Below are 115,343 nucleotides of genomic sequence, written 5' to 3'. Positions count from 1 at the left end.
CGAAGACGCGGCCGTGCCGGCCGAGAACAGCCTCCTGTTCGCGCTCGCGCTGCGGAAGGCGAAGGTTCCGCTTGAGCTGCACATCTTCGAGAAAGGCCAGCACGGCCTGGGCCTGGGGACCGGTGCCAAGCAGTTCAAGATCGGCCCCAACCCGGCGTTCCAGGCCTGGCCCAAGCTTTGCGAAACCTGGCTCAAGGGGCAGGGGTTTCTGACGAAGCCGGCTGCTCCCGCCGCGCCTTGACCGGTGCCGCGGAGACGGCGGTGATCGTCGATTCCAGCTCGTCCGGGGCCGTCGCTTCGATCCGCCCCGGCGCGAGCCGCTCCGCGAGTTCCGGGGCGACCGCGTGCTCGGTCTCGCCGGGGGTCGTGGTCATCGCGAACGACCAGGTGATCGGTATCCCGGCGAGCTTTCCCGCCTTCACGTCGAGCACGCCGTCGACCGTCGCCGGCGTCTCCAGCTCGTTGAGAACCCGAGGAGCCTGGTCGGCGGCGTCCCGCCAGACGAAGGTGCGGAGCCGGCCCGATGCGGCGTCGACCAGAAACGCGTAAAGCAGGCTCGCCTTCTTGTGTTCGCCGGCCAGGAGATACTTGGTCGGCATCCGAACCAGGGCGAACGTCGGCGTCGCGGCCACCAGCGCGGCGTGCGAAAGCTCAAACGAGCCGGCCGTCAGGATGATCCGCTGCTTGGTCGACCACGGCCCCTTCGAGCCGTCGACCACGCGCGGGGTGACGATCACGTCTCCCTTGTCGTCGTCGGCCGGGGCCGACAGCCCGACTCCCACCCGATCGAGGGCGTACCGCCCGGAGTCTGTCGGAACGACGTCGGCGACGATCGCCAGCCGAACGCGCCCGGCCGTCTTGAACGCCTCTTCCGATAGCGTGTCGAGATCGCCGGAGGTCAGACGAGGTGTCGACTTGAGCACCAGACGGCTCCAGCCCTCGGGAGGCCGTCGGTCATCGAACCGCGCCCCCGCCTCAAGATGCACCAGCCGCGCGGGCGGAGCACTGCCAGGGCCGGAGAACACCGGTCGCCGGGTCTCGACGACCCGCGACGGCTGCGAGATCGATCTCCCGTACCCCGCATACAACAACGCGGCCGCCGCCAGCCCGACCATCCCGTTGCGAAGCCAGTATTTCGACGACGACGTCGCATTCTCGAGGCTGTTCACAGCGACACGCTCCCGAGGCTGCATTTCCACATCCGCATGCCCATCGCGATCAACACAATCCGATAAAGCCAGGTTCTTGGCAACACGAGCCGACTCGGCGTCGCGTCCCGCCTGCTTCATGCTATCATAAACCACCAAGTTTCTCCAGTTTAACAATGATTTATCATACAGCCCCCGGACGAGTTCGCACGGATCGTGAGACAGTGGATCAAGCGAGGCTTTTTCGGCCTGAGATTCCAGGAGTGACGAGATGGCCAATCAAGTGGTATGGGTCGACATCCCGGTTCGGGACCTCGATCGTGCGGCGGCGTTCTATTCCGCCGTGCTGGGGGGCGAGGTTCAGAAGATCGTGCTGCCGACGAAGACGATCGCGCTGTTGCCCCAGGCTGAGCACAGCGTCAGCGGCTGCCTGTTCACGAGCGAGACCGACCAGCCGAGCGATCGCGGCGTGCTCGTTTATCTGAACGCGGACGGGAGGCTCGACGAGGCGATCACGGCGGTCGAGGCTCACGGCGGCAAGGTGCTCGAGGCGCGACACCAGCTCGGCCCCCACGGATTCCGAGCGGTCGTTCTCGACAGCGAGGGCAACCGCGTGGCCCTGCACTCGAAATAAGCCACCATGACGCCGCAGGGACAGCCGGCCTCATGAAAATGGTGCATCGCGGTCGGTCGGGCTCGTTCTTCAGAGCCGCGGACGACCTCGACGTCGAAGCCATCCGCGGCGAAGGTAGGGCAGGGCGATTGCAGGCCGGCCCGATCAACGGGCCGGTCGAGCGGGGGGCGCGGTCTCGGTGGCGTTCGCCTGGCGGTTGGCGGGGGCGCCTTCTTCCTGGAGGAGCAGGATCAGGGCCTGTTCGAGTTCGGCGGGTTTGAAGCCGAACGGGCCGCGCGCGTTCTTGAAGGCGATCTTGCCGGCCTTGTCGATCAGGTAGAACCGGCCCGGCATGCCGCTGTACCGAGCCCCGACGGCGTCGTCGATGGTGTCGACGAGCATCGGGAAGCCGAGATCGAGCAGCTTGCCGCAGCGCAGGGCGACGATGGCGCGTTCGTCGTAAGTCTGGGGCTGCGCGGTCGCGACGCCCACCCGTTCGTTACTCTGCATCCGCCAGCCGTCGGTGGGATGGGCCTCGCGGACGTAGACCATCACGAACGTCGCCTGGTCGCCGTAGCGGCGGTAGAGCTTCTCGAAATTGCCGGACTGACTGCGGAACGGACCGCAGGTGAAGTTGCCGAAAATCAGGACGACCGGCTTGGGGCCGATCAGCTTGGAGAGGGTCAACTCGGACTTGCCGTCGTTGGTCTTGAGCGTGAAATCCGGGGCCGACTCGTCGAGCTTGGGACCGGGCTGAAGCGAACCGACCTCCTGCTTGAACAGGCCGCGGATCAACTGGGTCTTGCTCGGTCGGTCGCCGGACGACATCGACATCGAAGGCATGGGGAGCGCCTGTTCGAGTTCGAGGCGCGAGAGGAAGCCGGCGTCGTCGGCGTCGGCCGCCTTGAAGAACGCCTCGATCTCCACCTTGGTGACCTTGCCGCTGCCGTCGCGATCGAGCTTCGAAAACAGCATCGAGCCGGGGGAGGGGGCGTAGGCGTTGGAGAAGTCGAAATCGGCGGCGCTCAAGCTCTTGTCGTGGTCGCGGTCGAGGCGGGCGAACGCGTCCTCGCCGCCGGGGTACTCGTCGCGGCCGACCTTGCCGTCGCCGTCGCGGTCGAACTTCTTGCGGGTCGCGTCCCAGCCGTACCGCGACTGGGTCACGGCGGTTCGGAACCAGCCGTTGGTCGCTCCCATCGGCTCGTCGCTGAGGATGGCCGTGTACATGTCGAGCCATTCCGGTCGATCGGGCCAGGCCTCGCGCAACGCCTTGCCGACGTCCTCCGTGGGCCGGCTTTGGGGATTGCGCGGCTCTTCGGCCGACGCGAGGCCGACGCCGAGGCCGCAACAGGCCGCCGCGGACGCGACGGCTCGCAAGAAGGTTCGCATGTGCATTTCCAGAATCCTTTGATCGTGAATGGGAATCGGCGGACCCGAGAATCGATCGAGACGAACGCGGCTGTACGTCAGCGCCTCATGGCGTCGCGGAAGACCGTGACGGCGGGGCTGGTGGTGACCAGGTAGTTGACGGTCTTCTCGGCGTTCTTGCCCTTGCCCGCCAGGGTGAGCTTCACCTTGACGCGGAGGTTGGCGTCGGCTGGCTCGCCGTCGCCGAGGACTTCGTAATCGACCAGCTTGGCCCCCGACTGCCACTCCAGGTCCTGGACGGTCATGGGGGTGGCCGACGTGGGCATCGACAGCGGATCGCCGCCGCTTTTCCAGTGGTCGAGGGCCGACTTGAGCGCGACCCGGGCGCGGTCCGGGTCGACGGGGTTCGCGACGCCGCCGGAGCAGCCGGCGACCGACAGGGCGACGAGCATCGCCAACGCGCCGCACGCGGACCGGCGGGATCTGAGATCGAATAACATCGTGGAGTCTTCCTTTGCTGGCTCGCGGCCTGGCTTAGTAGCTGTCGCTGCTGATCACTTCGCCGCCGCCCATCGTCCCGAGCGCCCGCCACGTCGCGAGGTCGATGGTGTTCTTGACGAACCGAACCGAGCCGTCGGCCAGCAGCAGATTCACGCCGCCGGGGTGGAAGCTGCTGGGGGGCATCGTGGCGCGAAGGGCGACGAAGAACCCGCACGAGCGGCCGTTCGGCGGACTGATGTGCTGGAAGATGTGCTGCCCGCACAGCCAGGGCGCTCCCATGAACAGCGGGAACTGGTTCTGGAGGTTGGTGATGTCGACGGCCTGACACATCTGATACGCCTGGTCGACGGTCGTCGGGGCCAGGGGCGAGAAGAAGACGTCGGACACGGGGCTGACCTGAGCAGTGTTGCCGTCGGCCATGACGCGCTCGGCGAACATGCCGGTGTTCGAGAGGCCGTCGGTGATCGCCGCGAACCGTGTCGCGCTGTTGCCGTGGAAGATGCCGTTGGGGACCGGCAGGCCGGCGTTGCCGCCGATCGACTCCTGCCAGACGATCCCGCTCCCCATGTCGGCCATGTAGTTGGTCTGGCCACCCAGGGCCGGCAGGGGATCGCTCTGGTCCGAAGGGCAGACGAACCCGCTCACGACCGTGAACATCGCCGTCGTGTTGTTGGGGTCGTTGTAGCCGAAGTCGAAGTTGATCGAGTTGTAGGCGTTGGTCTGCTCCATCATCGGCAGCAGCATGCTGAGCGCCGACAACTCGGTCTTATTGAACACCATATCGGCTCCGGGCAACGCCCCGCGCGACTCGTGGTAATTATGGCAGGCCAGGCCGATCTGCTTGAGGTTGTTCGTGCACTGGATGCGCCGGGCGGCCTCGCGGGCCGACTGCACCGCCGGCAACAGCAAGGCGATCAGCACCGCGATGATCGCGATGACCACCAGCAACTCGATGAGCGTGAAACCCGCGCGACGACGGAGATGAGTACACACCATGATCCAGACTCCTGAAACAGAAGCGATGCGAATGACGAGAAGATGAGGACGGACTCGGAGGCAGCCGCCCCGAGCCTAGTGAATGTGTTGATGCAGCCGGCGCCCGACGCGGACGTCGGGCGCGGAATCTCATCGTGAGGAGTGGAATGGAATGCCGCCGCGTCCCGGAGCGAGGACGAGATCCCGTCGCGAAACAAGCGCGCGATTCGGGCGCGCCGCGACAGGCCGTCGAGAATGCGTCAGGGGGCGGGCGGGATCAGGAGGCCGAAGGCCGCGGAGGGCGTTCGAGGGAGTTCGCCGCGTGGATGCGGGAAAGGACGGGCTCCACGGGCAGAAGGGCCGACGCGCACTGGGGGGCTCGATCGAGCCGCGACGCGGAGAGGCAGCCGTCGATCCGGAGCAAGAATGGAATGGGAGAGGGCGCCTGGGAAGGCGTCGAGTTCCGCTTGCAGTTCGGCCCCGAACAGGGGCGGTCCGCCGGGGCCGACCAGGGCGTTTCGATCGGCCTGGTTTCCGTTCGCGAGAACAGGCCGCCGATCTCGAAGATCCGGAGCGAGTCGAGCCGGTAGTCCGACATGCCGTTCCGCGACGCGCCGGCGGGATGGGCGCATCCAGCCTGGGCCGGAGCCGAGAACCAGACGCAGGCCGGCACGAACGCCAGCAGCGTCAAGACTCGGTGGAACCCCGTTTGTCGCGTTCGCGGCAACATCATGGAGTCGGCTTCGCACATCCGGAACGAGTGAATGAGACAGGACCAACGCATGATTGGCTTGCCCATTAATCTATCCCGACGGTCGCCCCTGTCAACAAGTTTCTCGACGGCGTGAAGGATCAACGAAGAACGCCGTGTGGTTTTTATGCCACACGGCGTTCGTTCGGTTCGATCGATTCGAGAAACGCTCAGTCCAGAGCCGGGCGGATGTGCAGTTCCTTGAGCTGGCGCGGCGCGACGGTTCCGGGGGCGCCGGTCATCAGGTCGGTCCCCTTGGCGGTCTTGGGGAAGGCGATGCAGTCGCGGATGTTGGTCAGGCCGGCGTAGAGCATCACCAGGCGGTCGTAGCCCAGGGCGATGCCGCCGTGCGGCGGGGCGCCGTTGCGCAGGGCGCTCAGCAGGAAGCCGAACTTCTCTTCGGCTTCTTCGGGTGAGAGGCCGAGCAGGGCGAAGATCTTCGACTGGATGACCGGATCGTGGACGCGGATCGTGCCGCCGCCCGCCTCTTCGCCATTAATGACCAGGTCGTACGCCTGGGCGCGGACCTTGGCGGGATCGGTGTCGAGCAAGTGCAGGTCTTCGACCATCGGCATGGTGAACGGGTGATGCTCGGCGGCGTAGCGTCCTTCTTCGGCGTCCCAGGCCAGCAGCGGGAAGTGGATGACCCACGAGTAGTGGAACGTCTTGGGGTCGTACAGCTTCAGCTCGGCGGCGAGCCGGGAGCGGAGGTTCGTGAGCGACTGACTGGTCACCGCCTGGGTGTCGGCGACGATCAGGATCAAGTCGCCGGCCTTGGCGTCGAACCGTTCGCGAAGCTTCGCCTGAACCTCGGGCTTGAAGAACTTGGCGGTCGGCCCGGCGAAGGTCTCGGCCTCGACCTTGAGCCAGACCAGGCCCTTGGCTCCGAACGAGCCGGCGAACTCGGTGAGGCCGTCCAGGTCCTTGCGGCTGTACGCCTGGCCGCCGCCGGGGGCGCAGATGCCTCGAATCCGGTAGCCGGCCTCCTTGGCCTGCTGGAAGACGCGGAACTCGGTCTCCTCGGCGATGTCGGCGACGTCCTTCAGCTCCAGCGCGTACCGGAGGTCCGGCCGGTCGTTGCCGAACCGCTCCATCGCATCGTGGTACTCGATCCGGTACAGCGGCAGCTTCAGCTCCTCGCCGCCGAACTGCTTGGCCATGGCCGCGACCAGCGTTTCCATCATCGTCATGACGTCGTAGTCTTCGACGAACGACATCTCGACGTCGAGCTGCGTGAACTCGGGCTGGCGGGTGGCGCGCAAGTCTTCGTCGCGGAAGCATCGCGCGATCTGGAAGTAGCGGTCGAAGCCCGAGACCATCAGGAGCTGCTTGTAGAGCTGCGGCGACTGCGGCAGCGCGTAGTAATGGCTGGGATGGACCCGGCTGGGGACCAGGAAGTCGCGGGCGCCTTCGGGCGTGCTCCGGCCCAGGACCGGCGTCTCGACTTCGAGGAAGTTCATGTCGGTCATGACCTTCCGCATGAGCTGGCCGATCTCATGGCGGAGGATGAACACGCGCTGAAGCTCGGGGCGGCGGAGGTCGAGGAACCGGTACTTGAGCCGCAACTCCTCGTTGGGCTCGGGGCCGTTGATCTCGAACGGGGGCGTCGGCGAGGCGTTGTAGACGACCAGCTCGACCGCCCGGACCTCGACGGCTCCGGTCTTGAGCTTGGGGTTTTCCTTGCCCGGCAGTCGAGCGGCGACGGTCCCGCGAATCCCGACCACGTATTCGTTGCGCAGCTCGCGCGCCTGGGCTTGCAGCTCAGCGCCGGCCTCGGGCTCGAAGACGACCTGCGTCACGCCGTAGCGGTCGCGAATGTCGATGAAGACCAGGCCCCCGAAGTCGCGCCAGGCGTCGACCCAGCCGTTGAGCGCAACGGCCTGGCCGACGTGCTCCTTCGTCAATTCCCCGCAAGTATGCGTTCGTTTCAGCAGCATGGTTCGCTCGGCGGCCTGTCGATTGCCACAAGTTCTGGTGTTTTCCGGGCTTAAAATGAGCCCGCCGAAGGCCGAACGGGCCGGCCCCCCGGTCGATCACGATACCCCGGCCGATTCGGAAGCGTCAAGGCGTCGCCTGCGTTCTGACACTTTCGCCGATCCGGTTGTTCAGGGCATCGCCTCGATTCCGAGAGAGCTTATGCCGACCGGTGCCATGACAGAACGACGCAAGAACCTCATCCGCGCCTGATGGGTCTTGTGATCGTCCGCCAGGGAGAGAATGATAGTTCTCATTGCTGCAAAGTCTCCCGGAACATCGGCCAGCAGTCTTTGCCGTCTGTCGGCCGCTCGTGCGATGCGGAAGGAGGCCCATATGGTTCAGTCGGGGCGATGGGGAAGCTACTATTGGCTTGTCTCGTCTCGGGAATTACCGACGCTTGAGGCGGCCACTCTCCGCTTCCACCCCGGGGATCGCCTTTGCATCACCTCCATCGACAGTGGGACGTGCCGCCTTTATCCAGAGGAAATTGCCGCTGGTTGGACGGCGGGGAGGAACGTTGCGGTTAGCCCTCCCGTCGATGATGGGATCGATATCCCGCGTGACCAGTATGACGAGTGGTATCTCCTCGACCGGCCGCCGGCCCACGAGTGGCAGCCCGAAGTCTTCGTGAATTACGGCGGCTACACCCTCGTAGCGGTTGAGGAGAGTTACAGGACGTTCGATCCGACATTGGACAGGCACGGACTCGACTATCTGTTTCCGATTCAGGAGCGGTTCTGGGCGCAGATCGAAAGGATCGATCCGATCTCGTATGTCGCAATGGGCGACAAGGATGTCGTCGTCTCGAAGCGGCTCGAGTTCATCAAGCACCTGCGGGCAGGCGCGTAGCTTGAACCCTCCATATGGCATGAAGGGGTTGGGCGGCGATACCCGCCCTACAAGAAAATCGCGCTCGTTCATCGAGGGCACTTCTGAAGCTTTAGGCTTTCGTCCGCACCGCCGCCAGGTCGTCCCAGAACCCTGGGTAGGTCTTGGCGACGCAACCGGGGTCGAGAATCGTCACGCCGGGGATCTTCAGGCCGGCGAGCGCGAACGACATGGCCATCCGGTGGTCGTCGTAGGTGGCGATGGAGGCTGCTTTCCATTCCGAGGGCGACGGCGGTTGGATGACCAGGCCGTCGGGGTGTTCGTCGACCACGGCCCCGAGCTTGCGCAGCTCGACGGCCAGGGCGTTGATGCGGTCGGTCTCCTTGTGGCGGATGTGGCCGACGTTCCGAATCCGGGTGATGCCGTCGGCGAAGAGGGCAACGACCGCCAGAGTCATCACCGTATCGCTGATCGCGTTCATGTCGACGTCGACCGCCCGTAGCGGCCCGCCGATCACGGTCGTTTTCCCCGCTTCACGACGGACCGTGCAGCCCATGTGTTCGAGCACATCGACGAAATCCAGGTCGCCCTGGACGGTCGCCTCGTCGAGCCCTTCGACGGTGATCGAACCGCCGGTGATCGCGGCCAGCGCGAAGAAGTAGCTGGCGGCCGAGGCGTCGGGCTCGATGCGGTATTCGCGACCCTGATAAAGCGCGGGGTGGACGACGAACCGGCGGTTCTTGCGATTGCTCGGGTCGACGCCGAAGGCGCGCATCACGTCCAGGGTCATGGCGATGTAAGGCTGGGAGACGAGCGTCCCCTCGACCTCGACGACCGTCTCCTCCCTGGAGTACGGCAAAGCCATCAGCAGGCCGCTGAGGAACTGGCTGGAAACGTCGCCGCGGACGAACGCCCAGCCGCCGTCGAGGCCGTCGGCCTCCATCACAACGGGCGGGCAGCCGGTCCCCAACTCGCTCTTCGCGTTCGATCCCAGGCCGTTGAGCGCCTGGAGCAGGTCCGAGACCGGCCGCTGGCGCATTCGCGGCACGCCGTCGATCCGGTACGAGCCTTTTCCGACGGCCAGCGCGGCGGTCAGAAACCGCAGGGTCGTCCCCGAGTTGCCGACGAACAGGTCGGCCTTGTCGACGGGGAACCGGCCGTTACAGCCCTCGATCGTGATAAGCGCCGCGTCGCGGTCGTGCTCGACGGCGATCCCGAGCGCCTTCAAGGCGTCGACCATGACGCGGGTGTCGTCGCTGTCGAGCGCGCCAGTCAGCCGGCTCGGCCCGTGGGCCAGGGCGGCGACGATCAGCGCCCGGTTGGTCAGACTCTTCGAGCCGGGCACGCGGACGCTCGCCTCGGGAGGCGCGCCGGTCCAGGTTTCAACGACAAGCTCGGCAGGGTATGCAGGCATGGCTTCTCAGGTTTCGAAACGAGATCACGAGACGATGTCAGCAGGATGATTTTTTCAGGACGAGCCGGCGGCGGGCGACGACGGCTCGGAAGCGGGCAGGGCTCTGGCGATCCGGCGGGCGGCCTCGTCGACGGTCAAGCCGACGAGGAGCACGCGCTTCTGCCGCGCGGTCTCGCCCGAGACGAGGCCGATTTCCGACGGCCGGCATTCGAGCGCCTCGGCCAGCAGTTCGAGGATCGCCGCGTTCGCCTTGCCCTTGTCGGGGGCGGCGGTCACGGCCACGCGGATCGCCCCGGCGCGCTCGCCGACGATCGCGTTGCGGCGGGCGCCGGGCTGGGCGTTCACGGGGACGATCACGCCGTTCTTGGCCTGCGTCAACTCGATCATGCGTCGACCCCTTCCAGCAGCGCCGAGCCGACGCGGACCAGCGTCGCGCCTTCCTCGACGGCCGTCTCGAAGTCGTTCGACATCCCCATCGAAAGTTCGGGCAAGGCGAGGCCGGAACGGATCGCGAGGGCGTCGCGAACGGCTCGGAGCCGGACGAACGAGGGCCGGGCCGACTCGGCGTCCGTCCCCCACGCGGCCATGGTCATCAGGCCGACGACCCGAATCCGCTGACATGCGGCGATCGCCTCGGCGTCGGCCAGGATCGCGTCGTCCGACCAACCGTGCTTGGCCTCCTCGCCCGAGGTGTTGACCTGGAGGCAGACGACCGGCGGGTCGGAAAACTCGGCCGCCAGCTCGTCGAGCGTCCGCAGCAGCTTGAGCGAATCGACCGCATGAATCGCACGCACGAGCGGCAGGGTTCGCCTGGCCTTGTTGCCCTGAAGGTGGCCGATCAGGTGCCATCGGAGCGGCCCGGGGGCGTCGGCGAGGGCCTCGACCTTCCGCCAGAGTTCCTGGGGGTAGTTCTCGCCGAGGTCGCGGGCGCCCGCCTCGATCAAGGGACGGATCAGCTCGACGGGCCACTTCTTGGTGACCGCCACCAGCGAAACCGATTCCGGGCGCCGGCCGACGCGCCGGGCCGCTACGGCGATGCGGTCGTGGACAGAGAGAAGGTTGTCGCGAATCCGATCGCTGTTCATTGAAGTCGCTGCACGCTCACGAGGGGGACGACGAATCACTGAGTTCGCGCGGTTTGCCATTGGGTTGCGCACGGGGCGGAGGCATTAATTCCCTTCTCCCCGCATGCGGGAAGAAGGTGCCCCGAAGGGGCGGATGAGGGGTCTTCGATCGCCTCAGCCTTCGAAAGCCCCCCCGTGATTCCCCCCTCATCCGGCTGTTCCGGCCACCTACTCCCGCAAAGGGGAGAAGGCATGCTCGCGACGGCCCGCCGGGCGGTTGCCGTGGGACCGCCCACCGGATGACGGACGTCGGCCCATCGGGTATCTTGTTGAAAGAGGATTCGCGCTGGGCCTTTTCGCTCTCTTTTTGGATTCAGGTGTTATACCACGATGAAGCCGCTTCTTATCATACTCGGAACCTTGTCGGCGTTCCTGATCGTGCTCCAGGTCGTCCTGGGCCTCTGGATTCGGAGCGGTCAGGCGAGCCTCGCCAAGAGCCACTTCCACCTCGGCACCACGATGGCCGTCGTCACGCTCGTCTACATCGCGCTCTCGCTGACCGCCATCCTCTCGAAGCCCCGCCGCGTCTCCTGAATCACACTTCGGAGCCGATCGTCATGATTCCTTGATCGCGACGATCGGCTCGACGTCCCCCTCGGGCGTGAATCGACCTACAAACAGCCGGGCGGACGTCGAGCAGCCGAGGAACGACCTCCGGGCCGTCGGCCCGAGGCTGCGGTAGACGACGAAGGTCTCGGTTCGTCCCCAGCTTACCCGGGCCGCCCAGGCGGTCTCGGGCGGACAGACCTGGGAATTCTCCGAGACCGTCAAGACCCGCCATTGCAACCGCTTGCGGTGTCGAGCGTGGTCCCACGAGAGCAGCAGCGGCAGCCACGCCCGCGCCCCGGTCGCGGCCTGCGAAAGCACGAGTTCCCGCGTGGCCGGCTCGAAGCCGAACCGCCCGCGATCGGTCTGGTACGGCAGCGATGGCAAGGCCAACGGGATCGCCTGGGCCGACGCCCCGGCCACTCCGGTCCGCAGCAGCAACGCCCGCGAGTCGGCGATCGGCTCGGCGATCCTCCCCGGCGGCAACTCCCAGCGCGTTTCCAGGCTCGTCGGCGGTTTGATCCCCTCGACCATGTCGGCGAGGATCGCGATCTTGCGGCCTCGCAGCATCACGGCCGTGCGAGTGACGCGCAGCGTCCCCGCGCGAAACGTCCACTCGGCGACGTCGGCGTTCGAGCTGGTCGTCCAGCTCAACGGCTTGCCGACGCTCGTCTTGACGTCCCCGGCCCCCAGCGCTTGCCAGGAATCGCCCAGCCAGGACTGGCCCGCGCCGAAGACCTCCAGCCGCGTCGGGCCGCCGGCCTTGCGGTGATCGAAGACGACGAGGTCGCCGCGCGACGTCCAGTCCGCCCGCAAGACGCCCAGCACCCGGTCGGGACTCGACCAGGCGGGCAGGGGGGGCGGGATCGGCTCGACTTCACGGCTCGGATACCACCAGCCGAGCACCCGCGCGGCGTCGGACTCGGGGAAGGCGTCGCCGAGCCGCGCCAGCCGCTCGCGCACCGCGTCCGCCGGCTCCAGGTCGGCGGTAAGCGTCGCCGGGCGGCCGTCAGGCTTGGAAAACCTCAACAGCATCCGAAAGAACGCCAGCAGCCGCTCGTCGATCGATTCCGGCAAGCCGGGACGAGCTTCGCGAGCGCGCGCCAGCAGGTCGAGCGCCGGCGCCCAGTCGGCGATCGCCAGCCGAACCGGCGCACCGTCGACGTCCAGTTCGTTCGCCAGCCAGTCGACCAGCAAATCCGCATCGCCCTCGCCGCCCCAGGCCTCGAACGCCTTGAGTAGCCCCGAGAAGGCTGTCCGCTGTGCTTTGCGTTCCTCGGCACCCATAAATCGGTCGGTCCCATCCGAGCCGTCGGCTCACTCAATCAATGTCCCTGGCAGGCCGATGCAGATCCGAGCAGCCCCTGCCTGAATTTTGTGCACCAACGCCCTTCAAGCCCTTCTCAGAATGTTGAACCTCGGTCCGACATCCCTTTTTTCGGCTGCCTCGCCGAAACTTTTCGCTCGCCGTAACCTTTTGACTTCTCAAGAAATCGGCAATCGGCGCGGGATTCTTGAAGCCCCCAAATGCCCAGTTCTCGCCGCCGCGCCGGAGTTCTGGCACTGCCTTTGCTTTTTACCCCCAGCGTCCTGAACGACGAGACGCGGTGAAAACGAGAGAGACGCAAACGACGAGATCACGAGGGCCGACAACAGCCCCTCACTAACTTATAAGAAGCCACCCCACTGGCGACAATCGTGAAAGCGATTGCCCCGCCAAAGGGCGGGCGGGATGCCTCGCACGACCCCCCGCTCGCCCTTTCTCACACAGGTTCCGATCCGACGAAAGGCGTCGGATCGTCGAGCCTCGAAGCCAACCGGTTAGTTGAATCGGTTTCTGACGACTAAGGGAGAGGTAGTCGTCAGGGATCGGCTCTCTGACCGGTTTTTTCCAAGCGGTTCCGATCCGACGAAAGGCGTCGGAGCGTCGAGCCAAGAGCCAACCGGTTAGTTGAATCGGTTTTTCACGACTAAGGGAGAGGTAGTCGTGGGGAATCGGCTCTCTGACCGGTTTTTTCCAAGCGGTTCCGATCCGGCGAAAGGCGTCGGATCGTCGAGCCAAGAGCCAACCGGTTGGTTGAATCGGTTTCCGACGACTAAGGGAGAGGTAGTCGTGGGGAATCGGCTCTCTGACCGGTTTTTTCCAAGTTGGTTTCGGCCCGACGGCGACGTCGGGTCGCCGATCCCCGAGCTAACCGGTCATTGATCCGGTTTCTGACGACTAAGGGAGAGGTAGTCGTCAGGAGTCGGTTCTTTGACCGGTTTTTTACGTGGGTTCCGATTCGACCGTTCCGTCGAATCCTCGAACCCTGAGCGCACCGGCCAGTGATCTTGTTTCTGACCGACTAACGGAGAGGTGGTCGCGACGAGCCGGCTCGCTGGCCGGTCTTTTTCATCCTCGCTCAGCCGAGGCGACACGGCGGCCCTTGCTCCGACCGAAACGACGTCGGTCCCCAACCGACCGAGCGAACCTGGCACGCAATCACTGAACATCGCCCAGCTGTTTCCACGCACTCATTAACTAATTCATTAATAATCTATCGAGCCCACTACGTTCCCGCCCTCCGCGGCGCTGCGCCCGTGCTCGATTCCATTCTGTTTTTCTGTTCAAGCACAAGGGCACCATGACGATGCACACACACTCGCGAGCCCGGTCCAGGCTGCTGGTCTTCACGCTCGGCCTCACGAGTCTTCCCCTGGCCCGCTACGGCGGCGAGCCGCCTCCGGTCGTCGCTTTCAGCACGAAGGGGGACGAACTCGGCTCCCTTCCCGCTCCCGAGAAGTCGAAGGTCGAGATCATGAAGCCCGCCCACTGATCCGCCTCGCCAGCCGACTCTCTCCTTTCCCTTGGATCGCCCGATTGAATCCATTCCCCGACCCGCGTCGAGGCTCCCGCCGCGCCGCAGTCCGCCGCTCTTTTTTTTGAGGATGTATTCAAAATGTTCTCATGCTTGCATTCGTCCAAACGAAAAGCCTTCACGCTGATTGAGCTTCTGGTCGTCATCGCCATCATCGCCGTCTTGATCGCCCTCTTGCTTCCGGCCGTGCAATCGGCCCGCGAGGCCGCCCGTCGCGCTCAGTGCACGAACAACCTCAAGCAGATCGGCCTGGGCCTGGCCAACTACGAGAGCGCCCAGGGGACCTACCCGCCGGGCTCGATCCGCAACGGCGGCGGTGCCAGCCAGGATTGCGCCGTGCCCCGCCGCCACACGTTCTTCGCCTTCATCCTGCCGCAGATGGAGCAGGCCTCCATCTACAACGCCATCAACTTCATGGTCCCCTCGCTCGACTCCGCGTCCCCCTACGGCGTCGGGTCGGCGAACGGCGCGGCGATGAACAGCACGGCCTACAATTCGGCCGTGAGCTCCTACATCTGCCCGTCGGACGGGCTGTCGCGATCCTATCCCAAGAACGTCGCCGGTCGCTCCCAGTCCTCTTATGGTGGATCGCTGGGCAACAAGGACGTCATGCACTGGTGGAACGGCTGTCCCACTTCCGGCTCCCCCACCATCGAGTCCGACGGCATGTTCAACGCCGATTACAACTACCCCGTCTCGGCCGTGACGGACGGCCTGAGCAACACGCTGTTCGTCGGTGAGACCTCCAAATTCAAGAACGACGCCGACGGCGATTGGTTCTACCAGTGGACTCAAGACGCCTGGTACGGCTCGAACGTCGGCCCCGGCGTCAGCCGGATCTTCGCCTTCGCCACCACGGTGGCCAAGCCCAACTCCCAGGTGCTGATCCCCGAGCCGGGCGGCGATTCCACCTATTACGCCGATTGGGACCTGAACCCCGCCCTCCAGCTCCAGAACATGGGGCAGTGGGGTTTCCGGAGCATGCATCCGGGCGGGGTGAACTTCCTGTTCGGCGACGGCAGCGTCCACTTCATCAAGGACTCGATCGAGGTCGTCGGGGCCCCGAATCCCTCGAACGGCCAGCTCACCGCGGGCGTCTATCGCAAGCTCGCCACCCGTGGGCGGGGCGAAATCGTCAGCTCGGACGCCTATTGACCCCGGTGAACTCCTCCTGCACCCGGCGATCGCCGGTCCTCGAGATGGAGCCATTAAGAGTATGAAGATTCGATCCCTCGTCCTGGCGGCCGTCCCCGTCGCCTTCTGCTTCTGCCTGACCGGATGCGATTCAGGGGGGTGGAGGCCGTCTCCGCGAAAACCAAGGTCGGCGCCGTCGACGCTTCGACCGCTTCCTCGGGGACGGTGCCCAAGACTCTCCCTCAGAGCAAGCGCAAGAACCGCAGCGAAGCCCCCGGCCCGCGGCCCGCCCCCGAAATCTGATCCCCCGCTTCCAAGCGACGTGCTCGCCAAGCGGCGAGGTCCCCTCGACGGCCCTCGCCGCTTTCGCGCGCCCCGGCTTCGGCGGCCAGGGCGCGGCGAGCGCCTGCCGGCCACGCTAGAATGGTCGCGTCGTGCATCGTGTCCCTTCCTCAGCCGTTCAGTCAGGACGTCACGATCGTGAAACCATCGGCAGCCGGACCGTTTGCAACATGGTTGTTCGTGGGGCTTGGGGTTCTCGGCCTCGGCGAGGCCCGCGCTCAGGACGCTCCCGCCGCGACTCCGACGGCCGACGCGGGCGGTATCGGCTTCGACGCCGACCGTCTCCATCGCCTCGACGCGGCCGTTGAGGCCGCTCTGGCCCAGGCCAAGCTCCCTGGCGCGGTGGTCCTCGTCGGCCGAGGCGACCGGATCGGCTACGTCAAGGCGTTCGGCCGCCGGGCCGTCCAGCCGGCCGAACAGCCGATGACGCGCGACACGATCTTCGACATGGCCTCGCTCACCAAACCGGTCGCCACGGCGACGTCGGTCATGATCCTGATCGACGAGGGCAAGATCCGGCTCTCCGACCGGCTCATCAAGTTCCTCCCCGAATTCGACAACCACGGCAAGGGCCAGATCACGATCGAGCACCTGTTGCGCCACCGCGCCGGCCTCATGCCCGACAACGCGATCGGCGACTACAAGGACGGACCGGAAGAAGCCTGGAAGAAGCTCGCCGCGCTGAGCCTCGACTTCCGGCCGGGCGAGCGGTTCGTCTACTCCGACGTCGGTTTCGAGATCCTCGGCCGGTTGGTCGAGAAGGTCTCGGGCCAGACGCTCGACCAGTTCGCCCGCGAGCGGATCTACCAGCCGGCCGGAATGACCGACGCCCATTTCCGCCCCACGGCCGGCGACGCCTCGAAATGGCCGAACGTCGACCGGATCGCCCCCACCGAGCCCGCCGAGCCGGGCCAGCCCGTGCTCCGAGGGGCGGTTCACGACCCGCGATCCCGGGCGCTCGGCGGCGTGGCCGGTCACGCGGGCCTGTTCGCGACGGCCGACGACCTGTCCGCCCTCGCCCGGACGCTGCTCAACAAGGGAGTCGCGCCGTCCGGCAAGCGGATTTTGAGCCCGCTCGCGGTGCGGATGATGCTCGACACAGGCGACACGCCGCCCAGCCAGCGCCGGGGGCTGGGCTGGGACGTCGAGACCGATTTCAGCAGCCCGCGCGGCGAGCTGTTCGGCCCGTCCAGCTTCGGCCACACCGGGTTCACCGGCACCAGCATCTGGATCGACCCCGAGACCCGCGCCTACGTCATCATCCTCACGAGCCGGCTCCACCCCGACAACAAGGCCGGCTCGACGACCCCGCTGCGCAGGATGGTCGCCACGCTGGCCGCCGCCGCCGTGACCGATCTCCCGGCCCCCGCCCCCAAGCCCGCGCCGCCGGTTTTGGCCGCTCGCCGCGCGCCGATCCTGTCGGTCAAGTGCGGGATCGACGTCCTCGCGAGCCGGGATTTCGCCCCGCTGCGCGGCCGCCGGGTCGGGCTGATCACGAACCACACGGGGCAGGCGGCCGACGGCCGATCGACGATCGACGTGCTATTCCACGCCCCCGAGGTCAAGCTCGTCCGGCTGTTCAGCCCCGAGCACGGCGTCCGAGGCGCGCTGGACGTCGAGAAGATCGCCAACGACGTCGACGAAGCGACCAAGCTGCCGATCGTCAGCCTCTACGAAGGCAAGAAGCGCAAGCCCAGCACCGATGACCTGGCCGACCTCGACGTCCTCGTCTACGACATCCAGGACATCGGCGTCCGCTATTACACGTACATATCGACTCTCGGGCTCGTGCTCGAAGCCGCCAAGAGCGCCGGGAAGAAGGTGGTCGTGCTCGACCGCCCCAACCCGATCGGCGGGCTCGGCGTGGGGGGGCCGGTGCGGGACGACGACCAGGAATCGTTCATCGCCTACCACTCGATCCCGATCCGCCACGGGATGACCGTCGGCGAGCTGGCCAAGCTCTACAACACCGAACGAAAGATCGAGGCCGACCTCGAAGTCGTCCCGTGCGAGGGCTGGACGCGGGACGCGACCTACGACCGCACCGGCCTGCGCTGGGTCAATCCGTCGCCGAACATGCGGAGCCTCACCGAAGCCTTGCTCTATCCCGGCGTCGGCTGGCTGGAGGCGACCAACCTGGCGACCGGACGCGGCACCGACACCCCGTTCGAACGCGTCGGCGCCCCCTGGATCAAGCCGGCGGAGTGGGCCAAGGCCCTCAACGACGCCTCGATCCCCGGCTCGCGGTTCGTGCCGATCGAGTTCGTCCCCAGCGAGCGGCAATACAAGGGCGAGCGCTGCGGAGGCGTGCAGATCCTGGTCGTCGACTGGTCGACGTTCGACCCGATCAAGCTGGGTCTCGGCCTCGCCTCGACCCTGCGCAAGGGCTACAAAGACCAGTGGAAGCCGGACCGCCTTCAGCCCATGCTCGCCGACCACGCCACCTACCAGGCCATCCTTGACGGTAAGACCGCCGGGCGGATCGAGGGCCTCTGGGTGCAAGAACTCGCCGACTTCGCCGAGGTCCGCGACCGTTATTTGATCTACCCGGAATGACCGCCGATTTCCGCTTGCAGCGCATGCCGCGGGCCGGGGAGGACGGGGGGCGGCTCGACGGCCGGGTCGTCGGCCCGATAGGTGTTCATGACCCAGTCGCGGAATCGCTCGGGGGTGTGGGGCAGGGCGTTCTGAGCGAGCCACGCGGCGTACTCGTCGATCGGTTCGTGGAGCTGCTGGGTGCCGAACAGCGGGACGTGGCTGTGGTAGATCGTGAACGCCTCGACAGCCGTTTCGGGAGGCTCCTTGAGGACGACCATCCGGTAGATCGCGCTCGCCAGCCCCGTCCGGTCGGCCCCCGCCTTGCAGTGGATCAGCAGGGGATACTTGCAGCGGTTCATCACGTCAATCAACCGCAGCAGGTCGGAACGCTTGGGGCGTTTCGTGGCGCTCATGGAGAGGTCGTAGAAGTCGACCCCCGCTTCCTTCGCGACGCCGACCTCGTTCGAATAATACCAGTCGCGAAGCGAACCGCCCCGGAGGCTGAGGATCGAGGCGAGCTTGTGGTCGCGGATCATGTCCTTGAGGCCGGACGTCGGCTGGGCCGAGCGGATCACGCGGCCCGGGTCCACGATCCCGAGATTGCTGCCGTAGTACGGCTTGAGCAAGAACGAGCCGACGGCGATCGACGCGACCAGGCTGACCCCCGCCGCCGACCGCACGAAATTCCGGCGGATGCGCCGCCTGCGCGACGGCGGAGCAGGCTCGTTCATCGCGTCCGGCTGATCGTTCACGGCCTGTTCCCCTCTCCGCTCGCCCTATGTCGAAAAAGGCCGGTCGGGCCCGACACGTCCATTCGCCGCCATCTTGTTCCGAGTCGCCTCGGAGGTCAATCCAAGGTTGCCGCGCCCCCCTGATGGCCGTCCCAGGCGGTCGCTAGGATAGGAGCCTCTCAATTCCGGCTCGAAGCGGATCCAGGGAACGATGGGGAGCGTCGGATGTTGCAGCGTCGGTTGAGGTTGCTCCAGGCGGTCAGCCTGAACATGTCGATGATGGTGGGGATCGGGCCGTTCATCACGATCCCGGCGATCCTCACCACCATGGGCGGTCCCCAGGCGATGGTCGGGTGGGTTCTCGGGGCGATCGTCGCGCTGGCCGACGGCCTGGTCTGGTGCGAGCTGGGGGCGGCCTTTCCGGGATCGGGGGGGACCTACCATTTCTTCGACGCGGCTTACGGCGAATCAACCGTCGGAAGGGCTCTTAAGTTCCTGTTCGTCTGGCAGTTTCTGTTCAGCGGCCCTCTGGAGATCGCCACCGGCGCGATCGGGCTGGCCCAATACGCCAGCTATTTCGCGCCGGCCTTGAGAACACCGATGTGGAACTGGGGCTCAGTCTTCCCCGGCTTGAATTCGCCCGTCCCCCGATTTCATCTCCTGGCCTTGGGGGTGATGGGGATCGTCACCTTGATGGCCTACCGGCGGATCGAGATGGCGGGTCGGCTCGTGGTCGTCCTGTGGGTCGGCATGCTCGCCACGGTCGCCTGGGTCATCGTGGCCGGCCTCTTGAACTTCGATTCCCGGTTGGCCTTTGATTTCCCCGAGGGCGCCTGGGAGATCAACTCCGTCAACTCGATGGGTCTCGGCATGGCGCTGGCGATCGCGATGTACGACTTTCTCGGGTACTACCAGATTTGTTACCTGGGCGACGAGGTGGACGACGCGTCGCGGACGATCCCACGCGCGATCTTGATCTCGGTCGTGGCCATCGCTCTGACGTACTTGACGATGAACATCAGCATCATCGGGGTGGTCCCCTGGCGCGAGGCGATGAAGTCGTCGAACGTCGCCAGCGACATGATGGAGCGGATCGCCGGCCCGCGCGCGGCGGGCTTCCTGACGCTCATGATCATCTGGACGGCGCTGGCGTCGACGTTTGCGATCATCCTGGGATACAGCCGGGTCCCCTACGCCTCGGCCAAGGCCGGTCATTTCTTCCGGTACTTCGCGGCGACCCACCCCAAGGGCGACTTCCCCCACCGTTCGCTGCTGCTTATCGGTGGACTGGGGATGCTCGCCTGCCTGGCCGATCTCACGACGGTGATCACGGCGCTCTTGACGTCGCGGATCTTGATCCAGTTCGTGGGGCAGATCTTCACGGTGTTCGCGATCCGTCGCCGTCCCGAGATCATGGCCAGGCTGAAGTTCCGAATGCCCTTCTATCCCATCCCGGCCGTCGTCGCCCTGGTCGGCTGGCTGTTCGTCTTCGGGACCTCGCAATGGCTGGTCCTCGGCTACGGAATAGGCACCCTGGCCCTGGGGGTCGCCGCGTTCCTCATCTGGGACCGACTCACCCCCCGGCGAGCCGAGCCGGAGCGTTGAAATCGGCGATCAAAACGTGTCGGCGGGTAGTACATTCAGGGTAGACGCCGTACTGCACCGTCGCCGATCTTTGATAATCCGGACGCGGGAAGACGGAATCGCTCGGCGGCCGAACATCAAAAAAAGGGGCAAACGAACCCAACGTCCCGAGAGGCCGCCACAACGACCGGGCGAGCGGATGCGGAACCGAAACGCTCGACCGCCGAGCCGACGGGGAACCGCCGAAGCGGACAAAGGGAGCGAGTTTCCGCGCGATCGAAGCCAATTTTCGTATCAAGCCGAAATTCTTCCCACAAAAGGCTTTAGAGCTGATTCCTGGAGAAATGGGCCGCGCCGAACGAAGCCAATCGCCGCGACGGTCGGGCGATCGGAGAAAGGCCGCCCCAGGGGCCTGGAATCGGGAAGAAGCGAGGTCGACGCAGGGCGGGGCGGGTTGGTTTTCGGCGCGAACGAACCCATTTCCTGGACGAGAGGGAAAGTGAAGTGGAGGGTGAAAGGCGGCCGAGCTTTGCTTGCGTCGTCGGGATCGACCGGGTAAGATCTCAGGTTCAAAATCCCGAAACGAGAACGCCGGGACGGAACTGGTCTGGAGTTGATCGAATGTCGCTGGACAAGAGTCTCAAGAAGGCTAGTGGAATGGGCCGGGCGCGGAACGTGCTGACGCGTGCGGAGCGCCTGGCCGTGCTTCAGGAAGACGAGAAGTGGAAGCCGGAGGCGGGGGTCTACAACCTCCCCAAGACGAAATACCGGCGGCTGGCCCCCGGTCAGTCGGGTCCGAAGCGCCCCGTAGCGGCGAAGTAATCGACTCGACCCATTCCGCGCGGCGCAAGCCGGTGCCGCGTCGGGGTTTTCCGTCGCGTCGAAGGTAATCGATCCCCGGCCCCGTGGTCGGGGATTTTACTTGGGTCGGCGTGGGGCTGACTCAACGGTCGACTGGGATCGCGTTGATCTCCTGGATCAGCGCGAAATCGTGTTCCGTAAGGCCGCCGACGTCGTGGGTGGACATCTCCACCCGGACGTTGCGAAAGGTGATGACGAGATCGGGGTAGTGATCGCTTTTTTCCATCATTCCGGCGACCTGGTTGACGAACTCGATCGCGCGACGGAATGAAGGAAATTGCCAGGTTCGCACCAGCATGTCTCCGTGCCGCTGCCACCCCGGCGCGGCCGGCAGCTTGTCGAGGATCTGCACTTCGCTGAGCTTCGACATGGCGTTCCCCCCGCACGAGGCTTTGTCGCGGACGGCCTGCCGCCGGGTGCGGTTCGTACCGCCCGCGAGCGATCACGATCACCTGCGTAACACGTGCAATTATCACGGCCCTTGCTCGTCTGAACAAGGGTCGATTCCCCAAGGATTCCGAGACGCGCGATGGCCATGCTCGTCATTCTGTCCCTGTTCTGCACGCTGATCGTCGCCGTCAGCCTGCTGGGGGGCGTGACGCCGCTGGCCCTGGTGCTCAACCACACCCGGTTGCAGATCTACCTGAGCTTCTCCGCCGGCACCATGCTCGGCGCGGCTTTTTTCCACATGCTCCCCGAGGCCGTCCGCATGGGCTCGCCGGGGACCGTCCGCTGGTCCGCCGTGGGACTGCTGTCCCTGTTCTTCCTTGAGCGGTTCTTCTCGTTCCACCATCACGAGTCGACCGACCCCAAGTCGACCGACGATCACGATCACGATCATGATCATGTGGGTCACGGCCATGAACATGGCGAGACGGCCGGCCGGGCGCTCTCGTGGGGTACCGCCGCGTTCGGGCTGGGCATCCACTCGCTGGTCGGCGGCGTGGCTCTCGCAAGCGCCGTGGCGGCCGATTTCGCCGACCGCAAGGCGTTAGGGGCAACCGGTTTAGGCGTATTCCTGGCAACCCTGCTGCACAAGCCGGCCGACGCCATGACGATTGTCGCCCTGATGCTTCGCTCGGGGGTTTCAAGCCGGCTGGCGCATCTGGTCAACCTCGGTTTCGCCCTGATGATCCCGCTGGGAGCCGCCCTGTTCTTCGTGGGCGTCGGAAACCTTTCACCTCACAGCACTTCGGCGCTCACGGCCGTCGCGCTCTCGTTCTCCGCCGGGACGTTCCTCTGCATCGCCCTCAGCGACCTGCTCCCCGAGCTTCAGTTCCACTCGCATGACCGCTTCAAGCTCTCGGTCGCCCTGCTGGCGGGCTTCTTCTTGATGGTCGGAACCTCGGCCATTGAATTCGTCGAATCGGCTCTCTAAGCCGCCGACCCGCCGGCCTCGTCCGATTCATGGCTCAAGGCCGACCCGACGCCCCGCCGATTCACTCACGATGGCCGCTGGTTCGCTCGTCCGCGCTCTCGGCGTCGGCGGTCGTCGACCTGCGGCTTCGCGACTCGGTTCCCTAGTATGCGGGCCAATGTCAGGAAAGTGGGCGTCATGCGTAGAAGAAAATGCCTAGTCTTACTCGCCCTGCCGATCGTCTCGGCTCTCGCCGGTTGCGCCTCGCGCGACTCGTCGAGGCGGTTCGGGCGTGGTAGGGGCGTCGGCGGACCGATGGGGGCCGAGGGGGCGACGATCGGCCGCAACCTGAAAGCGATGCCGGCCGGCCGCGTGATCCCGGCGACCGGCCTGGGCGTCGATCTCGTCGATTCCCGTCGGCCCGCCGTCGCCCCGCCGCAAGGCGTCGACGGTCGGCAGGACGCGGCCGTCGAAACGACGTCTTCGAGTGGACGGATCGCCTCGCCCTAGGATCAAGCAGGGGCGATATTAAAAAATCGTCATCATTCTTAAGCCCGACCCATCCCCAGAAGGCCCGGTCGACAAAGCTCTTGTGGCCAGCCGACTCGGAATCTCCGGAATTACCGCTACAGTCACCCCGACCGTTTTCCGATCACTTTGGATATGAGATACGAGCTTCGCCTATTTCGAGTCGAGGCCGGATGAAATCCAGGATGGCGGGGAAGACGAAGATGCCCAATCCTATTGCGGGTCCAAAACGGAGATGGCTCTTGATCGCCCTGGTTTGGCTCGGCGCAGGGGCCGACAGGGGTCTTCGAGCCCAGGAGCCGGCGGCGCCTACCCAGGGCGCGCTGGAGGAAGCTTCGCCGGCGACGCCTAGTCTACCGGGACCGAGCACCCCCGAGGTCGCAACCGACGCGGCCACGACTCCGCGCGAGGCCGCGCTTGAGGACAGGGTTCGCCAGCTTGAAGCGATGGTCAACCAGTTGTCGGGCCAGATGCAGACGATTTCGACGTCGCCCCCCGTGGCGGCCGGGGCGATGGGGGCCCAGACGACTCCGGGGGCTCCCGGAGCCGCGGGATCGGCGCCGGGAACGGCGCCGCTGGACGTCGGCGTGCCGGCGACCGTAGCTGAGCCGTCGGCCGCGGGCGGCGTCGGCGCGCCGGGCCAATCGATGCCGCCGAATCCTCCCCCCAACGCACGATTCAACATCCCCGCGACCCTCGAAAGCAAGAGAGCCAACGTCAAGTTCGGCCCTGGCTTCGAGCTTCGGACCGACGACGACGAGTACATCCTCCAGTTCCACAACCTGACGCAGTTCGAGTATCGAGGATACCAGCAAGGCAACCACGCGACCGAAAAAGACAGCTTCCTGATCCCCCGGCAGTGGTGGATGTTCAGCGGTCGAATCACCAAGCCGATCGGCTACTTCGTCTCGCTCGCCAACGGCTTCGACACGGTCAGCATGCTCGACGTCTTTCTCGACTTCGACTTCGACCCGCGATTCCGGGTCCGCGGCGGACGCATGAAGACCCCATTCACGTATGAATTCTTCGTCGACCCGATTCAGGGCCTGATCCTCCCCGAGCGGTCGGTCTTCTTCAACAACTTCGGTCAGAACCGCGACCTGGGCGTGATGGGCTTCGGACGGCTGTTCAGCAACACCCTCGACTACGCGGCCGGCATCTTCAACGGGTCGCGCAACGGCTACGTCGCGAACACCGACTCCAAGTTCGTTTCGGCGTTCCTCAATTGGAAGCCGTTCAACAACAACGAGGGCTCGCTCCTCGAGAACTTCAACGTCGGCGGCTCGGTCTTCGGCGGCAACAACAACAACGCCCCGTTCCCCCAGACCTTGCGGACGATCGTCCCGACCGCGGGCAACTCGGTCGCCGGCGTGCCGTTCCTGGCCTTCAACAACAACGTCCGCGAAATAGGTCCGATGACCTTCTGGGACCTTCACACGGCCTGGTACTACAAGCAACTCGCCGTCAACGCGGAGTGGGGCAGCGGGTTTCAGGACTACGCGCAGAGCAGCGCCCTGGCCTCTCGGACGCATCTCCCGGTCCAGTCGTTCTACGTCCTGGCGGGGTATATGCTGACCGGCGAGACCCGCAGCGGCATCGGCATCGTCAAGCCGTTGCACCCGTTGGGCATGAAGAACGGGGAAATGGGGTTCGGCGCCTGGGAACTCACCGGACGCTACCAACAGATGAACATCGGCAAGGAGGTCTTCACGAACGGCCTGGCCGATCCGAACCTCTGGACCAACAGCTTGTACATGACCGAGTTGGGCTTCAACTGGCACATCAACCAGTACCTCAAATTCATGTTCGAGTGGGAGCACGCCGAGTTCGGCCAACCGGTCTTCAGCAACGTAGGAGAAAGGAACAAGACGAACGACCTGTTCCTGGCTCGCATGCAGTTGTTCTTCTGACCGCCGCCGGGCGTCCCAGGCTGGATTCGATCGCTCAAGCACGCCTGCGGCGATCGAGACCTTGCCAACCGGGACGCCCGGATTTAGTGTAGAAGTTAGCATTATCAACTTAGAATGGTGCACCAGGGAGTGTTCGCGTGAAAGCCTCATGGAAGCCGCTTCGAGGTCCGCTCCGGGGCCTCGCCTTGATCCTGACCCTGGCCGTCGGCACCGCCTCCCTGCGGGCCCTGGCCGACGACGCCGGGGTTTTTCGCGATCTCGGCCCGCTGCGCGGACTGAACGGGAAGACTCTCAAAGCCGCGCCCCCGGCCGACGGCGCCGCGGTCGTGGTCTTCTACTCCTCGGAATGCCCGATCTCGAACGCCTACAGCCCGACGCTCAACCAGCTTTTCGACGCCTTCCCCCCGCCGCGCGTCAAGTGGTTCGGCGTCTGCGTCGACCCCGACCTGAGCGAGGCCGACGTCACAGCCCACGCCCGTGATTTCGGGCTCAAGCTCGACGTCGTGCTCGACCGTCGCGGCGCCGTCGCCCGCAAGCTCGGCGCGACGATGACGCCCGAGGCGTACGTGATCGACGGCCAGGGCAAGGTCCGGTATCACGGCCGGATCGACGATCAGTTCGCCGCCCGTGGAGTCCGCAACGCCGCCGCGGCCGCCCCCGGCAGTGAGCTGAAAGACGCGCTCGGCGCGGTGCTGTCCGGAAGCCCGGTGAAGGTCGAATACGTGAAGCCGGTGGGCTGCCCGATCCCGGTTCCCGCCAAGGACGCGGCGCCGACCTACAGCAAGGACGTCGCCCGCGTGCTCCAGCAGAACTGCCAGGAGTGCCACCGCAAAGGGCAGGTCGGGCCCTTCGCCCTGGAGACCTACGAGCAGGCCCGCAAGCGCGCCGTCGACCTCGCCTCGGTGGTCGAGGATCGGTCGATGCCCCCCTGGAAGGCGGCCCCGAACGTCGGACCGAAGTTCCAGCACGACCGGTCGCTCTCCGATCACGACGTCCAGACGATCGCCGCCTGGGCCGAAGCCGGCGCCCCCGAAGGCGACCCCGCCGACCTCCCGCCCCCCCGCGCGTTCCCCCACGACTGGACGATGGAAGGGGGGCCGGACCTGATCGTCGACATCGGCGTGGACTTCGAGGTCCCCGCCACGGGCGACGACATCTACCGCTGCTTCGTCATCCCCACGAACCTTCCCGAGGACGTGTACGTCTCGGGGATCGAGTACGCGCCCGGCAACAGTCGGGTCGTCCACCACCTGCTGGGGTACGTCGAAACCAAGGGGTTGGCTCGCAAGCGGGACGCCGAGGAGCCTGGTCCCGGTTATACCTCGTTCTCCGGCCCCGGGGTTCCGGTCAACGGCGACCTCGGCGGTTGGGCGCCGGGATGCAGGCCGAGCATCCTGCCCGACGGCGTCGGTCGGTCGCTGCCGAAGAACGCCGACGTGGTCGTCCAGGTCCACTACCATCCCAACGGCAAGGCCGAGGTCGACCGCACCCGCGTCGGCCTGCGATTCGCCCGCAAGCCGGTGCGCCAGACGCTCCACTGGAACGCCGCGCGCAACCCCGACCTGAAGCTCCCTCCCGGCGAGTCGAACGTGGAGGTCAAGGCGACGTGGACGGCGCCGGTCGACCTCACGGCCTATGCCGTGGCCCCGCACATGCACCTGCTGGGCAAGGACATGCTGATGACGCTCACCTTCCCGGACGGTCGCACTCAGGACCTGATCAAGATCAACGATTGGGATTTCAAGTGGCAGTACCAGTATTACCTGGAACAGCCCATCGAAATCCCCAAGGGGACCGTGCTGAACGTCACGGCCCACTTCGACAACTCGTCGTCGAACTCGCGCAATCCCAATCGCGACGCGCCCCAGCTCGTCACCTGGGGCGAGGCGACGACCGACGAGATGTGCATCGGCTTCATCGCTCTCACGAAGAAGGGCCAGGACCTCACCAAGCCCGGCGAGAAGGACGATCTCAACGAGATCTTCCGCGCCCAGAACGAGGAGTACCGTCAGAAGGCCGAACAGATGGCCCGCGACAAGCGCAAGCCGAAGGCCAAGTAGTGGGGCAGGGGCCGTCTCCCGCGAAGAGACGGCCCCGAACCTCGGTTCAGTTCAGCTCCGGCGCGAGGGGGCCGGCGAGGGCGTGGTGGTAGAACAGCCGGCCCGCGAGCGTGGGCATGAACGAGCTGGGGATCCACGGGTCGGGGCCGTACCGAAGCGTCGTCCAGAGGCTCGCCCCTTGCCACTGCATGCCTCGGTCGAAGATCCCGTCGGCGCCGCCGATGATCCGGTCGGCCTGGAGGAACAACCCCGGGCCGATCGTGTTGGCGAACGCCGGGACCAGCGTCGTCCGGCTCTTGAAGCTCGTCAGCGCGTTCTGCTCGATGGTCAGCGGGTGCAGCTTCGCCCCCAGCCGGTGGGTCGCGGCCTTCCACTCGTCGACGCTCTTGTACTCGGCGGCGAAGTGCGGCTCCCAGAAGGCGATGTGGCAGACGCGGCCGATGCCGAAGATCACGATCAACTCGGCGCCCTTCGCCTTCAGCTCGCCGATCCGCTCGGCGTAGTGGGGCAGGCGGTCGGGCGTGGCGAACCAGCGCTGGGCGGCGGGGACGGTCCGCGAGCCCAAAGCGCCGTAGAAGGCACCCTCCATCGCGTGCTGAAAGGCCCCGGGGTTGTCGGCGGGGAGCGTCGCGCCGTGGCGGTCGCTCCATTCATCCATATTGAAACCGTGCACGTGATCACACGATACGTTCCATTCTTTGAGGAAGTAGACGGCCCAGCGGTACATGCCCATCGGTCCGACCGGGAGGATCATCGCGGCGGGCCGCCCCTGGTCGCGGGTGCGGCGGATGGCCGAGGCGATCTCGTGCCCCATCATGACGTCGAAGTCGGCCGTGTCGCCGCACCGGACCAGCTCGAAATCGGGGTTCCACCACGGCTGGCGCTCGTCGATCGCGGCGGCGGGGTGGGAACAGCACGCGTCGATTTTCGCGAGGTCCCAGCCGGCCGGCAGGAACCCCTCCATCATCGAGCCTTCGAGGGTCGTCAGGAGATTCATCGGTCAGGGTCGCCTTTCAAGGGCGTCGGCGAGCCGGCGGGGAGGGTTCGACTCGCGGACAGGGAGCTTTCGGAGACTCGTCAATATGCGGATTCGATCGATGCGTCAATCCACCGTGAGCACGACCTTGCCGGTCAGCGAGCCCGCGGCGTGCAGGGTGTTGGCTTCGAGGAACCGGTGGGCTTCGGCGGCGGCTTCGAGCGGGAAGGCACGGCCGACGAGCGGCTTGAGGCGGCCTTCCTCGATCCAGCGGTTCATGTCGAAGGCGCAGGGGCGTTGCTCCTCGGCCGTCGAGTTGAAGACCGCGAAGCCGAGCAGCGAGCAGTCGCGCGGGTAGAATGAGCCGAGGGGCAGGGGGGGCTTGGCGGCCCGACCCGCCATCAAGATCATCCGGCCTCGCTTGCGGAGCAAGGGGACGGTGACCTCCAGATTCGGATCGCGCTGGGTCTCGTACCAGACGTCGATCCCGTCGGGGGCGAACTCGCGGAGTCGAGCGGGTATGTCGTCGGTCTTGTAGTCGAGGGCCAGGTCGGCGCCGAGCTTGCGACAAAGCTCGACGCGGTCGGGATGGCCGGCGGACGTCGCCACCCGCGCCCCGGCGGCCTTGGCCATCTGGACGACCATCGAGCCGACGCCGCCGCTCCCGCCGGGAACGTAGACCGTCTCACCCTTCTGGAGTTTCCCCGTGCGGAACAGGCCGAGGTGGGCGGTGATCCCGACCATGGCCATGGCCGCCGCGTCGACGTCGGGGAGCAGCGCGGGCGTCGGATGAAGCCATTCCTCGTCGACGACCGCGTACTCCGAGGCGACGCCGGGCCGTCCCAGGAGGCCCTGGTTCGACCCCCAGACGCGGTCGCCGGCGCGATGGCTCTTGACCCCCTCGCCGACCTTGTCGATGGTCCCCGCGAAGTCGCTCGCGATCACGTACGGGAATGCGAGCGGCATCGCCACAAGGCCCGACCGGATGTAAAGGTCGATCGGATTGAGCGCCGCGGCGCGGACCCGGACGAGAACCTGGCCCGGCCCCGGCTGGGGCGTCGGCAGGTCGCCGACCTTGATGACGTCGGGAGTCCCGGTTTCTTCGATGTATGCTGCGCGCATGAGCGGTCGTCCTCGAATCGTCGTCGGTCTCTACGCCGAATAGGCTTCTCATCATACCGGTCGCAAAGAGCCGGTAGAATCCCGTGCCCGCACTCGCGAGCAACGCGCCGCCAGAGCCTCTCTTGCGATCGCGAGGCTTCGTGGTTCATGATAGCGTCGCGGTCTCCCCGAGGCGTTCCGAGTTTCCTCCATTCGAGGCTGTCGGCATGAGCGCGTCTTCCGATGCACCCGAGACCGGCCCCGCGGCGCCGATCAAGCCGATCGACGGCACGATCCGCGAGACGCTCGATGGCCTCAAGAACGAAGTAGGAGGCGACGAGGCGCTCGACCGGCGGCTCGCCGAGATCGAGATGCTCGGCGAGGAGGCGGCGGCCGGCTGGAAGCCCGACGCGCATCCGCCGATCGCGGCCGACGTCCGGTTCCTCCACGTCTCGCGGACGATCCACCAGCTCGTGACCGACCGCAACCGCTCGGTGGGGATCTTCCTGGCCGTCGCCTCAATCCTGGTGGCCGCGGCGACCGGGCTCTTGAACGTCAAGCCCGAGGTCGCGCCGATCATCCCGCTGCGGGTCGTCCAGTACTGGTGCCTGCCGGTCACGTTCGCCACGCTGGCGGTGCTTGCGATCTTCATCAGCTTCCTCCTGATCCGGGCACGGATCGGCCTGATCTACGAGGTCGCCAAGCTCAACGCCCTGCTCGGGATTCACACCAAACGGGTCGAACGGGTGAACCCGCTCTCGATTTTTTACATCATGCATTTGCTGGTCGTCGTGCTCGGCGGCGCCTCGGCGGGCCTGGCGACGGCCATGATCGTCTACAGCTTCTTCAGCCAGGGCGAGCCCGACATCGGCCTCGGCGGCGTTGCGGCGGCCGGCGCGAGCGTTCCGTCGCCGGATCGTTTGAATCCCGGAGAAGGGGGTTTCGACGTCGCCGCGCCGCTCGGCGCGGGGATTGCTGTGACTTTGCTCTACATCATCGGTCTGCTGGCCCTCTACTACACGACGATCCTTCGCCACACGACCGAGGCCAAGATGAACGCGGCCCGATCCTGACGAGGTGAAGCCGGGAGCGAATCGACTCGTATGCCTCATCGTCCACACATTTGCGTTTTCTGCGGGTCGTCGTTCGGCGTTTCGCCGGCCTTCCGGGAGAACGCGGCCCGGGTCGGAGCCGAACTCGCGCGGCGCGGCGTCGGCCTGGTCTACGGCGGCGGCCGGGTCGGGTTGATGGGGGTCACGGCCGACGCCGCCCTGGCCGGCGACGGTCGCGTCGTCGGGGTCATCCCCGACCCGCTGGCGACCCGCGAGATCGCCCACCACGGCCTCACCGAACTGCACGTCGTCCCCGGAATGCACGAGCGCAAGGCGCTCATGTCGCAGAAGTCGATCGCCTTCCTGACCATGCCGGGGGGCGTCGGCACCTACGAGGAGTTCTTCGAGATCCTGAGCTGGGCGGCCCTCGGAATCCACCGCAAGCCGATCGGCCTGCTCAATATCGAGGGCTACTTCGACCCGCTCCTCGCCCTGCTCGAATTCGGGGCCGAACAAGGCTTCATCCGGAGCGAGTTCCTCGCCCCGTTGATCACCTCCGACAATCCCGAGAACCTCATCGGCGAACTCCTCGCCTACATCCCACCCCCCGCCGTCCCCCGCAAGATCAGGCTCGACGAAGCCTGAGCCTCGGCCCGACGGCTTGACGAGCCGGTCCGTTCGCGAGAGAATTAGACAATGATCTAAATAATCGCAATCGACGGGCGAAGAGACGGTCAGGGATGCGATGAACGAGGTTTTCAAGGCGTTATCCGACCCCACGCGGCGGCGGATCATCCAGTTGCTAGGCCACGGCGAGCGGACGGCGGGCGAACTCGCCGCATCGTTCGACATGACCAAGCCCTCGATGTCGCACCATTTCGCGGTGCTCAAGGAGGCCGGGTTGATCGTCAGCCGGCGCGAGGGGCAGCAGATCTTCTACGCCCTCAACACGACGGTGATGGAAGACGTCCTGGCGCGGATCTGGGACCTGTTCGGCGGCGCTGAATCAAAAGGACGTTCCGACACATGAACCGCTCGTACTGGATCATCGCCATCGTGCTGACGGCCTTCACATGGGGAGTCTCGGCGTGGTTCTACCCGGGCCTGCCGCAGTCGATTCCGACCCACTGGAACATCCACGGCAAGGTCGACGGCTACGGCGACAAGCGTTGGGCCTTGTTCCTGATGCCGCTGGGGACGACGGCGACGCTGGTCCTCTTCAGGTTCCTCCCCGCGTTGTCGCCCAAGCAGTTCGAGGTCGACTCGTTCCGCTCGACCTACCTGTTCATCCTTGTGATCGTCGTCGGACTGTTCGTCTATCTGCAAATGATGATCCTGCTGGCGACGTGGCAGGAGGTGCGCGGCGGCGACAAATGGCTTGACCTCGGCCGCGCGCTGGTAGGCGGCATGTTTGTTTTCTTCGGCCTCATGGGCAACGTGATGGGGAAGGTGCGGAAGAACTTCTACATCGGCATCCGGGTTCCCTGGACGCTCGCCAGCGACCGCGTCTGGAACGACACCCACCGACTGGCCGCCTGGCTGATGGTGCTCGGCAGCGTCGTCGGGTTTGTCATCGTCCTGACCGGCCTGCCGTTGCCATTGGCCTTCGGCGTTCTGATCGCCTCGGCGCTGATCCCCGTCGTTTACTCGTTCTTCCACTACAAGGCCCTGGAGCGCCGAGGGGCGCTCTGAGGGCATAAAGTTTGTAGTCGAGGTCTGTGACCTCGGGACGAATGCCGAGACGGATACCATGGGCGGTAAGGCGAAAAGGGTGAGCCCTCCTCGCCCCTCTTTTCGCCTTACCGCCCTGTCCGTCGATCAAGTTTCGCAGGGCGGGCATCGCCCACCGATCGGCCCACATGGTTTGGAGCCGGCGTCGGTGAGGTCGATCCTGGCGCGGTTTGCATTCTTCCCTTCTCCCCTTGCGGGAGAAGGTGCCCCGCAGGGGCGGATGAGGGGTTCTTCGATCGCCTTGGCGCCCGAGGAATTCCTAGGCCCCCTCCTCATCCGGCCGTTCCGGCCACCTTCTCCCCCAAGGGGAGAAGGCATGCTCGCGACAGCATGCTTGGGTTGATTCATGCAACCCGAATGCAACCCCCTCCAAGGCGCGCGATCGGCTTCGAGCTTCCGCGGTCGAATTCCGTGACGGACAGGGCGGTAAGGCGAAAATGGTGATCAGTCCTCCCTCCCTTTTCGCCTTACCGCCCTGTCCGTCGATCAGGTTTTCCGGGATGAGGCGTTCCCGGCCCGGCCTCTTGGGGGCCGTCCTAACGAGGCTATCCCGTTTCGACCCCGGCGGGTTATCATCGAAAGGGCCGGTCCCACGGCCAGCGTCGCGGGGTCACAGACTCCGGCCCCAACAATTTTTAAGATGCAATTGACGCCATGATCTTGATCACCGCCCAGGACCTGGGTCGACAGTACGCGGGCGATCCGATTTTCACCGATCTTGCGTTCGAGGTCCGGGCCGGCGAGCGGATCGGCCTCGTCGGTCCCAACGGCGCGGGCAAGACGACGCTCATGAAGCTGCTCGACGGCACCGAAAAGCCCGAGTACGGCAAGGTTTACATCCGGCCGGGCGTCCGCGTCAGCCTGCTCAGGCAGCAGCCCGACTTCGAGCCGGGCCAGACCCTGATGGACGTGGCTCGCACGGGCCTGGCCTCGCTGCTGGACCTCCAGCGCGAGCTGGAAGAAGCCGCCCAGGAGATGGCCGAGGCCGAGGACGACCGCGACCGTGAGCGCGCGGGCCGCCGGTACGACGAGCTGCACGAGCAGGTGTTGCACCAGGACGCGTACTCGATCGAGCACCGGGTCGAGGAGATCCTCTCGGGTCTGGGCTTCATCGAGGCCGAGTTCGACCGCCCGGCGTCGACCTTCTCGGGCGGCCAGCAGTCGCGGCTGATGCTTGCCAAGCTGCTGCTCGAAAGCCCCGACGTGATGCTCCTGGACGAGCCGTCGAACCACCTGGACATCGAGACCACCGAGTGGCTTGAGAGCTACCTCAGCCGCCAGCCGGTGGCGATGATCGTGGTCAGCCACGACCGCTACTTCCTCGACAAGGTCGCCAACAAGACCTGGGAGCTGAACGAGGGCAAGCTGGAAGTCTACCCCGGCAACTATTCCCAGTACTGGCGGCTGCGTTGCGAGCGCGCCAAGCTCCTCGAACGCCAGGCCGAGCGGTTCGAGGAGAAGACCGAGAAGCTCGAAGCCTACATCCGCAAGTACGGCGCGGGCCAGCGGTCCACCCAGGCGCACGATCGCGAGCGCAAGCTGGAAAAGCACAAGGCAACCCAGGTCGAGACGATCCGCGAGATCATCGGCCCGCGAATGGGCTTCGAGGAAGTCGACCGTTCGGGCGACATCGTGATCGAGGCCCGGAAGCTCTCGAAGTCGTTCGACAAACAGCTGTTCGACGACCTGAACGTCGCGGTCCTCCGGGGCCAGTGCGTCGGGGTTCTGGGGCCGAACGGGGCGGGCAAGACGACCCTGATCAAGACCCTGATCGGCCAGGAGAAGGCCGACTCGGGCGAGGTCAAGCTGGGCCACAAGGTCGTGGTCGGCTATCACGACCAGGGCTTGCAGTCGCTGTCGTACGACACCACGGTCGTCCGCGCCGTGTGGCCGGAAGACGACGCCGACTGGGTCGAGGGAGACCTCCGCGCCCTGCTCGCCCGGTTCGGACTAACCGGCGACCAGGCGTTCCAGAAGGTCGGCCAGCTCTCCGGCGGCGAGAAAGCCAAGGCCGCCCTGGCTCGACTGTGCGCGACGTCGGCCAACCTGCTGGTCATGGACGAGCCGACCAACCACCTCGACATCTGGTCGTGCGAGTCCCTCGAACGCTCGATCCGCGAGTTCGAGGGGACCGTCCTGGTCGTCAGCCACGACCGCTACTTCCTCAACAAGGTCGCCGACCGCATCATCTACGTCGCCGACGGACTCGCGCGGGTGGTCGAGGGGGACTACGAAGCCTTCCAGCGGCTGATGCAGAAAGAGAAGCAGGAGGCCGCCGGCAAGGCGAAGGCCAAGCCGGCCCCCGCCCACGACGCGGCCCCCGCGCGGTCGACCGGCCGCAACGGCGATGCGACGAAGAAGAAATTCCCCTACCGCAAGGCGACGGAACTCGAAAGCGACATCGCCGTGGTCGAGGCCGAGATCGTCGAGGTCGAAGACCTGCTCGCCCAGCCCGCGACCTGGCGCGACCAGGGCAAGGCGGTCCGCGCCCAGGACCGCCACAAAGAACTGAAAGCCAAGCTGGAGACGCTGTTTGAGCACTGGGAGTTCGCCGTCGAATCCGAATGGTGACAGTGAAAATGATGTGCTAACTTTGGATTGTCCGTCCGGCGCAATCGATTCGTTCCCTTTCAACCGCTGAAGGCCCCCATGCCCGACCCACGGAAAGTCCTCGCCACCGTGAGCAAGGCCACCGAATTGACGCGGCGGACGCCCGGGCGGTCCGGCTCGGTCGTCAGCCTCGACGCCGCCGATGAGGTCATGGTCGTCGGTGACTTGCACGGGAACCTGTCGGCGTTCCGCTGGGTGCTGACCGAAGCGGCCCTCGACCGGCACCCAGGGCGGCACCTGGTCCTCCAGGAACTCGTTCACGAGATCAACAAGAACCAGGACGATCGGCCCGACCTCTCGCATCGGCTCGTCGACCTGGTCTCGGCCCTCAAGTGCCAGTATCCCGATCGAGTCCACCTGATCCTGGGGAACCACGAGCTGTCGGAAGTGACCGGGCGGATCATCGGCAAGGACGGCCAGGCGCTCAACTTGCGGTTCCGCAAGGGGATGCAGCTCTCGTACGGCGAAGCGTGCGACGAGATTTTCCAGGCCTATCTCGGCCTCTTCTCCGCCTTGCCCCTGGCGGTCCGCACGCCGAACCGCGTGTTCATGTGCCACTCGATCCCCGACGGTCGCTACCTCGACGACCTGGACCTCAGCGTCCTGGCCGCCGACGATTGGCCGCCCGAGTCGATGAAGCGCGGCGGGGCCGTCTACGCCATCACCTGGGGACGCGACACCGCGACCGAGACCATCGACCGGTTCGCCGCAATGGTCGACGCCGACCTGTTCGTGACCGGCCACCAGCCGTGCGAGGAAGGCTATCGCCAAGCCAACCACCGCCAGCTCATCATCGACGGCACCAACCCCTATCCCACCTACTGCCGCTTCTCGGCCAAGGAGCCGGCGACGATCGAGTCGCTCGTGAGCTCCGTGAAGGTCATGAACGTGCTCTCCGCGTCCTGACCGCGTTCGGCGATTCCGACGGCCAGAGGCTTGAGTCGGCCGGCCGGGCCGATAGGATGGGGGCTTCGGCGAAGCGGCCCGGTCCGCATCCCGCCCGATCCCTCCCGCCCGCACGGAGACGACTCAATGAAGCCGCGGCCTGGCGATTCCGTGTTCTTTCTATGCCTCGCGGTCGGGCTGGCCGCTGCGTCGGCTCGCGGCGATCAGCCGAGTGATCCGACGGCGGCGATCTTCACGCCCAGCGACCTCCCCAAGCTGGCGCGCGGCGTTGCGTTCGCCAACGCCGGCGAGCGGACCGTCCGGGTCTGGTCCCCCTCGAACCAGTCGTGGACGCTCACGCGCGAAGGCGACGTCGTCACGCTTCGCGCCGCGTCCTCGCCCGGCGACTCAACCCCGCGCTGGCAAGATCTCGGAAAGCTCGCCGTCGCCGCTCACGGCACTCTCAAGATTCAGATCGCCGAGCCGCCCAAGGCCGACGCGAAAGCCGACAATAAGGAAGCCTCCGCGCCCCCCGCTGCCCCGGCGCTGCTCGTCCTCGATTCCGACCCCGAGCACGACCCCCGACGATTGCTTGACTTCGCGCGCGGCCGGGTCGATTCCACCGAGCCCGCCGCCGACCGTCGCCGCGAGCAGGCCCGCACCAACCGCGAGGGGAACGACTTCCACGCCCCCGCGACGGCCGCCGCCTGGCGCGATCGCTCGGCCCACGTTCGGGACCAGATGCGGGTGGCGCTCGGCCTCTGGCCCGCGCCTCCCAAGACGCCCTTGAACCCCCAGGTCTACGACGTCCTCGAACGCGACGGCTACACGATCGAGAAGGTCGTGCTCGAAACCCTGCCCGGGTTCACGCTCAGCGGCAATCTGTATCGACCGTCGAAGAAGCCCGTTTCCGGCAAGGCACCGGCGATCCTCTGCCCGCACGGCCATTGGGAGGTGGGACGGGTTCAGGAAGACGTCCAGGCGCGCTGCATCCGCTGGGCGAAACTCGGCGCGGTCGTCTTCATGTACGACATGGTCGGCTACAACGATTCCAAGCCGTTCACGCACGCGTTTCTCAACGACCGCCTGCGGCGATGGGGGCTCAGCCTGTTCGGCCTCCAGACCTGGAACAGCATCCGGGCGCTCGACTGGCTGTCGACCCTGCCCGACGTCGACCCCGCGCGGATCGGCTGCACTGGCGAGTCGGGGGGCGGGACGCAGACCTTCATCCTCACGGCCCTCGACGATCGCATCAAGGTTTCCGCGCCGGTCGTGATGGTCTCCGACTGGTTTCAGGGGGGCTGCGTCTGCGAGAACGCGGCCGGGCTTCGACATCACACCGACAACATCGAGTTCGCGGCGCTTTGCGCGCCCCGGCCGATGATCCTGGTCGGCGCGTCGGGCGACTGGACCGCCAAGACGATGAGCCTCGCGTTTCCGGCCATTCGCGGCGTGTATTCGCTCGTCGGCTCGGTCGACCGGATCGAGGCCCAGGTCTTCGACTTCCCGCACAACTACAACCAGACCAGCCGCAACGCCGTCTACGCCTTCATGGGCCGCTGGCTGCTGGGCATCGAGGATTCGGCGAGCACCCGCGAGGGGGACCAGACGCCCGAGAAGCCCGAGGCGATCCTCACCTTCGAGGCCAAGCACCCCGCGCCGGCCGACCGCAAGACGCCCGAGCAGCTTGAAGCCGCGCTCATCAAGACGCTGGGCGATCAGCTTGAAGCCCTCTCCCCCGCCCACGACGCGACGAACTGGCAGGCGGCGAAACGGTTCCTGAAAACGAGCCTGAGCGTCCGCGTCGGCCTCGAAACGCCCAGTCCCGAAGCGCTCGCCCAGCGTGAAGTCCGGCGCGTCGACCGTGAGGGCTTCCGCATCGTCCATTCCCAGATCGGCCGGCGCGCGAACGGCGAGGCGATCCCGGTCGTCCGGTTGATCCCGACGCACTCGAACGGCCGGCTCACCGTCATCGCCGACGACCAGGGCAAATCGGCCCTCGCCACGCCGGCCGGCGAGGTCTCCGAGCTGGCCAGAGCCCTTCTGGCGCGCGGGCAGAGCGTCGTCGGCTTCGATCCTCTTTTCGTCGGTGAATCGATCGACCCGGCCAAGCCGATCACCCATCGGCCGGTGGTCGACCACTTCCACACGTACAACCCCTCCGTCGCCGCCGACCAGATGCAAGACCTGGCGACCGTCGTGAGCTGGGCCGGTTCGCAGCCGGACGTCCGCGAGGTCAGCCTGGCAGCCCGAGGGCTCGCCGGTTTTCAGGCGCTGATCGCCCGGCCGTTGCTTGGCGGCCTCGCCCGGACGGCCGTCGACCTGAACGGGGCCGAAGACACCGACGGTTCGGGCGACCTGCCGGCCGAGATCGACCTGCCGGGCCTCTTCCAGTTCGGCGGCCTCCGCACGGCGGCGGCCCTGAGCGCCCCCGCTCCGCTCTGGATCGTCCGCCCCGGCCCGAAGTTCGCGAAAGCCTGGCCCGAGGCCGCCTACGACCTCGCCGACGCCAAGGCCCAATTCCGAATTGCGACCGAGGCCCCGCCGGCCGATCGCCTCGCGCGGTGGATCGACGAGGGCAATTGATTCTCGGCGACGGACAGGGCGGTATGGCGAAAAAGGGGGGGAGGGGGCTCATACCCTTTTCGCCATACCGCCCTGTCCGGGTCATTCGTCCTCGCCGAGCACGCGCTTCTTGCGGAGCATGTGGTGGTAGTGCTGGGCGAACCGGTGGGCCTCGTCGCGGACGTACTGGAGGAGCCGCAGGGCGAACGAACGGCGGCGGAGGAGGATCGGGTCGGACCGGCCGGGGACGTAGATTTCCTCCTCGCGCTTGGCGAGCGAGATCAGGGTCGGCGGGGCGATCCCCTTGGCCTTGAAGGCGTCGAGCGCCGCGCTGAGCTGGCCCTTGCCGCCGTCGATCAGGAAGATGTCGGGGAACGGCTCCTCGCGTTCGAGCAGGCCGTCGATCCGCCGGGAGACGACCTCGCGGATCGAGGCGAAGTCGTCGACGCCCGCCACGGTCTTGATCCGGTACCGCCGATACCCCGGCTTGAACGGCAGGCCGTCGACGAACGTGACCAGCGAGCCGACGGTCTCGGTCCCCCCCAGGTGGGCGATGTCGACGCCGGTGATCGTCCGGGGCAGGGCGTCGAGCTTGAGGACCTGCTTGAGCCCCTTCAGCCCCTTGCGCGGGTCGACGTAGAAGACCTCGGGCTGGGCGTGCTTGGCGAGATCGCCCCGGAGGTTGATGTTCTCAAGGGCCTTGATCTCGTCGCGGAGCCGGGCCGCCTTCTCGAACTGGAGGGCCTTGCTGGCCTCGCGCATCTCCTCGTTCATCTCCTTGAAGAGGACGTCCTTCTTGCCGTCGAGGAACAGCTTGAGCCGGTGGATGTCGCGGCGGTAGGTCTCGCGATCGATCCGCAGGTTGCAGGGGGCCGTACACTGGTCGATCGACGCCAGCAGGCAGGGCCGGAACCATCGCCAGCGCGGGTCGTCCTCGTCGATGTCCAGCGAGCAGGTGCGGAACTTGAAGATCCGCTGGAGGACCTGGATCGCCCCCCGCAGGCTCTTGGCCCGGGGGAAGGGGCCGTAGAGCTTGACCCCCGAGTCGAGCGGCTCTCGGGTGAAGTTGACCCGGGGGAAGTCCTCGCCGGTCGTGATCTGGAGGTACGGGAAGCTCTTGTCGTCCTTGAGGTCGTGGTTGTGCCGAGGCTGGATGTCCTTGACCAGCCGCGCCTCCATCAGCAGGGCGTCGACCTCGCTGTCGGCCGGCAGATGGTCGATGTCGGCCACCTCGCCGATCCAGTCGCAGATCCGCCGATCCTGAGCGGCCGTCTTGTGGAAGTACGACCCCGCCCGCGCGCGGAGGTTCTTCGCCTTGCCGATGTAGACCACCCGCCCTTGGGCGTCCTTCATCAGGTAAACCCCCGGCGTCGTCGGAAAGGTTTTCACCTTTTCACCCGGTGCGATCGGGTTTTCGATCTCGGGCTCAGGTTCAGACATGCCAGCTCCGCAACTCACTCGGCGGTTCGCTATGGGCTACATACATCGATCAAAGCAGGATGTCGCAAGCATACCTTCTCCCCGCACGCGGAGAGAAGGCCTGCTCGCGACGGTCGTTTCCGAGGGACAAGACTCCCTGAACCGCGGATCAAACGACGCCCTCAACATATTTTTCGATGTCGGCGACCATCTGGTCAAGTCGTCGGGCGGTTTCAGCCTTGGCGGCGGGGAGCGAATCGGGGCCGTCGACGTGGCTGCGGGCGAACAGATAGAACTTGATCTTGGGCTCGGTCCCCGAGGGCCGGGCGGCGAACCGGACGCCGTCGCGCTCGGTGTGGAAGATCAGGACGTCGCCGGACGGCTCGGGCAGGGGGCCGACTTTCCCGGGCTGAAGCAGGTCGCGGACCTCGTGGGTCTTGTAGTCCAGAACCTCGGTGACGGCGAGCCCGGCGATCGTGCGCGGGGGATTGGTCCGGAACGCCTTCATGAGCGACCGGATCGTGTCGAGCCCCTCGCGGCCCTTGTAGGTCTTGTTGACGAGCCGCTCGCCGTAGTGGCCGACGTCGATGTAGAGGTCGTCCAGGTACTCGACGACGGTCTGCTTGCGGTCCTTGACGGTCGCCGCCAGCTCGGCGAAGAGCATCGAGGCGACGGAGGCGTCCTTGTCGCGGGCGTAGGTCCCTTTGAGGTAGCCGTGCGACTCCTCGAAGCCGAACAGGAAGCCGGCGGGGCCCTCCTGGTCGATCCGCTGGGCGATCCACTTGAAGCCCACGAGGAGGTCGTCCTCGGTGCGGACCCCCTCGCGGCGGGCGAGGGCCTTGGCCATCTGCGTCGACACCAACGTGGTGACCAGATAGTGGTCGGATCGCAGTTTGCCGAGGTCGCCGTACTGCTTCATCACGAAGGCGGCGAGCAGGACGCCGATCTGGTTGCCGTCGAGCGTGGTCCATTCGCCGGCCGGGTCGCCGGTGACGGGGAGCCCCACGCCGATGCGGTCGGCGTCGGGGTCGCTGGCCAGGACAAGGTCGGCTCCGGTGGCCTTGGCCTCGGCGATCGCCGCTTCGAGCGTCGCTGGATTCTCGGGGTTGGACACGTGGCCCGGCACGTTGGGGAAATCGCCGTCGGGCGAGCGCTGGGAGGCCAGGATGTTGACCTTGGCGAAGCCGTCGGCCGTGAGCGCCGCCGCGACCGACGTCTCGCCGACGCCGTGCAGCGGGGTGTAGACGATCGAGATCCCCCGCGCGTGGCTGACCGATTCGCCGACGACCGCCTCGATGTACGCCGTGTCGACGTCGGCCCCGGCCGAGACGATCGAGCCGTTCTTGCGACCGTCCTCCAGGCTCGTCTCGGGGATCTCGCGGTCCGAGGCGGCCTTGACGCATTCGATGATTCCGGAGTCGTCGGGAGGGACGACCTGGCCGCCGGTCGCGGCGTAGCACTTGAAGCCGTTGTCCGACGGCGGATTGTGCGACGCCGTGATCATGATCCCCGCGTCGCAGCGCAGGTGCCGGACGGCGAACGAGAGCAGGGGAGTCGATCGCGGCTCGTCAAACAGGTGGACCTTCACGCCGGCCGCGGCGAGGACCCGCGCGCACAGCTCGGCGAACTCGGGCGAGTTGTGGCGGGTGTCGCGGGCGATCACGCACGAGCAGGTCGTTCCGGGGGCTTTCTTGCCGTTGATGTAGTCGGCCAGCCCCCGCGCGCTCTCGGCGATGGTCCGCTCGTTGAGGACGTTGGTCCCGACCGGGTACATGACCCCGCGCCGGCCTCCGGTGCCGAATTCGAGGACCGCGAAGAAGGCGTCGTCGAGCTGCTTCCAGCGGCCGTCGGCGACGTCCTGCAGCAACCTCGGCCGGTACTTGCCGAACGGGGCCTCCAACAACCATCGCGTGACGGCCGCGGCCGACGAGGCGGTGAGTCGGCCCTCTCCCGCGGCGTCCTGGACTTTCGAAAGCGCTGCTTCGACGGTGATCATAAGGCGACGACTCCACGGAGCTGAATCCAGGCCTGATCGGCGGATCAGGCGGTCGCTTCAAAGCTAATCAGAAACCCCGAAAGCGACAAGCGGGCGGGCCGTCCCCCGCCCTTCGACCCGAGCCGTCGCGGTCCCTCGGTCGGCCGCTCTCGGTCGATGTAACTTGAATCTTTAGCGAAAGTTTCGGCGAGCCAAGGGGCTCCGCAGCCTTGTAAAAAGAGGCCGTTTGTAAATTCGTCTTGACAACCCAAACGGCGAACTTAGAGGGTTTTGCAGCCTGTGACGGCCGAGTTTCGCCGGGCGAATCTCACGCGGAAATTTCAATCCTTTGCGAACAAGGAACTTACGTCGCGCGCCTCGACGCGGCTTCGGTCTCGCCAGGGCTTTGGCACGCCACCTGCTCTATACACTCGACGTCGAACCCAAGACGACAACCGCCACGGCAGGAATTTTTCCTAAAGTCGTCAGGGTCGTTCGACACGATGAATGGGGCGGACACGGAAGATCGCCGACACCGGCCGCGGCCTATCAGGCCCGGTCGCTAGCCGATAGACAGGGAGGTCAGTATGGCTCGGCCGACGTCACGACGATCGCTTCGCTTCGAGAACCTTGAAGATCGCCAGATGCTTTCGTCAGGCGGACCGAGCAGCCAGGCGCAGTACATGCTGCAGCTCATCAACATGGCCCGCACCAACCCGCAAGCCGCGGCCCAGTGGGTCTCGAACAATGTGACGCCGGAAGTCACCAGCACGCTCAAGCATTACAACGTCGACGTCAACGCGGTGAAGCAGACGATCGCCAACAGCAACCCGCTTCCTCCCGTCGCCTGGAACAGCAACCTCGCCTCGGCGGCCCAGGGCCACAGCCAGGACATGGCCGACAACCAGTACCAGTCGCACACCGGCTCCGACGGATCTTCCTCCGACGACCGGATCAAGAGCGCGGGTTACACCAACGCCAACTCCAGCGGCGAGAACGCCTACGCCTACGCCGGCAGCGTCGACAACGCCATGGAGGCGTTCCTTTACGACTGGGGCGTTTCCGACGCCGGCCACAGGCGGAACCTGCTCCAGCCCGGCGTCTCGGCCAACGACTCGTTTCGCGACGTGGGGATCGGCATCGTCAACACCGGCGGCAAGCTTGCGACCGGCAAGATCGGCCCCGTGATCGTGACCCAGGACTTCGGGTCCCAGCCGAACGCCCAGGCCCAGCTCGTCGGCGTCGCCTACAGCGACAACGACGGCTCGCAGTTCTACACGCCCGGCGAAGGGGCGGGGAACGTCCGGATCGACGCCGTCAACCTCGACAACGGCTCGACCGCCTCGACCACGACCTGGGATTCCGGCGGCTACGAACTCCCCCTGGCCCCCGGCCGCTATAAGGTCACCGCCAGCCAGAACAACGTCGTCATCCAGGACGTCAACGTGACGATCGGCACGGTCAACGTCGAGCAAGATTTCGTTCTGAGCAACCCGTGGAACGGCCGCTCGCTCACGTCGGCCGCTCCCGCGGCCGTCAGGACCGTCGCCGCCGCCGCCGCCGTCGCCCCGAAGGCCGTAGCCGTCCCGACGGCCGCGCCCGCCTCAACGCCCACGACTACCGCCGCCTCCACGACGGCCGCCCCGAACTTCGCGTTCTTCGCCCCCAGCGACTGGAAGGGCCCGGTGAGCGGGACCCCGACCGTTCAGGCCGCCAAGCTCGCCCCGACGACCGTCACGCCCACCGTCAGCTACCAGCCCGCGCTCGCCAACTGGACGACCTGGAAAGCCAAGTCGGTCTGACAGCGGACGCCCCGTACAGAGTGGAACCCTGATCCGAGTCAATCGGGTCAGCCGAGATTCACCCCGCCGGCTATCTGGGGATAGCCGGCGGGGTGATTTCGTTTAACAGACACGCCAGAGTGCACGCACGCCGGATTTCTTCAATCCTCGCCCATGACGGTCACAAGCATGGATCGTCTGTGCGGATGAGTGCGGTGCTCCCAGAGGAAGACGCCTTGCCAGGTCCCCAGGGCCAACGAGCCCTGAAAGACCGGGATGGTGAGGGCCGTCTGGGTCAGGATCGCCCGGATGTGCGCCGGCATGTCGTCAGGCCCTTCGAGGGTGTGGCCGAACAGCGGATCGCCGTCCGGGGCCAGCCGCGCGGCGAAGCGTTCGAGATCCTCGCGAACGCTCGGGTCGGCGTTCTCGCAGACGATCAACGATGCGCTCGTGTGTCGGATGAAGACGTTGCAAAGACCCGTCCGGACGCCCGAAGCCGAGACGATCCGCTCGACCTCGCCTGTGATCTCGACCGTCCCACGGCCGCGAGTCTGGAGTGCGAGAGTTTTCTGGTGGATCATGAAGCGCTTCCAAAGAGGATTGAGGCGAGTCGGCCGCTTCGGAAGGCCGTGCCCGCCAGCGAAGCTGTTCTGACGTTCGAAACGAACATAAGGCCCATTATCAGACCCAGGCCTGGGGACAGAAACCCCAGCCCCACCGGACCCTGCCGGTCGCGAAGCCAGCGCCAGGCGTGGCGACGACGGCCCTTGAGGGTTTCAAAAGTCTGCGTCATGCTGATTCTATCCGTTGAGCGGGTTTCGCTGAATCGGTTGTGACAGGACGCAGACGCATGACGAACCTCTCGGTTGGTATGGCTCAGGCTCTGGTTGGGCTCGGGTTGATGTTGCTCGGAACCGGCCAGGGCGCCGAACGGCGGGTCGAGGTGGCGCTCAACGACGCCGGGAGCTTGGCCGTGTCGGAGGTCGTCTCGGCCTTGGCCGAGGCGACGGGCCAGACGGTCAAGCCGCCGCCGGCCGACGTGACTTTGCCGGTGCGCGGGCTTCCGGGCGCCCTGGGCCGGGCGCTCCTGGCCGACTGCCTGGGCGACGAGGTCGCGATCACGATCGGCCCGAAGTCAGTCGTCTTCGTCGTCCCCGAAACTCTGGTCGAGAGCGACGGCCGGGCGCTGTGGAAGGAACGTCTCGAACGGCTCTCGGCCCGGACCGAGGAGGCGGCGAGCCGGCAGCAGCGCCATATCATGCGTGCCCGCGAATCCTACCGGCCGAACGATCCCGACCGGCCGACGATCTGCCTGGTCCACGGGGTCAACTCGTCGTCGGGCGGCTTCGTCCACTTCATTCCGCCGCTCGAAGAGGCCGGCTACGGGATCGTGGTCTACGATTACCCGTTCAACCAGAAGCTCGACGACTCCTGCGCCCAGTTCCAGGCCGACTGGCTGGCGTTCCGCAATCAGGCCGGCGAGACCCGCCCGTGGACGATCCTGGCCCACTCGATGGGGGCGCTCGTCGCTCGCAGTTACGTCGAGGGTGCGGGTCGTGACGCCGGCGACGTCGATTCGCTGATCCTTATTGCGCCGGTGAATCAGGGTGCCCACATCGCCCGGCTTCAACCGGTCCTTCAGATGATCTCGGGGATGCGCGCCGTTCAGGGCAAGCGGACGGCTCAAGCCCTGGCCGAGCTGTCCGAAGGGGTCAGCCAGTCGGCCGAGGACCTGCTGCCGGGGAGTCCGTTCTTGAAGCGGATCAACCGGAACCCGCCCAACGAGGCGGTCGCCTACCACATCCTGGCCGGCGACCGGGGCGTCCTCAGCGAAGACGGCCGGAAACAGGTCGAGGCGCAGGTCGAGATCGTGCACCGCAACGCGGGGGTGTTCGGTTCGCTGACGAGGCTGGCGACCGGCGAACTCGGGCCGGTGCTCGACGAGTTGACCGACGGCGCCGGCGACGGCTGCGTCGCCCTGGCCCGAACCCGGCTCCCCGGCGCGCCCGAGCCCGTCGTCCTCCACGCCAACCACGCCGAGCTGATTCGCGCCCCCCTCTTGTTCGCCGATCCGGGGCCCGTCGTGTCGATGCCGCAGATCCTGGAATGGATGAAGGCCGATCGCGCTCGCGGCGGGCTCGGTGGGCGGTAGGCGTGTAAGCTCTTGGGTTTCCGTCCGGCTTCGATTACTCTGATCAGGCCCAGGGAGAAGCCGGTCGCGGACGCGCGCACCATTCGGTCGAGGAACCCAAGCTCATGTCGCAAACCGTCGAAACCGTTCCACCCGCCAAGCTCGAATCGCATCCCCCCGGCCTCTACGCCCTGTTCACCACCGAGATGTGGGAGCGGTTCAGCTTCTACGGGATGCGGGCGCTTTTGGTCCTCTATCTGACCAAGGCGATGGGCTACTCGCGCGGCGACGCCTTGAACGTCTACGCGATTTACACCGGCCTGGTCTACCTGACCCCGCTCATCGGCGGCCGGCTGGCGGACCTGTATCTGGGACAGCGGAAAGCGGTGTTCATCGGCGGAACCCTGATGGCGCTCGGCCAGTTCGCGCTCACCCAGCGCGAGCTGCTCCCGCTGGGCCTCGGCCTGATGATCGTCGGCAACGGCTTCTTCAAACCGAACATCTCCGTGATGGTCGGGTCGCTCTACCCGAAGGGCGATCACAGGCTCGACGGCGCCTACACGCTGTTTTACATGGGAATCAACCTGGGAGCGCTCCTGGCTCCCCTGGTCAGCGGCCCGCTCGGCGAGTGGGTGGGATGGCCTTACGGTTTCGCGAGCGCGGGCGTCGGCATGATCCTCGGGTTGTTGACGTTCGTCTTCACCCAGAGGCTGCTCCAGAGCGCGGGGCTGCCTCCCTGGCGCGACGCCGGGGCTGAACCGAAGCTGAGGCCGGCGGACTGGGTCGAGATCGGCGTGATCTCGGGCGTCGTGGCCCTCGGAGTGTTCGGTCTGATCCGGGCCTGGCCCTCGCTTCAGCCGTACTGGTCGCCGGCCTGGGCGTCGACGGCGGCGCTCTCTTTCCTTTATCGCGGGACGATCCTGCTGGGCGGCTTGCTCCTGTTCATCTTGGCCACCGAGCCCCGCGCCAAGGCTGAGATGAACGAGCTGCACGAGCCGTTCACTCGGGCCGACTGGCAGCGCCTCGGCGTGATCGTGACCATCAGCCTGTTCTCGGTCGTCTTCTGGATGGGCTTCGAACAATCGGGCGGAACGCTCAACCTGTTCGCCGACGAGAAGACGGACCGAAGCATCTTCGGCTGGACGGTGCCGACCTCGGTCTTCCAGTCGGCCAATCCCATCTTCATCGTCACGCTCGCCCCCCTCTTCGCGATCCTCTGGACGGCGCTGGCGCGGCGGAACTTCCCGCTGCCGTCGGTCGCGAAGCAGGGGCTCGGCCTGGTGCTTCTGTCCTCGGCTTTCGCCGTGATGTACTTCGCCGACAAGCAATCGAAACAGGGGCTGATCTCGCCGTTGTGGCTGCTCTCGGTCTATCTCATTTTCACGGTGGCCGAACTGTTCGTCTCGCCGATCGGTCTCTCGCTGGTCAACAGGCTCGCCCACCCGCGGATCGCCTCGTTGATGATGGCGTTCTGGTTCCTGTGCACGGCCGCGGCGAACTACCTGGCGGGGATCATGGAGCATACGCTGGAGCCGTATCATCTCAACCTCTGGGCCTTCCTGGGCGCCATGGCGTTCGTCCCCGGGGTGATGATGCTGGCGCTGACGCCGGTTCTGGTGAAGATGTCGCACGGGCGCGTTTGAGAGTCGCATGACGGAGGAATGGAATCGTGAAACGCTGGATGACAGGAGCACTCTTCGTGGTTTCGATCGCCGCTAGCGCCAGTCTTGAGGCGGCCGACCGGCCGATGACGGTCGACGACCTGCTGTCCGTGAAGGCGGTCGGCGACCCTCAGCTCGCGCCCGACGGCCGTTCGATCGTCTACGTCGTCTCCGAGCTGGACCGCTCGACCGACAAGACGAACAGCAGCCTCTGGCTGGTTTCCTCGGACGGCGGCGAGCCCAAGCGGCTGACGACCGCGACGGGCGTGAACAACCACCCGCGCTGGAGCCCCGACGGCAAGAGCGTCGCGTTCGTCTCCAGCCGGAGCGGGTCGTCGCAGGTCTGGCTCCTGCCGATCGACGGCGGCGAGGCCCGCCAGGTCACCAAGCTGCCGATCGACGTCAACGGTCCGATCTGGTCGCCCAAGGGGGACAAGATCGCCTTCGCCGCCGAGGTCTACCCGGGCAAGACCCCCGAGGAGACCGCCGCGAAGGACAAGGAGAAGGAAGCCGAGAAGAGCAAGGTTCGCACCTACGATCACCTGATGATCCGTCACTGGAACGCCTGGAACGAGGGCAAGAAGAGCCACCTGTTCGTCGCCGACGTCGCCACCGGCCAGGCCGTCGACCTGACGCCCAAGCTCGAAGTGAACACCCCCCCGGCCCCGTTCGGCGGATCGGGCGACTACGCCTGGGCGCACGACGGCGCCAGCCTCGCGTTCGTCGCCGAGCCGCTTAAGGATGCCGCCTGGTCCACGAACACCGACATCTGGACCGTCCCCGCAACGGGAGGCGAGGCGAAGAACCTGACCGAGTCGAATCCCGCGGCCGACGGCCAGCCGTCGTATTCGCCCGACGGCAAGCACCTCGCTTATGTGTCGCAGTCGAAGCCCGGCTTCGAGTCGGACCTCTGGGGCCTCCGCGTTCGGAATCTCGAAACGGGCGAGACGATCGACGTCAGCTCGCATCTCGACCGACCGGTCCAGGAGTTCGCGTGGAAGACGGCCGACACCCTCGCCGCCGTCATCGACGACCACGGGACCGAGCCGATCGTGACCCTTCGCGTCCCCAAGAGCGCCGAGGCGCCCGAGCGGCTGGCGACCGGCGGCGTCAACACGTCGATCTCGATGGGGCCGGGAGGCAAGAGCATCGCCTTCCTCCACCACGCGGCCGATCGGCCGGCCGAGGTCCACGTGTTGAAGGAAGGCTCTCCGAAGCCGACCGTCCTGACCTCGCACAACGCCCCCCTGCTCGCGCAGGTTTCGCTCTCGCCGCTGGAGTCGTTCACGTTCGACGGGGCCGACGGCGACAAGGTCCAGGGTTGGCTGCTCAAGCCGCCGGGCTTCGATCCCCAGAAGAAGTATCCGGTCCTCTTCCTGATCCACGGCGGCCCGCAAGGCGCCTGGCACGACGAATGGCACGGGCGGTGGAACTACTCGCTGTTCGCCGCGCCCGGTTACGCGGTGGTGGCGATCAACCCCCGTGGGTCGACCGGGTTCGGTCAGAAGTTCACCGACCAGATCAGCCTCGACTGGACGGGCAAAGTCTACGACGACCTCATGAAGGGGCTTGACCACGCGCTTGAGGCGTACCCGTTCCTCGACAAGACGAAGATCGCGGCGGCCGGCGGGTCGTACGGCGGGTTCATGGTCAACTGGATCTGCGGCCACACCGACCGCTTCAAGGCGCTCGTCAGCCACGCCGGGGTCTTCGACCTGGTGAGCATGTACGGGACGACCGAGGAACTGTGGTTCCCCGACTGGGAGTACGGCGGACCGCCCTGGGAGAAATTCGAGCACTACCGCGAGCGCTCGCCCAGCTTCTTCGCCGGCCAGTTCAAGACGCCGACCCTGGTGATCCACGGCGCACTCGACTTTCGCGTCCCCGACGCCCAGGGACTCGGCATGTTCACCAGCCTCCAGCGCCGGGGCGTCCCCAGCCGTTACGTCTGGTTCCCCGACGAGGGCCACTGGATCGCCAAGCCGCCCAATCGCATCGTCTGGTGGCGTGAGATTCACGACTGGCTCGCGAAGTATTTGAAATAACAGCGCGGCGGTCGTGGGAGGACTCGGATCGGCGTCATGGCGGGAGTCCGATCCGAGGCTATTCGGCCGGTCAGAAGAAGAAGTCGCTCTCTGTTCGGCGCTCATCCCGGAAGGCCGTCCAGTACGTACGAGCAAGAATCGACATGGCACTTATCGGAAAGATCGCGATCAGAATGACGACCGACGCATCGGGCCTCAAGAGGGGCACTATGGATGCGTCGGCGAGCATCGGGGCGCTAGGCGACAAGATCAATCAGACGTCGTCGCTCAGCCGTGGCGTATGGGCGGCGGCGGTCGACGGGGCCGGCGCGCTGGCGGTCGGCAAGATGGTGGCGCAAGCGTCCGATCTCGCCGAGGAGATCGGGGCGATATTAGGGATCCGATAGCAACGGAGCAAAAAACAACGATCTTCGCCCTGACGGGTGCTTACCGGGCCACCCAACGCTCCGCGACCCAGGTTGTTCCAACCTGGGCCGCCCGCCTACATCATCGCCGAGTTTCCCGGGGCTTCCGTCCGCGACGCAGGAAGCAACAGAATCCGAGGGCGCCAGTGCCGCACAGGACGAGGCTCGACGGCTCGGGAACGGTCGCCAGGTTCGGAGAGGAGATCCCCGAATCGAAGGTGATGCCGACGCCCAAGGACTCGGGGGTCACGTTGCCCACGTCCGGGAGGGTGACGGAGACGAACTGAAATGGGTCCCAGGCATGAAGGTCGGCGCCGAGGGGGCCCGAGCTGGCCCGACCGCCGGTCTGAGCGCCCAGGTTGACGCTGAAGTAAACTCCACCCGTCCCCAAGTATCCCGTGCCCGGACCTCCCACACCAAAGAGAATTGGGATGTCGATGTGTGTCCACCCATCGAAGGCAGCCGCCCCACCGGAAAATGAATCCCACCCACTATGAACCAGCCCGTTCCCGGTGCGATTCACATATGCAGCACTGGTTGTCATCCAGGATACGTCGTAGCTCGATCCCGCCAGGTTCAGCCCAACACTCGATCCCCCCCCGCCGAGAGAATCGCCTGAGCGGAAAACCTCCCCTTGCGCGCGGAAGTTGAGTCGGATCGTGTTACCGACGATGTCCGGGTGGTAGGTGCTCAGGAAGAGAAGGTCTTCCCACGACGCATTTGCCGAGGCGCCTCCCTCGACATCGAGACCCACGAATTTGTAATTGGCTTCGACGCGAAGGCTGAACCCATGGGAGGAGCCTTCCGCTGTCGCCGAACTGGAAGTGCCGACGATCGAACCCGAAGAGTACCCGCCCCCGTTGTCCGAGGCGGAGGAAGTGGCGCTAAACTGGCCCGAATCCATGTCGTCCGAGACCGACCCGGGATGATGCCCGGCCGTGGCGCGTGTGGAGGCGTGGTTTTCGATGAAACCCGCCCGGGCGGATGGGCCGGCCACGGCGATCGCCGCCAGGGCGATCCGGCACACCAGTCCCCGGATCGGCCCGCCCGCGGCGGGAGTGGAGATTCTTCGACGCAACATCCTCGTGCCTCTCCCTTCTGTGCGCGACGGCGAGGGTTCGCCCGTGCGGGTGACCTACTCTTGTGTGCGGCACGGCGCTCCGTGCGGCCTGAAGGGAGCTTACAGTTTCTCTCCGCGCCGGCCATTCCCTAGAATCAGGGAGTCGCCGTGAGAATCGACTGGCAAAAGAGGTCTTCTTCCGATGGCGAAGTCCGCGCGCATCAGGGCTGAGGATTGCAGGGCGATCTCGGGGCTCCTCGGCGACTGCCGCGACCTGGGGGACGACCGCCACGCCTGGCGCGAGCACGCCCTGTCGGGCCTGGCGCGCCTGATCGACGCCGAACTCGGCATCCTCGGCGAGATGGCGGGCTGCCGCTCCGGTAGGCCGCGCGACCTGGGGACGGTCACCCTCGGCTGGCAGGCCGGCTTCGTCCCGCGTCGCGCGTTCGACGCCCACTTCGAGGCTTTCAACCGCGAGCCCGACACCTACATGCCGACCATGGTCGAGGGCTTCCGATACTTCGATCCCGCCGAGGGCTTTTGCCTGCGCCGGACCGACCTCCGGGCCGACCGCCCGTGGTACACCTCGGCCGAGTACCAGAGGACCATGACCTCTTTCGGCGCGGACCACATCCTGTGGTGCTTCCGCCCGATCCCGCACGCGTCGGATAACAACTTCGGATTGGTCATCTTCCGTGGCAGGAGGCGTCGCGACTTCGACGCCCGCGAACTCCGGCTGGTGCGCGAGACGGCCGCGGTGCTCGCACCGCTAGTCGGCGGTCCGCTGGCGCGGTTCACCGACCCGTCGCCGCGCGACCTGCCGCCCCGCGCGCGGCAGGTCCTGGCCTGCCTGCTCGAGGGCGACGGCGACAAGCAGGCCGCGGCCCGGCTGCGGTTGAGCCCGCACACCGTGAATCAGTACGTCAAGTTGATCTTCCGGCATTTCGGCGTATCCAGCCGCACGGAGCTGCTGGCCCGCTGGATCCGACGGGGTTGGGGGAGCCGGTTCTCCTGGCTGGAAGGCTGACTCGAGACCGCTCCGAGGCATCCCCCGAGCCCGCCGGCGGATCCGGCCCGGCACCCAGACACGGCCAGGATTGGCTTCACGGCGATCAGGGCAAGCGGATATGACCATCCTTGCCGCGGAATCGGTCCACACCCAAGCGAAACGGAACAAGGGATCAGCTCGAAGTTCGCTCTCGCTTGCCTCGCGTCACGATTCACCGTGCGAGCCGACGCCGTCGGGTTCACGAACATTTGCACGGCGGGTGTGTTCGCGATTTCGCTATTCCGCCACGGCGGCTTGTATTTACTCGGATATCACCCTCCATTGAGCCTGCCGGGGCGCTTCATGACCGGGAGGTGGATCATCCCCGCCTACGACGTCGTCTTCGTAGCCCCGGGCATTATGATTCTGGCCTCTGCGACCGCCGCGATCGGCTTCGCGAATTGGAACGTTCCCATCGAAATCTCCGGCCCGATCATCTCGGCTTTGGTAGCATTCATCGCCTGGCAGACTCCACCCGGCCTGAATCGATGGCGGTTGACGGACGAACATCGCATAGTCCATCTCGGTGCCTCGACGGTCGAGCTGACCGGCGTCGGGTCGTCAAAGCCGTCGTCTTGAATTCCTGATTTCGAGGTGCCATGAAGTACCGCTTCTCCCCGTCGGTAATGGTTAGCCGCGGCTGCCCCCAGTGCGGACACGCGATGTTCCGTTCGCCGCTCTCGATGTACGACGACTGCCCGGGGTGCGGGCTCGACTTCGACCGCGGCGATCCGGGGTACTTCACCGGGGCGATGTACGTGAGCTACGGGGCCGGCATCCCGATCATCGCGCTGCTGACGTTGATCTTGCATTTGCTGATCCCGAGTTGGTCTTTGTTTCGCCTCGTGTTGCTGGCATGGGGACTGTGCTTGCCGTTCGTTCCCTGGATCTGGCAATATTCACGGGTAATCTGGGTTCATTTCGATCAGTGGATCGACCCCTTGCGGGACGACCGCGGGGAAACTCATTCGTTGACTGAGGATTAGACCGCAATGGCTGGAACCAATGGAGGCGGCTTGCGACCAATCGTCGACGTGGCCCGCGACCTCGACATCGCACCCGAGTTCCTGGAGCCCTACGGGCGCGACCAGGCCAAGGTGCACCTCGACGCCTTGACCGCGAGCGGGCGGCCGGCGGGCAAGCTGATCCTGGTCTCGGCGATCACGCCGACCCCGGCCGGCGAGGGCAAGACGACGACGTCGATCGGCCTGGCCCAGGGGATGTGGAGGATCGGCCGGCGAGCGGCCCTGGCCTTGCGCCAGCCTTCGATGGGGCCGGTCTTCGGCCGTAAGGGAGGGGCGACCGGAGGCGGCCTCAGCAAGGTCGAGCCGTCGAACAAAATCAACCTCCAGTTCACCGGCGACTTCCACGCGATCACCGCCGCGAACAACCTGCTGTCCGCCGCCATCGACAACCGCCTTTACTTCCGCGACCTCGATCTCGACCCGACCCGCATCCTCTGGAAGCGGGCGCTCGACATGAACGACCGGTCGTTGCGGAAGATCGTCATCGGCCTCGGCGGCCACTCCCAGGGCGTCCCGCGAGAAAGCGGGTTCGACATCACGGCGGCCAGCGAGGTGATGGCGATCCTCTGCCTCTCCGAGTCGCTCGCCGACCTCCGCCAGCGGATCGACCGCATCCTCGTGGGCTTCGGCGGCGACGGCTCGTCCGTGCTGGCCGGCCGGCTCGGCGTGACGGGGGCGATGACGGCGATCCTCAAGGAGGCGATCCTCCCCAACCTCGTCCAGACGACCGAGTCGACGCCCGCGTTCGTCCACGGCGGCCCGTTCGCGAACATCGCCCACGGTTGCAATTCGGTCCTGGCGACCCGCATGGCGCTCGCGTCCGCCGACTACGCGGTGACCGAGGCCGGCTTCGCCTTCGACCTCGGCGGCGAGAAGTTCTTCGACCTGAAGTGCCGCTCGGCGGGCCTCAACCCGGCGGCCGTGGTCATCGTCGCCACCATCCGCGCCCTCAAGATGCACGGCGGCGTGGCCCTCTCGGAGATCACCAAGCCCGATCCGGCGGCCGTCGAGCGCGGGCTGGTGAACCTGGCGGCCCATCTCGACAGCGCCGCGAACTTCGGCAAGCCGACCCTCGTGGCGATCAACCAGTTCGCGGCCGATACGCCCGAAGAGCTGGAACTGGTCCACGCCTTCTGCAAGTCGCGGAACGTCCCTTGCTCGACGGCCAACGTCTTCGGTAAGGGAGGAGCGGGAACGACCGACCTGGCCGAGAAGGTCGTCGCCGCCGCGTCCGTCCCAGAAACCCCTTTTCAGGCGCTCTACCCGCTCGACTGGCCGGCCGAACGCAAGATCGAGCGGATCGCCAAGGCGATGTACGGCGCGGCGGGCGTCGTCATCCAGCAGGCCGCCGAACAGAAGCTCCGCAAGGCGACCCAGCTCGGCTACGGCCAGTTGCCGATCTGCATGGCCAAGACGCAGGACTCGCTCTCCGACAATCCCAAGCTGCGAGGCCGACCGCAGGGCTTCACCCTCAACGTCCGCGACGTCGAGATCGCCGCCGGCGCGGGCTTCCTCGTCGCCCTGACCGGCGAGATCATGCGGATGCCCGGTCTGCCCCTGCGTCCCGCCGCCGAGCGGATCGACGTCGACGCCGAGGGAAACATCATCGGCCTGACCTGAGTGTGGCCGGAGGACGACGTCCGCCAGCGGGCGGGCTTGATTTCCCGCACGCCGCGATGCAGACTGAGTGACAGCACCCGGATCCCGCCGCCGAACCGCGGCGGACCCGGCCTGTCCCAGACGACAACTTCACAACGACAATTCGATCCAGGGTCCCAACCGGCTTCGCCGCGACGGCAGCGGCGCGCGAGGAATCTCAACGATGACGTCGATCCGTGCACGAAAGAGTCGCATCGCCTTGGTGCTGTGCCTGCTCGTCAGCTTCTCGTGGCTGGGATGCGGCCCGGCCGCCGATCCCACGGCGCCGCCGCCGATCCAGGCGGAGGATAAGGAGAAGCTCGCCGCCGCCCTGCCTCCGGGAGTGACCCTCGAATCCTCCATCGAGCCCAACGTGATGCTCGGGGCGAACTCGAAAACCGTCGGCGAGGCGCTCGCTTCACTTCACGCCTACGTCAAGGACAACAAGATCTACGACGGCGGCATGAGCAAGGTGATTCTGTTCAAGACGGGCAAGGACGACTCCAAGTCGAAGCCCGCCAAGAGCTCGAAGACGAAAGAAGAATCCACCACGATCGTTGTGACAGGCGGCTGAAGCCGAACGATCGATCGCCGCGACCCGCCGACGCTCGTCAGCGGCGGACGGCGGGCTTGGCTCCGATGGCGACCGCGGACGCGGCGGGTTCGCGGTCCAGGTTCTTCGCGATGTAGCTGTCGATCTTGGCCAACGTCGCGGCGGTCGCGCCTTCCTGGCGGCAGAGAATCCGACCGTCGCGATCGAGCAAGATCATCGTGGGATAGACGCGGATCTGGAACGCGTCCTGAACCTGGCAAGTACCGTCCATGGCGGTGGTCAGCACCGTGTAGTTGATGTCCAGCTTCTTGGCCACCTTGGACACGATCGCCGCGCGCTCGTTCGCCGGCTTCTGCTCGCAAGCGACGCCCACGACTTGTAGGCGCTTGCCGCCCAGCGTCGACTGAAGCTCCTTCAGGTGCGGAATCGACGTAAGGCACTTGTCGCACCAGGTTCCCCAGAAATCGAGCAAGATCAGGTCGGCGTCGAGGCTGCGGATCGAGACCATGCGCCCGCTGACGTCGGGGAGGGCGAAGTCGATGAGCCGCTGCTCGCTGGCGTCGAACTCGCAGAACGGGCTGTTCTTGCTCTGAGGAAGGAGCGACGGCGCCAGCGACTTCCGACCAAACGAGCGCGGCGCCGCCGTGAGCGAGGCGTCCCCCTCGGTCCGCCGCGCCGGGCGGTTCACGGACGTCTCGACGGGCTGGATTCTCGCCGCCGTCGTCGCCACGCTACGAGCGGCGGTCTTCTCGATGGCCTCGTCGAGTGGAATCGCCCCCGCCTGGAGCGCAAGTTCCGACCATGTCGGCCGCTTCGCCTGGAAGGCCTGGGGATCGCCGTCCTCGGGCGCGTCGGGGACCTCGACCGAGCGAGGCCGCGGGCGCTGTCTGGAACGCGCGGGAGACGCCGTCTTGGGCGGGGCCGCGTCGGGTTCGTCGAGCAAGAGCGGAGCGAAGGCCTGCGACCGGACCGTGCGACTGCCTTTGTCAAATCCATCGGGCAGCGGTCGCGGAGCGTCGGCGACGGCGCCCGAAGCCTCCTCGTCCGAGATCGAATCGGCCTCGGCGGCCAGCGGCGACTCCTCGGCGACCTGAGACGGCCTCCGGGCTCGCGACCGGGCGGCCGTGCGGACGGGAGGTTGCTCGCGGCGATCGCTGACCTTGTCGACCTCGATCGCCGGCGGCAGCGGATTGATCTCTTCCGATTCCCCGTCGTCTTCGAAGACGGGATCGGCCGGTTTCTCAGCCCGAGGCGGCTTCGACGATCGCGCCCCCGAAGACCAGCCGCGCCGAGGTTCGACGCGATCGAGATCGAGGTCGGGATCAGCGGTCTTCGAGACGCGCGACAGACGCGGTTCGCCGCGGCTCAGCGCGACGGCGGCGTCGGAGGCCGGCGGCGCGAGGTCCTCTCGATTCACCGCAGCCGTATCGTCCCGCGGCTCCTCTTCGTCGTCGATGTCCTCGATCCTGGAGATCGATTTGACGTTCGACCGATCCGGTCGGGCCGCCGAGCGAACGTCGCCGCCGCTACCGATCCCAGCGTCTCGCAGATGCAGGCCGATCCGCACGTTAGTGTCCGGCGCGTCGGCGTCGGCGCGTCCGCTCATCATCCCCTGCTCGCCCTGATACTCGGCGATCACCGTGTAGGCCGAGCCGGGCCGAAGGCCGCCGAGCGTGAAGGCACCCGATCGATCGGTCTTCGCGAAGACCGCCTTACCCCCCGGATCAGCGCCGACCGCCAGGCGCACCATGGCGTTGGAGGCGGGACGCCCCTCTTCGTCGTAAACCCGCCCCGAGATCCGCCCCTTCGCTGTGCGCGGAAGTTCGGGGTCAGCCGTGTCGGCCCGCAACGACCCACCGGGAGCCCCCGCGACGACCGGCAGCGCCTTGTCGCCGACCGAGGCGGTCGTCCTGATGTTGTCGGGCTCCGTCGGGCGCAGGGCTCCAGTCTGAGAGCATCCGCACAATCCCGACATCAGGAGTAGAAGTCCAGGCGTGACTCTCGGGAAGCGCATGGGGTCGAAGCCCTCCTCCTGGATAAAACGGCTGGGCGAGGCGAACTGGGGGATTTGCTGGCAGGGTGATCGTCCTGATCCCCTGGGAGCTTTTGCGCGTCGTGGCCGTTATTCGCAATGGTGTCAATCTTGGCGCGCTCGCCGCCGGCGAGTGCCGTTCTCTCCTTTCAGGTATCGGTCGAGGTCGTCGGGGACTTTACGGTTTCTGATGGGTTCGTCCGCTGGACCGTCGAATTCAGCGTGCGTGGGATCGTGCGTTCAGTTCCAGCGAGCGACGAGCCCCTTGGCGGTGGTCAGCAGATCGCGCACGGTCGGGGAGTCGGACGCCTCGGGGCGCGACCGCAGGTAAGCCGCCAGGGGGTCGATGGCCTCGCTGGGAAGGTCGAGCTGGAGGCAGATCATGCCGAGATCGCGCTGTTCGATGGGATCGTCGCCGGCCATGGCCGCGAGCCGTCGCTGGATCTGGTGGGCGGAGGGATAATCCTCCTCGCCCAGGTAGACGGCCTTGAGATTGCGAAGCATCCGGGCGACGACGACCCGGAACGAGCACGGTGCGATCTGGGCTTCGGAGAGCGTCACCTCGCCGCCGGTAAGCTGCGACAGCCGGCGCTGGCAGGCGTCGAGGTCGAGGATCTCGCCGGCGTGGAACGGATCGATGAAAAGCGGTCGGTCGACGGCGTCGAGGCGAAGCATGAAGTGCGCGGGGAGGTTCGCGGCCGACAGTCCGACGCCCAGCCGATCGGCGAGCGACCAGTAAAGGACAGACAGGCTGATCGGGATGCCCGTCTTGCGGTCGACGACTTCGTTGAGGTAGCTGTTCCGGGGATCGAAGTAGTTTTCCTGGTTCCCCGTGTACCCTTCCTCGATGAACAGCACCCAGTTGATCTGGCGGAGCGTCTTGAGCGTGGGCGCGTCGGGTCGGCAACGCTCGCGGATTCGCTGGGCGAGTCGGTCGATGTGCTCGACGTAGGCGTCGATGCGCAGGTCGGGGTAGGCGTCGCGCGCGATCTCCAGCGCCACGCGGTCGAGGCTCGGCCGAGGCTCGTTTCGCAAGACCCGTTCAAATTCTGGACTGGGGGGAAACGTGGACCGCACATCCCTTCTCCGTGTCAGGACGCCAGCGATCGTTCGCGGAGGCCGGCGTCGTGGGATGGGCTGTTCCGTTCCGACCGTCGAGCCGCCCGAAGCGTGATCCAGGCGGTCGGTGCAAGCACCATCACGAATCCCAGCAGCGTCGTAATGGTCAGTTGCCGGGTTTGCAGGATCAGGTCGTAGCCTAACCCGAACACGACCTGGGTCAAGCTGAGTACGGAAATCCGCGCCGGGGGGCCGGAGGCGAACGCCTTGGTCAGGAGCACCTGGCCGAACGTGCCGCAGAGACCGACGCCCACGAGCAAGAACACGGACGCGCGGTCGAGCGACGCCGCGACCGCGTCCGGCCTTCCGAAAACGAGCAAGCCGGCCAGAACGAGGCTCGCCAGCCCCGAGAAGTGGGCGACCACTGCGCGGGCGTCGACCTCGCGCAGCCGATGCAGGCCCATCATCGCCACGGCCGTCGCGAACGAAGCCAGAAGCGCGACGAGTACCGCCTTCCCGTCGCCGGTTCCCGACAGATAGGGCGTCTGGATGAAGACGACTCCGAGAACGGCGCAGACGACGCAGGCGAGATCGGCCCCCCATCCCGCCCTGCCCCCTCGTCGGCCCGAGGTCAAGACGATCCAGAGCGGGTACGTGTTCGTGAGGGTCAGGGCGTCGGCGATCGGCAGATGCGTCAGGGCGTAAAACGTGCAGACCAGGCTGATCGTCCCCGCGATGCTGCGCATCCAGAGCGTCCGCGGCGTCCAGAGGACCAGCCGCGCGCCGCCGCTCCACGCCAGTGCGACCGAGAAAGCGAACGTGCAGACGATCCGAAGGAAAGCGACCAGCATCCAATCGCAATGAGCGCCCACCGCATGGGCCAGCGCCCCCATCGTCGCAAAGCAGAACGCCGCTGAAATCATCCAGACCGCGGGCAAGAGGCTTCTGATGCGGATACCCATCCGTCCCATTGAGATCGTCGGAGCCAGGCGCCCAGGTCGTTACGGACGGGTTCCTCTCCGGTTGAATTCAACCAACATCCAGTCTATCGAAATCCTAGCCGCGTGAGACCGCGAGCCGATCGCGCGAGGCGGTCACGAGCCTGTCGCACGATCGGCCGAGGGAGCGTATCATGGGCCTTTTGCGACATCACGCCGGCTGAGACCGCAAACACTTTGGCGTTCGGGCGAGGAGCGAGACACCCCATGAGATTCCGTTTTCGTGGCGGGCCGGCGTTCGGGCTGGCCTCCTGCCTGGTCGCGGTCGCAGGCGCGTCCGCAATCGCAATCGCGGCCGACGAGCGTCTCAAGCCGGCGGTCGAGGCGATCCAGTCGGATGCGATCCTCAAGCACATTCAGGCGCTGTCGTCCGATGACTTCGAAGGCCGCGGTCCCGGCACGCCTGGCGAGGAAAAGACGGCCGCCTACCTCACCGAGCAGTTCAAGGCGCTGGGCCTGAAACCGGGAAACCCCGACGGCACGTTCGTCCAGAACGTCCCGCTGGTCGGATTTCAAGCCACGGCGGTCCACGCCTCGTTCCAGACGCCTGGAGGCCCGATTCCGCTCGAATTCCCCAAGAACTTCGTGGCGCTGTCGCGGAGGCTGGCGCAGGAGGTCAAGGTCCAGAATTCGGACGTGGTCTTCGTCGGATACGGCGTGGTCGCGCCCGAGTACGGTTGGGACGACTACAAAGGGGTGGACGTCCGCGGCAAGACCCTGATCATGCTCGTCAACGACCCAGCCGTCCCCGATCCCAAGACGCCAGGCGAGCTCGACCCCGCCGTGTTCAAGGGACGGGCGATGACCTACTACGGGCGCTGGACGTACAAGTACGAGATCGCCGCCGAGAAAGGTGCCGCCGCCGCGATCCTGATCCACGAGGAAGGGCCGGCCGGCTATCCGTTCTCGGTCGTCCAAGGGAGTTGGAGCCGCGAGAATTTCGACATCGCCGAGCCCCCCAAGGAAGGCTCGCCCCAGCGCCCCGCCGTCGAGGGTTGGATCGACCTGGAAACCGCGACCAAGCTCTTGCAGGCGGGCGGTCAGGATTTCGCGGCGCTCAAGAAAGCCGCCGTCGACCGCGCGTTCCGCCCCGTCTCGTTGAACACCAAGGCCGAGTTCGCGGTCAACACCACGATGCGTCAGGTCCAGTCGCGCAACCTCGTCGCCCGGCTCGAAGGCGCGGACCCGACCCGGCGCGACGAGCACGTGGTTTACACGGCCCACTGGGACCACCTGGGACGCGACCCCAAGCTCGCCGGCGATCAGATCTACAACGGCGCGATCGATAATGCGTCGGGCGTGGCGACGGTCCTCGAAATCGCGCGCGGGTTCACCCGGATCAATCCCCCTCCCAAGCGGTCGCTCCTCTTCCTGCTGGTCACCGCCGAGGAGAAAGGGCTGCTGGGCTCGAAGTACTACGCGGCTCATCCGCTGTACCCGCTCGAACGCACGCTGGCCGACGTCAACATCGACGGCGTCAACGCCTGGGGACGCGCGCAGGACATCATCAGCATCGGGATGGGGCAGTCGAACCTCGACGATCTCTTGATCGAGGTCGCCAAGACGCAGAACCGCGTGGTCAAGCCCGACGCCGAGCCCGAGAAGGGATACTATTACCGCTCCGACCACTTCGAGTTCGCCAAGCGAGGCGTCCCCGCGCTCGATCCCGAAGGGGGCCGCGACCTGATCGGCAAGCCCGCCGGTTACGGCAAGCAGAAGCAGGACGAGTACACCGAGAAGGACTACCACAAGGTCAGCGACCAGATCAAACCCGACTGGGACCTGTCCGGCGCGGTCGAGGACGCGCGGCTGCTGCTCGAAGTCGGCTATCGAGTCGCCGAAGGGGACGCCTTCCCCGAGTGGAAGTCCGACAGCGAATTCCGGGCCCGCCGCGAGGCCATGCTCAAGGCTTACAAGCCATGACGACCGGTTCGAACACGGGCGGCCGGAGGCGGCGGAGCTGATGGACCGCACACAAACGCGATGGCTGGTTCTCGCCCTCGGGCTGACCGCCGTGATCGCCGCCGGCGCCTGGGCCGACTGGGCTTTCGGCTGGGTCACGCCGGCCTTCGACTTCGTCGCGCACCAGTTCTATGAAATCCCCATGCTGGGACGGATTCGCCGGCCCTCGCAGCTCGTCCTCGTGCGCTGGCATCTGGGAATCTGGGCCGCGATGGCGGCGGGCGGGCTGATGCTCGCGCCGTGGCTCGGGCGGCACGCGCGGATCGCGCTCACGATCTTCTGGATCGGTTACGCGATCCGAGCGACGGCCTGGATCTGCGGGGGGAACGTCCCGCTCGTTCCGGGCGACAGCAGTCATTACATCGAGGTCGCCACGTCGGTCTATCGCGGCCAGGGGCCGGTCAAGCACTACGTCGAGAGTTTCTTCAACGACTACCCGCGCATCCGCCTGAACCAGGGCGTGCTCGACGACTGGGCGACGCCGCTCGACGCCTACGTTCGAGCCGCGACGTTCCGACTGACCGGCGTCGCGCCCGGCGCGTCGATCGACGCCACGATAGCCGCCGCCAAGGGGTGCAGCTTCCTCATCAACTTGCTGGCGCTGCCGGCCCTTTACGGGTTCGCTCGAAGACGCTTCGGTCCGGTCGTGGGACTGACGTCGATGGCGGTGCTCGCCGTGCTTCCGGTGCACGCGATCTACGCCGGGTTCGTGCTGCGCGAGAGCCTCGTCGCGTTGACGTCGATCCTGGCCGTCTGGACGATCGTCGAAGTCTGGAACAGCAACGGCCGATGGGCCTCCGTCGCCTGGACGCTGCTGGCCGGGCTTTGTGGAGGCCTGTCGATCCTGGCGCGCAACACCGGACTGGCGCTCGTCGCGGCCTCGGGTCTCAACGCCCTGGTTCGCCTCCGGCGCCGGCCGCTGCTCCTGGTGCTCTGGGGAGTTCTCGTCGCTCTCACGATCCTCCCCTGGGCGGTCGCGACCACGCGCGAGTACGGCAGGCCGTTCTATGCGTATACCAGCCTGTTCGAATACAACTTCTCGTGGACGGTCCACCACTTCGACCGGGGCAACACCCGGCCCGAGCAGTTCTACACCTGGGCCAACGCCCCCGAGATCGTCCGGACGAAGATCAAGTCGCTGATCATCATCGCCGTCTATTCGACGATGATCGTCGGCTTGCCGCTGGCGGCCGGCTACCTTTACCGACTGCGCAAGGGCGATCGGGACGCCCCGGGGCGGGACCTCGACGTCTTGACGGCGACGATCTTCGTCGTCTTCGTCGCCGCCACGATCAAGAGCGTCGCCGACGTGACCCAGGTGGCGCAGCTCGGCCGTTACTACCTGCCGGTGTACGTCGTGATGATCCCGACGGCCGTCGCGGGCGTGATCCAGTGGCTTGAGAAGCTGCGCATCGATCGTCGGGCGTTCGGTTGGCTGGCCGCGTCATACGTCGCATTGGTCTGGGCCGATCCGACGTGGGCCTACGATGCATCGTGGTTCTCACATCCCTACCAGTTGCACTGGCCGGCGCTTCGCGAGGCCGGCGAGTGGATCAAGGAGCATCCCGAGCGCGTGCCGCCCGACGCCCGCGTCATGACCTGGTTCCCCTGGGAAATCCGCGTGACGAGTGACCGAACCACGGTGCTGATGCCTCGCAACTACAGCGCCGCCCGGATCGACGAGGTCGTCCGCCAGTACAACGTGACGCACATCCTCTGGGGCTCGTTCGACGCGCAGGAACACGTCGATCCCGAGACGTGGGGGCCCTATCTCGAACAGGTCCGGACCGCGCTCGGGCTGACCACGGCCAAGGAGCTGCATCGGTCGCCTCGCGAGATGTTCTACCCGGTCCGGCTCTATCGACTCCGTTAGGAAACCATTTCGATGCGCTGGTCGTTTCTGGTCCTGGTCGCGATCCTGGTTTTCGACGTATGGTATCGCGCCCACACGTTCGCGCCGACCGTCGTCGAGGCCACTGGAGTGAACCTGTGGCCGGCGACCGTCGGGCCGTCGGAGCCGCTCGACTGCGACGAGGCGATCTACGCGCACATGGGCCGCCGACTGCTCGCGGGCGACGTCCTCTATCGCGATTTGACCGAGAACAAGCCACCGCTCGGCTACTGGCTGTACGCGACGCCGATCGCGCTGTTCGGTTACAACGAGCTGGCCATCCGCCTGTTCCCGATCCCCTACGTCCTGGGAACGATCGCCCTGCTCTGGTGGATCGGTCTGAAGCTCTCGGGGCCGGCGGCCGGTTGTATCGCCGCCGCAGTGTACGCGATCGTGAGCACCGATCCGTATCTGTACGGCAACGGATCGAACCTCGAACATCAGATGAACTTCTTCTCCGTCGCCTCGCTGGCCTTGATCCTCCTCGGCTGGACCAGGAAGACGCTCTGGCCTCTCGCCCTGGCCGGAGTCTGCCTCGGCGCCGCGACGCTCGTCAAACAGGTCGCCGTCTTGCCGATCATCGTCTACGGCGCGGCGGTCCTCGCGATTCCGACGAAGAGCCGGGCGAAAGACCTGGCGGCTCTGACGTTCGGGCTCGGGCTGGTTCTGCTGCTCGCGGCGGCGGTTTTGATCGCTCAGGGCGCGGGCGTATCGGCGTATGACGATATCTTCCGGTTCGGCCGGGCGATGGCGACTGACACGTTGCCCGAGCCGGGCGCCCCTTCGGCCTGGGTCCGCTGGCTCACCGGCAACGCCGACCCGACGGGCAAGCTCCCCTGGCCGTTCGGCAACACCAACTATCTCGTCTGGTGGGCGACCGGAAGCTGGCCGCTCTGGCTAGCAGCGGCACCTTGCATCGCCCATCTGGCGCTCGGCCCGAACGGCTCGGCCGGACGCAAGCTGGTCGCCGCCTGGACGGTCGCGGCCGGGGTTCAAGTCGTCCTTCCGGGCCTCTACTGGGCGCACTACTACCTGCTGCCGACGCCCGGGATCGCCGTCGCCGCCGCCGTGACCCTGACCGATTGCCTCGCCGCTGTTCGCAAACGGTTCCGGTTCGCCGACCTCGGGGGCGTCGTCGTCGTACTCGCCGCGATTCTAGGGACGGCGTTCCTCCAGGTTCGCGATTATTTGCTCTGCCCGCCGCAAGAACTGACGATCCGTTACAAAGGTGGCGGGCAGTGGGTTTTCTTGCGGCGGCTGGGTCTCGAACTAGCGCAGCGCTCGAAGCTCTGGGAGCATCCGACGCTCTACGTCTGGGGCTGGCAGAGCCCCTTGCACTTCTACGGGAAGCTCGACGGCGCCAGCCGGCACCTGTTCGTCGACAACCTGCTCCGCGACCAGGCCGAGCGCGATCATCCCCTGATCAAGCCCCGTGTCGAGGAGATCCTCCGAGACCTTCGCACGCATCCCCCGGCGTTGATATTCGCGGGCTACCCCCCCTTCCCCGCGCTCCGCGCGTTCCTGTTCGAGAATTACATGCCGACTAACCTCCCCGGCACGTTCTTCGAGAAATCACTCCCGTCGACGCAGGCCCAGACTCAGAGCGGGATCGGGCTCTGGGTCGAGAAGTCGAAGTACCGGGCGTTCGAGCAAGCTCACGCTCCTCAGAGCGGCTCGTTCACGTATTGACGGCCAGCCGACGCTCTGCCGCCTGGGCGGCGACTACCCGAAGATAGCCGTTGCGCAGGTCTTCCATGATCGCGCTCCAACTTTGCGACTCGGCGTAAGCTCGTGCGGCGTGTGCCATGCTCGTGCGGCGGGCCGGATCGTCGATGAGTAGGAGGATGGACTCGGCGAAGGTCTCGGGGGACGAGTCCGGCTCGACGAGCAGGCCGGTAGCGCCATCCTTGACGATCTCGCCGACGCCGCCGGCGCGGAGCGCGACGACGGGCATTCCCGAGGCCATCGCTTCGAGCACGACGTTGCCGAACGTCTCGGTCAGGCTCGTGAATGCGAAGACGTCGCCCGCCGCGTAATGGTCGGCGAGGTCGTCGCCGAGGCGATAGCCGGCGAACCTGGCCGAAGGTCCCAGGCGCTCTTGCAGTTCGGCGCGAGACGGTCCGTCGCCTACCAGCAAGAGCCGGACGTTGGGCCGCCGGGCGACGACGATCTCCAGGGCCTTCGCCAGGTAGTCGACGTTCTTCTCGGGGGCGATCCGGCTCACGTAGCTGACCACCGGGTCGTCGGGCCCCCAGCCGAAGGCGGTTCGCAAGTCTGCGCGGCCCGGTCGATCAGGGCGGAAGAACGAGGCGTCGACGCCGCGCGGCCAGAGGGCCAGTCGCTCGAAGCCGAGTTGTTCCAACTGGGCGATCGTGGCCCGGGACGGTACGTACGTCTCGCGCGTCCCGTTGTGGAACCACCGCAGGTAGCGCCAGATCAGGCTCTTGGCCCAGCCAACGCCGTAATGGCCGCTGTATTGATCAAAGTTGGTGTGGAAGCTGGAGACGATCGGGATCTTGCGACGATGCGCGTGGCGAAGCACGCTCAGGCCGAGGAACGCCTCGGTGGCGACGTGGATCACGTCGGGCCGGAAGGCGTCGATCGCGCGATGGACGCGGCCGAAGGGAGGGAGCGGGAGGTGAAGCTCCGGATAGAACGGTAGGTTGACCCCCTTGACCCGGCAGACGTCGCCGCGCTCGACGGCGTCGCCGTAGTCGGGATAGATCAACTGCACGACGTCGCCGCGCTCGGTCAGGCAGCGGGTCAATTCTCCGAGGGTGCGCGACACGCCGTTGACCTGCGGCGCGAAGGTTTCCGTGACGAGGCTCACGCGCATGTTCGGTCCCGGAAGGGGGAAGTCCCCGGGGAAAACCCCGGGGACGTTCACAACGGCGCGCGTCGGGCGGCCGGCTGTCACATGTTGGCGATCACGGCGGAGGCGAACTCGCTGCACTTGACTTCCTTGGCGCCTTCCATGAGGCGGGCGAAGTCGTAGGTCACGGACTTCTGGGCGATGGCGCCGTCCATCCCCTTGATGATCAGGTCGGCGGCCTCGGTCCAGCCGAGGTAGCGGAGCATCATCTCGCCGGAAAGGACGACCGAGCCGGGGTTCACCTGGTCGAGGTCGGCGTACTTGGGCGCGGTGCCGTGGGTGGCCTCGAAAACCGCGTGGCCGGTGATGTAGTTGACGTTGCCGCCGGGCGCGATGCCGATGCCGCCGACCTGAGCGGCGAGGGCGTCGGACAGGTAGTCGCCGTTGAGGTTCGGCGTGGCGATCACGTCGAAGTCGGTCGGACGGGTCAAGACCTGCTGCAACGTGATGTCGGCGATCGCATCCTTGATCAGGATCTTGCCCGATTCGAGCGCCTGCTTCTGCTCGGCGTTCGCGGCGGCTTCGCCCTTGGCGGCCTTGGTCCGCTCCCACTGGTCCCAGGTGTAGGTCTGGCCGCCGAATTCGCGCTCGGCCAGGGCGTAACCCCAGTTGCGGAACGCCCCTTCGGTGAACTTCATGATGTTGCCCTTGTGGACCAACGTCACGCTCTTGCGCTTGTTCTTGATCGCGTATTCAATCGCCGATCGAACGAGCCGCTCGGTCCCCTCGCTCGAAATCGGCTTGACGCCGACGCCGGCCGTCTCGGGGAACCGGATCTTCTTGTACGCGCTGGGGAAGTTGTCCTTGATGAAGCCGATCAGCTTCTTGGCGTCGTCGCTGCCGGCCTCGAACTCGATCCCGGCGTAGACGTCCTCGGTGTTCTCGCGGAAGATCACCATGTCGACCTTCTCGGGATGCTTCACCGGCGACGGCACGCCCTTGAACCAGCGCACCGGGCGGAGGCAGACGTAGAGGTCGAGAAGCTGCCGCAGGGCGACGTTGAGCGACCGGATGCCGCCGCCGATCGGCGTGGTGAGCGGGCCCTTGATGCCCACCAGATAGTCGCGGAAGGCGTCGACCGTCTCGTCGGGCAGCCAGTTGTTGAACTGCGAGAAGGCCTTGCCGCCGGCGTAGACCTCCATCCACTTGATCTGCCTCTTGCCGCCGTAGGCTTTCTCGACCGCCGCGTCGAACACGCGCACGCTGGCTCGCCAGATGTCGGGGCCCGTGCCGTCCCCTTCGATGAACGGAATGATCGGGAAGTTGGGGACGGTCAGCTTGCCGTCCTTGATCGTGATCGTCTCTCCACCCGCCGGAGCCTCGGCTTTCGGGCTCGCCATGAAATTCTCTCCTGATTGTGTCTTGATAGAGTCCGACGCCAGTCGAATCGGGCTCGTCCGGCCGATCGATGATGGCACATTCCCGGCGCATCGGCAAGCGCGAGAACGCCGAGCCCGCGTTGAGGCTGGACGCTTGCCGACCCGGGGCGATCCTGGGAAACTGGGAACTCGACGGCCGAATCCAGCAGCCGATTCGACGCGCCGTCGCTTCGTCCCCTCCTCCAGATCGAGAGACACCGTTGAAGATCAATCCAGTCAAACGCGCTCTCAAGGCGGGCAAGCCGCAGATCGGCACCTGGTTGTCCCTCGGGAGCGTCGCCGCCGCCCGCTACATGGCCCGGGCAGGCTTCCCCTGGCTGACCGTCGACATGGAGCACACGCACACCGACATCAACACCGCCGCCATGATGTTCGGCGCGATCGCCGACGCCGGCTGCATCCCCCTGGCCCGCGTCCCCGCCGGCAAGCATGAATGGATCAAGATGGCGCTCGACTGCGGCGCGATGGGGATCGTCGCGCCCATGGTCATGGATGCCGACGAGGCCCGCGCCATCGTCGCCGCCTGCAAGTACGCCCCCCAGGGCAACCGCTCCGTCGGCGGCGGGTTCCACGCGATCAACTTCGCCGCAACCCCCGAAGACTACTACCGCAAGGCGAACGACGAGATCCTCGTCATCATCCAGACCGAGCACATCGACACCGTCGACCGGCTCGACGAGATCTATTCCGTCCCCGGACTCGACGCCGTCTTCGTCGGTCCCAACGACCTGACGTTCACCATGCGGTCGGCTGACGGAACCTTCCCCACCAAGGAGTTCTTCGAGAGCACGCTCACCCGCATCCGCGAGGCCGCCAAGCGAAACAACCTCCCCTGCGGCCTGCACGTCCTGACCGCCGACGACGCCCTCCGCCGCGCCGGCGAAGGCTGGCAGTTCATCGCCGTGGGGAGCGATCTCAAGATGATGCTCGACGACGCTGCGGTCGTCGTCGGCCGCACCAATCCCGACCGCGAGGCGCAAGACCTGGCCAAATATTGAGCGAATCCGGGCCGGACCGGGTCAGGCCTCGACGAGAGCCTTGATCCGGTCGAGCCCGCGGCGGGCGACGTCGAACGGGTCGTGCGTCCAGAGTTCCTTGTTGAAGATCTCGAACGAGATCGGGCCGCGGTAGCCGATGGTTCGCAGGTTGGCGATGACGCGCGGCAGGTCGGCGATCCCGTCGCCCACCATGACGCGATCGTAGTCGGTCTGGGTCAAGGGATCGGGCGTCGCGGGGACGTCGTTGATGTGGAAGTTCGCCAGCCGGTGGCCCGGGATCTTGAGCAAGTCGTCGACCGAGCCGCCGCCACGGATCATGTGGAAGACGTCGGCGACGATCGTCGCCTTCGCGTTGCGGGCCCCCTGGGCGATCGCCCAGGCGCTCGAGACGCTGTTGATCCCATCGACGAAGCCGAGAAACTCCATCGACGGCGTCACCCCGGCCTGCTCGCCGATCGCCAGCAGCTCGACGAACCGCGCCGTGATGTGCGGGAGGTCGACGACTTCCTGCGGCGGGCTGGCCACGATGTAAGGGCTGCCGAGGGCCACCGCCTGATCGATCCGCCGCCGGCACTCGTCGAGCGCCCGGACGTACTCGTCTCCCTCGGTCGTCGCCCAGCTATGCAGGGCGATGACGCTTACGACCTCTAGCCCGGCGTCGCTGATCGCCTTGCCGAGATCGCTCAGCGAGCCGCCTTTGGCCAGGTATTCGTCGATCTCGTCGTTCCAGGGCTCGATCGCCTTGTAGCCCGCCGCGCCGGCGACGCGGACCTTCTCCAGCAGCGGCGTGGGTTGAATCGTGCTCGTGTTCAGGCAGTAGAGAAACTCAGCCATCGCGATCGCTCCCTGAGGACTGTCGGTGGTTGCGTCTTCGATTCAGTTCTTCTCGATCCGCTGCTTGTAGGCGGGCGTGTGATCGGCCACGTAGACCATTCCCGCGTCGTCGGCGCAGTGGAGGCCCGAGTCGATGTAGAGGATGTCGCCGGTGGTCTTGCGTCCGGCCGGCGACGACAGATAGACGACCGCCGCGCCGATGTCGTCGGGCGTCGTCAGGTTCTTGATCCCCGTGGGGAAGTCGGGACGGCCGTATCGGGCCTGGATTTTACGCTCGTTGGGCGTGTCGACCCAGCCCGGCGCGACCATATTGCAGGAGATCCCTTCGCCCATGCACTCGACGGCGACCTGCCGCGTCAGGCCCAGGAGGCCCGCCTTGCTGATGACGTAAGGAAAGAGCCCCGGCAAGGGCTGCGTCGCGCGCGTCGAGCCGATGTTGACGATCGTCCCCCGCCGCGTCCGCAAGAGCGGCAACGCGGTCTTGATCCCGAGCCAGGCCCCGCGCAGGTTGACGTTCAGCGTCTGGTCCCACATGGCCTCGTCGGTCGACTCGATCGTCCCGCGGGTGCTGATCCCGGCGTTGTTCACCAGGACGTCGAGACCGCGGTGCGCTTTGGAAACCTCGGCGATCGCCGCTTCCCAGTCGGCGGCCTTTGTGACGTCCAGGACGATCCCCGAGGCGTCGATCCCCTCCCCTTTGAGTTCATCGGCCGACTGATGGACGAGGTCCTGCTGCACGTCGGCCAGCCAGACGGCGAAGCCCGACGCCCCCAGAGCACGCGCGATTCCCAGCCCGATGCCCCCCGCCGATCCCGTCACGAGGGCGACCCGCCGCGTTTCGCTGTCGGACATGACTCGCTCACCTTCTCGATAACCCGAAAACGCCGCGCGAACGACCTTCGGCGCACGCGCGTTCCGCCCACTATCGGGCTCTCGGCCCGGCAGACCATGATGAACGGCGGGCGGGGCGTCGTCAATCGCGTGGGCCGTCCTTGTCTTCCCGGAATCGTCTCGGAATCCTGGAATCAAAATGCGAACGGTCCGGCATTACGCGTTGAGAACCACGAGGCAACCCGAAGGGCTCGACCGATGCGATCGACACGACCAGGCGACGTCGTCCGCGTTCGCGGCGTGAAATCCGGATCGGACGATTCACCACGGAGGACGGGAGGATGCGGAGGGAAGAAGAGAATCCCGATCCTCCCTCCTCCCCGGATTTCCTCCGTGTCCGCCGTGGTCGAAATCACCGGCTGGCCGATTTGGGATTCTCGATCGTGTCGCGGAGTTCCCAGAGGGCTTAAACCTTCTTAAACGCTGAGTCCGTGAGTTGTGTAGATACCTATGCCCGTGGCGAGAGGAAGCGCCCGGTAGGGCCATCGTGCTTGGATCAAGAGTGGTGGACGCCGAGGGGGGGGACGCCAGTGAAACTCCAACCCGATTCGTTTGTAGGAGACGTCGCGCGGATTCCGCCGCCTTTCCTAACGATCAAAAGGGCGATCGCGTCGTATGTTCTAGATACGGGAAGCTCCGTCCGGAGCGTCCGGGCTCGTTGGCAATTTGGCATCGGTGAAGGTGAAGCCGCCGTCGAACCATCCCAAAACCGCGCGAACCAAGCCAATCGGCCAGGAGACGGCCGGGGCGGCGGAATCGGGGTCGAGAACCAACGAATTCCGCGCGATCGAAGCCAATCCGGCAGGGCTGGAATGAGCACCGCCATTCGTCCGAAAGCATTACAGAGTTAGAGTTTAGGGCAGCGAACGACGCCCCGCCAACTCGAGGCGACTCCTGAGTTTCGCAACGAAGGAAGCCAATTTCCTCGCCTCGGGACGGCGGGGGGGGGAAGTGGGAGGAACGGCGGAATTCCGCGCGATCGAAGCCAATCCGGCAGGGCTGGAATGAGCACCGTCATCCGCCTGAAAGCATTACAGAGTTAGAGTTTGGGGCTGCGAACGACGCCCCGCCAATTCGGGGCGACTCCTGAGTTTCGCGACGAAGGAAGCCAATTTCCTCGCGTCGGGACGGCGGATTCCGCGTGATCGAATCGTCATGCCGCGCCCGGAAGCCCCTCCATGAAAAGAGTTGGGTGGCCTGGGTTCGGTTTCCGCCCCCAGGGGAGGAAGCCTCGGCCCGCCTCCCCTGGGTCGAGTAGGAACCCGGGCCACCCAACTCCGTCCCAGTCGAGACCCGGCGGTGCAATTGCGGATGAGGAGTGTTCGACCACCGTGGCGTTCGAAGAAAAGACTGTGCTGTATGTATGGGATTCACCCCTTCTCCGGCGTCGCGGTCAGCCTCGGAACTTCGTCTTGGGGGTGGCGTCGAGGATGCCGTGGATCGTATGCATGACGTTGTAGGCGGTCAGCTCGCAGAGCAAGTGGGTCACTTCCTCGTGGAGGTCCGGGTCGAGTTGGGGCTCGATCTTCTTCATGAGCGCGACGACGCGCGCTTCCTGATCCCTCAGCTCATGCTTGTCGATCTTGCCGTCGGCCATCGCGTCCATGAACGTGGTCAGCTTCTCGGCGTACTGATGGACGAGCGGGGCTTCGCTGGAGTCGTCGAGCCAGGGCGTACGGAACCGCGACTTCTCTTCGCCTTTGTGATCGTGATGCTTCGACATGGGTTCTCCCTTGGTCATTCCTCGATCAGTTTTCGGATCGCGGCCATTCGCTCCTGAGCCTTGGCGCGCGCGTCGGGATGGCTCAATCGTTCCTTCCAGTCGGCGGGGAGGAACGACATCGACGTGCATTCGAGCACGGCGGCCAGCTCTTGCTTCTCTTTCTCAAGCCCCTGGGCCGAGGGGACGAAATCGTCGATCGCCTGCGTCACGTCCTCGCCCGAGACCTGGTCTCGCCCCTTGGTCAGGGCCAGGCGCTTGGCCGAGAGGACGATGCTCTCGATGTCGGCCCCGCTGTAGCCTCGCTTCGACAGTCCCTCGGGCAGCACCGCGGGGTCTAACTGGAACTTGTTCTTCTTGGCCATGACCTTGAACATGAAATTGACTTCGCCGTCGTCGCGCGGGTTGAACAGCGGAAGATGCACCTCGGCCCTCCCCTGCCGCTTCAGGTCGATCGGCAGGAGGTCGGGACGGCTCGTCAGGAGCATCCAGATCAGCATGCCACGATACCGGGTGTCGCCCATCTGGCTGGCGATCATCGAGAAGACGCGGCTCGACGTACCCGAATCGCCGCCTCCCTCGCGCGTGCCGAGGGCCGCGTCGGCCTCGTCGATCACGATCACCACCGGCCCCATCGCGCGGAGGACGGTGAGAAGCTGTTCGAGGTTGCCCTCGGTCTCGCCCACGTACTTCGAGCGGAAGTTGCGGAGCTTGACGCACGGGACGCCGACCGATCCGGCGAAGCACTCGGCCAGGTAGGTCTTGCCGGTGCCGACCGGGCCGCAGATCAGGTAGCCCATCGGCGAAGCGTCGAGCCGGCCCTTTTCGAGCAGGGCCGCGTCGTCGACGAGCCGCTGCTTGACGCCGTCGTTGCCGACGAAGTCGTCGAGCGTCTGCACCGGCTCGACGAACTCGACCAGCCCCCGCGCCTGACGTTCGATGAGCCCCTTCTTGAGCTTCTTGAGGCTCGCGGAATCGAGCTTGATGTGCGACCGCTCGGCCAGGGCCAGCAGTCGTTCGAGGCTCACCAGATTCAGACCGCTGGTCAGCTCGGCGAGCTGCTCGGGCGTGAAGTTGGTCAGGTTTCCGAGCTTGCCGTCGCGGCCGTCGAACCAGTCCGCGAACCCGCGTCGGTCGTCGCCGGTAGGCATGGGCACGTTCAAGGTCGCGACGTGCGGACTCCCCACGAGCCGCTCGTTGACCTCGCTGAGCTGGTCGGAAAGCAGGCAAAACGCGATGCTGAAGCTCTTGATCTTCGGGTCCTGGGCCCACGACAGCAGCCGAACCAGCCGCGCGCCCAATGGGCCGGTGAGCTGGGCCAGGTCGCTTGAGGGGGTCAGGTACTGGGCGTGATCGAAGACGACGGCGATCCTCAGTTGCTTGGCGGGGTCTTCCTCCATCAGGTTGCGCTGGATGAGATGATCGAGGAGCGACAGGAAGGCGTCGGGATCGCGCGGCCAAGTCTTGAACTCGCCGATCCGATTGGAGAGCAAGGCGATCATCTTGTCGCGGCGGTCACGGTCGCTGCCCGCGCACACGTCCGGGCCGTTGCTCAGGTCGTAGCGGATCACGAGGTCCCAGTCGGCGAAGAGCTGGATCGCCAAAAACTCGTCGAGGCGGCCATAGACGACCGGCTCCTTGTTTGACTGGCGGACCAGATCATGGACGTTGCCGTGGAAGACGAACAGGCAACTCGTCCCGGCGTAGAACTGCTCGGCGAACTCGCGCGCCCAGCTGGGGAACCAGGCGGGGACCGATGCCGCCGCCTCCCCGCTGAGCAAGGTCCTTTGGTCGGTGCTCACGAAAGCCTGCTCCTGGCCGGGGCCCAAGGGATTCCCGAACGCGAAACGACGCCGAACTCACGATCGATCTCGATCAAGGAATCTCGGGCAGCGGTTCGAGCTGCTTGGTCGAGGGGCCGAGTTGCTTGGGTGCGGGCCTTGCGCCGACGGTCTCGGGAGTGGCCAGACCTTGCTCCTTTTCGAAATCCTTGAGCGCGTCCTCGGCGAGCGTCTTCTCGATCGAGATCTCGCGCTTGATGTCCTCGACCCCTTCGCCCGACAGATCGGCGGCCACGCGGACCCGGCCCCGGTTCTTGTCGATCTGGTCCTGAATGATCTGCTCGGCCTGGCCGAAATCGGTCGTGACGTTGAAGTTGAACTGGGTCGCGATCTGCGATAACTCGGCCTCGGCCCGGCTCATCTTCAGGTCGGCGTCGTACTTGTTGATCTTGTGCTTGACCGCTTCGAGCTTCTCGACGGCGTGCTTGATCTTCAGCAGGTTGTTCTGATAGGCCTGCTCGTGGATGGCGAGCTGCTTCTCGTTCTCGGCCATGTCTTCCTTGGCGCGGCGAAGGTCCAGGGCGAACTTGGCCGCCCCGTCGCGGTCGCCGGCGTTCAGGAACGCCTTGACCTTGGCTTCGAGCGTGGCGACGACCTTCGTCTGATTGTCCACCTGCCGCTGGACCCGCTCCACCAGGGCGCGGTACTGGGCCAGGCCTTCGCGGCCCTCCTTGAGCTGCTCGACGGAACGATCGTACTCAAGCTGCATCTCGGCGATCGGGTCGTAGCCGCGAATCGCGTTGGCGAGCTTGTTGAACTGCGCGGCGACCGCGTTCCAGAGTTTTCCGAGAATCATGATGTCACCCGTTTTGTGGCCTGATTCGTCCGCTGCGGTTGAAGGTATCCTAGTCGATGTTTATCGGGTTTTCCACGAGTCCCGCACAGGCCGTTGAAAACCGAATTCCGACGGCCTCGGTTCACCAGCTCGACTCGCTCGTTTCGCTCGACCACGAGGACGACGACGAATCCGAGCCCCCGGCGCTGGGCGCCGCTGGCGCGTCTTGACCGCCCGTGGCGAAGCTGGAGGCGCCTCCCGATTCCGAAGCCGCCCGACCGAGCATCGCCGCCGCGGCTCCTGTTGCAGCGCCCATGCCAAACGTGTTGAATCCCGCGACGCTGCGCTGCTGGTCGGCCTGGATCTGCATCTGCCGAAGATAGGCTTGCTGGACCGCCTGATTATGCGCCTGCCGGACCTGCTGGACGGCGGCCCCCGCCGTCCGGATCGCTTGCTCGTAGTTCTGGGAATGGTAGAGCCGCTGGGCCTGATTCAGGAGCGACTCCGCGCCGGCGGTGCTCAGGGTGACTCCCATCGAGAAGTAGGTCCGGGCCTGGCGGATCGTCCGAGCGGCGTCGGAGATCTCGGCCTCGGCCTGCCGGGCCAGGCGGATGTCTTCGCGGGCGAGTTGCTCCGAGTGGTCGAGGTCGGCCCGCGCGCCCCGGACCTGGTCGAGCAGCCTGGGCCATTCATTGCCGACGCGGGTGCTCTCGTCGCCGACCCGGTTCAAGACCTCCTCGGCGTTCCGATAGCGCTGGTTGGCCGCCACGCGGTCCTCGCTGTGACCAGCCAGAAACGCCTGGACCCGCGTCGCGTTCTTGCGGGCCTCGTCGTACTCGGAGGTCAACAGCTCGTAGATTTTGAGGTCGGCCTCGGCCTGCGACTGGGCGATCGAATACTCCTCGACCGCCTTCCCCAGAAGCTGGCGGATCGTCGGCCAGTCGGGTTGACTCCCAGCCGACTTCCGAGCGACCTGCCGCCTGGCCTCGCCGGCCGATTCGAGGCTGGCCCGAGCCTGCGGGCCGACCACGTGGTCGTACTGCGAGAAGAACGCATCGGCCTGGCGGTCGCGGTCGTCGAGATCGGCGGCGAGCTTCCGCGACTCGTCGCGAAGGGCTTTCAAGCCGCTGAGCCGCTCGCCGACGGCGTTCATCAACCGGAAGACGGCGTTCTGCTCCTGGGCGAGCTGACCGATCAGCCGCGCGCCCAGAAGGTACTTCTGAGTCGAACCGTCAGCGGCCTGGGCGGCTTCCTGGGCCTTGCGGTCGAAGGTCTCCAGAAGCGCCCGGGCCTGCGCCAAGTTTCCGGCGACCACCTGCCACGAGGCGGGGGCGAAGTCGCGCTTCAGTTCCTGCTCGAAGGCGTCGTACTGGGCCAGAGCCTCGCGCAGCCGCCGCGTCTCGCGCTCGCGTTCGGGCTGCTCCCGCGCGCACAGCCCCTTCGCCTGGATCACGGCGTCGAGCGTCCCTTGCGCCTCCGTCGCAAGCTTGCGACCGGCTTCGAGCCGGTCGGCGGCCGCGTCGGGATCGCCGGCCTCAAGAGCCTTCTGGAGTTCAGCGATCGCCTGATCGGACCGGGCGATCAGATGATCCGGGGCACCCCCTTCCTCGACCAGTTTCAGGCCCTGGCGGCGCTGGTCGGCCACGTCGGCCCGAAGCTTATCAAGCGCGGCGTGAACCTGCTTGCCGTCGTCAAGTCGCCCCAGGACGTTCGCGGCGCGTTCCCGGAGCTTCGTCGCGGCGGCCAGGGCCTCGCCGAGGACCGCCTTCGCGCCCAGGGGGTCGGGCGTGAGGATCTGCCCGGCCTGGTTTTCCAGGGCGGCGAGTCGGTCGATCTCTGGCTGGTAAGGGGCCGTCGGCAGGTCCGCCTTCCGCACCTCCGCCACCTTGGCGAGCGCCTGCGATCGGCCCTCGACGACCGTCGCGGCGGCCGACCGCGCTTCTTCGTGTGCGTTGTTGAGCTGGTCCATCGCGGCGTTGCAGGCCTTCGCGCCGGCCTCGACCTCGTCGAAGACCTTGGAATCGGAGACGAGTTGATCGGCCTCGGCGAGTTCCTTGCTCCCTCGGGCGCCTCTCCGCTGCGCCTTGTCGACGACGTCCATCACTTCGAGCCAACGATCCCAGAGTTTGCCGAGGTCGTCCTGCACCTTCTGAAAGTGACCGAGGGTTTGCCCGGTCATCGGTTCCTTGAAGTCGGCGTCCTCGATCGTCAGCGTTTTGAGGCGGGCCTTGAGCGCGTCGAGCCGGTCCATCATGTCGACGGCCTTCGCGCGGTAATCCTTCAGCTTGGAATGGAAGCTGCCACGCGCCCGCCGCCGCGCCAGCCAGACGAGGCCCATAATCATCAGGCCGATCGCCACGAACGAACCGATCAACGACCACGCCAGATCACGGCCGGTCGTCGACGGCGGCGGGGGAGCGACCGGCGCGACCGTCGTCGACGCCGCCGCATTGCGATTCGTCGGCCCGGGCACCGGCGGGACCGGGATCGACGTCGGGCTCGCGGTCTTTGCGACTTGCGTCGCCGGCGGCTTCGGCGACTCGCCCCCCCCTGGGAAGCGACGGCCTTGGTCTCGGAATCGCCGTGCGCGGCCAGAAAATTGTTGGTCGAGGTCAGCAGCGCGGAGAGCGCCCCCGGGTAATCGTTTTCGCGGGCGAGTGGAATGAAGGCGCGCTGGACGATCTCGCCGTCGATCGTCGTTCCCTTGAGGCCGAACCGATCGCGGAGCAGCGAGCCCGGATGCACGGCGACCTGACGGTTGTCGAGAGCCGCCACGACGACGACCGAACGCTCGGGGTCCAGCTTCAGGTTCTTGGCCTTCGCGTCGCGCCGCCATGAGTCGTAAAGCCGGTCGAGGTAGTCGCGGGTCGCGTGCTGGCCGGCGCCGGACGACTTGACCACGACGACGAAATACGACTGCGGCGACTGTCGTTCGAGATCCTTGATCGTCCGCGCGACCGACTCGTAGTGGTCGGGCACGTCCTTCACATAAAGCCGAGCACCGGTGTACACAGGCAACGGAGTCGCCTCCTGGGCGGTCGCCGGCTCCCAGGCCGCGAGCATCGTCGCCGTCGCCGTTGCGAGCACCACCGATCGGATCACCCGAGCAATCGCGGTCATGACGCGGACCCACCTCGATGAAGGGGACGGGAAGACCACGGCCGAGGAACCTGGCGAGGCCTTCCCCACGACGATGCGAGACGCAGCAATCAGAGTATCCCCGCCGAGGCCCGGCTTCAACCAGCCCTTCCGAGCCGTCCGCATGCCGCTTTCCACCACGGCCCTGTTGCCGGGCGTCGACGCTCGATGCCAAAAGGCAACGCGAACGGTGGAGCAATTCAACGCTTCTATCGATTGCAAGCCAACCAGCTTGAAACAAGCTTAAGTCGGCCTATCATTCCAACGTGCATGCAGCCCTGAATCCTTCATGAACGTCGCAACGTCGCATCGCTTCGGCCCTGCAATCCAAGGCTTCCCACCGGATCGCACCCCAATGACATGAGACCGCGGTCGCGCGGCGTCTGCGCGACACCTGATTTTCGCGTCTTGTCAGGTAAGCCGCGAAGGTTCGTTCTCGCCCTTGTTGAGCCTTGGGGCGCGAGCACTTCGCGCCTTCCGTTTTTGGATGACTTTTGGAGAGACTATGAAAGCTCCGCGTATTCTTCTGGCCCTGATCACCCCCGCCTTTCTGACCTGCTCAGCGTCGGCCGGGAGCCTGCTGAACTCCTGGAACATCGTCACGACCGGGGGACTCGCCGTATCCGCCAACACCGAAACCGAAGGCGCCGTGCGGGTCGGCGGCAACTTGACCGCGTCGAGCCAGTATCGGGTCGCCATCCATACGCCGACCGTGGACAACGTGAACAACCTGATCGTCGGCGGCAACGCCACGGGCGCCCTGACGATTCAGAACGGCAACGCCCTCATCGGCGGGACCCTCACCGGATCGATGAGCCATCCGAACGGCAGCTACAGCACGAACGTCGCGGCGGTCCAGGGCATCGGGGCGGCCGACGCCGCCGTTTTACAGAGCGATTCGAGCGCGTTCCACGCGATGACCGCCAACAACACCGTTTCGTTCCCGGGCGCCCAGCCGCAAGGGGTCAATTTCACCGTCGGGGCCGTCGATGCCGTCAATCACGTCGCGGTCTTCGACATCGCGGGATCGAGCCTGTTCAACAACGGCAATATCCAGCAAATCGGCCTGGGATTCGCGAACGGCCTCGGCGAGTCGTCGGTGTCGTCGATCGTAATCAACGTATCGGGAACGTCCGCCCTCGCGTGGGGGAACACAGGGAACTTCGTCGGCTTATTCGCCGACACCTGGGCCCGCACCCATGTGATCTGGAACTTCTATGAGAACGCATCGAGCATCACGTTCAACAACAAGTCGTTCAACGGATCGGTCCTGGCGCCGTTCGCGGCCATCACGACGGACACCCAGTCGTTCCAGGGGGCGATCTTCGCCAAGTCGCTCACCCAGGGGGGCGAGGTTCATCAATACCTGTATCAAGGCTACGACCCCAACACCAGCGCGGTCCCCGAGCCGACAAGCCTGGTCATGCTAGGGGTTTCGGCGGCCTGCGGTCTTGGTTACGGCCTCCGCAAACGCCGGATCGCCTGACGATCCCGTCCACCGACTTCAGAGACCTCGAAGAGCCCCACGTTCGCGTGGGGCTTTTTTCATGGAGCGACCCACAACGGCCCGAGCAACCTCAATCGAGGCGCTTCCAACCGTACCGGGGGCTTGGCCCCGCCTTCGCTTCGCGTTACCTTGAACGCGCCGACTCATCTCAATCATTCTGCTTGGAGAGGCTCAATGTCGTTCCGCGGCCTGTTCATCGCCGTCTTGATCAGCACGGCCATGATCGTATCGGCGTTCATGATCCAGTCGAAGCGGCCGCACGTCGAGGTCAAGCGGCCGACCGCCGATCTGGTGAAGGCGAACGGCAAGTGCGCCGAGTGCCACCTTCACGAGACCTCGGCGGTGATTCATGAATACGAAATGAGCCGGCACAATGAGAAGGGCGTCAACTGCCTCGACTGCCACCAGCCGACCAAGGGGCAGGAACCGCTCGACCACAAGGGCTTCACGATCACCAAGAAGCTCAGTTCCGCCAATTGCCAGGGTTGCCATCCCCAGCAGTACGACGAGTACCTGAAGAGTCGCCACGCGGCCCCGGCATGGGCGTCGGTCGCCGGCCCCGGCGATTTCACCGCCGAGCAGATCGCCTTCAGTGAAGCGATCCACAAAGGGGCCGTCGACCGTCCCGCGCACGACTTGACGAAGATCGAAGGCGTCGCGGCGGTCAACAAGGGATGCCGCGCGTGCCACGACGTCGGCAAACCGAACGCCGACGGCTCCATCGGCTCATGCACCGCCTGCCACGCGCGGCACGTCGCCTCGGTCGAGCTGGCGCGGCTGCCGGAGACCTGCGGCCAGTGCCACATGGGACCGGACCACTCGCAGCTTGAAATCTATCACGAATCGAAGCACGGCGTCCTCTTCAACGCCCAGCGGGCGACCATGAACCTGAAGGCTCGCCCGGAGAAGCTGTCGACCAGCGACATGCCCGTGCCGACCTGCGCGACCTGCCACATGAGCGGGCTCGAAGGCGAGAAATTCACCCACGACGTCACTCAGCGGCTTTCTTACTTCCTCTTCGCCACCGTCTCCGATCGACGTCCCAAGTACGAAGAAGGAAAGAAGAACATGCAGGCGATCTGCCTGAAATGCCATACCAGCCCGCGCATCCTCCAGTTTTACAGCGAGGCCGAGGGGGTCGTGAAATCCACGAACACGCTGGTCAAGGAGGCCAAGACGATCGTCGACGGCCTCCACAAGGACGGCCTGCTGACTCCCGAGCCGTTCGACGAGCCGATCGAATACCTCTACTTCGACCTCTGGCACTACGGCGGCCGGACCGCGAAGCACGGCGCCTACATGGGAGGAGCCGATTTCGTCCAGTGGCACGGCTACTACGAGATCGTCTCGAAGCTGACCGAGTTGAAGAAGGGGGCCGAGGAGCTTCGGGCCAAGGCCGCCGCCAAGGCCGACGCTCCGAAAGCCGCTGAAGAACCTCGGAAGCCGGGAGGCCAGGGCGATGCCGCTTCGGCTGAATAAGGAAAAGTGGGGGTGGCTGACCGGCCCTCTCTTTTGGGTCGAGCTGTTCGCGATCGGCAACATCGGGTTCCTCGCGGTCGACGTCGCCGTCGCCCACGCGATCAACGCCTTTGCGCATAAGGCCGAGTACGTCCCGGTCGCGTTCTCGCTGGCCGCCGCTCCGCTCCTGGCGCTTGCCATGCTAATCGGCGGACCGCTGCCGGCCCCGCGTGGGCTCTGGCCCTCGAAAACGCCCCGGTGGCGAGCGCGGACAGCCTGGACGATCGGCGTGCTCGTCGGCTGTGGGTCGATCCTCGTCGGGCTCGCGGGCCTGTTCTTCCACCTCGACAGCGTCTTCTTCGAGGAGCAGACGCTCCGCAACCTCGTCTACACGGCGCCGTTCGCCGCGCCTCTGGCTTACACGGGCCTGGGCTTCCTGGTGCTTCTCAGCCGGATGGTCGACGCGCGCGGTCCCGAGTGGGCGGGCTGGGTGGTCGTGCTGGCGGCCGGCGGCTGGGCGGGCAACTTCGTCCTGAGCCTCGCCGACCACGCGCAGAACGGCTTCTTCTATCCGACGGAGTGGATCGGGGTCGTCTCGTCGGCTCTCGCGTTCGGCTTTTTGACCGCCGTCGTGGTCGTCCCCGGCAATCGTCCGCTTCGGTTCACGGCCCTGGGCGTCATGGTCGTTCAACTCGCAGTCGGGCTGCTCGGCTTCTACCTCCACGTGCGTGGAAACCTCGCCAAACCGACGGCGTCGGTCTGGGAATCGTTCCTCTACGGCGCGCCGGCGTTCGCCCCGTTGCTGTTCGACGACCTGGCCCTTCTGGGCCTCCTCGGCCTGTGGGCGCAGGCGACGTCCCGCTCCGACGCCTCGTGATCGGCGAGCCGCCGTTGCACGATCGGCGCTGAGGGCGATAATAGAAAGAGAGGGGAGCGAACTCTTTCCGCCCGACTTCGAGAACGCGAGCGATTACCTTGACGTTGAAGATCCGCCGCATCGACTGCACCCGCGAAGACGCCCGCGAGGCGATCTCGGTCCTCCGCAACGAGCTAAGCCCCAAGGGCAACGTGGTAAGCCCCGAAGGCAAGGCCCGCACGGTCGCCGTCTTCGGCGAGCCGCTCTCGCCCGAGCAGGTCGTCGAGCGGATCTGCGGCGAGGTCGCGTCCCGAGGGCTCGCCGCCGTCCTCGATTACACCCGGAAGCTCGACAAGGTCGAACTCACGCCCGACCAGGTCCGCGTGCCGGCGGCCGAGCTGGAAGCGGCCCACCGCAACGCCGATCCTGAATATCTGAAGACGATCGCCCGCGTCCGCGAGAACGTGCTGACGTATCAGCGTGCGATCCTCAGCCGCGACGTCCGGATCGAGCCCCAGCCGGGCGTGATGCTCGGCTTGCGGTACTTGCCGCTCCGCCGCGTCGGCGTCTGCATCCCCGGTGGCGCCGCGGCGTACCCTTCGACCCTCCTGATGACCGTCGTCCCGGCCCAGGCGGCGGGGGTCTCGGAGATCGCCGTCGTCGTCCCCCCCACGCGGTTCGGCGGCTACAACGTCGAACTGCTGGCCGCCTGCCACGAGTTGGGCGTGACCGAGGTTTACCGCGTCGGCGGCGCCCAGGCCGTGGCGGCGCTGGCCTACGGGGTCGAAGGCATCCCGGCGGTCGACAAGATCGTGGGGCCGGGCAACCTGTTCGTCGCCCTGGCCAAGAAACACGTCTACGGCGAGGTCGACATCGACAGCATCGCCGGGCCGAGCGAGGTCGTGCTCATCGCCGACGCCTCGGCCGACCCTCGATTCATCGCCTCCGACCTCATCAGCCAGGCCGAGCACTCCCCCGGCGCGAGCATCATGCTGACCTGGGAGCCGAGCCTGGTCGACGACGTCGCCTCGGCCCTCGAAACCCAGCTCGGGCACCTGAGCCGGGGCGACCTGGCGCGCGACAGCCTCGAACGGTTCGGCGCCCTGATCCGGTGCCGGGACGAGTCGCAGGCGGTCGAGCTTTCCAATCAGTTCGCCCCTGAGCACCTGCACGTCTCGACCGCCGATCCCGAGCGCCTACTGCCCCGGCTCACGAACGCCGGCGCGGTGTTCCTCGGGCATTATACGCCGGTCGCCGTGGGCGATTACGCCGCCGGCCCGTCGCACGTGCTCCCCACCAGCGGCACGGCGCGGTGGGCGTCCGGGCTTTCGGCCAACGACTTCCTGCGGCGGTCGAGCCTGATCTCGGTCGACCGGCGGGGCCTGGCCGGGCTCGCCCCGGAGATCCGCCGCCTGGCCGATGTGGAAGGGCTCTCCGCGCACCGCTACAGCATCGACGTCCGCCTCCAGGAGCCGAACCGTTGAGCGACCAAGACCCGTCCGTCCGATTCGCCTCGACCCACAAGGTCGAAGCACGATCCAGCTCGCCATTCACGATCCGGCCGGCGGTCGAGACCGACTCGGAGGCGATCGCGAACCTGATCCGCGAGCTGGCCATCTATGAAAAGCTGGACCACGTCGCCAAGGCCACCGCCGACGACTTCCGCAGGCACCTCTTCGGCCCGCGTCCCTACGCCGAAGTGTTGATCGCCGAGGTCGACGGCGAGCCGGTCGGCCTGGCCTTGTACTTTCCGACCTTCTCCACGTTCCGGGGCCAGCCGGGGTTGTACCTCGAAGACCTGTTCGTCCAGCCCGAACACCGCAACAAGGGGATCGGCAGGGCGCTCTTGCAAACGCTGGCCCAGATCACCCGCGACCGCGGTTTCGGCCGGCTGGAATGGGCGGTTCTCGACTGGAACGAGCCGGCGATCGGCTTCTACCGGTCGATGGGCGCCGGCCCGCTCGAAGAATGGACCACGTTCCGGATCGCCGACGAGTCGCTCGCCGGCCTCGCCCAAGGAAAGCACAAGTCGTGAAGACCGCGAACGAGCCCGGAAAGGTGGATCGTACCCCCGACGTCGACCGATGGGTCTTGCCTCACATCGCCCGGATGGAAGGTTACGTCCCCGGCGAGCAGCCCCAGGGAGGGACGTTCGTCAAGCTCAACACTAACGAGAACCCCTACCCTCCCTCGCCCCGAGTCAAGGCCGCGCTGGTCGAGACCGTCACCGACCGCCTGCGGCTCTACCCCGACCCGATCGCCCGGGAGTTTCGCGCGACGGCCGCGGCGCTGCACGGGGTCGAGCCCGACATGATCCTCGCGGGCAACGGCTCCGACGACGTCCTCACCATCATCACCCGCGCCTTCGTGGGCCGGGGCGACGTCGCCGCCTACCCCACCCCCAGCTATCTCCTCTATTCCACGCTCGTCGACTTGCAGGACGGCCGCTCGCACGTCGTGCCGTTCTCGGACGACTGGCGGCTGAAGGTCGACGATTTCCATCAGCCCGGCCTCAAGCTCGTCTACCTGGCCAATCCCAACAGCCCGTCCGGAACCGCGCTCACGCCCGTCGAGGTCGCCGAGCTGGCCGAATCGCTCGACTGCCCGCTGGTCGTCGACGAGGCGTACGGCGATTTCGCCCGCGAGAACTGCCTGTCGCTCCTCAAGACGCACCCCAACGTCATCGTGACGCGGTCATTCAGCAAGGGATACAGCCTGGCCGGCGTCCGCCTGGGCTACCTCGTGGCCGACGCCGGGATCGTCGCCCAGCTCAACAAGGTGAAGGACTCGTACAACTGCGACGCCCTCAGCCTCGCGGCCGGCAAGGCGGCCCTCGAAGATCAAGCCTATCTGGCCGAGACCCGTTCCAAGATCCTGGCGACCCGCGAACGGCTCGCGACGGCCTTGCGGACGCTTGGCTGGGACGCGACCGACAGCCAGGGCAACTTCGTCTGGGCCACCGGCGGTCGACCGGCCGTCGAGACCTTCCAGCAGCTCAAGGAACGGAACGTGTTCGTCCGGCTGATGCGATACGAGGGCTGCCCCCCAGGCCTTCGGATCAGCGTCGGGACCGACGCCGAGATCGACCGCCTGCTCGAAGTTCTTCGCGGTCTGCCCTGAGCAAGCCCGGCCCGCTGGGTTACAATCTCCCGGGTCGTCGATACTTCACTCCCACGCCAGGAACGATTCCGTGAGCGAACAGCCGCGCATCGCCGAGGTCGCCCGCAAGACCCGCGAGACCGACATCCGCCTGACCTTGAATCTCGACGGCCGGGGCAAGGCTGAAGTCGCCTCCGGGATCGGCTTCCTCGACCACATGCTCGAAGCGTTCGCCCGCCATGCGCTCGTCGACCTGTCGGTCGACTGCAAGGGCGACCTCCACATCGACGACCACCACTCGACCGAGGATATCGGAATCTGCCTCGGCCAGGCGATCGACAAGGCGCTCGGCGATCGCGCGGGGGTCCGCCGCTACGGCCACTGCGTCCTGCCGATGGACGAGACCCTGGTCACCACGGCGGTCGACCTGGGCGGACGTCCGTTCTGGGTCTGGAACGCGCCGATGCCCACGCCCAAGATCGGCACGTTCGACAGCGAGCTGGTCGCCGACTTCTGGCACGCCGTCGCCACCCAGGGGCGGATGAACCTGCACGTCCTGCTCCACTACGGCCGCAACACCCACCACATCGCCGAGGCGATCTTCAAAGGGGCGGCCCGGGCGATCCGCGACGCGGCCGAGCGCGACCCCCGAACCAACGAAGTCCCGTCGACCAAGGGCTCGCTCTGAGAACGGAATCGAACCGACCAAGCACCGGAGGCTGTGTTGAGCACCGTCGAAACCCTCGAATCCGCCGCGGAGCCGCCGAAGCCCAAGCACTCGCATGTCGGCCTCGTCGTCAACGTGGGCCTGATCCTGCTGGCGTTCGGCCTGCTGGGGTGGGTCCTCAACCAGAACCGCGATAAGATCCTCGAAGTCGTGTCGCGCAAACTCGACCTTCGGCTGCTGCTGGCGGGGGTCCTGATCTTCCAGACGAGCCTGATTCTCACCTACCTCCGCTGGTACGCGCTCGTGCGGGTCATCGAGCCCCGGTTCACGCTCCGGTCGACCTTGCTGCTGGGCTTCATCGGCTACGTGTTCAATCTCGTCATCCCGGGCGCCGTCGGCGGCGACCTCATCAAGGCGGCGTATCTGGTCCGGATGCGCATCCGCAAGACGCAGGCGGTCGCGTCGATGGTGATCGACCGCATCCTGGGCTTGCTCGGTCTGTTCGTGCTGGCGTCGATCGCCGGCGCCTTCGCCTGGAACATGACGACGTCGACAGGCACCCCCGCGCCGGGAGTCCATCGACTGATCCTCGCCGTCTGGCTGGCCGCAGCGGCGGGCGTCCTGCTGCTGGCGGCGATATTCGGCCAGGTCTTCACCCGGTTCCTGCCCGCGTCGAAGCAGCCAGGCCACGGGCGGCTGGCGATGATCGTCTCGGAGCTGAAAACGATGTCGACGACCTATCGGACGAGGCTCGACGTGGTATTCCTCGGCCTCGCCCTGTCGGTCGCGGGCCACGCCCTGAACGTCTTCGCCTTCTACCTGATGGGCAAGATGCTCTTTCCCGAGATGATCACGACGCTCGGCGAGCACTTCTTGATGGGGCCGCTCACCCTGTTCACGATGGCCGTGCCGCTCCCCTTCGGGGCGCTCGGCCTCAGCGAGGGGGTCGGCGACCAGCTCTTCGGGTTGGTGGGGCATCCGAGCGGCGCGCTGGCGATGATGGGCTTCCGCGTCTTGATGTACAGTTGCGGCCTGATCGGCGCCTGCGTCTACCTGGCGAACCTCAAGGAGGTCCGCGGGCTCACCGCCTCGGCTCACGACCTTGAGCACGAGATGATCGAAGGCGAGTTCGACGACGACGAGCCTGCGCCGGCCGCTTGAACTTCGACCGCGCCGACCCGCATCACTTGGCCGGCGGCGCCACCACTTCGCCGGCGGCCGTGACCTGGACCTCGTGGATCATGCCTTCGCCCGACTCGCCCTGAACCTTGTAGATCAGGACGCCGTCCTGCCACCCCTTCGTCGCCCACTGAAACTCAACGCCCGGCTGCTGCTTTTTGGCCGCCTCCATCACGCCGGCGGGGACGGCGTCGAGGGCCAGTTTCTCCTCGGCTGCGGACTCGGTCGGCTTGGGCGCCGCGCAGCCCGACGAGAACGACAGGGCGACCACGAGACCCGCGACGAGGATGCGAACGCTGCGAATCATGGGAGGTGTCACTCCTTCGCTACGCGCCGGAGAGGGAAGTCGAGCCTTGATTCTAACACCCCCTTGTGTTGATCCGCCAACCACCGGCGCCAAGCCCGACCTTAACTCGGGTGGACGAATAGCGTAATCTGTTCTGCTCTCGCCTCTCGCCGGGCGGTCCGCCGATCGCCGAGCCTTGGACGACGCAAGCAAAGGCAGGCTCAACGAATGCAATGGTTCTCATCCGCCTGGTTCCGCCGCAAGCCGGTTTCGGTCCTGATCGACGAGCTGAACGACGGCGACCGGCTGCACCGGCGGCTCGGGCCGTTCTCGCTCATGGCGCTGGGGGTCGGCGCCACGATCGGGTCGGGCCTGTACGTCCAGACGGGCCGCGTCGCCCACGAGGTCGCTGGGCCGTCGCTGATGCTCTCGTTCCTCATCGCCGCGGTCGGCTGCGGGTTCGCCGCGCTCTGCTATTCCGAACTCGCGAGCATGGTCCCGGTGGCCGGCAGCGCCTACACCTACGCTTATGCGACGCTCGGCGAGCTGGTCGCCTGGATCATCGGCTGGGACCTGATCCTCGAGTACGCCATCGGCTCGTGCTTCGTGGCCAACGGCTGGTCGAGCTACTTCGATTCGATGCTTCAGCACGTCTTCAATTTCCACCTCGACCCGCGCCTGCTCGACTCCCCCTGGAAGCACGAGATGGCCACGGGGTTTTCGACCCGGCTCGTGACGCTCCCCAGCGGCTTGGAGGCGATGCCGTGGTTCAACCTGCCGGCGGTGCTCGTCACGGCGGTCGTCACGGCGGTCTTGGTGATCGGCATCCGCGAGAGCGCGGGTTTCAACGCGGCGATGGTGCTCTTGAACATCGGCGTCGTGCTCACGGTCGTCGGCGCGGGCGCGGCGTACGTCGATCCCGCGAACTGGAAGCCGTTCTTGCACCAGGACCACGGCTGGCGGGGCGTGGGGCTGGGCGCGGCCCGGATCTTCATCGCGTTCATCGGCTTCGACTCGATCTCGACCCACGCCGAGGAGGCCCGGAACCCCCAGAAGGACATGCCGATCGGCATCATCGGCGCCCTGGTGATCTGCACGGTCCTTTACGTGGCGACGGCCGCCGTCCTGACCGGCATGATCCCTTACCTCCAGATCAGCGACGCCGCCCCCCTGGCCGCCGCGTTGCAGGCGAAGGGCCTGACGCTCGCCGGCACGCTCGTGACGTTCGGCATCCTGGCGGGCATGACCAGCTCGCTGCTGGTCGGCAACCTCAGCCAGCCCCGCGTCCTGTTGGCCATGGCGCGCGACGGCCTGCTTCCCATCAGCTTCTTCGGCGCGATCCACCCCCGGTTCAAAACTCCCTGGAAATCGACCCTCCTGGTCGGCTTCGTCGTCGCCCTCGGCGGGGCGCTTGCCCCGCTCGACTTCCTCGCCGAGCTGGTGAGCATCGGCACCCTCTTCGCCTTCGTGATCGTCTCGGCGTCGGTCTGGATTTTGCGGATCACCGACCCCGACGTCCCCCGCCCGTTCCGCGCGCCGTTCGTCCCGTTCGTCTCGACGATGGGCGTACTCGTCAACGGCGGCCTCATGTTCTGGCTCGGACGGGACAACTGGATTCGCCTCATCGCCTGGCTGCTGGTCGGCATGCTGATCTACCTGGGCTACAGCCGCCGACACTCGGTCTTGGGGCGGTCGTCTTCCGAAGTCGCCGCCGCTGACCCGGTGTCCCCACCCGCCGGCTGACACTACAATCAATGGTGGGACGTCGACGGCGAGGCGAGGAGGTCGATTCGCATGGCCCATCGGTTTCGATTTCGATCCGTCGGCGATTTGGTCGTCGTCTGCTTCGTCCTCGGTCTGGCGACGACGGTCGCGGCCGTCGAGCCCGAAGGGCCGGGCGCGTCCCCCGTCGCGCTCAATCCGCGCGAGGCCCGCTCGCTCCCTCTCGGCGATCTCCCGGCCGGTCGCCGTTGCACACTTTTGGTCACGCTTGAATCCTCCCCCCCCGCCGTCGGCGACCGCGTGACGATCGAGTTCAAGGGGCCGGGCGCCGACCACTTCCGGAAGGACATCCACGCGGGCGATCCCGACCTTTACGTTCCCTATCGTCCGGCCGAGGCCGGTCCCGCGACGTTGACGCTGACGCGGGCCGATTCACCGGGCCGCGACGCGCCGATTTCGGTCCGGGTCGAATGGCGCGAAGAGTCCGTCCCGCCGGCCGACGAGCCCGCGCTCGAGGCCGAGCCCAACGACGACTGGCGAACCGCGAACCGGCTGATCCTCGCCCGCGACGTTTACGGCACGGCCGACGACGTCGACTATCTCGACAACGCGGCGGAAGGGAAATCGGGCCTCGACTGGTTCCGGTTCGAGGTCGCCGACGCCGGCCCGATCCTCGTCTACTTCCAGCTCGACCTCCGCGACCGCGACGTGTCGGCCAACCTCCGTGTCTTCACGGTCGACGCCAGGACCGGCCGGCCCGAGCCGTACCTCGCCGGCAAGGACCCGATGGAGATCGTCCACGACCGCGAGCGCGAGCGGTACTCGAAGCACCTCAGCCGGACGTTCACGAAGGGAGTCTACTACCTCCAGGTCAACGCCAACCACCCCGACTACATCCTCCGCACCCGGGTTATGCCGAAGCCCCCCTACGACGCCCCAGAGAAGGCGGTCGAGGCCGGGATGCACTACATCATGAACGTCGGCGACGCCTGGTTCGCGCAGGTTCCGCGTGAAGGCAACATCTTCGTCCGGGCCGACGGCCTCCACGACACCGCCACGCGGTGCACGGCCTGCCACGCGTCGAGCTTCCCGACCGAAGCCAACCTCACGGCCCACAGGGCGGGCTATCCGATCGTGGCCAAGGACGGCTTCCAGTACGTCATGGATCGGATCGCCAACTCGATCACGCCGCTGTACGGCGACGACGGCCTCAACTGGCAGCGGTTCATCGCCATCCCCCTTCAATCCCAGGGCAAGCAAGGGGGCATCCTCGCCGACTTCGAGCGCGAGGTCTCCGGCGAGCCGACCGCGATGGTCGAGCGGTTCGGGCCGTTCCTCAAGGCCGCCTGGGAGAATCGCCGCGACCTACCGGCCGACGAGATGAACGGCGTGGTGCCGCTCGATAGCAAGTTCGACTTCGCATGGCGCGACTGGCGAGTCCTCTCCGAAATCGCCCGCCGCACCGAGAACGCCGACTACGCCAGGGCCGCCGCCAACATCGGCGCGATCCTCGGCGACCGCAACGCCGACCGGCGGATCGAGACGCTTCAGGATCGCATCCACCGGTTGTACGCCTGGTCTTTGATCGACGAGCAAAAGCATGCGAACAAGATCAAGCGCGAGACTGGCGCCCTGCTCGCGCTCCAGAACCTGGACGGCGGATGGCACGAGTCGGACGCCAAGCCCGGCCCAAGCTCGGTCTACACGACGGGCCAACTCGTTTACACGTTCCTCGAAATCGGCCTGCCGACAGACCATCCGGCGCTCGCGCGCGGGCTCCGCTACCTGCTCGCGCAGCAGCAGGATTTCGGCGGTTGGTTCCAGACGTCGACGCATGAAAACTTCCGCACGCCGATGCGCGAGACCCGCTACGCCGTGATGGCCCTGGCCCGCGCTTTCCCTCGGTCGGGCGCCCCGAAGACCTCGTGGGGCAACCGCGACGAGCAGCCGGCCCGGCTTCCTCGCACGGATTCGCTCGTCCACACCCTCGACGCTCTCGAAAACCTCTGGGACGTCCCCGAGGCCGACAAAGCCCGGTATTCGACCGCGATCGTCGCGTTGCTCGATCATCCGTCGCCGCTGGTCCGCGCCTCGGCCGCTTCCTGCCTGGGACGGCTCGGGCGTCCCGAGACCGCCGCGCCGCTGGCGAGACGGCTGGCCGACCCGTCCAAGATCGTCTGGCGGGCGTCGGCCGAGGCGCTCCGGCGGCTCGGCAACCGAGGCGTCGGCCTCGACGTGATCAAGGCCGCGCTCGACGCCCCCGACGCCCGCGTCCGCCGAGGCGCGGCGCGGATCTTCGCGTACCAGTTCCACGGCATGGACGCGCGGATCGACCTCGCCGACCGGCTCATCCATCTGACGGACGACGCCGACCTGCTGACCCGGCTCCAGGCCCTTCGCTCGCTGCGGCAGTGGTTCTACCGGACGGCCGACGTCGCGCTTCAAAAACGGATCGTCGCCGCCTACCTCGCGCGCATGGCGGTCGAAGACGTCGCCGTGCTCCGGAAGAACCTGAGCGAGGGGCTTTACATCCTGCTCGATGAGAACCTCGGAGGCGGCGTCAGCCTCCAGAAGAACCTCGCCGAGCTTCCCGAGGCGATCCGCCCGCGCGTCCTCGAAGCCCGCAAGGCCGTCGAGCGCGACGTGCTGCTGGGGCCGGTCCTCGCTACTCTCGAACACGGGAGCGTCGCCCAGAAGGACGGCGTCCTCCGGGCGTTCGACGGGTCGTTCTTCAAGGGTCGCACCTACGCGCGACAGCCCGAGAACCAGATCGACGTCGGCAACGATCGCGAATTCGGATTCTTGTATGAGGTCCCGTTGAACGTCCTCGAATCGACGTTCGCCTCGCTGCTCGGCGGTCCACTGCCGGCCGACGATAGTCGGCGAGCGTTGCAGCTCGCGAGCTTCTTCAAGCTGCCGTCGCGAACCGAGAACGCCGCGATCCAGCTCGCCGTGCTCGAAGCCGCTCGCGATCCCGACGCCGAACTGAGGCGGGCCGCCCTCGGGCTGATCCACGACACGATGAGCTTCGCCGGAGCCGAGACCGATCCGGCTCGCACGAAGCTCATGAGCCGGCTGATCGCGGAATCCGACGAGGCCCGCCCCGCCCTGCTCGCCGCGGTCGGCCGCAACAGCCGCCTGGCCGAACGTCCCGAGATCGCCCAGGCTGTGCCTGCCTTGCTCGCGCGCCCGGACGCCGCCGCCGACCTCCTGCCGCTCCTTGATCGGGCCGACGTATCCGATCAAGACGCCGTGAACGTCGTCGCCGGCGGCTGGGAGCGCTTCGACCAACCCCAGCGAGCGCGGGCCCTTCATGTCCTGCTCGGCCGTCCCGCGCTCGTCGATCGCGATGATCCCCCCGCCGCGGTCGTCGACCTCTTCCAGAAGGCGCTGACCGACCCGTCCGAGGCGGTCCGCGAACAGGCGGTCGCCGGCTTAAAGAGTCTGCCGAAGCTCGGCGAGGGACGCAACGCCACTCGGTTGTTCATGAACATACTGGCTGATGATGCGCCGAAGATCCGCCGCCTGGGGCTGGCGGCGACCTCCCAGAAATCGTCGTTCTGGGAACGGCCCGACGCGCGCGAGCACCTCGCCCGCCTGCTCGTCGATCCCGACGCAAAGGTACGGGCCGACGCGCTCGACGTCGTCAGGAATCATCGCCTCGTGAGCCGTCACCCCGCGCTGGCTCGACGAGTCAAGGCGCTTGCGGGTGACTCGACGCTGGCCGCCAAGGCGGACGCTCTGCTGCGAGCCTCGGGCCTCGATCCAGCCGAGCTGACCGCCGACGTCGAGCCTTCGCGGCCCCGGCTGCTGCGGTTCGAGGCCTTTCGGCGCACCGTGGAACCGCTGTTCTACCAGCCCGGCGCCGACGGCCGCTCGTGCGTCGAGTGCCATGCGAACCACACGATCTTGCGGATCGCTGAGCGGGACCCGCTCAAGCCGCCGACCGACGAGGACGTCGCGATCAACTACAGCTCGGCCCTCAAGGTCGTGAACCTCGGCGACCCCGAATCGAGCCTGCTGCTTCGCAAGCCGAGGAGCCCCCAGGGACAGGGAGGCGAAGATCCGGTCAGCCCGACCGGGTTGACGCACGTCGGCGGACCGCGCTGGGAGAACGCCGAGCATCCCGCCTATCGAGCGATCCTCGCCTGGATTCGGAAAGCCGCCCAGCCGACGGGCGGACCCGACGCCTCCATCAGCCTCTCGGCCGACGGCAACGCCCCCGGCTTCGAGCCCGCACGAGCCTCGGACGGCGATCTCTCGACCATCTGGCAGACCGAATTCCAGGGTGCGACGCCCGGCTACCCCCACGAGCTGATCGTCGACCTGGGCGAGCCGCGACGCATCAACGCTATCCTGTACGTTCCCCGCCAAGACGCCTCGACGGGCCGTGTCCGCGACTTCGAGGTGTCGGTCTCGTCCGACCGCCTGAACTGGACCCCGCCCGTCGCCCGGGGCGCGTGGCCCGACGACCCCACCAGCAAGCCCGTCCCGCTCGCCGGCCCTCGCGCGCGCTTCGTCCGACTTCGCGGCCTCGCCGCCGTCGACGGCGGCCCCGTCATGAGCGCCGCCGAGGTCATCGTCGAGACCTCGACTGCGGACGAACCTTGATTCCACGCGCAAGCACTTTCCGCTCATCGGAATAATCCAAAGACTCGGCTGTTGACGCCCGGAACTCTACATGGCAAAGTCATAGTCCTGATGCATTGATCCTTGGGGAGGACAGTCATGGGGACCGACGAAAGTATAGGCGTCAAGCGGTCGAGGCGGCTTCAGGGCGTGCGCGATCTGGACTCGATCTTGAGGGGCGACCTGACGCGGTTGTCCTCGTTGCGCGAGGGCCGGGTGGAGGTCGCGCCGGGACGGCTGTCTCGGGTGATCGTGGTCTTGTGCATGATCCACGGCCTCTGCATGGCGACGTTCACCGTTTTCTCTCGGAACGGCCCTGCGCTCGGGCAGGTGGTGGCGACGATGGTCAAGGTCCCGCTCCTCTTCTACCTGACCCTGATCGTGACATTGCCGTCTCTCTATGTGTTCAACGCCCTGGTCGGCTCGCGGTTGACCTTTTCGGCGGTGGTCCGATTGCTGGTGGCGACGCTGGGGGTGAATGTCGCGGTGCTCTGCTCGATGGGGCCGATCGTGGCGTTCTTCTCGGTCAGCACGACGAGTTACCCGTTCATGGTTTTATTCAATGTCGTGGTCTTCGCGATCGCGGGGGGCCTCGCTCAGATGTTCCTGCTCCAGACGTTGCAGCGTCTGAGCATCGCCCAGACCTTGATCGAGGCCGAGCCGGACGCGCCAGGCGCGGAGACGCCGAGCGCGATCCGGCCGCTGTCCGACCAGTTCCTCGGCCGCCACGTCAAGACGATCTTCCGCCTCTGGCTGGTCGTGTTCGGCCTCGTCGGGGCGCAGATGGGCTGGGTCTTGCGGCCGTTCATCGGAAATCCGAACGTACCTTTCACCTGGTTTCGAGGGCGGCAGTCCAACTTCTTCGAAGCCGTGCTTCATACCCTGGGCAGCCTTCTGTCCTGAGCCGATCCGCCTGGCGAGGCGCCCCGAACGATGCGACCCACTTTGTTTCACCAAGCTGACCTCGTCCTCCGCGGCGGCTTCGCGCGGGATGAGCTTTCGTGGCGGTCGCGGCTGGCGGTCGTCGTGGTCTTCGGGACGTTCTACGGGGCGGTGATGGGGGCTTACGGCGGCCTGGACGCCGATCGGCCGTGGCAGATGCTTTACTCGGGGCTCAAGGTGCCGTTACTGCTGACGTCGGCCTTCCTGCTCAGCCTGCCCACGTTCTTCGTGCTCAACACGCTGCTCGGCCTGCGGGCCGATTTCCCCCGGGTGGCGCGGGCGCTGGTCTCGACCCAGGCCGGGCTGACGGTCGTCCTCGCCTCGCTGGCGCCGATCACGGCGTTCGCGTACATATCGGGGATCAGTTATCAGCCGGCGATCCTCTTCAACGCCCTGATGTTCGGGACCGCCAGCGTGAGCGCTCAGAGCCTCCTGCGCCGGGAGTACCGCGAGCTTATCATCCGCGACCCGGCGCATCGGGTGATGCTCCGGGCCTGGCTCGTGGTCTACGTCTTCGTGGGCGTCCAGATGGGATGGGTCCTTCGTCCCTTCATCGGCGACCCGGGCCGTCCGGTCCAGTTCTTCAGGGAAGACAGTTGGAGCAACGCTTATATCGCGGTCTTGAACATCGCCTGGAGGGCCGTCGCTGGGGGTCGGTGAGCGAGACCGCCGCTACTGGCTGCGCGGCTCGACGCCGAGCAGGTGCCGGACGAAGAAATCCCGGCGGCGACGCTCGCCGTAGGGGCTGCCGCCGGCCCCGTGGTCAGCGCCGGGGAAGACGATCAGATCGAAATCTTTGTCAGCCTTGATGAGCGCGTCGACCACCTGCATCGTCGAGGCCGGATCGACGTTGCGGTCGAGTTCGCCCACGGTCAGCAGCAGCTTGCCCTGGAGCTTGCTCGCCATCGTCACGTTCGACTGCTCGGCGTAATGGGGGCCGATCGGCCATCCCATCCATTGTTCGTTCCACCAGATCTTGTCCATACGATTGTCGTGGCAGCCACAGTCCGCCGCGCCGGCCTTGTAGAACTCGGGGTGCGTCAGCAAGCCTCCGAGCGCGTTCTGGCCGCCCGCCGAACCGCCGTAGATCCCGACGCGCGACAGGTCCATCGCCTTGTCCTTCTCGGCGGCGGCCTTCATCCAGAGGATGCGGTCCGGGAACCCCGCGTCGGCCAGGTTCTTCCAGCAGACGTCGTGGAACGCCTTCGACCGCCAGTTGGTCCCCATGCCGTCGATCTGGACCACGATGAAGCCCAGCTCGGCGAGCGCCTGGTGCGGGTGGAAGGACGTGAACCGCTTGGGGACGAAGGCCCCCTGAGGCCCCGCGTAGATGCTCTCGATCACCGGGTATTTCTGGTTCTTGCGATACGTGGAGGGCCGGAAGATCACGCCGTAGACGTCGGTCGCGCCGTCCCTCCCCTTGGCGACGAATCGCTCGGGCGGCTTCCAACCGGTCGCCTTCAGGGCCGACGCGTCGGCGCGCTCAAGCTCGCAAACCAGGCTGCCGTCCTCGACCTTGCGGACCTCGATCACGGGGGGCAGGTCGACGCGCGAGTAGGTGTCGACAAGGTATTTTCGATCGGGCGAGTAGTCGATCTGATGGGTCCCGTCGCCGGCGGTCAGAGCGACCAGGCCTGATCCATCGAAATTCACCCGCGCGTAATGGACGTGGTACGGGTCCTGATCGGCGTGAATCCCCCCCGCGCGGAACCAGACCTGGCGAAGCTCCTCGTCGACGCGCTCGACGCCGAGCACCAGCCAGGGCCCCCGGGTGATCTGGTTCTTGACCTTCCCGGAGCCCGCGTCGATCAGGTGCAGGTGGTTCCAGCCGTCGCGCTCCGACATCCAGATCAACTCATGCGTCTTGTCGAGATGCAACGCGTAAGTTTTCGACGAGTAGTCGATGAACGTCTTGCTCTGCTCGTCCACGATCGGCTTCACCTCGCCGGTCTTCGCATCGACGGTGACGATCCGGAGGACCTGGTGCCCGCGCTGGTTGTAGAGAAACGTGAACCGGCTGGAATCGGGCGACCATCGGAATTCGTCGATGCTCCAGGGGTTGGGCGCCAGGTCGTCCTTGATCGGGATCTCCTTGCATCCCTCGACGTCGAACAGACGCGGACGCGTGACCGCCACCTTGTCGCCCGGCTTCAAGTAATCCTGCTCGTGCAGCTTGGGCTGGAGCTGGCCCCGGGGCGACGACTCGATCATCTGGACGACCCGGCGATCGCCTCGGGCGGTCCGCAGCGCGACGAACCGTTTGGAATCGGGCGACCAGAAAACGCGCGGCTGGTAGGCGTCGACCTCCGAGCCGTCGAAGCTGAGAGGGGTCGATTCGCCCGTCGCCTTCTCCCGGAGGACGACGTTGCGGTCGCGGACGACGACCGCGAACTTGCCGTCGGGTGAGTCGTCGGCGCGGGGCGATTCCTGAGAAGCCTCGCGTCGGCCCCGCCGGCTGGAGGGCTCCTTGGGTTCCTCGACCACGGGTAGCGGCGCGTCTTTGAGTTCGCCCGTCGTGGGGTCGAAACGCCAGGCTTTGCCCTCGGCCTCGAAATGGATCGCCCCGCCGTCGGCGACGACGATCCGCTCGACGGGCAGTCGCTCGGCCTTCTGGGGCTTGCCGACCGCCTTGCCGAGCGCTTCAGCCAGCCGCGCGTGGTCGAAAGCCGGCCGCCTCTCGGCCTTCGCCGCATCGACGAGGATGAACTCCCTGGCCTGTTCCGGCAGGTCGTTGCGGTACCAGAACCGTTCCCCGCCTGGCAGCCAGTGCGGCCGTACCGACGTCTTGAAGACCTTGGCGCGGGTCGCCGCTTGCAGCCCCTCGGCGCGCTCGTAGTCGGCCTTCGATCCCTGGCCGCGAGCGGTCGACGCGACGCAGAGGATGAACAGGCCGACGACCGTCAAACGACGCGGAACGCATCGAATTCCAGGATTTCGGGTGAACAAGACGGTTCTCCGGATGATCTTCATTGGGTGGCTCGCCAGTCGAAGCCGCCGCCGAGATCGGCTACGATGGCGTCAGACCACGCGGACGCGATCAGGGCGAGGATTCTGGTTTAGCAAGGAGTCTAGGCGATGACAAGCGCATGGCGGGGCGTCTTTCCCGCGGCGACGACGCAGTTTCAAGCCGACCAGTCCCTCGACATCAAGGCGACGATGCGGCACCTCGACCGCATGATCGAGGCGGGCGTTCATGGGATGATCATGCTCGGCACCGTCGGCGAGAACTGCTCGCTCGAATACGCCGAGAAGCTGGAAGTCCTCAAGGCCACGGTCGAGCACGTCGGCGGCCGGGTTCCGGTGCTGTCGGGCGTCGCCGAGTACACCACGAAGCTCGCCAGCCGGTTCGCGGCCGACGCACAGAAGGCCGGCGTCGACGGTTTGATGGTCCTGCCCGCGATGGTCTACAAGGCCGACCCGCGCGAGGCCGTCACCCATTTCCGGACCGTCGCCAAGGCCTCCGACCTGCCGATCATGGTCTACAACAACCCGGTGACGTACGGCGTCGACCTCAAACCCGAGATGATGGCCGACCTCGCCGACGAACCCAAGCTGGTCGCGATCAAGGAGTCGTCGGAAGACGTGCGCCGGATCACCGACCTGAAGAACGTCTGCGGCAGTCGGTACACCCTGTTCTGCGGGGTCGACGATCTGGTTCTCGAAAGCCTGATGCTGGGCGCCACGGGCTGGATTTCGGGGCTCGTCAACGCCTTCCCGGCCGAGAACCGGCTGCTCTGGGACCTCGCCGCCTCGGGCCGCTGGGAGGAAGCCGTCGCGGTCTATCGCTGGTACATGCCGCTGCTGCACCTGGACACCCACGTCAAGCTCGTCCAGTACATCAAGCTGGCCGTGCAGGAGTGCGGACTGGGGACGGAGTCCGTGCGGGCTCCCCGGCTGACGCTGGTCGGCGACGAGCGCGAGCGCGTCCTCGCCGTTATTCGCAAGGGGATCGCCGATCGTCCCAAGCCGGGCAAAACCGCCTGATTCGTCAAGGAAGGTTATATCACCATGTCTCGCTCGGAAATGCGTCGTATCCAGGTGGTCGACTCTCACACCGGGGGGGAGCCGACCCGCGTCGTCGTCTCGGGAGGCCCCGGCCTCGGGCGCGGGTCGATGGCCGAGCGGCTGGCCGTGTTCCGCGACCGGTTCGACGACTTCCGCTCGGCGGTCGTCAACGAACCGCGCGGTTCCGACGTCATGGTGGGCGCCCTGCTCTGCGAGCCGACGAGCCCCGAGGCGGCGGCCGGGGTGATCTTCTTCAACAACGTCGGCTACCTCGGCATGTGCGGCCACGGCACGATCGGCCTCGGGGCGACGCTCGCCCACCTGGGCCGGATCGAACCGGGAACGCACCGGATCGAGACGCCGGTCGGCGACGTGACCTTGACCCTCGACGCCGACGGCTCCGTCGCCTTCGAGAACGTGCCGAGCCATCGCGCGGCCAAGGGAGTTGCGGTCGACGTCCCCGGCCTCCGGCGCTACGTGGGCGACGTCGCCTGGGGAGGCAACTGGTTCTTCCTCGTCGAGGATCACGGCGAGACCCTCGACGTGGCGAACGTCGAGCGACTGACCGACGTCGCCTGGCGCATCCGCCGGGCGCTCGACGCCCAGGGCGTTCGCACCCCGGACGGTCATGAACTCGACCACGTCGAGTTGTTCGGTCCGCCGACCGTCGCCGGGGCCGACAGCCGCAATTTCGTCCTCTGCCCGGGCAAGGCGTACGACCGTTCCCCGTGCGGCACCGGCACGAGCGCCAAGCTCGCCTGTCTTGTGGCCGACGGCAAGCTGGCTGAAGGCCGGGTCTGGCGGCAGGAGAGCATCATCGGCAGCGTGTTCGAGGGCTCGGCGCGGATCGTCGACGGCGCGATCCGGCCGCGAATTCGCGGCACGGCCTACGTCAACGCCGAGGCGACCCTGCTGATTCATCCCAACGACCCCTTCGGTTCAGGCATCCGGATATGAGCAAGAGCGTGCTAGTGATCGGCGGCGGGGTCGTCGGGACCTCGTGCGCCTACTTCCTGTCGAAGGCGGGCTGGCGGGTCACGGTGATCGACCGTGGGACGATCGGCGGCGGCAGCTCGGCGGCCAATTGCGGGTTCGTCTGCCCGAGCCACGTCCTCCCGCTGGCCGAGCCCGGCATGGTCGCCAAGGGGCTCGCGTCGCTCCTCCAGAAGTACTCCCCCTTGAAGATCAAGCTCCGGCCCGACCCGGCGCTCTGGTCCTGGCTGATCCACTTCGCCCTCCGCTGCAACGAGCGCGACATGCTGGCCTCGGCTCGCGGCATCCAGCCGTTGTTGGACGCCTCGCTGGCCCTCTACCACGAGCTGGTGGCGACCGAGAATCTCGACTGCGAGTGGGAATCGCGCGGGCTCTTTTTCGTCTACAAGTCGAAGGCCGAACTCGACGCCTACGCCCCGACCGACCGCCTCCTCGCCGACTCGTTCCACTGCGCCGCGAAGCGGTACGACGGCGACGCCGTGCTCGAACTGGAACCGGCGCTGAAGCCGGGGTTGGCGGGAGGCTGGTATTACCATGAAGACGCTCACCTGCGGCCGGACAAGCTGATGCGATCGTGGCGGGAACGGCTCGAAGCATCGGGCGTGACCTTCCGCGAGCATTGCGGTTTCAAGGGTTTTCGACGCCTCGCCGGTCGGGCCTCGGCCGTCGACACCGATCAGGGCGAATTATCCGCTGATGCGTTCGTGATCGCCGCCGGCGCCTGGACGCCCCAGCTCAACGACCACCTGGGCTGCAAGATCCCGATCCAGCCCGGCAAGGGTTACAGCCTGACGATGCCCCGGCCGTCGATCTGCCCGAACGTGCCGATGATCTTCCCCGAGACCCGCGTCGCCGTCACGCCGTTCCACACCGGCTACCGGCTCGGGTCGATGATGGAGTTCGCCGGCTACGACGAGTCGATCCACCCGAGCCGGCTCCAGCTCCTCCGCGACGGCGCCGCCCCGTTCCTCCGCGAGCCTACAGCCGAACCGGTCGAGCGGACCTGGTTCGGCTGGCGGCCGATGACCTGGGACGGCCTGCCGATCATCGACCGCACCCCCGCCCTGAACAACGTCGTCGTCGCCGCCGGCCACAACATGCTCGGGCTCTCGATGGCGCCCGCCACGGGGAGGCTGGTCGCCGAGATCCTGGGCGAGCAGGCCCCTTTCCTCGACGTCGCGCCCTACCGCGTCGGCCGGTTTTAAGCCTCGGCCTTTCGTCCTACGAGGACGGCGATCGGGAACGTGAACTGGAGCGAACCGTCGGCCCATCGGGCGTTCACCCCCAGCCGATCGACGCCGACGTCCTCACGGAAGATCCGCCGGACCTCGTCGGCCGCCCCCGGCTCGGGAGCCGACGACCCGAGCAGTTCGTCCAGATCCACGTCCACTCCATAAAAACTGACCTTCACGTCTTCGAGCCCGGCCTTCTCGAACAGCCCGGCCAGCTCGCCGAGGCCCAGGGCCCGGACGTGGGAGGGGTCGCGGAGCTTCTCGGCGTGATCATAGGCGGCGGCCTGTTCGGGCCCGCTCGAATAGACGTCGACCACCGCGACGCGTCCTCCGGGCTTGGCCACGCGCGCCATCTCGGCGAGGACGCGGTCGGGTTCGAGCATATGATGGAACGAATAGCGCGTGAAGACGACCGAGAACGACGACGAATCGAACGGCAGTTCCACGACGTCGCCGACGCGCCATTCGAGGTTCGAGAGTCCCTTCGCCGCCTGGAGCGTCTGGGCCTGTTCGATCATGGCGGGGGTCAGGTCGATCCCCGCGACCCGCCTGGCGTGGCGGGCGAAGTCGCAGGCGACGATCCCAGGTCCACAGGCGACGTCGAGGACCGTATCGGACTCGTCGAGTTCGACCGCCTCGCGCGCCAGCCGCAGCGAGTCCTCCGTCGAGTGAGCCGCGAGCTTCGCGAACGGCGCCGCCTGAACCGAAAACTGCTCGACGATCAACTGATTTTGACGTTTTGCGTCCATCATTTATCCTCTCATGGATTGGGCAATCGGGCTGCGCCCGGGGTTGGAAACTGGAAGACCCCGATCGACCGACCGAGGTTCGCTGAACCGGCCTCAGCCCGACTTCACCTTGGCGATCGCGGCGACCTTCGCATCGACGACCCGGATGTAATCCCCCGGCGCGAGCAAGACCTGAACCCCGCGGACCCCGGCCGAGACCGAGATCACGTCGAACAGCTCGGCCGTTTCCTCCAGGTAGACCGGATAGGCCTTCTTGCAGGCTAAAGCCGTCACCCCTCCGCGAATGTAGCCGGTCAACGGTTCGACCTCCTTCAGGGCCACGGTCTCGATCTTCTTATCGCCCGTCGCCTTCGCCAGCGCTTTCAGGTCCAGCTCGCAGTCGGCCGGGACGACCGCCAGGCAGACGCCCTGCTTGTCGCCCCTCGCGACGAGCGTCTTGAACACCTGTTCCGGGGGCAGGCCGATCTTCGCCGCGACCGTCTCCGCGTCGAGATGATCGGGATCGACCTCGTACTCTCTCAGCTCGAACGTCACCTCCAGCCGTTCGAGCAGCCGGACCGCATTGGTCTTGGCGATCGCCACGACGTTCTCCTCCTCAAACTTCCGGTTCGTTTGATCTTCGCGACTGACGCAGGTAACATCACAACACCCTCTCAACGATCCGCCCGCCCTGGCATCTCTGGAGCATTCTCATGGCGGCAAACCTCTCGTTGTTGCAGAGCTTCACCCGGCTTGTCGTCCCGCCCGCAGCGGCGATCCTCCTGTCCATTCCGTCTCCACTCGTCGCCCAGGCGATCCCCGCGCCGGATGCGACCCCCGCCCGCCCGTCGCGACCCGCGACGCCGAAGGATCTTGCGCGCCATCCGCTCGACCCGCTCGGACCGGCCGAGATCGAGCGGACGGTTGCGATGCTCCGCAACGCGCTGCGGCTTTCCGACAGGGTCCGGTTCGTGTCGATCGGGCTCAAGGAACCTCCCAAGGAAGCCGTCCGCCAATCGCCCCCCGCCGGCGCCCGCGAGGCGTTCGTGGTGCTGCTCGACAGCGCGACGGGCCGGGCGTCCGAGGCGACCGTCGATCTCGACAAGGGGACGGTGGCGAGTCATAAAACCTTGGCCGAAGGGGTCCAGCCGGCGATCATGATCGACGAGCTGGTCGAAGTCGAGGAGACGGCCCGCAAGTCGTCGCTGTTCCGCGAGGCGATGAAGAAGCGGGGGATCGAGGACCTTTCCCTGGTCATGGTCGACGGCTGGTCGGCGGGGCATTACGGCAACGAGCCTCCGGAAGATCGCGGCAAGCGGCTGGTTCGCGCCCTGTGCTGGGTCCGCTCCGAGCCGTTCGACAACGGCTACGCCCGCCCAATCGAGAACCTGGCGGTAGTCATCGACCTCAACCGCAAGGAGGTCGTCCGGATCGAAGACTATGGCGACACGCCGCTTCCTCTCAAGCCGGGCAACTGGTCGCATCGCTACAACAAGCAGAATCGCGCCGACGTCAAGGCCCTGGAAATCGAGCAGCCGGACGGGCCGAGCTTCGCGCTCCAGGGGCATGAGGTCGCCTGGCAGAAGTGGGATCTCCGGATCGGCTTCAACCCTCGCGAGGGGCTGATCCTTCATCAGGTTCGTTACGACGGCCGGCCCGTTCTGTACCGGGCTTCGATCGCCGAGATGATCGTCCCCTACGCCGATCCCAAGGCGTCGTCCTACCACAAGAACGTTTTCGATCTGGGCGAGTACGGCCTGGGCATGCTGGCTAACTCGCTGGCCCTCGGCTGCGACTGCCTGGGAACGATTCGCTACCTCGACGCCCATATGGCCGACAGCCACGGCCGGCTCGTCACGATCAAGAACGCGGTCTGCATCCATGAGGAAGACGCAGGCCTCCTCTGGAAACACACCGACTGGCGGACCGGCGAATCGGACGTCCGCCGCTCGCGCCGGCTGGCCGTCTCGATGGTCGCCACCGTGGGGAACTACGACTACGGGTTCTACTGGTATTTCTATCAGGACGGATCGATCCAGCACGAGGTCAAGCTGACGGGCATCGTGAACACCACGGCCCTCAAACCCGGCGAAACCGCGCGCCACGGCGTCGAGATCGCCCCTCGCCTGACCGCGCCGTATCACCAGCATTTCTTCAACGTCCGGCTCGACTTCGCGGTGGACGGCGAGGCCAACAGCCTGGAAGAGGTCAACACCCGGAGCGAACCCGCCGGGCCCGACAACCCTTACGGCGGAGGCTTCTTCGCGGAGACCACTCCTCTCCTGAAGGAACTGGAAGCCCGACGCAGCACGAACGCAGCCTCGGCGCGGTTCTGGCGGATCGTCAATCCGACGCGGAAGAACAGTCTGGGCCGCCCCGTGGCGTATCGACTCTGTCCTGGCGAGACCACCCTGCCGTTCGCCCAGCCGGCCTCCCCGTTGATCCGCCGCGCGGGCTTCTTGACCAGCAACCTCTGGGCGACCCCGTTCCAGGCCGACGAGCGGTTCCCGGCCGGCGAGTACCCCAACCAGAACCCGACCCCCGAAGGCTTGCCGAAATGGACTCAGGCCAACCGCGACATCGCCGATCGAGACCTCGTCCTCTGGTACACCTTCGGCCAGACCCACGTCCCGCGTTTGGAAGACTGGCCGGTCATGCCCGTCGCCTCGGTCGGCTTCATGCTCCGCCCCGACGGCTTCTTCGAAGGCAACCCGGCCCTCGACCTACCGCCCCCTTCGCCCTGACTCAATTGGCTTCCTTCGCGCGGAAAACGCGTGGACGGGTGACGGGAGAAGGAGTCCGAAACAGCTCCACCAAGCTCCTCCCGTCCGCTGCGTTCGGCCCTACGCGCCCCGCCGCCGATTTGGGTTCGTTCGCGCCGCCCGACCGAACCCAAATCGCGTCGTAAGTCTTTATTGTCAAGTACTTTTGGCACGGACTCCAAAATTGGCTTTGTCCGCGCGGAAAACGTGGATTGAGGTCGCCCTGGATTGGCTTCGATCGACCGTTTTTTCGATCGAAACCGAGGACGGGACGAACCGTTCGAAGGCTGCGCCGAGCGTCGGCGGATTGGCTTCGATCGCGCGTTTCCTGGCGCGGAGACTGACGACCTGACACTTGCTCCGAACCCTCGAAATACAAGCCCGAAGCGCCAGCGAGTGAATCGATTCGAATGACCGATCGGAAACTCACTCGCTGGCGCTTCGGGCTGCCATGAAAATCCCGGTCCGTGGTTTGCCGTAGGGGCGCCCCTTGTGGGTGCCCGATCGCCGAGCGCGAGCGGTCGGCGTGAAACGAACCGGGCGCCCACAAGGGACGCCCCTACCAGCCCCGATCGACCGCAGGCTCCCATTTTCATCAGGATGGGTGCCGTCTCGGCGGCATGACCGATTGCTCTGAAAACACCCCGTGGGACGATAGAGGAGCGAAATGGAAGCCCGAAGCGCCGGCGAGTGCATGGTATGAACGGTCGACCGGGAATGCACTCGCCGGCGCTTCGGGCTTGTATTCGGACCCGGCCGACGCGATACCCCATTTTCATGAGGCCGGGTGGCCCGACGTCATCATGATGGTTTGTAAGAAAGTGTCGGGCCGTCAGGCGCGGGGGAGAAGGGATGCTCGCGACGGTTTGTCTGCGACTCGTATGCACATTGCGCCAGCCAATATCGGATTGAGAAAGAGCATGGGCGCGCGCGGGGGCTCGCGTCTCCCTTAATTTACTACGAGGGATCGACAAGCCATTCGGCGGGATTCATGAACCAGGGATCGCCGGGGAGGGAATCCGGATCATAGCGATTGATCCAATCGGCCGGGTAAGAGGGAGTAAGAGTCGAAGTCCAGCCGCACGACCGGGCGAGGGCTCCGATCAGTCGTTGAGGGTCGACGCCCTGTTCGCGCAGGGTGGAGAGCTTGATCGAGCCGTCGCGCTTGGCCAGTCGGCGGCCGTCGGGACCGACGACGAGGGGGACGTGCCCGAAGCGCGGGGGCGTCCAGCCGAGCGCCCGGTACAGGAGGATCTGCCGGGGGGTGCTCGGTACGAGGTCCGCGCCCCGAACGACCTGGGACACGCCCATGAGGGCGTCGTCGACCACGACGGCGAGCTGGTACGACGGGCCGAGCGTGTTCCGGGCGATGACGAAGTCGCCGCCGAGGCGCGTCGGGTCGAGTTCGCGACGGCCGAGGAACTGATCGTCCCACGCGACCGGGCCGGGCTCGACCCGGAACCGCCAGGCGAACGGGCGGTCGCCGAACGCCCGGGCGTCGGCGGCCAGGCGATGGGCGCAGGCGCCGGGATACGTCGGGCCTTCATCCTCGGGATGCGGGGCGCTGGCGGCGCGCTCGATGTCGGCCCGGGTGCAGGTGCAGGGGTAGATCCGCTCGGCGGCCTTCAGGCGATCCAGCGCGTCGTCGTAAACCGCCCGGCGGTCGGACTGAACGTAGGGCCCCTCGTCCCAGTCGAGCCCGAGCCATCGCAGATCGACCAGGGCGGCGTCGCGGGCCTCGTCGCGGACGCGGGCGGCATCGAGGTCCTCGATGCGGAGGATCACCCGCCCCCCCCCGCTCCGGGCGGCGAGCCAGGCGATCAGGAACGTCCGGGCGTGGCCGAGATGCAGCCCGCCGGTCGGCGAAGGAGCCAGGCGGCCCACGGCGGGAGGTGATTGCGAAGGTTTCATGGTCGGGGCCGAGTATGCGCCGAGTGTTGTAACAGCGTGTCTCCTCGCTCTCGATTCTGGAGTTCCGAAGTCCGGAGTGGGTGGCCCGGGTTCGGTTTCCGAACCCGGGGGAACAGGCCGGGGCTCCCTCGCACGGGTTCTGAAATCGGACCTCGTGGCACACACGAGCGGCTCGCAAGCAGCTCGGACAGTCGATCCGACGCGATCCTCCTGGATCGAGAGCGAGACCCAGGCGGGCGACTGGACTGGTTGCCGGCCGGTCGATCGGTTTTAATGAAGGATCGAATCTAGCGGGTCGTCCCCCGGCCTGGCCAGACGGGTTTTCGCCAACGTCGAGATCTCTTGGGTGAGGAGTGCTGCGCTGTGGATGCTGAGTTGAAGCGATCGGCCAAGAATGTGATCGATCGTATACTCCATTTACGAGACTCTCTTTGACTTCGGCGAAAAAGTAGCTCGCCGCGACAGCCTCCAGAGCGACATGGAAGGCGCATCGTTCTGGAACGATCAAGAGAAGGCCAAGGCGGTCATCGCCGAGATGAAGACGCTCAACGGCGTCCTCAAGCCGTTCGAAGCGCTGGTCAAGCAGGCTGAGGATCTCTCGGCCTCGATCGACCTGGCCGATGAAATCGAGACCGACGAGTTCGACGAAGAGATCCGGCCGGCCTCGGAAAAGGCCGAGAAGGATCTGGCGACTTTCGAGCTTCAGTCGATGCTCAGCGGCCCCAACGACCACTGCAACGCGTTCGTGACGATTCACGCCGGCGCCGGCGGCACCGAGGCCTGCGACTGGGCCGAAATGCTCATGCGCATGTACATGATGTGGGCCGAGAACCGGGGCTTCACGACCCAGATCACCGACCGCGAGGACGGCGGCGCCGCGGGCATCGCCCAGGCGACGATCCACATCAAGGGGGAGTACGCCTACGGCAGCCTTCGGGCCGAATCCGGCGTCCACCGGCTGGTGCGGATCAGCCCGTACGACTCCGCCGCGCGGCGGCAGACCTCGTTCTCGTCGGTCGACGTCCTCCCCGAGATCGACGAGACCATCGACATCGTCCTCAAGGACGAAGACCTCAAACGCGACGTGTTCCGTTGCGGCGGTCCCGGCGGCCAGCACCAGAACAAGACCGAGTCGGGCGTGCGGTTCACGCACCTGCCGACCGGTATCGCGGCCGAGTCGCGGAGCGAACGCTCGCAGCACAAGAACAGCGCCAACGCGATGGCCCTGCTCAAGGCCAAGCTGATCCGCCGTGAGGAAGAGAAGCGCGACGCCGAGTACGCCAAGAAGTACGACGAGAAGGGCGAGATCAGCTTCGGCAACCAGATCCGCTCCTACGTCCTCCAGCCTTACCAGCTCGTCAAGGACACGCGGACCGGCTACGAAGTCGGCAACCCGCGCTCGGTCCTCGACGGCAACCTCGACGGGTTCATCGAGGCCTACCTCCGGATGAAGCTGTCCAAGGGAAGCGCGTAGCGGGACGGCCATGCACTCCATCGATTGGCAATGCGACGAGTCCGACGACCGCGTGGTGATCCGGGGTCCCGAAACGCAAGTGACCTTCTTGCGACTCGGCGACCGCTGGATTCATCACGTGTCGTTCGGCCGCCGCGATTCCTCCGACGCCGCCCTGGACGAGCTTGTCTCTTCCGAGGAGAGCGACCCCCGCCAGGACGACCCGGCGCGAGTCGTGAGCCCGGTCTATCAAGACCTCCACCGCCACACGTTCGCCGGCGACGAAGGCCGCGGCGTCTGCCTGCTTTTGACCGGCCGTCTGTTCCATCACCACTTCTCCGCCGCCGTGACGGTCTCGACCGATCCCGACCGGGAGGACGCGGTGATCATCGACTTCGACGTCGCCGACCGCTGCCGGGCCGAGGTTTCGAGCCTGGCCGCGACGTACCTCGTCCGCCTCGGTTCCAGCGAGCTGCGCGACGCGGATTCACAATCGATCGTCTGGACCGGGCGACAACTCGGCGAAGGCGTTCTGACGTTGCAGTCGGACGCCGGTGCGATCCTGGCGTTGGCGGAAGCGGGCCGGCAGAGCACCCGGGCGCAGGCGCTCGCCCGACTCGCCCCCGACTCGTTCACCCACCGGCTCCGCTACCGCTGGCGATGGGCGACGACCGCCGATTCCGGGCGAAGCCGGTAGACCGCGTACTTCCCCTCAGCGTGCAGCAATTCGAGCGGGCCGGCGGAAGTCTCGTCGCCCGAAGTCGGCCGGAGCGCGACGACGTGGTCGGCCCCCTGGCGGACGGCCAGCGCGGCGCGCTGGGCGTCGGTCATCGCATCGTACCGCGATTCGAGGCGGTGGCGGCCGTCGAGATAGGCGCGGACGAACTCGGCGGGCGTCCCGTGAAAGTCGACATGGTCGGCGAACCGCCGGAACCAATCGTCGATCCCCTCGGCGTGGTACGGGCTCCCCGCGCGGTTGAACGCCAGGCTCCGCCGCGACCAGAGCCGAAAGCCCTTCGGCCCCGGCGGCCCGATGAACCGCGCGTCGGGCGGCGTGTTCTCGCGGCACCAGCTCGCGAGCACCTCGACCTCGTCGATCGGCACCGCCGCGAACCGGCAGCGCGCGACGAGCCCCCGAACCGCCGGGCTCGTCGCCATCGGGTGATCGTTCGGAATCATCCCCGCAGCCAGGGCCGCCAATGGCGTCGCCCAGGCCAACGTCATCGCCCACCGCCAGCGCCGGGGCGTCCAGGACCATTGCATCCGAGGCATTCTGTTGCAGAGACACGTCACAACCAGGCTGACGGCGATCAGGGCCAGCAGCGGACGGTCGCCGCGCTCGGTGTCGTGCCGCGATAGGAACAGGCAGCCGTAAGCGAGCGCCCAGACGAACACGAGGGAGGCGAACGCTTCGATTCGCCATCGCCGGCCGATCGATTCGACGAGGGTCGTCGCGGTCTCGACGCCGACGACGACCACGAGCAGCCAGTCTCCCGTCAGCCCGAGCGGAATCAAGGCGGCGCGCAATTGCGACATCCAGCCTCCGCGATCCCAGAGCGTGAGAACGCGCCCGACCGCACAGATGAGGGCCAGCCCCCGCGCGAAGGTCGCCATCCGAAACGGCTGGAACACCGTCGTCCCGACGTGCTGCAAGCCCTCGACCGCCACCCAGGAACACGCGAGCCAGACCAGCACGACCCCGAGCATCAGGACAAGACGCAAGCGAGGCGAGGAGTCGGACGGTCCGAACTCCCTTCTCCCCTTGGGGGAGAAGGTGCCCCGCAGGGGTGGATGAGGGGTATTCGAGTGCAGCGGCATGGGAGGAATCCCCAAGCCCCCCCCTCATCCGGCCGTTCCGGCCACCTTCTCCCCTTGGGGGAGAAGGCCAGAATCGCCAGCGCCAGATACGCCCCCGCCGCCAGCCATTGCGGCATCCGCCAAAGATGCGGGAGCATGTGCTGCGGGCTCTGAAGCTCGACGGTCAGCAGCCAGAACTTCTCGGGCGAGAGCCCCTCGCGCAGCGAACCGAACGGCGCGAGGTTGAGGGCCAGCCCTGGGGCGATCGCCAGGCCGGTCGCCGCCGCCGCCGAGATCGCCAACCGCCAGGGCACGGAGGTTCCGCCCCCCGCAAGCGCCCACACGAGCCAGGTCCCCGCGAAAATCAACGCGAGCTGCAAGCCCAGCGAGGGATGGACCACGGCCGCCAGGCCCAGAGCGAAGACCGAGAACCGCCAGCCGCGCCGAGGGTCTTCGACGACCGCGGCGGCGGCCAGCCACGCGAGCGCAAGACCCATCAAGCGATCCAGAAGCATCGATTCAAACAGGTGATTCGTGCCGATGTTGCCTGCCTTGGCGATCAGAAACAGGCCGACGGCGACGAGCCCCGCGCGGCTCCCGTGTTCGGGCCAGGCCGCGCGCGTCAGCCGGCCGATCCCCCGGATGCTGGCCGCGAAGGTCAGGATGAAGAGGATCGTCAGGGCCGCAGAGAGGCCGACGAGCCGCGAGGCGCCCCCGAGCAGCCAGAGCGAGCCGCGATGGGGGTTGAAGGCGTCGAACGACCGGACGAACGGGTCGGCGTCGAAGACCCGTGGGTCAAGCTGGTGGAGCAGCAACGGCAGCCGGTGGGCCTGGTCGCCGTCCAGGCTGTGATAGCCCTTGATCGTCCAGTACGCACCCAGAATCAGGCCGCCGACCATCCACGGCGAGGGACTGAAAGCTGGACGAACAGCGCTGTCGCCTCGATCCTCCATGAGGCTCAACCCATCCTGATTCGCGTTGGGAAACGCGGCCGATCCGACCCGCCGCTCGATCTCGCCGACGTCGAGAAGTCTCGACGCCGGCCGAGTTTACAAAGCCTTCGGGTCGGGTCAACGCCAGTCCTCGGCCTCGCGCCGCGCGTCGCGCTCGGCCTTGATCCGTTCGAGGTCCTCGGCGACCTCGCGATCGAGGTCAAGCTCGGCGTTCGAATCGGCCTGGCCGAGCGGCGAGAGATCGAGTCGCGGCGGGCGTCGCGAGCCGTCGTCGGGGCGCAACTCGGCGACCTCGTCCGGCGCGGCCGTCGCGTCGACGGGAACCGGGCTCAGACCGTTGCGCTGGATGTGCTCGACGAACCGGCGCACCGGGGGGGATTCCCAGATCTTGGGGACCGGCTGGTACTTCTGGTTCCAGACGAGGGCCTTCGAATTTTCGACCTGCTTGCCGGCCCATTCCAATTGCATCTTCTTGGCGGCCTCGATCCCGTATTTCTGCACGGCGGCCGTCAGGAACACGGCGACAAGCGCCCCTTTGGCGGCCCCGAACAGGAAGCCGGCGAACTGGTCGTCGCGACGGGCCTCCGGTTTTCCCGAGACGTCGGGCCGGCGCATCATCTTGATCGCCAGCGTCGCCACCCCGACGACCACGACGTACGCCACGACCGCCGAGGCCCACCAGAGAATCCGGTCCATCAAGGCGGGATCGACCTTCGGGAGCCGGGTCAGCACGTACGGCCTCGCCTGGTCGCGGACCGGGTCGGCCAGGTAGAAGCAGCCCACGAAACCGGAAAGCCGAATCGCCTGGCTCACGAAACCGCGCAGCCAGCCGCGAATCGCCGCGAACAAGATGACCGCGCTCAGTGCCAGGTCCAAGCCCATCGTGTTTACCCTCGAGAATCGATCCCGGCGTGACAGCTCAATGGGTATTCGCTGACCGCGCCGGTTTCTTTGAATCCTGGTGAACATCCGAAGCCGTATCCCGTAGCATCGGCCAATCCACCAGCGAACTTGATTCCCCTCACTCGCCAAATTCCCACGTCGGCCCCGTTCACCGCGCCCGCTCCTTTCTTCCGCAACATCCTCACCTTATGATAAGTCCGGACGACTGGCCGAATCCTCTCGAACGCGGAGAACCTTATGCCGGGGCCTCGACGTCGGATCGCTTTTCTCGTCTGCGCGTGTTTCGTGACCCTCCCGCCGCCCCCCGCGCCCGCCGACGAGTTCGACCGCCTCGGTGACGCCGACCTGAGCCGGCCCGTGATTCAGAAACACGCCCGCAAGCAAGCGGGGTTGAATTTCCGCGAGCTGGCCGCGCTCCCCGCCGTGCTCCGCGACGCGCGTTCGTCGCTCCTGATCGTCGTGACCGATCAGGGGAACGTCGCTCGGTTGATTGCGTCCCCCGGTTTTCGGAAGGCCCCCGGCGATCCCAACAAGCTGACGCCGACGCTCGTCGTCGATCGGTTCGAGACCCGCGATCCCGCCAACCGCGCCGCGCCGTTGGCCCGCGGCAAGGACGCCTGGCTGTTCGACGGCTTCGGCTACGATCTCGACGCCGGCCAGGTCGTACCGGTCGACATGGGGGCGGACGTCCGGTTCGTCGCTTCGGGCTCGGACGACGGTCGGTTGATCCCGGTCGGCAAGGCGGAGCTGTTCGTGGTCGAGTCGCTTCCGCCCGCTCCGAAAGCCAGCGCCGACCGGCCGTCGGAAGGCCGCGTGGTGCGACCGGCCGACTACAACGGCTCGTATCGCCTGGCCGCCAACGGGGTCTGGTCAGGCCTTCTCGAACTGAAGGTCGATCCCGAAGGCGTCGTGACCGGGAACTATCGGTCCGACTCCGGCGGCGCGCCTCATCCGGTGACCGGCAAGACGACCGGCGATCACGGCGTCGAATTCACCGTCACCTTTCCGCGAACCCGGCAGGACTACAGCGGCTGGCTCTGGGGCGAGGGCAAGAACGTGATCGCCGGCTCGGTCACGATGATCAATCAGACGTTCAGCTTCGTGGCAGTCCGCGAGGGGGCGACCGCGAGCCTGGCGACGCTCGGCCTCAAGATCGCCCCAGGCAAGCCCGAGGCCCGCGCGCTGACCCTCGACGAGAGCGGCGAGAACTTTCTCATCGACGCCGATCCCGCGACGCATCCGCTTTCGGATCTGGCCGAACTGCTCAAGGCCGATCTCGACGCCACAGTCGTCGTCAAGGCGCCCGGCGCGATCGCCTTCGAGCGGGTCCGACGGTTCGTCCAGGCGATCGAGGACGCCGGCGCCCGCTCGGTCCGGCTCGCCCCGATCGACCGGGCTTCGCCCTGATGCGAAGACCGCCCTCGCCGAGCACGGGAGCGTGTGGCCGGCTGGTGCCGCCCCCGGTCTTCAAAACCGGCGCACCTCTGATTTTTCATCCCGACTCATGTCGGATTAATGGCGGAAATATTCCGTTACTCGGCTTCCTTGGATCGTCCTAACTTTGCTTCAATTCGCAGTTTGTGGGATGATCCATCTGTTTTCCAGGACTTCTGGGGCCTACGGATAATCTGTTTCAACTTGAGAGCCGTCTCAATTTCAATCCAGCGCTTGTACTTATCGATTCGTCCTAACATCGGAGTCGATCGGAACTTCCTGAGAACCTCCGCTTCGATTCCTGAGACAGGTTAGAGCTTGAGGGAAGCGACGAATCGAGATCGGCTCAGCCCGCCCTTTCCCGCCGACGAATTTGGTTCCTGAGATCACGGCCTGGAGGCGGCCCGACCCGTTCAACGACCGCCAATCCCCGACCCATCCCTCCGCCTCTCACCCCGATCCCGACGAGCCGGCCGCGGCCACTGAAGGGGCCCGTACGTCCGACGGCGCGAGCTCCTGTTCCGCACGGCCGATCTGGCGGAGGATCTCCAGCCGGGACTCTTGCCGCTCGACCGCGTGGCGTACGCCCTGGTCGCGGAGCACGAAGGAGAGCTTGGCCATCAGGTGCAGGTGGGCCCGCGTGGTCGGGCTGATGACCATGAAGAGCGTGCCCACCGGTTTCCCGTCGAGAGCCCCGTACTCGATCGGCCGCTCGAGAAAGCAGAGCGTGACCATCGGACGCTCGACGTGGAGGACGATGGGGTTTCTTACGTGCGGGATCGCGACGCCGTCGCCGCACGCCGTGGGCGCAATGGCCTCCCGAGCGAGAAGCACTCGGAGGAGAAACTCCCGATCCACCTCGTCCGGCAATCGCAGCAGCTCCACGGCCTCGCGCAGCGCGTCTTCCTTGTCGTCGCCGGAGACCCGATAGAAAACCCCGCCGGCTTCCAGCGCATCGAGGAGCGACGGCACGGGTTGCCCTTCCGCCTCCGGCTCCGCGAAAATCTCACTGGAGACGTTCAGGCGACGAGACGTCGCCCATTCCAGAATCTCCGCCCGGTTGAAGCGGTACTGTTCCTGGACCCGGTAGGCCGGGATGGTCTGCTGCTTGATCCAGCGATAGATCGTCTTCTCGGAGACCTTCAGGAGGCCGGCCGTGTCGCGGACGGATAGGTTCATGGGACGCCGTCCGCTACCAAGGGGACACGAGGAGATCCGGGGATGATCGAAGTTCCTGAGGCGTGTCGCGTCAGCGATGCGTCGCCAGACCGCGAGCCACCAAGAGCGCTCGGATAGGAGAGCCTACGAGGCAGCCCCGGTCGAGGGTGCCGGCGCTGTCGACTCTTGTTTCGCGACGGCTTGGGACAGCAGCGACACGATCAAGGCGTTGAGCGAGCTTTTCTCGGCCCGCGCGCGGCTCGCCAGGGTTTCGTGCATGGGAGGCGGCATACGGATTTGGAAATGAACCACGGTCTCGGGCATCGGCGTCACCCCGTTTAATTCGCGAAAGAGAGCCGTGGCAAGTGCGAGTCGAATGACTCGCAATTCTTGACCGCGTCTGACATCCATGGACAATGATAAAGAGAATCGGCGTATTGTCAAGCCAGGCTGACAATTGTCCTTCGCCGAGGGTTTTTGTCGCCACGCGGGCACAAGAGTCATAGGGCATTCCGCAACCGTTGCCCTCCAGAGCCTTTACGGCATCACAGCGTAACTTCTCAATAACCATGGGCGAAAGGGTCGGAAAGTTGCTGATGGAATCCCCTCATGTGGATTCCGCCGCCCGACGTCCCCAAGCCCGAACGCACGCCGCTGATCCAGCGGTTGCTCGAGGTGATCCCGCTGCAGCGGGAATACACTCTGCTACTCGAGGAGCGGACTGAGCAGCTCGAAGACGAGATCGCTCGCCTCAACGGCCTCAAACCTCGTCCCCGGATCGCCCCCAGCGTTTCGGAGAGGCCGCCTCGGCCGCCTTGCGACCCGAACGCCAAGCGGCCCGCCTCCGCCAAACGCTCCAAGGCCGCCCAATCCTGCTCGGTCCACTCATCCGTGGCCGGTCCTCCAAAGCGTTAATGACTGCGGAGCGATAACCGAAAGTTGACGGGCCGGCAAAAGGGACGAACGAACGCAGTGGGTGATCTATCGGCGCGCCCGCCTGAACGTGAGAGTTGCGTTGTGTTTCGGCTCAACGGCGTTGAGCGCCCCAAGGTCGTTGCCGAGGGCTTGGTACGGCTCTTTAACGAGCGAGAAAAGCCTCACCTTCCTCAACAAGCCGCCTTATAGGCCCCGACCCGATGGATGTTCAGACCGAGGGCGCGAAGGAAGGTCACGTAACCCACCGCACGCCGGCCGCGGATGCGCAGAGACGCCATCCTCATCTGGTGCTTGAACCGGGACATCGTCCCTTCGATCCCCGAGGGCCAGCGATAGCCCTCTCGGAATTCGTCGGACTTGTCTCCGAGTCGCCGCGCTCGCTGACGAACGCGGTCGTGCGTGTATCGATAGCGGGGTTCTTTAGGTCCACCGCCGAGGCGCAACAGGACGGGTGAAGGGGACACGCCGCGCAGGTCGTGACGTCGAATAGGACCTGGATCTTGTCCCCGCCGATGCTGGTCATCGTCGGGGCGTGCCTCAGCGGACTGCGGACGACTCGGCCGTCCTCGTCGAGTTCGAAATGTTCCAGCGTCAGTTTCTCTTGCTCGCTCCCCTTGGGCGGCATCGAGGGGGAGACGACCTCGACGCCCTGAAGGTTCGCCTTCTCAAGATTCTCGTTCGAGCCGTAATGCGAGTCCGCCAACACAACCTTGGGATTGATTGAGCGGGCTTCCGCGTCGGCCAAGGCGGGGCCGAGCGAGGAACCGTCATGGACGTTCATCGGGCCGACGGCCACGTGCGTGATCAAGTCCGGCGGATCGGGATTGGTCTCTCCGGTCGGCTCTCCTTCGACGTCGGAGTACGTTTCCACGACCTGGACCAGATAGCCGACGCCGCGATGCTTGTTGTAGGTCGCGTCCGGGTCGGCCGGGTTCAGGACGTTGTCGCACGTCATCTCGTCGGGTTCTTTGACGCGGACTCGCGAGCCGGCCTCGGGATCGCGCACGACTTCGCATCGCTCAGCCAGCACGCGTGCGAGGATCAGAAAGCTCTCCAACTCGGCAGCCGTCGGCCGGAACCGGGTCGTCAGGACCAGCAAGTCGGCCGCGGCCTCGGGCAGTCGTCGCCTCGATTCGCTGGGCTTGGTGGAGGCGAAGCGGCCATCCCCCTCGCGGTCGACGTGCTTGCGGACCAACTCGGAGTCGACCTGGGCGTGCAAGGCCGGTGGAAGTCCTTGGTGGGGCGGGCGTCCGTGCTCCCGCGAGAACCCCGCGATCAATTCCCGAACGGGCAAGTGTCCCAGGAGGTGCTCGGGGAAGACGCCGGCCCAGGATCGCTCAAGCAATCGGCGGCGCAGTTCACCGAGATGGTTCCAGAGATTGAAAAGGTCGCCGCTCTGGTGGTCACGGATGGTGATCATGCAGACATCGTAGCGCCCTCATGAGCATTTGCCAGATTTTTTGCCGGCCCTTCTAGCTTTGACAATAACTCCGGCCCGAAATGAATCAACAAGCATATGCACGTGCACTCATCAA

Annotated in this window: 95 protein-coding genes (1 of these 95 running past the window's edge); 54 read left to right on the top strand and 41 right to left on the bottom strand. The window is 66.3% G+C overall.

Going from position 1 to position 115,343, the window contains the following annotated elements; all coding sequences use genetic code 11:
• Positions 1-241, top strand: the 3' end of a protein-coding gene (locus BSF38_RS27670) for an alpha/beta hydrolase (RefSeq protein ID WP_237170647.1). The gene continues 719 nt to the left of window position 1, outside the view; the window shows 241 of its 960 coding nt (coding positions 720-960); the start codon falls outside the window, past its left edge; its stop codon occupies positions 239-241.
• Here BSF38_RS27670 and BSF38_RS27665 read toward each other — a convergent pair.
• On the bottom strand, positions 192-1,169 hold the full coding sequence (locus tag BSF38_RS27665; RefSeq protein ID WP_076350252.1) for a hypothetical protein: 978 nt from the start codon (positions 1,167-1,169) through the stop codon (positions 192-194). The two genes, BSF38_RS27670 and BSF38_RS27665, sit on opposite strands and share 50 nt — an antisense overlap.
• Positions 1,170-1,419: 250 nt before the next feature.
• Between BSF38_RS27665 and BSF38_RS27660 the strand changes: the two genes are divergently transcribed.
• The gene (locus BSF38_RS27660; protein ID WP_076350251.1) at positions 1,420-1,782 is read left to right on the top strand and encodes a VOC family protein; all 363 of its coding nucleotides are present in this window, start codon (positions 1,420-1,422) and stop codon (positions 1,780-1,782) included.
• A 144-nt stretch (positions 1,783-1,926) separates the two neighbouring features.
• Here the strand turns inward: BSF38_RS27660 and BSF38_RS31015 are convergent, their stop codons facing one another.
• From BSF38_RS31015 to aspS, 5 genes are all read right to left on the bottom strand, one after another.
• Positions 1,927-3,156 carry a deiodinase family protein gene (locus BSF38_RS31015; RefSeq protein ID WP_076350250.1) on the bottom strand — a complete coding sequence of 410 codons (1,230 nt, stop codon included), beginning with the start codon at positions 3,154-3,156 and terminating at the stop codon, positions 1,927-1,929.
• Between the two features lie 71 nt (positions 3,157-3,227).
• On the bottom strand, positions 3,228-3,629 hold the full coding sequence (locus BSF38_RS27650; protein WP_145952360.1) for a hypothetical protein: 402 nt from the start codon (positions 3,627-3,629) through the stop codon (positions 3,228-3,230).
• A 34-nt stretch (positions 3,630-3,663) separates the two neighbouring features.
• Complete coding sequence (locus tag BSF38_RS27645) at positions 3,664-4,626, bottom strand: DUF1559 domain-containing protein (protein WP_076350248.1); 963 nt, start codon at positions 4,624-4,626, stop codon at positions 3,664-3,666.
• A 256-nt stretch (positions 4,627-4,882) separates the two neighbouring features.
• On the bottom strand, positions 4,883-5,338 hold the full coding sequence (locus tag BSF38_RS27640; protein WP_145952359.1) for a hypothetical protein: 456 nt from the start codon (positions 5,336-5,338) through the stop codon (positions 4,883-4,885).
• 188 nt (positions 5,339-5,526) lie between these two features.
• Complete coding sequence (gene aspS / locus BSF38_RS27635; RefSeq protein WP_237170646.1) at positions 5,527-7,293, bottom strand: aspartate--tRNA ligase; 1,767 nt, start codon at positions 7,291-7,293, stop codon at positions 5,527-5,529.
• Between the two features lie 373 nt (positions 7,294-7,666).
• On the opposite strand from aspS, the gene BSF38_RS27630 reads away from it, so the two are divergent.
• On the top strand, positions 7,667-8,182 hold the full coding sequence (locus tag BSF38_RS27630; RefSeq protein WP_076350246.1) for a hypothetical protein: 516 nt from the start codon (positions 7,667-7,669) through the stop codon (positions 8,180-8,182).
• Positions 8,183-8,273: 91 nt separating this feature from the next.
• On the opposite strand, the gene aroA is transcribed toward BSF38_RS27630, so the two are convergent.
• From aroA to BSF38_RS27615, 3 genes are read right to left on the bottom strand one after another with little or no spacing between them, the layout of a single operon-like run.
• Positions 8,274-9,575, bottom strand: coding sequence for a 3-phosphoshikimate 1-carboxyvinyltransferase (gene aroA / locus BSF38_RS27625; RefSeq protein ID WP_076350245.1), 1,302 nt, complete (start codon positions 9,573-9,575; stop codon positions 8,274-8,276).
• A gap of 54 nt (positions 9,576-9,629) precedes the next feature.
• Entirely contained in the window at positions 9,630-9,962 is a 333-nt protein-coding gene (locus BSF38_RS27620; protein ID WP_076350244.1) for a DUF167 domain-containing protein, read from the bottom strand.
• Positions 9,959-10,660: a YggS family pyridoxal phosphate-dependent enzyme gene (locus tag BSF38_RS27615; RefSeq protein ID WP_076350243.1), complete on the bottom strand. Its 702-nt coding sequence runs from the start codon at positions 10,658-10,660 to the stop codon at positions 9,959-9,961. The genes BSF38_RS27620 and BSF38_RS27615 overlap by 4 nt, the downstream gene beginning before the upstream one ends.
• A gap of 369 nt (positions 10,661-11,029) precedes the next feature.
• Here BSF38_RS27615 and BSF38_RS27610 point away from each other — a divergent pair, with 369 nt between their 5' ends.
• On the top strand, positions 11,030-11,233 hold the full coding sequence (locus BSF38_RS27610; RefSeq protein WP_076350242.1) for a hypothetical protein: 204 nt from the start codon (positions 11,030-11,032) through the stop codon (positions 11,231-11,233).
• Positions 11,234-11,254: 21 nt separating this feature from the next.
• Here the strand turns inward: BSF38_RS27610 and BSF38_RS27605 are convergent, their stop codons facing one another.
• A complete protein-coding gene (locus BSF38_RS27605; RefSeq protein ID WP_083713609.1) occupies positions 11,255-12,532 on the bottom strand; it encodes a hypothetical protein in 1,278 nt (425 codons plus the stop codon).
• A gap of 1,337 nt (positions 12,533-13,869) precedes the next feature.
• On the opposite strand from BSF38_RS27605, the gene BSF38_RS27600 reads away from it, so the two are divergent.
• The 3 genes from BSF38_RS27600 to BSF38_RS27590 all read left to right on the top strand — a co-directional run bounded on the left by BSF38_RS27600 (position 13,870) and on the right by BSF38_RS27590 (position 18,135).
• The gene (locus BSF38_RS27600) at positions 13,870-14,061 is read left to right on the top strand and encodes a hypothetical protein (RefSeq protein WP_145952358.1); all 192 of its coding nucleotides are present in this window, start codon (positions 13,870-13,872) and stop codon (positions 14,059-14,061) included.
• A 123-nt stretch (positions 14,062-14,184) separates the two neighbouring features.
• On the top strand, positions 14,185-15,258 hold the full coding sequence (locus BSF38_RS27595) for a DUF1559 domain-containing protein (RefSeq protein ID WP_076350240.1): 1,074 nt from the start codon (positions 14,185-14,187) through the stop codon (positions 15,256-15,258).
• 459 nt (positions 15,259-15,717) lie between these two features.
• Complete coding sequence (locus BSF38_RS27590; protein WP_237170645.1) at positions 15,718-18,135, top strand: exo-beta-N-acetylmuramidase NamZ domain-containing protein; 2,418 nt, start codon at positions 15,718-15,720, stop codon at positions 18,133-18,135.
• Here BSF38_RS27590 and BSF38_RS27585 read toward each other — a convergent pair.
• On the bottom strand, positions 18,123-18,869 hold the full coding sequence (locus BSF38_RS27585; RefSeq protein ID WP_237170644.1) for a fused DSP-PTPase phosphatase/NAD kinase-like protein: 747 nt from the start codon (positions 18,867-18,869) through the stop codon (positions 18,123-18,125). The two genes, BSF38_RS27590 and BSF38_RS27585, sit on opposite strands and share 13 nt — an antisense overlap.
• A 204-nt stretch (positions 18,870-19,073) precedes the next feature.
• Here BSF38_RS27585 and BSF38_RS27580 point away from each other — a divergent pair, with 204 nt between their 5' ends.
• Together BSF38_RS27580 and BSF38_RS27575 are read left to right on the top strand one after the other, a co-directional pair.
• Positions 19,074-20,453, top strand: coding sequence for an APC family permease (locus tag BSF38_RS27580; protein ID WP_076350238.1), 1,380 nt, complete (start codon positions 19,074-19,076; stop codon positions 20,451-20,453).
• 600 nt (positions 20,454-21,053) lie between these two features.
• Entirely contained in the window at positions 21,054-21,254 is a 201-nt protein-coding gene (locus tag BSF38_RS27575; protein WP_076350237.1) for a small basic protein, read from the top strand.
• Between the two features lie 121 nt (positions 21,255-21,375).
• Here the strand turns inward: BSF38_RS27575 and BSF38_RS27570 are convergent, their stop codons facing one another.
• Positions 21,376-21,663 (bottom strand): 4a-hydroxytetrahydrobiopterin dehydratase, encoded by a 288-nt coding sequence (locus tag BSF38_RS27570; RefSeq protein ID WP_076350236.1) that lies wholly within the window; start codon positions 21,661-21,663, stop codon positions 21,376-21,378.
• Positions 21,664-21,828: 165 nt separating this feature from the next.
• On the opposite strand from BSF38_RS27570, the gene BSF38_RS27565 reads away from it, so the two are divergent.
• The 4 genes from BSF38_RS27565 (at position 21,829) to BSF38_RS27550 (ending at position 27,148) form a co-directional block, all read left to right on the top strand.
• Complete coding sequence (locus BSF38_RS27565; RefSeq protein WP_083714029.1) at positions 21,829-22,671, top strand: ZIP family metal transporter; 843 nt, start codon at positions 21,829-21,831, stop codon at positions 22,669-22,671.
• A 177-nt stretch (positions 22,672-22,848) separates the two neighbouring features.
• Entirely contained in the window at positions 22,849-23,160 is a 312-nt protein-coding gene (locus tag BSF38_RS31010) for a hypothetical protein (RefSeq protein WP_145952357.1), read from the top strand.
• A gap of 260 nt (positions 23,161-23,420) precedes the next feature.
• Entirely contained in the window at positions 23,421-25,088 is a 1,668-nt protein-coding gene (locus BSF38_RS27555) for an OprO/OprP family phosphate-selective porin (RefSeq protein ID WP_168189476.1), read from the top strand.
• A gap of 137 nt (positions 25,089-25,225) precedes the next feature.
• A complete protein-coding gene (locus tag BSF38_RS27550; protein WP_076350232.1) occupies positions 25,226-27,148 on the top strand; it encodes a redoxin domain-containing protein in 1,923 nt (640 codons plus the stop codon).
• A gap of 46 nt (positions 27,149-27,194) precedes the next feature.
• On the opposite strand, the gene BSF38_RS27545 is transcribed toward BSF38_RS27550, so the two are convergent.
• Together BSF38_RS27545 and BSF38_RS27540 are read right to left on the bottom strand one after the other, a co-directional pair.
• Positions 27,195-28,145 carry a 6-phosphogluconolactonase gene (locus BSF38_RS27545; RefSeq protein ID WP_076350231.1) on the bottom strand — a complete coding sequence of 317 codons (951 nt, stop codon included), beginning with the start codon at positions 28,143-28,145 and terminating at the stop codon, positions 27,195-27,197.
• A 105-nt stretch (positions 28,146-28,250) separates the two neighbouring features.
• Positions 28,251-29,246 carry an NADPH:quinone reductase gene (locus BSF38_RS27540; RefSeq protein ID WP_076350230.1) on the bottom strand — a complete coding sequence of 332 codons (996 nt, stop codon included), beginning with the start codon at positions 29,244-29,246 and terminating at the stop codon, positions 28,251-28,253.
• A 206-nt stretch (positions 29,247-29,452) separates the two neighbouring features.
• On the opposite strand from BSF38_RS27540, the gene BSF38_RS27535 reads away from it, so the two are divergent.
• The 7 genes from BSF38_RS27535 to BSF38_RS27505 all read left to right on the top strand — a co-directional run bounded on the left by BSF38_RS27535 (position 29,453) and on the right by BSF38_RS27505 (position 38,089).
• Positions 29,453-30,298, top strand: coding sequence for a hypothetical protein (locus BSF38_RS27535; RefSeq protein ID WP_076350229.1), 846 nt, complete (start codon positions 29,453-29,455; stop codon positions 30,296-30,298).
• Between the two features lie 30 nt (positions 30,299-30,328).
• Positions 30,329-30,922: an LOG family protein gene (locus BSF38_RS27530; protein WP_076350228.1), complete on the top strand. Its 594-nt coding sequence runs from the start codon at positions 30,329-30,331 to the stop codon at positions 30,920-30,922.
• 100 nt (positions 30,923-31,022) lie between these two features.
• A complete protein-coding gene (locus BSF38_RS27525; protein ID WP_076350227.1) occupies positions 31,023-31,307 on the top strand; it encodes an autorepressor SdpR family transcription factor in 285 nt (94 codons plus the stop codon).
• Entirely contained in the window at positions 31,304-31,969 is a 666-nt protein-coding gene (locus BSF38_RS27520) for an SdpI family protein (protein ID WP_076350226.1), read from the top strand. The genes BSF38_RS27525 and BSF38_RS27520 overlap by 4 nt, the downstream gene beginning before the upstream one ends.
• Before the next feature lie 693 nt (positions 31,970-32,662).
• Positions 32,663-34,579, top strand: a complete 1,917-nt coding sequence (locus tag BSF38_RS27515; RefSeq protein ID WP_076350225.1) for an ABC-F family ATP-binding cassette domain-containing protein — start codon at positions 32,663-32,665, stop codon at positions 34,577-34,579.
• Between the two features lie 78 nt (positions 34,580-34,657).
• A complete protein-coding gene (locus tag BSF38_RS27510) occupies positions 34,658-35,524 on the top strand; it encodes a metallophosphoesterase (RefSeq protein ID WP_076351536.1) in 867 nt (288 codons plus the stop codon).
• A gap of 126 nt (positions 35,525-35,650) precedes the next feature.
• Positions 35,651-38,089 carry an alpha/beta hydrolase gene (locus BSF38_RS27505; RefSeq protein WP_076350224.1) on the top strand — a complete coding sequence of 813 codons (2,439 nt, stop codon included), beginning with the start codon at positions 35,651-35,653 and terminating at the stop codon, positions 38,087-38,089.
• Between the two features lie 81 nt (positions 38,090-38,170).
• Here the strand turns inward: BSF38_RS27505 and BSF38_RS27500 are convergent, their stop codons facing one another.
• Positions 38,171-39,508, bottom strand: coding sequence for a UvrB/UvrC motif-containing protein (locus BSF38_RS27500; protein ID WP_076350223.1), 1,338 nt, complete (start codon positions 39,506-39,508; stop codon positions 38,171-38,173).
• A 148-nt stretch (positions 39,509-39,656) separates the two neighbouring features.
• Positions 39,657-41,483: a phospho-sugar mutase gene (locus BSF38_RS27495; protein WP_076350222.1), complete on the bottom strand. Its 1,827-nt coding sequence runs from the start codon at positions 41,481-41,483 to the stop codon at positions 39,657-39,659.
• 566 nt (positions 41,484-42,049) lie between these two features.
• On the opposite strand from BSF38_RS27495, the gene BSF38_RS31550 reads away from it, so the two are divergent.
• Positions 42,050-43,264, top strand: a complete 1,215-nt coding sequence (locus tag BSF38_RS31550) for a CAP domain-containing protein (protein ID WP_076350221.1) — start codon at positions 42,050-42,052, stop codon at positions 43,262-43,264.
• Between the two features lie 140 nt (positions 43,265-43,404).
• On the opposite strand, the gene BSF38_RS27485 is transcribed toward BSF38_RS31550, so the two are convergent.
• Complete coding sequence (locus tag BSF38_RS27485; RefSeq protein WP_076350220.1) at positions 43,405-43,824, bottom strand: secondary thiamine-phosphate synthase enzyme YjbQ; 420 nt, start codon at positions 43,822-43,824, stop codon at positions 43,405-43,407.
• Between the two features lie 269 nt (positions 43,825-44,093).
• On the opposite strand from BSF38_RS27485, the gene BSF38_RS27480 reads away from it, so the two are divergent.
• The 4 genes from BSF38_RS27480 to BSF38_RS27465 all read left to right on the top strand — a co-directional run bounded on the left by BSF38_RS27480 (position 44,094) and on the right by BSF38_RS27465 (position 49,466).
• Positions 44,094-45,395, top strand: a complete 1,302-nt coding sequence (locus BSF38_RS27480; RefSeq protein ID WP_099092041.1) for an alpha/beta hydrolase — start codon at positions 44,094-44,096, stop codon at positions 45,393-45,395.
• Between the two features lie 104 nt (positions 45,396-45,499).
• Positions 45,500-47,017, top strand: coding sequence for a peptide MFS transporter (locus BSF38_RS27475; RefSeq protein ID WP_076350218.1), 1,518 nt, complete (start codon positions 45,500-45,502; stop codon positions 47,015-47,017).
• Positions 47,018-47,043: 26 nt separating this feature from the next.
• The gene (locus tag BSF38_RS27470) at positions 47,044-49,080 is read left to right on the top strand and encodes a S9 family peptidase (RefSeq protein WP_237170642.1); all 2,037 of its coding nucleotides are present in this window, start codon (positions 47,044-47,046) and stop codon (positions 49,078-49,080) included.
• Positions 49,081-49,253: 173 nt separating this feature from the next.
• A complete protein-coding gene (locus BSF38_RS27465; RefSeq protein WP_145952356.1) occupies positions 49,254-49,466 on the top strand; it encodes a hypothetical protein in 213 nt (70 codons plus the stop codon).
• Positions 49,467-49,566: 100 nt separating this feature from the next.
• On the opposite strand, the gene BSF38_RS27460 is transcribed toward BSF38_RS27465, so the two are convergent.
• Positions 49,567-50,511 carry a PEP-CTERM sorting domain-containing protein gene (locus BSF38_RS27460; protein ID WP_168189475.1) on the bottom strand — a complete coding sequence of 315 codons (945 nt, stop codon included), beginning with the start codon at positions 50,509-50,511 and terminating at the stop codon, positions 49,567-49,569.
• 235 nt (positions 50,512-50,746) lie between these two features.
• Here BSF38_RS27460 and BSF38_RS27455 point away from each other — a divergent pair, with 235 nt between their 5' ends.
• The 5 genes from BSF38_RS27455 to BSF38_RS27435 all read left to right on the top strand — a co-directional run bounded on the left by BSF38_RS27455 (position 50,747) and on the right by BSF38_RS27435 (position 54,829).
• Positions 50,747-51,571 (top strand): helix-turn-helix transcriptional regulator, encoded by an 825-nt coding sequence (locus tag BSF38_RS27455; RefSeq protein WP_076350214.1) that lies wholly within the window; start codon positions 50,747-50,749, stop codon positions 51,569-51,571.
• Positions 51,572-51,769: 198 nt separating this feature from the next.
• Positions 51,770-52,171: a hypothetical protein gene (locus BSF38_RS27450; RefSeq protein ID WP_076350213.1), complete on the top strand. Its 402-nt coding sequence runs from the start codon at positions 51,770-51,772 to the stop codon at positions 52,169-52,171.
• 20 nt (positions 52,172-52,191) lie between these two features.
• Positions 52,192-52,578: a DUF983 domain-containing protein gene (locus tag BSF38_RS27445; protein WP_076350212.1), complete on the top strand. Its 387-nt coding sequence runs from the start codon at positions 52,192-52,194 to the stop codon at positions 52,576-52,578.
• A 6-nt stretch (positions 52,579-52,584) separates the two neighbouring features.
• Positions 52,585-54,237 carry a formate--tetrahydrofolate ligase gene (locus BSF38_RS27440; RefSeq protein ID WP_076350211.1) on the top strand — a complete coding sequence of 551 codons (1,653 nt, stop codon included), beginning with the start codon at positions 52,585-52,587 and terminating at the stop codon, positions 54,235-54,237.
• Positions 54,238-54,439: 202 nt separating this feature from the next.
• Positions 54,440-54,829, top strand: a complete 390-nt coding sequence (locus BSF38_RS27435; protein ID WP_076350210.1) for a hypothetical protein — start codon at positions 54,440-54,442, stop codon at positions 54,827-54,829.
• A gap of 37 nt (positions 54,830-54,866) precedes the next feature.
• Here BSF38_RS27435 and BSF38_RS27430 read toward each other — a convergent pair whose 3' ends face one another.
• From BSF38_RS27430 to BSF38_RS27420, 3 genes are all read right to left on the bottom strand, one after another.
• Positions 54,867-56,822 (bottom strand): redoxin domain-containing protein, encoded by a 1,956-nt coding sequence (locus BSF38_RS27430; protein WP_083713603.1) that lies wholly within the window; start codon positions 56,820-56,822, stop codon positions 54,867-54,869.
• A 258-nt stretch (positions 56,823-57,080) separates the two neighbouring features.
• The gene (locus tag BSF38_RS27425) at positions 57,081-57,875 is read right to left on the bottom strand and encodes a SirB1 family protein (RefSeq protein WP_237170640.1); all 795 of its coding nucleotides are present in this window, start codon (positions 57,873-57,875) and stop codon (positions 57,081-57,083) included.
• A 56-nt stretch (positions 57,876-57,931) separates the two neighbouring features.
• Complete coding sequence (locus BSF38_RS27420) at positions 57,932-58,861, bottom strand: DMT family transporter (RefSeq protein WP_076350208.1); 930 nt, start codon at positions 58,859-58,861, stop codon at positions 57,932-57,934.
• Positions 58,862-59,104: 243 nt separating this feature from the next.
• Between BSF38_RS27420 and BSF38_RS27415 the strand changes: the two genes are divergently transcribed.
• The 3 genes from BSF38_RS27415 to BSF38_RS27405 are packed head-to-tail and all read left to right on the top strand — an operon-like array spanning position 59,105 to position 64,439.
• Positions 59,105-60,820, top strand: a complete 1,716-nt coding sequence (locus tag BSF38_RS27415) for a M28 family metallopeptidase (RefSeq protein ID WP_076350207.1) — start codon at positions 59,105-59,107, stop codon at positions 60,818-60,820.
• Positions 60,821-60,860: 40 nt separating this feature from the next.
• Positions 60,861-62,732, top strand: coding sequence for an ArnT family glycosyltransferase (locus BSF38_RS27410; RefSeq protein WP_076350206.1), 1,872 nt, complete (start codon positions 60,861-60,863; stop codon positions 62,730-62,732).
• A 12-nt stretch (positions 62,733-62,744) separates the two neighbouring features.
• Positions 62,745-64,439, top strand: a complete 1,695-nt coding sequence (locus BSF38_RS27405) for an ArnT family glycosyltransferase (RefSeq protein ID WP_076350205.1) — start codon at positions 62,745-62,747, stop codon at positions 64,437-64,439.
• Here the strand turns inward: BSF38_RS27405 and BSF38_RS27400 are convergent.
• Both BSF38_RS27400 and icd read right to left on the bottom strand, forming a co-directional pair.
• A complete protein-coding gene (locus BSF38_RS27400) occupies positions 64,429-65,586 on the bottom strand; it encodes a glycosyltransferase family 4 protein (RefSeq protein ID WP_076350204.1) in 1,158 nt (385 codons plus the stop codon). The genes BSF38_RS27405 and BSF38_RS27400 overlap by 11 nt on opposite strands.
• Positions 65,587-65,663: 77 nt before the next feature.
• Positions 65,664-66,962 carry an NADP-dependent isocitrate dehydrogenase gene (icd, locus tag BSF38_RS27395; protein WP_076350203.1) on the bottom strand — a complete coding sequence of 433 codons (1,299 nt, stop codon included), beginning with the start codon at positions 66,960-66,962 and terminating at the stop codon, positions 65,664-65,666.
• A 239-nt stretch (positions 66,963-67,201) separates the two neighbouring features.
• On the opposite strand from icd, the gene BSF38_RS27390 reads away from it, so the two are divergent.
• Entirely contained in the window at positions 67,202-67,999 is a 798-nt protein-coding gene (locus BSF38_RS27390) for an HpcH/HpaI aldolase family protein (RefSeq protein ID WP_076351532.1), read from the top strand.
• 21 nt (positions 68,000-68,020) lie between these two features.
• On the opposite strand, the gene BSF38_RS27385 is transcribed toward BSF38_RS27390, so the two are convergent.
• From BSF38_RS27385 to BSF38_RS27355, 7 genes are all read right to left on the bottom strand, one after another.
• Positions 68,021-68,833, bottom strand: a complete 813-nt coding sequence (locus BSF38_RS27385) for a sugar phosphate isomerase/epimerase family protein (RefSeq protein ID WP_076350202.1) — start codon at positions 68,831-68,833, stop codon at positions 68,021-68,023.
• Between the two features lie 42 nt (positions 68,834-68,875).
• On the bottom strand, positions 68,876-69,685 hold the full coding sequence (locus BSF38_RS27380; RefSeq protein WP_076350201.1) for an SDR family NAD(P)-dependent oxidoreductase: 810 nt from the start codon (positions 69,683-69,685) through the stop codon (positions 68,876-68,878).
• Positions 69,686-71,117: 1,432 nt separating this feature from the next.
• Positions 71,118-71,447: a hypothetical protein gene (locus BSF38_RS27375; RefSeq protein ID WP_076350200.1), complete on the bottom strand. Its 330-nt coding sequence runs from the start codon at positions 71,445-71,447 to the stop codon at positions 71,118-71,120.
• A gap of 14 nt (positions 71,448-71,461) precedes the next feature.
• A complete protein-coding gene (locus BSF38_RS27370; RefSeq protein ID WP_145952355.1) occupies positions 71,462-73,246 on the bottom strand; it encodes an ATP-binding protein in 1,785 nt (594 codons plus the stop codon).
• Positions 73,247-73,319: 73 nt separating this feature from the next.
• On the bottom strand, positions 73,320-74,081 hold the full coding sequence (locus BSF38_RS27365) for a PspA/IM30 family protein (RefSeq protein WP_076350198.1): 762 nt from the start codon (positions 74,079-74,081) through the stop codon (positions 73,320-73,322).
• Between the two features lie 121 nt (positions 74,082-74,202).
• Complete coding sequence (locus BSF38_RS27360; protein ID WP_145952354.1) at positions 74,203-76,434, bottom strand: hypothetical protein; 2,232 nt, start codon at positions 76,432-76,434, stop codon at positions 74,203-74,205.
• A complete protein-coding gene (locus BSF38_RS27355) occupies positions 76,431-77,180 on the bottom strand; it encodes a TPM domain-containing protein (protein WP_076350196.1) in 750 nt (249 codons plus the stop codon). Before BSF38_RS27355 ends, BSF38_RS27360 begins: the two co-directional genes overlap by 4 nt.
• 523 nt (positions 77,181-77,703) lie before the next feature.
• On the opposite strand from BSF38_RS27355, the gene BSF38_RS27345 reads away from it, so the two are divergent.
• From BSF38_RS27345 to BSF38_RS27310, 8 genes are all read left to right on the top strand, one after another.
• On the top strand, positions 77,704-78,684 hold the full coding sequence (locus BSF38_RS27345) for a choice-of-anchor A family protein (RefSeq protein ID WP_076350194.1): 981 nt from the start codon (positions 77,704-77,706) through the stop codon (positions 78,682-78,684).
• Between the two features lie 195 nt (positions 78,685-78,879).
• Positions 78,880-80,184, top strand: coding sequence for a multiheme c-type cytochrome (locus BSF38_RS27340; protein ID WP_076350193.1), 1,305 nt, complete (start codon positions 78,880-78,882; stop codon positions 80,182-80,184).
• Positions 80,165-81,040, top strand: a complete 876-nt coding sequence (locus tag BSF38_RS27335) for a hypothetical protein (RefSeq protein WP_076350192.1) — start codon at positions 80,165-80,167, stop codon at positions 81,038-81,040. The genes BSF38_RS27340 and BSF38_RS27335 overlap by 20 nt, the downstream gene beginning before the upstream one ends.
• A 92-nt stretch (positions 81,041-81,132) precedes the next feature.
• Positions 81,133-82,503 carry a histidinol dehydrogenase gene (hisD, locus tag BSF38_RS27330; RefSeq protein ID WP_099092040.1) on the top strand — a complete coding sequence of 457 codons (1,371 nt, stop codon included), beginning with the start codon at positions 81,133-81,135 and terminating at the stop codon, positions 82,501-82,503.
• Positions 82,500-83,054: a GNAT family N-acetyltransferase gene (locus tag BSF38_RS27325; RefSeq protein WP_237170639.1), complete on the top strand. Its 555-nt coding sequence runs from the start codon at positions 82,500-82,502 to the stop codon at positions 83,052-83,054. The genes hisD and BSF38_RS27325 overlap by 4 nt, the downstream gene beginning before the upstream one ends.
• Complete coding sequence (hisC, locus tag BSF38_RS27320; protein WP_237170638.1) at positions 83,051-84,139, top strand: histidinol-phosphate transaminase; 1,089 nt, start codon at positions 83,051-83,053, stop codon at positions 84,137-84,139. Before BSF38_RS27325 ends, hisC begins: the two co-directional genes overlap by 4 nt.
• A 70-nt stretch (positions 84,140-84,209) precedes the next feature.
• Entirely contained in the window at positions 84,210-84,806 is a 597-nt protein-coding gene (hisB, locus tag BSF38_RS27315; protein ID WP_076350190.1) for an imidazoleglycerol-phosphate dehydratase HisB, read from the top strand.
• A gap of 36 nt (positions 84,807-84,842) precedes the next feature.
• On the top strand, positions 84,843-85,946 hold the full coding sequence (locus tag BSF38_RS27310; RefSeq protein WP_076351526.1) for a lysylphosphatidylglycerol synthase transmembrane domain-containing protein: 1,104 nt from the start codon (positions 84,843-84,845) through the stop codon (positions 85,944-85,946).
• Between the two features lie 22 nt (positions 85,947-85,968).
• On the opposite strand, the gene BSF38_RS27305 is transcribed toward BSF38_RS27310, so the two are convergent.
• A complete protein-coding gene (locus tag BSF38_RS27305) occupies positions 85,969-86,271 on the bottom strand; it encodes a hypothetical protein (protein ID WP_076350189.1) in 303 nt (100 codons plus the stop codon).
• A gap of 207 nt (positions 86,272-86,478) precedes the next feature.
• Between BSF38_RS27305 and BSF38_RS27300 the strand changes: the two genes are divergently transcribed.
• The 4 genes from BSF38_RS27300 to BSF38_RS27285 all read left to right on the top strand — a co-directional run bounded on the left by BSF38_RS27300 (position 86,479) and on the right by BSF38_RS27285 (position 94,203).
• Entirely contained in the window at positions 86,479-87,993 is a 1,515-nt protein-coding gene (locus tag BSF38_RS27300; RefSeq protein ID WP_076350188.1) for an amino acid permease, read from the top strand.
• Positions 87,994-88,044: 51 nt separating this feature from the next.
• On the top strand, positions 88,045-92,583 hold the full coding sequence (locus tag BSF38_RS27295; protein ID WP_076350187.1) for a discoidin domain-containing protein: 4,539 nt from the start codon (positions 88,045-88,047) through the stop codon (positions 92,581-92,583).
• 117 nt (positions 92,584-92,700) lie between these two features.
• Positions 92,701-93,504, top strand: coding sequence for a hypothetical protein (locus BSF38_RS27290; protein WP_076350186.1), 804 nt, complete (start codon positions 92,701-92,703; stop codon positions 93,502-93,504).
• Between the two features lie 42 nt (positions 93,505-93,546).
• Positions 93,547-94,203 carry a hypothetical protein gene (locus tag BSF38_RS27285; RefSeq protein ID WP_237170637.1) on the top strand — a complete coding sequence of 219 codons (657 nt, stop codon included), beginning with the start codon at positions 93,547-93,549 and terminating at the stop codon, positions 94,201-94,203.
• A gap of 12 nt (positions 94,204-94,215) precedes the next feature.
• Here the strand turns inward: BSF38_RS27285 and BSF38_RS27280 are convergent, their stop codons facing one another.
• On the bottom strand, positions 94,216-96,513 hold the full coding sequence (locus tag BSF38_RS27280; RefSeq protein ID WP_083713600.1) for a S9 family peptidase: 2,298 nt from the start codon (positions 96,511-96,513) through the stop codon (positions 94,216-94,218).
• Between the two features lie 105 nt (positions 96,514-96,618).
• Between BSF38_RS27280 and BSF38_RS27275 the strand changes: the two genes are divergently transcribed.
• Genes BSF38_RS27275 through BSF38_RS27265 form a run of 3 tightly spaced genes read left to right on the top strand, consistent with a single transcriptional unit; the run spans position 96,619 to position 99,746 of the window.
• Entirely contained in the window at positions 96,619-97,527 is a 909-nt protein-coding gene (locus BSF38_RS27275) for a dihydrodipicolinate synthase family protein (RefSeq protein ID WP_076350183.1), read from the top strand.
• Between the two features lie 39 nt (positions 97,528-97,566).
• Positions 97,567-98,505, top strand: coding sequence for a 4-hydroxyproline epimerase (locus BSF38_RS27270; RefSeq protein WP_076350182.1), 939 nt, complete (start codon positions 97,567-97,569; stop codon positions 98,503-98,505).
• Positions 98,502-99,746 carry an NAD(P)/FAD-dependent oxidoreductase gene (locus tag BSF38_RS27265; protein ID WP_076350181.1) on the top strand — a complete coding sequence of 415 codons (1,245 nt, stop codon included), beginning with the start codon at positions 98,502-98,504 and terminating at the stop codon, positions 99,744-99,746. Before BSF38_RS27270 ends, BSF38_RS27265 begins: the two co-directional genes overlap by 4 nt.
• On the opposite strand, the gene BSF38_RS27260 is transcribed toward BSF38_RS27265, so the two are convergent.
• Both BSF38_RS27260 and ybaK read right to left on the bottom strand, forming a co-directional pair.
• Positions 99,743-100,525, bottom strand: coding sequence for a class I SAM-dependent methyltransferase (locus BSF38_RS27260; RefSeq protein WP_076350180.1), 783 nt, complete (start codon positions 100,523-100,525; stop codon positions 99,743-99,745). The two genes, BSF38_RS27265 and BSF38_RS27260, sit on opposite strands and share 4 nt — an antisense overlap.
• A 90-nt stretch (positions 100,526-100,615) precedes the next feature.
• Positions 100,616-101,104, bottom strand: coding sequence for a Cys-tRNA(Pro) deacylase (gene ybaK, locus BSF38_RS27255; RefSeq protein ID WP_076350179.1), 489 nt, complete (start codon positions 101,102-101,104; stop codon positions 100,616-100,618).
• 110 nt (positions 101,105-101,214) lie between these two features.
• On the opposite strand from ybaK, the gene BSF38_RS27250 reads away from it, so the two are divergent.
• The gene (locus tag BSF38_RS27250) at positions 101,215-103,245 is read left to right on the top strand and encodes a primary-amine oxidase (RefSeq protein ID WP_083713597.1); all 2,031 of its coding nucleotides are present in this window, start codon (positions 101,215-101,217) and stop codon (positions 103,243-103,245) included.
• Positions 103,246-104,220: 975 nt separating this feature from the next.
• Here the strand turns inward: BSF38_RS27250 and gluQRS are convergent.
• The gene (gene gluQRS, locus BSF38_RS27245) at positions 104,221-105,174 is read right to left on the bottom strand and encodes a tRNA glutamyl-Q(34) synthetase GluQRS (protein ID WP_076350178.1); all 954 of its coding nucleotides are present in this window, start codon (positions 105,172-105,174) and stop codon (positions 104,221-104,223) included.
• 363 nt (positions 105,175-105,537) lie between these two features.
• On the opposite strand from gluQRS, the gene prfB reads away from it, so the two are divergent.
• Both prfB and BSF38_RS27235 read left to right on the top strand, forming a co-directional pair.
• Positions 105,538-106,648 (top strand): peptide chain release factor 2 gene (gene prfB / locus BSF38_RS27240; protein ID WP_145952352.1). Its coding sequence is split into 2 segments (ribosomal slippage): positions 105,538-105,606 and positions 105,608-106,648, totalling 1,110 coding nucleotides; the frame shifts between segments, so codons are not numbered across the junction.
• A gap of 10 nt (positions 106,649-106,658) precedes the next feature.
• The gene (locus BSF38_RS27235; RefSeq protein ID WP_076350176.1) at positions 106,659-107,324 is read left to right on the top strand and encodes a hypothetical protein; all 666 of its coding nucleotides are present in this window, start codon (positions 106,659-106,661) and stop codon (positions 107,322-107,324) included.
• Here BSF38_RS27235 and BSF38_RS27230 read toward each other — a convergent pair.
• The 3 genes from BSF38_RS27230 to BSF38_RS27220 form a co-directional block, all read right to left on the bottom strand.
• On the bottom strand, positions 107,276-108,349 hold the full coding sequence (locus tag BSF38_RS27230) for a DUF6798 domain-containing protein (RefSeq protein WP_145952351.1): 1,074 nt from the start codon (positions 108,347-108,349) through the stop codon (positions 107,276-107,278). The genes BSF38_RS27235 and BSF38_RS27230 overlap by 49 nt on opposite strands.
• Positions 108,334-109,377 carry a hypothetical protein gene (locus BSF38_RS27225; RefSeq protein ID WP_076350174.1) on the bottom strand — a complete coding sequence of 348 codons (1,044 nt, stop codon included), beginning with the start codon at positions 109,375-109,377 and terminating at the stop codon, positions 108,334-108,336. Before BSF38_RS27225 ends, BSF38_RS27230 begins: the two co-directional genes overlap by 16 nt.
• A 117-nt stretch (positions 109,378-109,494) precedes the next feature.
• A complete protein-coding gene (locus BSF38_RS27220; RefSeq protein ID WP_076350173.1) occupies positions 109,495-110,259 on the bottom strand; it encodes a CvpA family protein in 765 nt (254 codons plus the stop codon).
• Positions 110,260-110,517: 258 nt separating this feature from the next.
• Between BSF38_RS27220 and BSF38_RS27215 the strand changes: the two genes are divergently transcribed.
• Entirely contained in the window at positions 110,518-111,687 is a 1,170-nt protein-coding gene (locus tag BSF38_RS27215; protein WP_076350172.1) for a hypothetical protein, read from the top strand.
• A 477-nt stretch (positions 111,688-112,164) separates the two neighbouring features.
• Here the strand turns inward: BSF38_RS27215 and BSF38_RS27210 are convergent, their stop codons facing one another.
• Both BSF38_RS27210 and BSF38_RS27205 read right to left on the bottom strand, forming a co-directional pair.
• The gene (locus tag BSF38_RS27210; protein ID WP_076350171.1) at positions 112,165-112,893 is read right to left on the bottom strand and encodes a PTS sugar transporter subunit IIA; all 729 of its coding nucleotides are present in this window, start codon (positions 112,891-112,893) and stop codon (positions 112,165-112,167) included.
• A gap of 123 nt (positions 112,894-113,016) precedes the next feature.
• Positions 113,017-113,196: an Arc family DNA-binding protein gene (locus tag BSF38_RS27205; protein WP_076351522.1), complete on the bottom strand. Its 180-nt coding sequence runs from the start codon at positions 113,194-113,196 to the stop codon at positions 113,017-113,019.
• A gap of 285 nt (positions 113,197-113,481) precedes the next feature.
• On the opposite strand from BSF38_RS27205, the gene BSF38_RS27200 reads away from it, so the two are divergent.
• The gene (locus BSF38_RS27200) at positions 113,482-113,787 is read left to right on the top strand and encodes a hypothetical protein (RefSeq protein WP_076350170.1); all 306 of its coding nucleotides are present in this window, start codon (positions 113,482-113,484) and stop codon (positions 113,785-113,787) included.
• A gap of 191 nt (positions 113,788-113,978) precedes the next feature.
• Here BSF38_RS27200 and BSF38_RS32295 read toward each other — a convergent pair whose 3' ends face one another.
• Entirely contained in the window at positions 113,979-114,272 is a 294-nt protein-coding gene (locus BSF38_RS32295; protein ID WP_237170636.1) for a transposase, read from the bottom strand.
• Between the last annotated feature and the right edge of the window lie 1,071 nt (positions 114,273-115,343).

The sequence above is a fragment of the Paludisphaera borealis genome (genome assembly GCF_001956985.1).
Lineage (GTDB): Bacteria > Planctomycetota > Planctomycetia > Isosphaerales > Isosphaeraceae > Paludisphaera > Paludisphaera borealis.
Note: the sequence above shows the minus strand (reverse complement) of the source record. Positions and strands in the feature narration are given on the sequence as shown.

What these genes read in the sequence shown, in the direction of transcription:
- BSF38_RS27660 (WP_076350251.1), top strand. Translation starts at nt 1,420, where the DNA reads ATGGCCAATCAAGTGGTATGGGTCGACATCCCGGTTCGGGACCTCGAT.
- BSF38_RS31015 (WP_076350250.1), bottom strand. Translation starts at nt 3,156, where the DNA reads ATGCACATGCGAACCTTCTTGCGAGCCGTCGCGTCCGCGGCGGCCTGT.
- BSF38_RS27650 (WP_145952360.1), bottom strand. Translation starts at nt 3,629, where the DNA reads ATGTTATTCGATCTCAGATCCCGCCGGTCCGCGTGCGGCGCGTTGGCG.
- BSF38_RS27645 (WP_076350248.1), bottom strand. Translation starts at nt 4,626, where the DNA reads ATGGTGTGTACTCATCTCCGTCGTCGCGCGGGTTTCACGCTCATCGAG.
- BSF38_RS27640 (WP_145952359.1), bottom strand. Translation starts at nt 5,338, where the DNA reads ATGATGTTGCCGCGAACGCGACAAACGGGGTTCCACCGAGTCTTGACG.
- aspS (WP_237170646.1), bottom strand. Translation starts at nt 7,293, where the DNA reads ATGCTGCTGAAACGAACGCATACTTGCGGGGAATTGACGAAGGAGCAC.
- BSF38_RS27630 (WP_076350246.1), top strand. Translation starts at nt 7,667, where the DNA reads ATGGTTCAGTCGGGGCGATGGGGAAGCTACTATTGGCTTGTCTCGTCT.
- aroA (WP_076350245.1), bottom strand. Translation starts at nt 9,575, where the DNA reads ATGCCTGCATACCCTGCCGAGCTTGTCGTTGAAACCTGGACCGGCGCG.
- BSF38_RS27620 (WP_076350244.1), bottom strand. Translation starts at nt 9,962, where the DNA reads ATGATCGAGTTGACGCAGGCCAAGAACGGCGTGATCGTCCCCGTGAAC.
- BSF38_RS27615 (WP_076350243.1), bottom strand. Translation starts at nt 10,660, where the DNA reads ATGAACAGCGATCGGATTCGCGACAACCTTCTCTCTGTCCACGACCGC.
- BSF38_RS27610 (WP_076350242.1), top strand. Translation starts at nt 11,030, where the DNA reads ATGAAGCCGCTTCTTATCATACTCGGAACCTTGTCGGCGTTCCTGATC.
- BSF38_RS27605 (WP_083713609.1), bottom strand. Translation starts at nt 12,532, where the DNA reads ATGGGTGCCGAGGAACGCAAAGCACAGCGGACAGCCTTCTCGGGGCTA.
- BSF38_RS27600 (WP_145952358.1), top strand. Translation starts at nt 13,870, where the DNA reads ATGACGATGCACACACACTCGCGAGCCCGGTCCAGGCTGCTGGTCTTC.
- BSF38_RS27595 (WP_076350240.1), top strand. Translation starts at nt 14,185, where the DNA reads ATGTTCTCATGCTTGCATTCGTCCAAACGAAAAGCCTTCACGCTGATT.
- BSF38_RS27580 (WP_076350238.1), top strand. Translation starts at nt 19,074, where the DNA reads ATGTTGCAGCGTCGGTTGAGGTTGCTCCAGGCGGTCAGCCTGAACATG.
- BSF38_RS27575 (WP_076350237.1), top strand. Translation starts at nt 21,054, where the DNA reads ATGTCGCTGGACAAGAGTCTCAAGAAGGCTAGTGGAATGGGCCGGGCG.
- BSF38_RS27570 (WP_076350236.1), bottom strand. Translation starts at nt 21,663, where the DNA reads ATGTCGAAGCTCAGCGAAGTGCAGATCCTCGACAAGCTGCCGGCCGCG.
- BSF38_RS27565 (WP_083714029.1), top strand. Translation starts at nt 21,829, where the DNA reads ATGCTCGTCATTCTGTCCCTGTTCTGCACGCTGATCGTCGCCGTCAGC.
- BSF38_RS31010 (WP_145952357.1), top strand. Translation starts at nt 22,849, where the DNA reads ATGCGTAGAAGAAAATGCCTAGTCTTACTCGCCCTGCCGATCGTCTCG.
- BSF38_RS27545 (WP_076350231.1), bottom strand. Translation starts at nt 28,145, where the DNA reads ATGAATCTCCTGACGACCCTCGAAGGCTCGATGATGGAGGGGTTCCTG.
- BSF38_RS27540 (WP_076350230.1), bottom strand. Translation starts at nt 29,246, where the DNA reads ATGCGCGCAGCATACATCGAAGAAACCGGGACTCCCGACGTCATCAAG.
- BSF38_RS27535 (WP_076350229.1), top strand. Translation starts at nt 29,453, where the DNA reads ATGAGCGCGTCTTCCGATGCACCCGAGACCGGCCCCGCGGCGCCGATC.
- BSF38_RS27530 (WP_076350228.1), top strand. Translation starts at nt 30,329, where the DNA reads ATGCCTCATCGTCCACACATTTGCGTTTTCTGCGGGTCGTCGTTCGGC.
- BSF38_RS27525 (WP_076350227.1), top strand. Translation starts at nt 31,023, where the DNA reads ATGAACGAGGTTTTCAAGGCGTTATCCGACCCCACGCGGCGGCGGATC.
- BSF38_RS27520 (WP_076350226.1), top strand. Translation starts at nt 31,304, where the DNA reads ATGAACCGCTCGTACTGGATCATCGCCATCGTGCTGACGGCCTTCACA.
- BSF38_RS27515 (WP_076350225.1), top strand. Translation starts at nt 32,663, where the DNA reads ATGATCTTGATCACCGCCCAGGACCTGGGTCGACAGTACGCGGGCGAT.
- BSF38_RS27510 (WP_076351536.1), top strand. Translation starts at nt 34,658, where the DNA reads ATGCCCGACCCACGGAAAGTCCTCGCCACCGTGAGCAAGGCCACCGAA.
- BSF38_RS27505 (WP_076350224.1), top strand. Translation starts at nt 35,651, where the DNA reads ATGAAGCCGCGGCCTGGCGATTCCGTGTTCTTTCTATGCCTCGCGGTC.
- BSF38_RS27500 (WP_076350223.1), bottom strand. Translation starts at nt 39,508, where the DNA reads ATGTCTGAACCTGAGCCCGAGATCGAAAACCCGATCGCACCGGGTGAA.
- BSF38_RS27495 (WP_076350222.1), bottom strand. Translation starts at nt 41,483, where the DNA reads ATGATCACCGTCGAAGCAGCGCTTTCGAAAGTCCAGGACGCCGCGGGA.
- BSF38_RS31550 (WP_076350221.1), top strand. Translation starts at nt 42,050, where the DNA reads ATGGCTCGGCCGACGTCACGACGATCGCTTCGCTTCGAGAACCTTGAA.
- BSF38_RS27485 (WP_076350220.1), bottom strand. Translation starts at nt 43,824, where the DNA reads ATGATCCACCAGAAAACTCTCGCACTCCAGACTCGCGGCCGTGGGACG.
- BSF38_RS27480 (WP_099092041.1), top strand. Translation starts at nt 44,094, where the DNA reads ATGACGAACCTCTCGGTTGGTATGGCTCAGGCTCTGGTTGGGCTCGGG.
- BSF38_RS27475 (WP_076350218.1), top strand. Translation starts at nt 45,500, where the DNA reads ATGTCGCAAACCGTCGAAACCGTTCCACCCGCCAAGCTCGAATCGCAT.
- BSF38_RS27465 (WP_145952356.1), top strand. Translation starts at nt 49,254, where the DNA reads ATGACGACCGACGCATCGGGCCTCAAGAGGGGCACTATGGATGCGTCG.
- BSF38_RS27455 (WP_076350214.1), top strand. Translation starts at nt 50,747, where the DNA reads ATGGCGAAGTCCGCGCGCATCAGGGCTGAGGATTGCAGGGCGATCTCG.
- BSF38_RS27445 (WP_076350212.1), top strand. Translation starts at nt 52,192, where the DNA reads ATGAAGTACCGCTTCTCCCCGTCGGTAATGGTTAGCCGCGGCTGCCCC.
- BSF38_RS27440 (WP_076350211.1), top strand. Translation starts at nt 52,585, where the DNA reads ATGGCTGGAACCAATGGAGGCGGCTTGCGACCAATCGTCGACGTGGCC.
- BSF38_RS27435 (WP_076350210.1), top strand. Translation starts at nt 54,440, where the DNA reads ATGACGTCGATCCGTGCACGAAAGAGTCGCATCGCCTTGGTGCTGTGC.
- BSF38_RS27430 (WP_083713603.1), bottom strand. Translation starts at nt 56,822, where the DNA reads ATGCGCTTCCCGAGAGTCACGCCTGGACTTCTACTCCTGATGTCGGGA.
- BSF38_RS27420 (WP_076350208.1), bottom strand. Translation starts at nt 58,861, where the DNA reads ATGGGTATCCGCATCAGAAGCCTCTTGCCCGCGGTCTGGATGATTTCA.
- BSF38_RS27415 (WP_076350207.1), top strand. Translation starts at nt 59,105, where the DNA reads ATGAGATTCCGTTTTCGTGGCGGGCCGGCGTTCGGGCTGGCCTCCTGC.
- BSF38_RS27410 (WP_076350206.1), top strand. Translation starts at nt 60,861, where the DNA reads ATGGACCGCACACAAACGCGATGGCTGGTTCTCGCCCTCGGGCTGACC.
- BSF38_RS27405 (WP_076350205.1), top strand. Translation starts at nt 62,745, where the DNA reads ATGCGCTGGTCGTTTCTGGTCCTGGTCGCGATCCTGGTTTTCGACGTA.
- BSF38_RS27400 (WP_076350204.1), bottom strand. Translation starts at nt 65,586, where the DNA reads ATGCGCGTGAGCCTCGTCACGGAAACCTTCGCGCCGCAGGTCAACGGC.
- icd (WP_076350203.1), bottom strand. Translation starts at nt 66,962, where the DNA reads ATGGCGAGCCCGAAAGCCGAGGCTCCGGCGGGTGGAGAGACGATCACG.
- BSF38_RS27385 (WP_076350202.1), bottom strand. Translation starts at nt 68,833, where the DNA reads ATGGCTGAGTTTCTCTACTGCCTGAACACGAGCACGATTCAACCCACG.
- BSF38_RS27380 (WP_076350201.1), bottom strand. Translation starts at nt 69,685, where the DNA reads ATGTCCGACAGCGAAACGCGGCGGGTCGCCCTCGTGACGGGATCGGCG.
- BSF38_RS27375 (WP_076350200.1), bottom strand. Translation starts at nt 71,447, where the DNA reads ATGTCGAAGCATCACGATCACAAAGGCGAAGAGAAGTCGCGGTTCCGT.
- BSF38_RS27365 (WP_076350198.1), bottom strand. Translation starts at nt 74,081, where the DNA reads ATGATTCTCGGAAAACTCTGGAACGCGGTCGCCGCGCAGTTCAACAAG.
- BSF38_RS27355 (WP_076350196.1), bottom strand. Translation starts at nt 77,180, where the DNA reads ATGACCGCGATTGCTCGGGTGATCCGATCGGTGGTGCTCGCAACGGCG.
- BSF38_RS27345 (WP_076350194.1), top strand. Translation starts at nt 77,704, where the DNA reads ATGAAAGCTCCGCGTATTCTTCTGGCCCTGATCACCCCCGCCTTTCTG.
- BSF38_RS27340 (WP_076350193.1), top strand. Translation starts at nt 78,880, where the DNA reads ATGTCGTTCCGCGGCCTGTTCATCGCCGTCTTGATCAGCACGGCCATG.
- BSF38_RS27335 (WP_076350192.1), top strand. Translation starts at nt 80,165, where the DNA reads ATGCCGCTTCGGCTGAATAAGGAAAAGTGGGGGTGGCTGACCGGCCCT.
- BSF38_RS27305 (WP_076350189.1), bottom strand. Translation starts at nt 86,271, where the DNA reads ATGATTCGCAGCGTTCGCATCCTCGTCGCGGGTCTCGTGGTCGCCCTG.
- BSF38_RS27300 (WP_076350188.1), top strand. Translation starts at nt 86,479, where the DNA reads ATGCAATGGTTCTCATCCGCCTGGTTCCGCCGCAAGCCGGTTTCGGTC.
- BSF38_RS27295 (WP_076350187.1), top strand. Translation starts at nt 88,045, where the DNA reads ATGGCCCATCGGTTTCGATTTCGATCCGTCGGCGATTTGGTCGTCGTC.
- BSF38_RS27290 (WP_076350186.1), top strand. Translation starts at nt 92,701, where the DNA reads ATGGGGACCGACGAAAGTATAGGCGTCAAGCGGTCGAGGCGGCTTCAG.
- BSF38_RS27280 (WP_083713600.1), bottom strand. Translation starts at nt 96,513, where the DNA reads ATGAAGATCATCCGGAGAACCGTCTTGTTCACCCGAAATCCTGGAATT.
- BSF38_RS27275 (WP_076350183.1), top strand. Translation starts at nt 96,619, where the DNA reads ATGACAAGCGCATGGCGGGGCGTCTTTCCCGCGGCGACGACGCAGTTT.
- BSF38_RS27270 (WP_076350182.1), top strand. Translation starts at nt 97,567, where the DNA reads ATGCGTCGTATCCAGGTGGTCGACTCTCACACCGGGGGGGAGCCGACC.
- BSF38_RS27265 (WP_076350181.1), top strand. Translation starts at nt 98,502, where the DNA reads ATGAGCAAGAGCGTGCTAGTGATCGGCGGCGGGGTCGTCGGGACCTCG.
- BSF38_RS27260 (WP_076350180.1), bottom strand. Translation starts at nt 100,525, where the DNA reads ATGATGGACGCAAAACGTCAAAATCAGTTGATCGTCGAGCAGTTTTCG.
- BSF38_RS27250 (WP_083713597.1), top strand. Translation starts at nt 101,215, where the DNA reads ATGGCGGCAAACCTCTCGTTGTTGCAGAGCTTCACCCGGCTTGTCGTC.
- gluQRS (WP_076350178.1), bottom strand. Translation starts at nt 105,174, where the DNA reads ATGAAACCTTCGCAATCACCTCCCGCCGTGGGCCGCCTGGCTCCTTCG.
- BSF38_RS27235 (WP_076350176.1), top strand. Translation starts at nt 106,659, where the DNA reads ATGCACTCCATCGATTGGCAATGCGACGAGTCCGACGACCGCGTGGTG.
- BSF38_RS27225 (WP_076350174.1), bottom strand. Translation starts at nt 109,377, where the DNA reads ATGGAGGATCGAGGCGACAGCGCTGTTCGTCCAGCTTTCAGTCCCTCG.
- BSF38_RS27220 (WP_076350173.1), bottom strand. Translation starts at nt 110,259, where the DNA reads ATGGGCTTGGACCTGGCACTGAGCGCGGTCATCTTGTTCGCGGCGATT.
- BSF38_RS27215 (WP_076350172.1), top strand. Translation starts at nt 110,518, where the DNA reads ATGCCGGGGCCTCGACGTCGGATCGCTTTTCTCGTCTGCGCGTGTTTC.
- BSF38_RS27210 (WP_076350171.1), bottom strand. Translation starts at nt 112,893, where the DNA reads ATGAACCTATCCGTCCGCGACACGGCCGGCCTCCTGAAGGTCTCCGAG.
- BSF38_RS27205 (WP_076351522.1), bottom strand. Translation starts at nt 113,196, where the DNA reads ATGCCCGAGACCGTGGTTCATTTCCAAATCCGTATGCCGCCTCCCATG.
- BSF38_RS27200 (WP_076350170.1), top strand. Translation starts at nt 113,482, where the DNA reads ATGTGGATTCCGCCGCCCGACGTCCCCAAGCCCGAACGCACGCCGCTG.